General features: G+C 62.4%; 109 protein-coding genes and 4 pseudogenes (1 of these 113 cut by a window edge). 60 read left to right on the forward strand and 53 right to left on the reverse strand.

The genetic code is table 11. The annotated features are described in order from the left end of the window. Positions 1-603 precede the first annotated feature (603 nt). Both PSEMO_RS04435 and PSEMO_RS04440 read right to left on the reverse strand, forming a co-directional pair. Positions 604-1,824, reverse strand: coding sequence for a CaiB/BaiF CoA transferase family protein (locus PSEMO_RS04435; protein ID WP_075801961.1), 1,221 nt, complete (start codon positions 1,822-1,824; stop codon positions 604-606). A gap of 14 nt (positions 1,825-1,838) precedes the next feature. Further along, positions 1,839-3,020, reverse strand: coding sequence for an acyl-CoA dehydrogenase (locus PSEMO_RS04440; RefSeq protein ID WP_075801962.1), 1,182 nt, complete (start codon positions 3,018-3,020; stop codon positions 1,839-1,841). A gap of 164 nt (positions 3,021-3,184) precedes the next feature. On the opposite strand from PSEMO_RS04440, the gene gcvA reads away from it, so the two are divergent. The 10 genes from gcvA (at position 3,185) to PSEMO_RS04490 (ending at position 12,918) form a co-directional block, all read left to right on the forward strand. After that, complete coding sequence (gcvA, locus tag PSEMO_RS04445; RefSeq protein WP_075801963.1) at positions 3,185-4,099, forward strand: transcriptional regulator GcvA; 915 nt, start codon at positions 3,185-3,187, stop codon at positions 4,097-4,099. Between the two features lie 416 nt (positions 4,100-4,515). Then, positions 4,516-5,637, forward strand: coding sequence for a Re/Si-specific NAD(P)(+) transhydrogenase subunit alpha (locus PSEMO_RS04450; RefSeq protein WP_075801964.1), 1,122 nt, complete (start codon positions 4,516-4,518; stop codon positions 5,635-5,637). An 11-nt stretch (positions 5,638-5,648) separates the two neighbouring features. Continuing rightward, positions 5,649-5,966 carry an NAD(P) transhydrogenase subunit alpha gene (locus PSEMO_RS04455; protein ID WP_075801965.1) on the forward strand — a complete coding sequence of 106 codons (318 nt, stop codon included), beginning with the start codon at positions 5,649-5,651 and terminating at the stop codon, positions 5,964-5,966. Positions 5,967-5,968: 2 nt separating this feature from the next. Next, on the forward strand, positions 5,969-7,405 hold the full coding sequence (locus PSEMO_RS04460; protein ID WP_075801966.1) for an NAD(P)(+) transhydrogenase (Re/Si-specific) subunit beta: 1,437 nt from the start codon (positions 5,969-5,971) through the stop codon (positions 7,403-7,405). 177 nt (positions 7,406-7,582) lie between these two features. Next, complete coding sequence (locus tag PSEMO_RS04465) at positions 7,583-9,076, forward strand: acetyl-CoA hydrolase/transferase family protein (protein ID WP_075801967.1); 1,494 nt, start codon at positions 7,583-7,585, stop codon at positions 9,074-9,076. A gap of 320 nt (positions 9,077-9,396) precedes the next feature. Continuing rightward, on the forward strand, positions 9,397-9,612 hold the full coding sequence (locus tag PSEMO_RS04470; RefSeq protein WP_009403437.1) for a DUF1127 domain-containing protein: 216 nt from the start codon (positions 9,397-9,399) through the stop codon (positions 9,610-9,612). Positions 9,613-9,893: 281 nt separating this feature from the next. Then, positions 9,894-10,211: a DUF2388 domain-containing protein gene (locus tag PSEMO_RS04475; protein WP_075801968.1), complete on the forward strand. Its 318-nt coding sequence runs from the start codon at positions 9,894-9,896 to the stop codon at positions 10,209-10,211. A gap of 113 nt (positions 10,212-10,324) precedes the next feature. Beyond that, positions 10,325-10,615, forward strand: a complete 291-nt coding sequence (locus PSEMO_RS04480; protein ID WP_075801969.1) for a DUF2388 domain-containing protein — start codon at positions 10,325-10,327, stop codon at positions 10,613-10,615. 27 nt (positions 10,616-10,642) lie between these two features. Further along, the gene (locus PSEMO_RS04485; protein WP_075801970.1) at positions 10,643-10,963 is read left to right on the forward strand and encodes a DUF2388 domain-containing protein; all 321 of its coding nucleotides are present in this window, start codon (positions 10,643-10,645) and stop codon (positions 10,961-10,963) included. Further along, entirely contained in the window at positions 10,960-12,918 is a 1,959-nt protein-coding gene (locus tag PSEMO_RS04490) for a DUF7844 domain-containing protein (RefSeq protein ID WP_075801971.1), read from the forward strand. The genes PSEMO_RS04485 and PSEMO_RS04490 overlap by 4 nt, the downstream gene beginning before the upstream one ends. A 1-nt stretch (position 12,919) precedes the next feature. Here the strand turns inward: PSEMO_RS04490 and PSEMO_RS04495 are convergent, their stop codons facing one another. Beyond that, a complete protein-coding gene (locus tag PSEMO_RS04495) occupies positions 12,920-13,321 on the reverse strand; it encodes a GFA family protein (protein WP_075801972.1) in 402 nt (133 codons plus the stop codon). Positions 13,322-13,692: 371 nt separating this feature from the next. Between PSEMO_RS04495 and PSEMO_RS04500 the strand changes: the two genes are divergently transcribed. The 9 genes from PSEMO_RS04500 (at position 13,693) to PSEMO_RS04540 (ending at position 23,823) form a co-directional block, all read left to right on the forward strand. Continuing rightward, a complete protein-coding gene (locus PSEMO_RS04500) occupies positions 13,693-15,000 on the forward strand; it encodes a CitMHS family transporter (RefSeq protein ID WP_075801973.1) in 1,308 nt (435 codons plus the stop codon). Between the two features lie 79 nt (positions 15,001-15,079). After that, on the forward strand, positions 15,080-15,856 hold the full coding sequence (locus PSEMO_RS04505) for a TerC family protein (RefSeq protein WP_075801974.1): 777 nt from the start codon (positions 15,080-15,082) through the stop codon (positions 15,854-15,856). A 195-nt stretch (positions 15,857-16,051) separates the two neighbouring features. Continuing rightward, positions 16,052-17,710 (forward strand): Na/Pi cotransporter family protein, encoded by a 1,659-nt coding sequence (locus tag PSEMO_RS04510; RefSeq protein WP_075801975.1) that lies wholly within the window; start codon positions 16,052-16,054, stop codon positions 17,708-17,710. 37 nt (positions 17,711-17,747) lie between these two features. Then, positions 17,748-19,121, forward strand: coding sequence for a M16 family metallopeptidase (locus PSEMO_RS04515; RefSeq protein ID WP_075801976.1), 1,374 nt, complete (start codon positions 17,748-17,750; stop codon positions 19,119-19,121). A 148-nt stretch (positions 19,122-19,269) separates the two neighbouring features. Then, the gene (locus tag PSEMO_RS04520) at positions 19,270-20,289 is read left to right on the forward strand and encodes a DUF5924 family protein (RefSeq protein ID WP_075801977.1); all 1,020 of its coding nucleotides are present in this window, start codon (positions 19,270-19,272) and stop codon (positions 20,287-20,289) included. A gap of 43 nt (positions 20,290-20,332) precedes the next feature. After that, positions 20,333-21,475 carry an ABC transporter permease gene (locus tag PSEMO_RS04525; protein ID WP_075801978.1) on the forward strand — a complete coding sequence of 381 codons (1,143 nt, stop codon included), beginning with the start codon at positions 20,333-20,335 and terminating at the stop codon, positions 21,473-21,475. Between the two features lie 41 nt (positions 21,476-21,516). Then, complete coding sequence (locus PSEMO_RS04530) at positions 21,517-22,269, forward strand: ABC transporter ATP-binding protein (protein WP_086937202.1); 753 nt, start codon at positions 21,517-21,519, stop codon at positions 22,267-22,269. 1 nt (position 22,270) lies between these two features. Beyond that, complete coding sequence (locus PSEMO_RS04535) at positions 22,271-23,209, forward strand: MlaD family protein (protein ID WP_075801980.1); 939 nt, start codon at positions 22,271-22,273, stop codon at positions 23,207-23,209. Continuing rightward, on the forward strand, positions 23,206-23,823 hold the full coding sequence (locus PSEMO_RS04540; RefSeq protein WP_075801981.1) for an ABC-type transport auxiliary lipoprotein family protein: 618 nt from the start codon (positions 23,206-23,208) through the stop codon (positions 23,821-23,823). Before PSEMO_RS04535 ends, PSEMO_RS04540 begins: the two co-directional genes overlap by 4 nt. On the opposite strand, the gene PSEMO_RS04545 is transcribed toward PSEMO_RS04540, so the two are convergent. The 5 genes from PSEMO_RS04545 to PSEMO_RS04565 all read right to left on the reverse strand — a co-directional run bounded on the left by PSEMO_RS04545 (position 23,805) and on the right by PSEMO_RS04565 (position 28,303). After that, positions 23,805-25,034 carry a nucleoside recognition domain-containing protein gene (locus PSEMO_RS04545; RefSeq protein WP_075801982.1) on the reverse strand — a complete coding sequence of 410 codons (1,230 nt, stop codon included), beginning with the start codon at positions 25,032-25,034 and terminating at the stop codon, positions 23,805-23,807. The two genes, PSEMO_RS04540 and PSEMO_RS04545, sit on opposite strands and share 19 nt — an antisense overlap. Positions 25,035-25,282: 248 nt before the next feature. Next, entirely contained in the window at positions 25,283-26,614 is a 1,332-nt protein-coding gene (gltP, locus tag PSEMO_RS04550) for a glutamate/aspartate:proton symporter GltP (protein ID WP_075801983.1), read from the reverse strand. 725 nt (positions 26,615-27,339) lie between these two features. Further along, on the reverse strand, positions 27,340-27,810 hold the full coding sequence (locus PSEMO_RS04555; RefSeq protein ID WP_075801984.1) for an inhibitor of vertebrate lysozyme family protein: 471 nt from the start codon (positions 27,808-27,810) through the stop codon (positions 27,340-27,342). Positions 27,811-27,814: 4 nt separating this feature from the next. Beyond that, positions 27,815-27,979 (reverse strand): DUF1328 domain-containing protein, encoded by a 165-nt coding sequence (locus PSEMO_RS04560; RefSeq protein ID WP_009401691.1) that lies wholly within the window; start codon positions 27,977-27,979, stop codon positions 27,815-27,817. Positions 27,980-28,024: 45 nt separating this feature from the next. Beyond that, positions 28,025-28,303 carry a hypothetical protein gene (locus PSEMO_RS04565; RefSeq protein ID WP_075801985.1) on the reverse strand — a complete coding sequence of 93 codons (279 nt, stop codon included), beginning with the start codon at positions 28,301-28,303 and terminating at the stop codon, positions 28,025-28,027. 324 nt (positions 28,304-28,627) lie between these two features. Here PSEMO_RS04565 and algB point away from each other — a divergent pair, with 324 nt between their 5' ends. Both algB and PSEMO_RS04575 read left to right on the forward strand, forming a co-directional pair. Next, positions 28,628-29,974, forward strand: a complete 1,347-nt coding sequence (gene algB / locus PSEMO_RS04570; protein ID WP_075801986.1) for a sigma-54-dependent response regulator transcription factor AlgB — start codon at positions 28,628-28,630, stop codon at positions 29,972-29,974. Then, positions 29,971-31,761: a KinB sensor domain-containing domain gene (locus PSEMO_RS04575; RefSeq protein WP_075801987.1), complete on the forward strand. Its 1,791-nt coding sequence runs from the start codon at positions 29,971-29,973 to the stop codon at positions 31,759-31,761. Before algB ends, PSEMO_RS04575 begins: the two co-directional genes overlap by 4 nt. On the opposite strand, the gene PSEMO_RS04580 is transcribed toward PSEMO_RS04575, so the two are convergent. The 7 genes from PSEMO_RS04580 to PSEMO_RS04610 form a co-directional block, all read right to left on the reverse strand. Further along, positions 31,762-33,384: an EAL domain-containing protein gene (locus tag PSEMO_RS04580; protein ID WP_075801988.1), complete on the reverse strand. Its 1,623-nt coding sequence runs from the start codon at positions 33,382-33,384 to the stop codon at positions 31,762-31,764. It abuts the gene before it with no gap. Positions 33,385-33,598: 214 nt separating this feature from the next. Then, on the reverse strand, positions 33,599-34,384 hold the full coding sequence (locus tag PSEMO_RS04585; protein WP_075801989.1) for an N-acetylmuramoyl-L-alanine amidase: 786 nt from the start codon (positions 34,382-34,384) through the stop codon (positions 33,599-33,601). A gap of 64 nt (positions 34,385-34,448) precedes the next feature. Beyond that, a complete protein-coding gene (locus PSEMO_RS04590) occupies positions 34,449-36,383 on the reverse strand; it encodes a GGDEF domain-containing protein (RefSeq protein WP_075801990.1) in 1,935 nt (644 codons plus the stop codon). Positions 36,384-36,407: 24 nt separating this feature from the next. Then, entirely contained in the window at positions 36,408-37,262 is an 855-nt protein-coding gene (locus tag PSEMO_RS04595; protein WP_075802060.1) for an endonuclease/exonuclease/phosphatase family protein, read from the reverse strand. 12 nt (positions 37,263-37,274) lie between these two features. Further along, the gene (gene dsbA / locus PSEMO_RS04600) at positions 37,275-37,904 is read right to left on the reverse strand and encodes a thiol:disulfide interchange protein DsbA (RefSeq protein ID WP_075801991.1); all 630 of its coding nucleotides are present in this window, start codon (positions 37,902-37,904) and stop codon (positions 37,275-37,277) included. A gap of 175 nt (positions 37,905-38,079) precedes the next feature. Further along, positions 38,080-38,697 (reverse strand): c-type cytochrome, encoded by a 618-nt coding sequence (locus tag PSEMO_RS04605; RefSeq protein ID WP_075801992.1) that lies wholly within the window; start codon positions 38,695-38,697, stop codon positions 38,080-38,082. Between the two features lie 46 nt (positions 38,698-38,743). Then, positions 38,744-39,034, reverse strand: a complete 291-nt coding sequence (locus tag PSEMO_RS04610) for a c-type cytochrome (RefSeq protein WP_075801993.1) — start codon at positions 39,032-39,034, stop codon at positions 38,744-38,746. 192 nt (positions 39,035-39,226) lie between these two features. Between PSEMO_RS04610 and yihA the strand changes: the two genes are divergently transcribed. Next, entirely contained in the window at positions 39,227-39,859 is a 633-nt protein-coding gene (yihA, locus tag PSEMO_RS04615; RefSeq protein WP_075801994.1) for a ribosome biogenesis GTP-binding protein YihA/YsxC, read from the forward strand. A gap of 303 nt (positions 39,860-40,162) precedes the next feature. On the opposite strand, the gene polA is transcribed toward yihA, so the two are convergent. Continuing rightward, positions 40,163-42,976, reverse strand: a complete 2,814-nt coding sequence (gene polA / locus PSEMO_RS04620) for a DNA polymerase I (RefSeq protein WP_075801995.1) — start codon at positions 42,974-42,976, stop codon at positions 40,163-40,165. Between the two features lie 74 nt (positions 42,977-43,050). Between polA and PSEMO_RS04625 the strand changes: the two genes are divergently transcribed. Together PSEMO_RS04625 and PSEMO_RS04630 are read left to right on the forward strand one after the other, a co-directional pair. Beyond that, positions 43,051-43,338, forward strand: a complete 288-nt coding sequence (locus PSEMO_RS04625) for a DUF2782 domain-containing protein (protein ID WP_075801996.1) — start codon at positions 43,051-43,053, stop codon at positions 43,336-43,338. A 63-nt stretch (positions 43,339-43,401) separates the two neighbouring features. Further along, positions 43,402-44,352, forward strand: coding sequence for a homoserine kinase (locus PSEMO_RS04630; protein WP_075801997.1), 951 nt, complete (start codon positions 43,402-43,404; stop codon positions 44,350-44,352). An 82-nt stretch (positions 44,353-44,434) separates the two neighbouring features. Here the strand turns inward: PSEMO_RS04630 and PSEMO_RS04635 are convergent, their stop codons facing one another. Then, on the reverse strand, positions 44,435-45,364 hold the full coding sequence (locus PSEMO_RS04635; RefSeq protein WP_075801998.1) for a zinc ABC transporter substrate-binding protein: 930 nt from the start codon (positions 45,362-45,364) through the stop codon (positions 44,435-44,437). Between the two features lie 66 nt (positions 45,365-45,430). Between PSEMO_RS04635 and zur the strand changes: the two genes are divergently transcribed. The 4 genes from zur to PSEMO_RS04655 all read left to right on the forward strand — a co-directional run bounded on the left by zur (position 45,431) and on the right by PSEMO_RS04655 (position 48,309). Continuing rightward, a complete protein-coding gene (gene zur / locus PSEMO_RS04640; protein WP_075801999.1) occupies positions 45,431-45,913 on the forward strand; it encodes a zinc uptake transcriptional repressor Zur in 483 nt (160 codons plus the stop codon). Beyond that, positions 45,913-46,680, forward strand: a complete 768-nt coding sequence (gene znuC / locus PSEMO_RS04645; RefSeq protein WP_075802000.1) for a zinc ABC transporter ATP-binding protein ZnuC — start codon at positions 45,913-45,915, stop codon at positions 46,678-46,680. Before zur ends, znuC begins: the two co-directional genes overlap by 1 nt. Then, positions 46,673-47,455, forward strand: coding sequence for a zinc ABC transporter permease subunit ZnuB (znuB, locus tag PSEMO_RS04650; RefSeq protein ID WP_075802001.1), 783 nt, complete (start codon positions 46,673-46,675; stop codon positions 47,453-47,455). The genes znuC and znuB overlap by 8 nt, the downstream gene beginning before the upstream one ends. 134 nt (positions 47,456-47,589) lie before the next feature. Next, a complete protein-coding gene (locus PSEMO_RS04655; protein WP_075802002.1) occupies positions 47,590-48,309 on the forward strand; it encodes a PA5502 family lipoprotein in 720 nt (239 codons plus the stop codon). A 101-nt stretch (positions 48,310-48,410) separates the two neighbouring features. Here the strand turns inward: PSEMO_RS04655 and katE are convergent, their stop codons facing one another. Then, on the reverse strand, positions 48,411-50,546 hold the full coding sequence (katE, locus tag PSEMO_RS04660; RefSeq protein WP_075802003.1) for a catalase HPII: 2,136 nt from the start codon (positions 50,544-50,546) through the stop codon (positions 48,411-48,413). Between the two features lie 227 nt (positions 50,547-50,773). Here katE and PSEMO_RS04665 point away from each other — a divergent pair, with 227 nt between their 5' ends. Genes PSEMO_RS04665 through PSEMO_RS04675 form a run of 3 tightly spaced genes read left to right on the forward strand, consistent with a single transcriptional unit; the run spans position 50,774 to position 53,289 of the window. Continuing rightward, positions 50,774-51,781, forward strand: coding sequence for a methionine ABC transporter ATP-binding protein (locus tag PSEMO_RS04665; RefSeq protein ID WP_075802004.1), 1,008 nt, complete (start codon positions 50,774-50,776; stop codon positions 51,779-51,781). Further along, complete coding sequence (locus PSEMO_RS04670; protein ID WP_075802005.1) at positions 51,781-52,452, forward strand: methionine ABC transporter permease; 672 nt, start codon at positions 51,781-51,783, stop codon at positions 52,450-52,452. Before PSEMO_RS04665 ends, PSEMO_RS04670 begins: the two co-directional genes overlap by 1 nt. Positions 52,453-52,509: 57 nt before the next feature. Further along, the gene (locus PSEMO_RS04675) at positions 52,510-53,289 is read left to right on the forward strand and encodes a MetQ/NlpA family ABC transporter substrate-binding protein (protein WP_075802006.1); all 780 of its coding nucleotides are present in this window, start codon (positions 52,510-52,512) and stop codon (positions 53,287-53,289) included. Positions 53,290-53,420: 131 nt separating this feature from the next. Here PSEMO_RS04675 and PSEMO_RS04680 read toward each other — a convergent pair whose 3' ends face one another. From PSEMO_RS04680 to PSEMO_RS04700, 5 genes are read right to left on the reverse strand one after another with little or no spacing between them, the layout of a single operon-like run. Further along, positions 53,421-54,053: an SCO family protein gene (locus PSEMO_RS04680; protein ID WP_075802007.1), complete on the reverse strand. Its 633-nt coding sequence runs from the start codon at positions 54,051-54,053 to the stop codon at positions 53,421-53,423. Then, on the reverse strand, positions 54,050-54,949 hold the full coding sequence (gene cyoE, locus PSEMO_RS04685; protein WP_075802008.1) for a heme o synthase: 900 nt from the start codon (positions 54,947-54,949) through the stop codon (positions 54,050-54,052). The genes PSEMO_RS04680 and cyoE overlap by 4 nt, the downstream gene beginning before the upstream one ends. Further along, positions 54,934-56,016: a COX15/CtaA family protein gene (locus PSEMO_RS04690; RefSeq protein ID WP_075802009.1), complete on the reverse strand. Its 1,083-nt coding sequence runs from the start codon at positions 56,014-56,016 to the stop codon at positions 54,934-54,936. Before PSEMO_RS04690 ends, cyoE begins: the two co-directional genes overlap by 16 nt. A 9-nt stretch (positions 56,017-56,025) precedes the next feature. Further along, on the reverse strand, positions 56,026-56,619 hold the full coding sequence (locus PSEMO_RS04695) for a hypothetical protein (RefSeq protein WP_075802010.1): 594 nt from the start codon (positions 56,617-56,619) through the stop codon (positions 56,026-56,028). Then, a complete protein-coding gene (locus PSEMO_RS04700) occupies positions 56,585-57,334 on the reverse strand; it encodes an SURF1 family protein (RefSeq protein ID WP_075802011.1) in 750 nt (249 codons plus the stop codon). The genes PSEMO_RS04695 and PSEMO_RS04700 overlap by 35 nt, the downstream gene beginning before the upstream one ends. 60 nt (positions 57,335-57,394) lie before the next feature. Here PSEMO_RS04700 and PSEMO_RS04705 point away from each other — a divergent pair, with 60 nt between their 5' ends. Then, complete coding sequence (locus PSEMO_RS04705) at positions 57,395-57,598, forward strand: twin transmembrane helix small protein (RefSeq protein ID WP_075802012.1); 204 nt, start codon at positions 57,395-57,397, stop codon at positions 57,596-57,598. A gap of 9 nt (positions 57,599-57,607) precedes the next feature. On the opposite strand, the gene PSEMO_RS04710 is transcribed toward PSEMO_RS04705, so the two are convergent. Genes PSEMO_RS04710 through coxB form a run of 4 tightly spaced genes read right to left on the reverse strand, consistent with a single transcriptional unit; the run spans position 57,608 to position 61,826 of the window. Further along, positions 57,608-58,492 carry a cytochrome c oxidase subunit 3 gene (locus PSEMO_RS04710; protein ID WP_075802013.1) on the reverse strand — a complete coding sequence of 295 codons (885 nt, stop codon included), beginning with the start codon at positions 58,490-58,492 and terminating at the stop codon, positions 57,608-57,610. Between the two features lie 12 nt (positions 58,493-58,504). Beyond that, a complete protein-coding gene (locus PSEMO_RS04715; protein WP_075802014.1) occupies positions 58,505-59,074 on the reverse strand; it encodes a cytochrome c oxidase assembly protein in 570 nt (189 codons plus the stop codon). 15 nt (positions 59,075-59,089) lie between these two features. Beyond that, positions 59,090-60,682: a cytochrome c oxidase subunit I gene (gene ctaD, locus PSEMO_RS04720; RefSeq protein ID WP_075802015.1), complete on the reverse strand. Its 1,593-nt coding sequence runs from the start codon at positions 60,680-60,682 to the stop codon at positions 59,090-59,092. Between the two features lie 16 nt (positions 60,683-60,698). After that, on the reverse strand, positions 60,699-61,826 hold the full coding sequence (coxB, locus tag PSEMO_RS04725) for a cytochrome c oxidase subunit II (protein WP_075802016.1): 1,128 nt from the start codon (positions 61,824-61,826) through the stop codon (positions 60,699-60,701). 370 nt (positions 61,827-62,196) lie between these two features. On the opposite strand from coxB, the gene PSEMO_RS04730 reads away from it, so the two are divergent. Beyond that, positions 62,197-62,850: a hypothetical protein gene (locus tag PSEMO_RS04730; protein ID WP_075802017.1), complete on the forward strand. Its 654-nt coding sequence runs from the start codon at positions 62,197-62,199 to the stop codon at positions 62,848-62,850. Positions 62,851-62,963: 113 nt separating this feature from the next. On the opposite strand, the gene PSEMO_RS04735 is transcribed toward PSEMO_RS04730, so the two are convergent. The 6 genes and pseudogenes from PSEMO_RS04735 to PSEMO_RS04760 all read right to left on the reverse strand — a co-directional run. After that, positions 62,964-65,357, reverse strand: a complete 2,394-nt coding sequence (locus tag PSEMO_RS04735; protein WP_086937203.1) for a TonB-dependent siderophore receptor — start codon at positions 65,355-65,357, stop codon at positions 62,964-62,966. A gap of 133 nt (positions 65,358-65,490) precedes the next feature. Next, positions 65,491-66,459 carry a FecR domain-containing protein gene (locus PSEMO_RS04740; protein ID WP_075802019.1) on the reverse strand — a complete coding sequence of 323 codons (969 nt, stop codon included), beginning with the start codon at positions 66,457-66,459 and terminating at the stop codon, positions 65,491-65,493. Between the two features lie 4 nt (positions 66,460-66,463). Continuing rightward, positions 66,464-66,976: a sigma-70 family RNA polymerase sigma factor gene (locus PSEMO_RS04745; RefSeq protein ID WP_075802020.1), complete on the reverse strand. Its 513-nt coding sequence runs from the start codon at positions 66,974-66,976 to the stop codon at positions 66,464-66,466. Positions 66,977-67,093: 117 nt separating this feature from the next. Continuing rightward, on the reverse strand, positions 67,094-68,626 hold the full coding sequence (locus PSEMO_RS04750; RefSeq protein WP_075802021.1) for a SulP family inorganic anion transporter: 1,533 nt from the start codon (positions 68,624-68,626) through the stop codon (positions 67,094-67,096). Between the two features lie 204 nt (positions 68,627-68,830). Further along, on the reverse strand, positions 68,831-69,553 hold the full coding sequence (locus tag PSEMO_RS04755) for a carbonic anhydrase (protein ID WP_075802022.1): 723 nt from the start codon (positions 69,551-69,553) through the stop codon (positions 68,831-68,833). Between the two features lie 247 nt (positions 69,554-69,800). After that, a pseudogene (locus PSEMO_RS04760) lies at positions 69,801-70,637 on the reverse strand (PA0069 family radical SAM protein); the annotation flags it as partial. A 38-nt stretch (positions 70,638-70,675) separates the two neighbouring features. Between PSEMO_RS04760 and PSEMO_RS04765 the strand changes: the two are divergent. The 3 genes from PSEMO_RS04765 (at position 70,676) to PSEMO_RS04770 (ending at position 74,677) form a co-directional block, all read left to right on the forward strand. Next, entirely contained in the window at positions 70,676-72,277 is a 1,602-nt protein-coding gene (locus PSEMO_RS04765; protein ID WP_075802023.1) for a recombinase family protein, read from the forward strand. 290 nt (positions 72,278-72,567) lie between these two features. Continuing rightward, complete coding sequence (locus tag PSEMO_RS32710; protein WP_144443537.1) at positions 72,568-72,981, forward strand: plasmid mobilization relaxosome protein MobC; 414 nt, start codon at positions 72,568-72,570, stop codon at positions 72,979-72,981. Position 72,982: 1 nt separating this feature from the next. Beyond that, positions 72,983-74,677 (forward strand): relaxase/mobilization nuclease domain-containing protein, encoded by a 1,695-nt coding sequence (locus PSEMO_RS04770; RefSeq protein WP_075802024.1) that lies wholly within the window; start codon positions 72,983-72,985, stop codon positions 74,675-74,677. Between the two features lie 1,152 nt (positions 74,678-75,829). Here PSEMO_RS04770 and PSEMO_RS04775 read toward each other — a convergent pair. The 4 genes and pseudogenes from PSEMO_RS04775 to prlC form a co-directional block, all read right to left on the reverse strand. Beyond that, positions 75,830-76,189: a hypothetical protein gene (locus PSEMO_RS04775; RefSeq protein WP_075802025.1), complete on the reverse strand. Its 360-nt coding sequence runs from the start codon at positions 76,187-76,189 to the stop codon at positions 75,830-75,832. A gap of 96 nt (positions 76,190-76,285) precedes the next feature. After that, a pseudogene (locus tag PSEMO_RS04780) lies at positions 76,286-76,513 on the reverse strand (PA0069 family radical SAM protein); the annotation flags it as partial. A gap of 210 nt (positions 76,514-76,723) precedes the next feature. Further along, positions 76,724-76,990, reverse strand: a complete 267-nt coding sequence (locus PSEMO_RS04785; RefSeq protein WP_075802026.1) for a YheV family putative zinc ribbon protein — start codon at positions 76,988-76,990, stop codon at positions 76,724-76,726. Further along, positions 76,987-79,038 (reverse strand): oligopeptidase A, encoded by a 2,052-nt coding sequence (gene prlC, locus PSEMO_RS04790; protein WP_075802027.1) that lies wholly within the window; start codon positions 79,036-79,038, stop codon positions 76,987-76,989. Before prlC ends, PSEMO_RS04785 begins: the two co-directional genes overlap by 4 nt. Positions 79,039-79,129: 91 nt before the next feature. Between prlC and PSEMO_RS04795 the strand changes: the two genes are divergently transcribed. Next, a complete protein-coding gene (locus PSEMO_RS04795) occupies positions 79,130-79,678 on the forward strand; it encodes a gamma carbonic anhydrase family protein (protein ID WP_075802028.1) in 549 nt (182 codons plus the stop codon). Between the two features lie 26 nt (positions 79,679-79,704). Continuing rightward, the gene (locus PSEMO_RS04800; RefSeq protein ID WP_075802061.1) at positions 79,705-80,355 is read left to right on the forward strand and encodes an HAD family hydrolase; all 651 of its coding nucleotides are present in this window, start codon (positions 79,705-79,707) and stop codon (positions 80,353-80,355) included. Positions 80,356-80,400: 45 nt separating this feature from the next. Here the strand turns inward: PSEMO_RS04800 and PSEMO_RS04805 are convergent, their stop codons facing one another. After that, positions 80,401-81,489 carry an aminopeptidase gene (locus tag PSEMO_RS04805; protein WP_075802062.1) on the reverse strand — a complete coding sequence of 363 codons (1,089 nt, stop codon included), beginning with the start codon at positions 81,487-81,489 and terminating at the stop codon, positions 80,401-80,403. 83 nt (positions 81,490-81,572) lie between these two features. Here PSEMO_RS04805 and PSEMO_RS04810 point away from each other — a divergent pair, with 83 nt between their 5' ends. After that, positions 81,573-81,986: a PA0061/PA0062 family lipoprotein gene (locus PSEMO_RS04810; protein WP_075802029.1), complete on the forward strand. Its 414-nt coding sequence runs from the start codon at positions 81,573-81,575 to the stop codon at positions 81,984-81,986. A gap of 45 nt (positions 81,987-82,031) precedes the next feature. Continuing rightward, positions 82,032-82,442 (forward strand): PA0061/PA0062 family lipoprotein, encoded by a 411-nt coding sequence (locus PSEMO_RS04815; RefSeq protein WP_075802030.1) that lies wholly within the window; start codon positions 82,032-82,034, stop codon positions 82,440-82,442. Position 82,443: 1 nt separating this feature from the next. Here PSEMO_RS04815 and PSEMO_RS04820 read toward each other — a convergent pair whose 3' ends face one another. Beyond that, a complete protein-coding gene (locus tag PSEMO_RS04820; protein ID WP_075802031.1) occupies positions 82,444-82,677 on the reverse strand; it encodes a DUF1161 domain-containing protein in 234 nt (77 codons plus the stop codon). 72 nt (positions 82,678-82,749) lie between these two features. Then, entirely contained in the window at positions 82,750-83,175 is a 426-nt protein-coding gene (locus PSEMO_RS04825; protein ID WP_075802032.1) for an OsmC family protein, read from the reverse strand. A 171-nt stretch (positions 83,176-83,346) separates the two neighbouring features. Between PSEMO_RS04825 and PSEMO_RS04830 the strand changes: the two genes are divergently transcribed. Further along, on the forward strand, positions 83,347-84,351 hold the full coding sequence (locus tag PSEMO_RS04830; protein WP_075802033.1) for an LLM class flavin-dependent oxidoreductase: 1,005 nt from the start codon (positions 83,347-83,349) through the stop codon (positions 84,349-84,351). An 89-nt stretch (positions 84,352-84,440) separates the two neighbouring features. Here PSEMO_RS04830 and PSEMO_RS04835 read toward each other — a convergent pair whose 3' ends face one another. Both PSEMO_RS04835 and PSEMO_RS04840 read right to left on the reverse strand, forming a co-directional pair. Next, complete coding sequence (locus tag PSEMO_RS04835; RefSeq protein WP_075802034.1) at positions 84,441-84,662, reverse strand: DUF1161 domain-containing protein; 222 nt, start codon at positions 84,660-84,662, stop codon at positions 84,441-84,443. Between the two features lie 79 nt (positions 84,663-84,741). Continuing rightward, complete coding sequence (locus tag PSEMO_RS04840; protein WP_042121737.1) at positions 84,742-84,957, reverse strand: dodecin; 216 nt, start codon at positions 84,955-84,957, stop codon at positions 84,742-84,744. A 155-nt stretch (positions 84,958-85,112) separates the two neighbouring features. Between PSEMO_RS04840 and PSEMO_RS04845 the strand changes: the two genes are divergently transcribed. Continuing rightward, entirely contained in the window at positions 85,113-85,439 is a 327-nt protein-coding gene (locus PSEMO_RS04845) for a DUF883 family protein (protein WP_075802035.1), read from the forward strand. Here the strand turns inward: PSEMO_RS04845 and PSEMO_RS04850 are convergent. After that, complete coding sequence (locus tag PSEMO_RS04850) at positions 85,412-86,332, reverse strand: LysR family transcriptional regulator (protein WP_075802036.1); 921 nt, start codon at positions 86,330-86,332, stop codon at positions 85,412-85,414. The genes PSEMO_RS04845 and PSEMO_RS04850 overlap by 28 nt on opposite strands. 110 nt (positions 86,333-86,442) lie before the next feature. Between PSEMO_RS04850 and trpB the strand changes: the two genes are divergently transcribed. Then, positions 86,443-87,660, forward strand: coding sequence for a tryptophan synthase subunit beta (trpB, locus tag PSEMO_RS04855; protein WP_075802037.1), 1,218 nt, complete (start codon positions 86,443-86,445; stop codon positions 87,658-87,660). Continuing rightward, positions 87,657-88,469, forward strand: a complete 813-nt coding sequence (gene trpA / locus PSEMO_RS04860) for a tryptophan synthase subunit alpha (protein ID WP_075802038.1) — start codon at positions 87,657-87,659, stop codon at positions 88,467-88,469. The genes trpB and trpA overlap by 4 nt, the downstream gene beginning before the upstream one ends. Before the next feature lie 118 nt (positions 88,470-88,587). Here the strand turns inward: trpA and PSEMO_RS04865 are convergent, their stop codons facing one another. Beyond that, a complete protein-coding gene (locus PSEMO_RS04865) occupies positions 88,588-88,917 on the reverse strand; it encodes a DOPA 4,5-dioxygenase family protein (protein WP_075802039.1) in 330 nt (109 codons plus the stop codon). A 36-nt stretch (positions 88,918-88,953) separates the two neighbouring features. After that, a complete protein-coding gene (locus PSEMO_RS04870; protein WP_075802040.1) occupies positions 88,954-89,868 on the reverse strand; it encodes a choline sulfate utilization transcriptional regulator in 915 nt (304 codons plus the stop codon). 114 nt (positions 89,869-89,982) lie between these two features. On the opposite strand from PSEMO_RS04870, the gene betC reads away from it, so the two are divergent. The 6 genes from betC to PSEMO_RS04895 all read left to right on the forward strand — a co-directional run bounded on the left by betC (position 89,983) and on the right by PSEMO_RS04895 (position 95,134). Then, positions 89,983-91,494 (forward strand): choline-sulfatase, encoded by a 1,512-nt coding sequence (gene betC / locus PSEMO_RS04875; protein ID WP_075802041.1) that lies wholly within the window; start codon positions 89,983-89,985, stop codon positions 91,492-91,494. A 17-nt stretch (positions 91,495-91,511) separates the two neighbouring features. Beyond that, the gene (choX, locus tag PSEMO_RS04880) at positions 91,512-92,435 is read left to right on the forward strand and encodes a choline ABC transporter substrate-binding protein (RefSeq protein ID WP_144443538.1); all 924 of its coding nucleotides are present in this window, start codon (positions 91,512-91,514) and stop codon (positions 92,433-92,435) included. Positions 92,436-92,752: 317 nt separating this feature from the next. Continuing rightward, a complete protein-coding gene (locus PSEMO_RS04885; protein WP_075802042.1) occupies positions 92,753-92,995 on the forward strand; it encodes a hypothetical protein in 243 nt (80 codons plus the stop codon). Between the two features lie 285 nt (positions 92,996-93,280). After that, positions 93,281-93,769, forward strand: a complete 489-nt coding sequence (locus PSEMO_RS32720) for a hypothetical protein (protein ID WP_144443540.1) — start codon at positions 93,281-93,283, stop codon at positions 93,767-93,769. A gap of 52 nt (positions 93,770-93,821) precedes the next feature. Next, positions 93,822-94,322, forward strand: a complete 501-nt coding sequence (locus PSEMO_RS04890) for a hypothetical protein (protein ID WP_144443541.1) — start codon at positions 93,822-93,824, stop codon at positions 94,320-94,322. A gap of 326 nt (positions 94,323-94,648) precedes the next feature. After that, a complete protein-coding gene (locus tag PSEMO_RS04895) occupies positions 94,649-95,134 on the forward strand; it encodes a hypothetical protein (protein WP_075802044.1) in 486 nt (161 codons plus the stop codon). A gap of 136 nt (positions 95,135-95,270) precedes the next feature. Here PSEMO_RS04895 and aroE read toward each other — a convergent pair whose 3' ends face one another. Further along, complete coding sequence (gene aroE / locus PSEMO_RS04900) at positions 95,271-96,092, reverse strand: shikimate dehydrogenase (protein WP_075802045.1); 822 nt, start codon at positions 96,090-96,092, stop codon at positions 95,271-95,273. Positions 96,093-96,149: 57 nt separating this feature from the next. Beyond that, complete coding sequence (gene hemF, locus PSEMO_RS04905; protein WP_075802046.1) at positions 96,150-97,076, reverse strand: oxygen-dependent coproporphyrinogen oxidase; 927 nt, start codon at positions 97,074-97,076, stop codon at positions 96,150-96,152. A 155-nt stretch (positions 97,077-97,231) separates the two neighbouring features. Here hemF and PSEMO_RS04910 point away from each other — a divergent pair, with 155 nt between their 5' ends. After that, positions 97,232-98,209 (forward strand): NADPH:quinone reductase, encoded by a 978-nt coding sequence (locus PSEMO_RS04910; RefSeq protein ID WP_075802047.1) that lies wholly within the window; start codon positions 97,232-97,234, stop codon positions 98,207-98,209. A gap of 120 nt (positions 98,210-98,329) precedes the next feature. Here the strand turns inward: PSEMO_RS04910 and PSEMO_RS04915 are convergent, their stop codons facing one another. Next, on the reverse strand, positions 98,330-98,887 hold the full coding sequence (locus PSEMO_RS04915) for an L-threonylcarbamoyladenylate synthase (protein WP_075802048.1): 558 nt from the start codon (positions 98,885-98,887) through the stop codon (positions 98,330-98,332). 37 nt (positions 98,888-98,924) lie between these two features. Beyond that, complete coding sequence (gene dprA / locus PSEMO_RS04920; protein WP_075802049.1) at positions 98,925-100,022, reverse strand: DNA-processing protein DprA; 1,098 nt, start codon at positions 100,020-100,022, stop codon at positions 98,925-98,927. Between the two features lie 197 nt (positions 100,023-100,219). On the opposite strand from dprA, the gene def reads away from it, so the two are divergent. The 5 genes from def to PSEMO_RS04945 are packed head-to-tail and all read left to right on the forward strand — an operon-like array spanning position 100,220 to position 104,748. Further along, a complete protein-coding gene (def, locus tag PSEMO_RS04925) occupies positions 100,220-100,726 on the forward strand; it encodes a peptide deformylase (protein WP_075802050.1) in 507 nt (168 codons plus the stop codon). Between the two features lie 58 nt (positions 100,727-100,784). After that, a complete protein-coding gene (fmt, locus tag PSEMO_RS04930) occupies positions 100,785-101,717 on the forward strand; it encodes a methionyl-tRNA formyltransferase (protein ID WP_075802051.1) in 933 nt (310 codons plus the stop codon). Further along, positions 101,714-103,024 (forward strand): 16S rRNA (cytosine(967)-C(5))-methyltransferase RsmB, encoded by a 1,311-nt coding sequence (gene rsmB / locus PSEMO_RS04935; RefSeq protein WP_075802052.1) that lies wholly within the window; start codon positions 101,714-101,716, stop codon positions 103,022-103,024. Before fmt ends, rsmB begins: the two co-directional genes overlap by 4 nt. A 24-nt stretch (positions 103,025-103,048) precedes the next feature. Beyond that, the gene (gene trkA, locus PSEMO_RS04940; RefSeq protein ID WP_075802053.1) at positions 103,049-104,422 is read left to right on the forward strand and encodes a Trk system potassium transporter TrkA; all 1,374 of its coding nucleotides are present in this window, start codon (positions 103,049-103,051) and stop codon (positions 104,420-104,422) included. Positions 104,423-104,433: 11 nt separating this feature from the next. Continuing rightward, the gene (locus PSEMO_RS04945; protein ID WP_075802054.1) at positions 104,434-104,748 is read left to right on the forward strand and encodes a tetratricopeptide repeat protein; all 315 of its coding nucleotides are present in this window, start codon (positions 104,434-104,436) and stop codon (positions 104,746-104,748) included. An 87-nt stretch (positions 104,749-104,835) separates the two neighbouring features. Here PSEMO_RS04945 and PSEMO_RS04950 read toward each other — a convergent pair whose 3' ends face one another. Continuing rightward, entirely contained in the window at positions 104,836-105,723 is an 888-nt protein-coding gene (locus tag PSEMO_RS04950; protein ID WP_075802055.1) for a lysophospholipid acyltransferase, read from the reverse strand. A gap of 39 nt (positions 105,724-105,762) precedes the next feature. Next, on the reverse strand, positions 105,763-106,314 hold the full coding sequence (locus PSEMO_RS04955; protein WP_075802056.1) for a DNA-3-methyladenine glycosylase I: 552 nt from the start codon (positions 106,312-106,314) through the stop codon (positions 105,763-105,765). Between the two features lie 82 nt (positions 106,315-106,396). Here PSEMO_RS04955 and glyQ point away from each other — a divergent pair, with 82 nt between their 5' ends. The 4 genes from glyQ to PSEMO_RS04975 all read left to right on the forward strand — a co-directional run bounded on the left by glyQ (position 106,397) and on the right by PSEMO_RS04975 (position 110,770). Continuing rightward, the gene (gene glyQ, locus PSEMO_RS04960) at positions 106,397-107,344 is read left to right on the forward strand and encodes a glycine--tRNA ligase subunit alpha (protein ID WP_075802064.1); all 948 of its coding nucleotides are present in this window, start codon (positions 106,397-106,399) and stop codon (positions 107,342-107,344) included. Next, positions 107,341-109,395, forward strand: coding sequence for a glycine--tRNA ligase subunit beta (gene glyS, locus PSEMO_RS04965; protein WP_075802057.1), 2,055 nt, complete (start codon positions 107,341-107,343; stop codon positions 109,393-109,395). The genes glyQ and glyS overlap by 4 nt, the downstream gene beginning before the upstream one ends. A 3-nt stretch (positions 109,396-109,398) precedes the next feature. Continuing rightward, positions 109,399-109,932, forward strand: a complete 534-nt coding sequence (gene gmhB, locus PSEMO_RS04970) for a D-glycero-beta-D-manno-heptose 1,7-bisphosphate 7-phosphatase (RefSeq protein WP_075802058.1) — start codon at positions 109,399-109,401, stop codon at positions 109,930-109,932. A 64-nt stretch (positions 109,933-109,996) separates the two neighbouring features. After that, on the forward strand, positions 109,997-110,770 hold the full coding sequence (locus tag PSEMO_RS04975) for a lysophospholipid acyltransferase family protein (RefSeq protein WP_075802059.1): 774 nt from the start codon (positions 109,997-109,999) through the stop codon (positions 110,768-110,770). A 175-nt stretch (positions 110,771-110,945) separates the two neighbouring features. Here the strand turns inward: PSEMO_RS04975 and PSEMO_RS32500 are convergent. After that, positions 110,946-111,128, reverse strand: a pseudogene (locus PSEMO_RS32500) (MFS transporter); the annotation flags it as partial. 30 nt (positions 111,129-111,158) lie between these two features. Continuing rightward, positions 111,159-111,292: pseudogene (locus PSEMO_RS04980) on the reverse strand (Tn3 family transposase); its annotated part runs 943 nt beyond the window's last position; the annotation flags it as partial.

Raw genomic sequence — 111,292 nt, forward strand, 5'->3', positions numbered from 1 at the left:
TGTGTTAGGCCTGCCGCCAGCGTTCAATCTGAGCCATGATCAAACTCTTCAGTTCAATACTGCTTGGGTTTTGAGAAAACCCTAAACTTGGCTCAGCAATCTCAAAATGAACTATTTCGATTTCTCGCATAGTCACTTGTGATGCTGATAATCTTTCTGACTATCAGTCCATTATCACAAGCACCCACACGAATTGCTTGATTCAGTTGTTAAAGAGCGGTGGCTGAAGCCTTTCGCTTCAACCGAGGCGCGCATTCTACGCTTTCCTCAGAGCCTGTCAAGCGTTTATTTTGAAGTTTTTCAGAATTTGTCTTTGAACTTCAACCTCTTGACTCGCTGCGATCTCTCGTTAGCGGGAGGCGAATTCTACAGCGTTACAACCTGCTGTCAACCACCTTTTTCAACCGCTTTCGGAGAAGACCGAAACACTTCCGATACTATCTTGAACATCTAACTCGTTGAATCTCAAGGAGTTTTCCGTTCCGACTGCGCCGGAAGTGGGGCGAATTATAGAGAAACTAAATGGGGCGTCAAGCATTAATTTGAAATTGATTCAAATCAGTCCTGACGCCCCCTTTTGCCTCTATATATAGAGGCCGGCGCTCAAAGCACTCCAGCCTCACGCAGTTGCTGGATAGCCTCGGCCTCAAGGCCCAGGACCCCAGCCAGGATCTGCTCGGTATGCTCGCCCAGCAGCGGCGGCGCATTGCGGTACTCCACCGGCGTTTCCGAAAGCCGGATCGGACTGGCCACCTGCGGAACGGTCCCGGCCAGCGGATGGGGTATATCGATAGCCAGCCCGCGGGCCTGCACCTGCGGATCGGCAAACATCTGCGCCAGATCATTGATCGGCCCACAAGGCACGCCCGCCAGCTCCAGCTGACTGACCCACTCGGCCGTGGTCTTGAACACCGTGGCCTGGCGAATCAGCGGAATCAGCTCGGCCCGGTTCGCCACCCGCAGCTTGTTGGTGGCGAAGCGCGGATCGTCCGCCCACTGCGGCTGACCGGCCACCTCGGCAAACTTGCGGAATTGCCCATCGTTACCCACGGTCAGGATGAAATCTCCATCCGCAGTAGGAAAGTCCTGATAAGGCACGATGTTCGGATGCGCATTCCCCAGCCGACGCGGCGGTGTACCGGTGGTGAGGTAGTTCATCGCCTGGTTGGCCAGGCACGCCACCTGCACATCCAGCAAGGCCATGTCGATATGCTGCCCGCCGCCATGCTGATCACGATGGGCGAGGGCGGCAAGGATCGCCACCGTCGAATACAGCCCGGTCAGGATATCCGTCAGCGCCACCCCGACCTTCACCGGCCCGGCCCCATCCTCACCTTCCGGACGCCCGGTCAGGCTCATCAGACCGCCCAGCCCCTGGATCATGAAGTCATACCCGGCGCGCTTGGCATAAGGACCGGTCTGACCGAAACCGGTAATGGAGCAATAGATCAGGTTCGGATTGATCTGACGGAGGCTTTCGTAGTCCAGCCCATAGGCAGCCAGGCCACCCACCTTGAAGTTCTCGATGACCACATCGGACTTCGCCGCCAGCTCACGCACCAGCTTCTGACCCTCGGCCTGGGTGAAGTCGATGGTCACCGACCGCTTGTTGCGGTTGGCCGACAGGTAGTAAGCCGCCTCGCTGGTGTTCTCGCCGCTGCTGTCTTTAAGGAAGGGCGGCCCCCAGGCGCGGGTATCGTCCCCGCTGCCTGGCCGCTCGACCTTGATGACCTCAGCCCCCAGATCCGCAAGGATCTGACCGGACCAGGGCCCGGCCAGTACCCGCGACAGATCCAGGACCCGCAGATGAGAAAGCGCGCCCATGGACTGTCTCCTTATTAATAGAAGGCCTGGATGCCGGTCTGCGCACGACCGAGGATCAGCGCATGCACGTCGTGGGTGCCTTCGTAGGTGTTGACCACCTCGAGGTTGACCAGGTGACGGGCTACGCCGAACTCGTCGGAGATGCCGTTGCCACCCAGCATGTCCCGGGCCAGGCGCGCGATGTCCAGGGCCTTGCCGCAAGAGTTGCGTTTCATGATCGAAGTGATCTCCACCGCTGCCGTGCCTTCGTCCTTCATCCGCCCCAGGCGCAGGCAGCCCTGCAGGCCCAGGGTGATCTCGGTCTGCATGTCGGCCAGCTTCTTCTGGATCAGCTGGTTCGCCGCCAGCGGGCGACCGAATTGCTGACGGTCCAGGGTGTATTGGCGTGCGGTGTGCCAGCAAGCTTCGGCGGCACCCAGGGCCCCCCAGGAGATGCCATAGCGCGCCGAGTTCAGGCAGGTGAACGGACCTTTCAGGCCACGCACATCCGGGAAGATGTTCTCTTCCGGCACGAAGACGTTGTCCATGACGATCTCGCCGGTGATCGACGCCCGCAGGCCGACCTTGCCGTGGATCGCCGGAGCGCTCAGGCCCTGCCAGCCTTTCTCCAGCACGAAGCCGCGGATATCGCCGGCATCGTCCTTGGCCCAGACCACGAAGACATCGGCGATCGGGCTGTTGGTGATCCACATCTTGGCGCCGCTCAGGCGGTAGCCGCCATCCACTTTCTTCGCACGGGTGATCATCGAGCCCGGGTCGGAACCATGGTTAGGCTCGGTCAGACCGAAGCAGCCGATCCACTCGCCACTGGCCAGCTTCGGCAGGTATTTCTGTTTCTGTGCTTCAGTACCAAACTCATTGATCGGCACCATCACCAGCGAGGACTGCACGCTCATCATCGAGCGGTAGCCGGAGTCGATACGCTCCACTTCACGGGCGATCAGGCCGTAGCACACGTAGTTCAAGCCGCTGCCGCCGTACTGCTCGGGAATGGTCGCGCCCAGCAGGCCGACTTCACCCATTTCGCGGAAGATCGCAGGATCGGTCTGTTCATGACGGAAGGCTTCCAGCACACGGGGCGCCAGCTTGTCCTGGGCGAAGCTGTAGGCGCTGTCACGCACCATGCGCTCCTCTTCGGTGAGCTGCTGATCCAGGAGCAGCGGGTCGATCCAGTTGAAGCTTGCTTTGCCGGCCATGTGGGAATCCTCGAAGTAGGAAAGGAATGATTTTTGTCGTGCATTGATCCTAGGCCCGAACGGGCAGGGCGACAAACGAGGATTCCGCAACCTCTTGTGCTAATTTCTCACTTCGTAATGGTGTCGAAGGCCATTTCATAGCCTGATTAGTGAGGTTGACGTATATGCGGCGCAAGATCCCCAGCACCACGGCCCTGGTCTGCTTCGAGGCCGCAGCGCGCCACGAGAGCTTTACCAAGGCGGCGCAGGAACTGTCGCTGACCCAGGGCGCCGTCTGTCGGCAGATCGGCGGGCTGGAGGAGTTTCTCAATGTCGAGCTGTTCCGCCGCTCGCGCCGCGGGGTGAAGCTCACCGAAGCCGGCCTGTCCTACAGCCGCCGGGTGGCGACCCAGCTCGATGCCGTGGAACGCGACACCCTGTCGGTCATGGGCCAGCAGGGCGCCAATGTGATCGAACTGGCGGTGGTGCCCACCTTCGGCACCCAGTGGCTGCTGCCGCGCCTGAAGGATTTCCAGCAACGCCACCCGGAGGTCACGGTCAACCTGACCAACCGCACCCGTCCCTTCCTGTTCGCCGACACCAGCTTCGATGCCGCCATCTACTTCGGGGACGCTGACTGGTCCGGCACGCAATCCCACAGGTTGATGGGGGAAAATCCGGTCCCGGTGTGCAGTCCGTCGCTTTTGGGCAAGCACGGCAAGCTCGACCCGCAGATCATTGCCCAGCTCCCCCTGCTGCAACAGACCACTCGGCCCTATGCCTGGCGCCAGTGGTTCAACAGCCTGGAGATGAACGTCGCCAGGGACATGACAGGCCCGCGCTATGAACTATTCTCGATGTTGGCCCAGGCGGCTATGCACGACATGGGCGTCGCACTGATCCCGCCGTTCCTGATCCAGCGCGAACTGGAGGAGGGCAGGCTGGTAATCGCCAACTCCCACGGGCTGTCCAGCATCAAGGCGTATTACCTGATGATCCCGGAAAGAAAGGTCGAATCGGCCTCCCTGCGCGCTTTCCGCGATTGGCTGGTGACCGAGGCACAGCGCTATGCCGCGGCGCACAAGGACCAAAGGGACTAGCTGACCCGGTAGTCAATTAAATTGAACACCTACAGATATAAGGAAATGTCGCAGTTGCGACAACTGTTTTGGTCGCTCGAAAAAAGCCCTACAACCCCAGTGTTTACGGGGCTTTAACCCTCAAAAACGACCTATTTCGTCCTCTCCACGAAAATTGTCAGAAAATTTTTAAAAATTCTCCTAATGTCGCTAAAGCCCGTGCTTGGCGGGCTTGAGCCTGTCCGTTGCGACATGTGGTCACAGGGTGACTTGTAGTTTCGATAAAGTTTCCATTCAGAACCCATTGAAGCGATCCGGGATCGCTTGCAAAATGCCGCGCCCCGCCTCTTTCAGGCGGGATCGTGCTGATCGGCCGCCCCAGACGCACCATCCGTAGTGCGCTGGTTCAACAACAAAGATCACGCAGGAGAAATGACGTGCACATTGGTGTTCCTCTCGAAACGCAGACGGGCGAAACACGGGTCGCTGCCACTCCCGAAACCATCAAGAAACTGGTGGGCCAGGGTCATCAGGTCACTGTCGAGCGCGGAGCCGGCGTCAATGCCAGCATTCCGGACAGTGCCTACGAGGCAGTCGGGGCCGTACTTGGAAGCGCCGCCGATGCGTTTGGCGCGCAACTGGTCCTCAAGGTCGTAGCGCCCAACGACAGCGAACTGGGCCAGATCAAGAGCGGTGCGGTGCTTGCCGGCATGCTCAATCCGTTCAACAACGAGCTCATCGCCAAGATGGCCGAACGCGGCATCACCGCCTTCGCCCTCGAAGCCGCGCCGCGCACTTCCCGGGCCCAGAGCCTGGACGTGCTGTCCTCGCAGGCCAACATTGCCGGTTACAAGGCGGTGTTGCTGGCTGCTCACCACTATCCACGCTTCATGCCGATGCTGATGACTGCCGCCGGCACGGTGAAAGCCGCCCGCGTGCTGATTCTCGGTGCCGGTGTGGCCGGCCTGCAGGCCATCGCCACGGCCAAGCGCCTGGGTGCGGTGATCGAGGCGTCGGACGTGCGCCCGGCGGTGAAGGAGCAGATCGAGTCCCTCGGTGCCAAGTTCATCGATGTGCCGTACGAGACCGACGAGGAGCGCGACTGCGCCGTGGGCGTCGGCGGTTATGCCCGGCCCATGCCGGCCAGCTGGATGCAACGCCAGGCCCAGGCCGTGCATGAGCGCGCCAAACAGGCCGATATCGTCATCACCACCGCGCTGATCCCGGGCCGCAAGGCACCGACCCTGCTCAGCGCGGAGACCGTGGCGCAGATGAAGCCCGGCTCGGTGGTCATCGACCTCGCCGCGGCCCAGGGCGGCAACTGCCCACTGACCGTCGCCGACCAGGTCGTCATCGAGAACGGCGTGACCATCGTCGGCCCGACCAACCTGCCGGCCCAGGTCGGCGCGGACGCCTCGGCGCTGTACGCCCGCAACCTGCTGGACTTCATGAAGCTGCTGTTCGACAAGGACGGCGCGCTGACGATCAACCTCGAAGACGACATCGTCGCCGCGTGCCTGATGTGCCGCGACGGCCAGGTCATCCGCAAGAACGGATAAGGAGCAGGGCAATGGAAGACATGCTGATTTCCCACGGCGTCTATAACCTGATCATCTTCGTGCTGGCGATCTATGTCGGCTACCACGTGGTCTGGAACGTCACGCCTGCGCTGCACACCCCGCTGATGGCGGTGACCAACGCCATTTCCGCGATCGTCATCGTCGGCGCCATGCTCGCCGCCGCCCTGACCGTCACCCCGCTGGGCAAGACCATGGGCACCCTCGCGGTGGCCCTGGCGGCGGTCAACGTGTTCGGTGGATTCCTCGTCACCCGGCGCATGCTGGAGATGTTCAAGAAGAAGGCCGCGAAGGCTGAGGGGCAGAAGTAAAGATGAGCATGAACCTGGTAACACTTCTCTACCTGGTGGCGTCGGTCTGCTTCATCCAGGCCCTGAAAGGCCTGTCGCACCCGACCACCTCCCGTCGCGGCAACCTGTTCGGCATGCTCGGCATGGCCCTGGCGGTGTTCACCACCGTCGGCCTGATCTACAAGCTGGGCGCCGAGCTGGCCACTGATGGCATCGCCTATGTGCTGGTCGGCCTGCTGGTCGGCGGCAGCGCCGGGGCGATCATGGCCAAGCGCGTGGAAATGACCAAGATGCCGGAGCTGGTGGCGTTCATGCACAGCATGATCGGCCTGGCTGCGGTGTTCATCGCCATTGCCGCCGTGGTCGAACCGCAGTCCCTGGGCATCGTCAGCGCCATCAGCGACCCGATCCCGACCGGCAACCGCCTGGAGCTGTTCCTCGGCGCAGCCATCGGTGCGGTGACCTTCTCCGGTTCGGTGATCGCCTTCGGCAAGCTCTCCGGCAAGTACAAGTTCCGCCTGTTCCAGGGCGCACCGGTACAGTTCGCCGGGCAGCACAAGCTGAACCTGGTGCTGGGCCTGGCCACCATCGGCCTCGGCCTGGTGTTCACCTTCACCGGCAACTACACCGCCTTTGCCGTGATGCTGGCCCTGGCCTTCGTCATGGGCGTGCTGATCATCATCCCGATCGGCGGCGCCGACATGCCGGTGGTGGTGTCGATGCTCAACAGTTACTCGGGCTGGGCGGCGGCCGGTATCGGCTTCTCGCTGAACAACTCGATGCTGATCATCGCCGGCTCGCTGGTGGGTTCGTCCGGTGCCATCCTCTCGTACATCATGTGCAAGGCGATGAACCGTTCCTTCTTCAATGTAATCCTCGGCGGATTCGGCGGTGCGGCGGATGCCGGCGGCCCGGCGGGAGCACAGGAAGCGCGCCCGGTGAAGTCCGGCTCCGCCGACGACGCCACCTTCCTGCTGAGCAACGCCGACACCGTGATCATCGTGCCCGGCTACGGCCTGGCGGTGGCCCGTGCCCAGCACGCGCTGAAGGAACTGACCGAGAAGCTGACCCACGCTGGCGTGACCGTGAAGTACGCGATCCACCCGGTGGCCGGTCGCATGCCCGGACATATGAACGTACTCCTGGCGGAAGCCGAAGTGCCGTATGACCAGGTGTTCGAGATGGAGGACATCAACTCCGAGTTCGGCCAGGCCGACGTGGTCCTGGTGCTGGGCGCCAACGACGTGGTCAACCCGGCGGCGAAGAACGATCCGAAGTCGCCGATCGCCGGCATGCCGATCCTCGAGGCCTTCAAGGCCAAGACCATCATCGTCAACAAGCGCTCGATGGCCAGCGGCTATGCCGGCCTGGACAACGAACTGTTCTACCTCGACAAGACCATGATGGTCTTCGGCGATGCCAAGAAGGTCATCGAGGACATGGTCAAGGCCGTCGAATAACCGCCTTTTCCCGCTGTGACAAAAAGCCCCGGTTCGGCAACGACCGGGGCTTTTTCATGCCCGGCCTGCCGACGGAAGGCTCTATTTCAGGGCTTCACCTACGACCTTGGTCGTGGGACGAGTCTTTGGGAAAGCAATAGACTGCGCTCCTGGTTTCAATACCCGAGATAACAATCCATGTACCGTGATCGTATTCGCTTGTCCTCGCTGCACAGTAAAGTCATGAGCGCCGCCGATGCCGCCGGCCTGATCGAGGACGGCATGACCGTCGGCATGAGCGGTTTCACCCGTGCCGGTGAAGCCAAGGCCGTTCCCCACGCACTGGCCGAGCGCGCCAAACAGTCGCCGCTGAAGATCAGCCTGATGACCGGCGCCAGCCTGGGCAACGACCTCGACAAGGAACTGACCGAAGCCGGCGTCCTGGCGCGGCGCATGCCGTTCCAGGTGGACAGCACCCTGCGCAAGGCGATCAACGACGGCAAGGTGATGTTCATCGACCAGCACCTGTCGGAAACCGTCGAGCAACTGCGCAACCAGCAGCTCAAGCTGCCGGACATCGCGGTCATCGAGGCGGTGGCGATCACTGAACAAGGCCATATCGTGCCGACCACCTCGGTCGGCAACTCGGCGAGCTTCGCCATCTTCGCCAAGCAGGTGATCATCGAGATCAACATGGCGCACAACGCCAACCTCGAAGGCCTGCACGACATCTATATCCCGACCTACCGTCCGACCCGTACGCCGATCCCGCTGGTGAAGGTCGACGACCGCATCGGCAGCACCGCGATCCCGATCGACCCGGCGAAGATCGTCGGCATCGTCATCACCGAGCAGGCCGACTCGCCGTCCACCGTGACGCCGCCGGACGAAGAAACCCAGGGCATCGCCAACCACCTGATCAACTTCCTTAAAGAGGAAGTGGCGGCAGGGCGCATGACCAACAAGCTCGGCCCGCTGCAGGCCGGCATCGGCAACATCGCCAACGCAGTGATGTGCGGCCTGATCGAGTCGCCGTTCGAAGAGCTGACCATGTACTCCGAAGTGCTGCAGGACTCGACCTTCGACCTGATCGACGCCGGCAAGCTGAGCTTCGCCTCGGGCAGCTCGATCACCCTGTCGAGCCGGCGCAATGCCGACGTGTTCGGCAACCTCGAGCGCTACAAGGACAAGCTGGTGCTGCGCCCGCAGGAAATCTCCAACCACCCTGAAGTGGTCCGTCGCCTGGGCATCATCGGCATCAACACCGCGCTGGAGTTCGACCTGTACGGCAACGTCAACTCCACCCACGTCTGCGGCACGCGGATGATGAACGGCATCGGCGGCTCGGGCGACTTCGCCCGCAACGCGCACCTGGCCATCTTCGTCACCAAGTCGATCGCCAAGGGCGGTGCGATTTCCAGCGTGGTGCCGATGGTCAGCCACGTCGACCACACCGAGCACGATGTGGACATCCTCGTCACCGAGCAGGGCCTGGCCGACCTGCGCGGCCTGGCACCACGCGAGCGGGCCCGGGCGATCATCGACAACTGTGTGCACCCGAGCTACCGCGACGCGCTGAATGACTACTTCACCCGCGCCTGCGAACGTGGTGGTCACACCCCGCATATCCTGCGAGAAGCCCTCGTCTGGCATGAAAACCTGGAAGAAACCGGGCGCATGCTGGCCGTTTAACCCGCGAAAACTGTTCAGTCGACAAGGTGCAATGCCTGTCGACTGAACAGTTCGTTGAACTGACTTGCAAAAACTGTACTACTGTACCGCTCAAAATCCCCTGTTTTCTCGCCGCTCACTCCCCCAAAACAGTAAAAATGCACCATTAGTGCGCACACCGGTACAGTTGCGTGCATTTCGAGTGCAACAGTGCCTGTAAACAGTTAACTGGACCATCACAATGCAGGTGAACTGTATCTACTGTTATGGACGACAGAGGAGGATCATTGGCATCAGTTAAATCACTATCTAATCCCGCCATAAGCGGAAGGAAGCACATCATGGAACGTACCCTCAGTTCCGGTCTGGTTTTCGAAAGCAACGCCCAACAATCCAAAGCTGCCCTGCCACTGCGCCTGCTGGCCAACCTGGTCCTGTGGCAACGTCGCATCTCCAGCCGCCATCAACTGGCTCGCCTGGACGCTCGCCTGCTGGCTGACGCCGGTATCAGCGAAGCACAGCGTTACGAAGAGCTGAGCAAGCCTTTCTGGCGTTGATGCAAGGCCCGCCGGCCATGGCCGGCACCGAATTCCGAAAACCCGTCGCAGGTGACTGCGACGGGTTTTTTTCATTCTGAAATCCGCGGAATAGAGCGTTTCCGCGCGCACCAGTACAGTTTCTGAAAAATTTAAATCGACCTTAACAGTTGAACTAAACGCCGTTTCGCCTGTTACGTGTTACGCTTTTTTTCACACGCGTCGACGCAAGGCGTAGCGCAGGCAACCGAGCGCGCGTCTGACACTTTGATAGACCCAAGTCCTACTTCAGGAGATCGACCATGATCCGTACCCGTCTGCTGGGCGCCGCCCTGTTCCTGGCCCTGGCTTCTACAGCCCACGCCACCAGCTTCGTCGTAACCACCGATTCCCTGGTCGGCGCCTTGAAGGCCACTTCCGACGCCACCTCCGACGTGACCTCGTCGTTCCGCGACGACAAGGTGGTGCGCGCCGCCCGTGACGACGCCGCCAGCTTCGTCGCCAGCAACGGTGATATCCGTGGCGTGAAACTGGAAAGCGCCTTTGCCCATATCCGCCAGCAAGCGCCGACCCTGCAGGCCAGCGACGCGCAACTGGCCCAGGCGATCCTCGCGCTGTAGGCCGGACACACCAGGCAACACCCTGCAAAACAGCCGGGCCAACCGCTCTGGTCCGGGCTGTTGGCATGGGATAGCCTTGGACACCTTGTGTTTCCAAGGGGCATTTCTTTCCCATGCGTTATCTGTTTTTGCTGATTGCACTGTTCGGGCCCGTCACCGCCCAGGCCTTCGACATAACTACCGCCGCCAGCGTCATCGGCGGTTACGCCACCAGCCAGGTGACCAGCGCACCCTTCGATCGCAAATGGGTGCAGGTCGCCCGCGATGATGCCGCAGCCTATGTCGCCAGCGATGGCCAGGTTCGCGGTGCGCAGCTGGAATCGGTCATTCGCCGGCTGCGCCAGGAAAACCCCGAACTTCATGCCGGCGACCTTGAACTGGCGCAGGCAATTCTCGTCCAATGAACACCCCTGTTTCCCCGGAGAAGTTCCATGCGTAACCCGCTGATCGCCGCCACCCTCGGCTTCCTCCTGCTGGCCGATGTGGCCCAGGCCCATACCCTGGTGGCTACCAGCAATATCATCGTCCGCGCCTTTGGCCGCTCGATCGATTTCACCTCGGACACCACCACCTCGATCCGTGACTCCAAAGTAGTGCGCGAAGCCCGTGACGACGCGGCCAGCTTCGTCGCCAGCAACGGCGATATCCGTGGCGCGCAACTGGAAGCCGCCTTCGACACCCTGCGCCAGCGCGTCCCCGAAGCGCGTGACGCCAGCGACCAGGTTCTGGCCGAAGCCATCCTCGCGCTGTGAAATCCCTCCGTGCCTGGCTGTTGGGCGGCGCACTGGCGCTGCTCGGCAGCCCCGCCCTGGCCGACCTGCAACTGCGGTTGCAAGACGACGGCCTGAGCGCCGCCCAGCACCAGGCGACCCAGGCACTGCTCGACGAAGCCCTGCAAAAACTTCCCCCCAGCTTCAAGACCCGACTGGACCGCACGGTCACCGTCAGCTGGGATGCGCACATGCCGGAAGACGCCTACGGCCAGGCCTCGCTGGTCTCGACCCTGGCCTTGAACCGCCGCCTGCTGCCCGGCCTCACCGACGGCAGCGCCGCCACCACGCAGACCGGTCGCCCCCACGGCACGGTGCGCGAGGAGCTGCTGGCCACCGTCCTGCATGAACTGACCCATATCTACGACCGCGCCCGCCTGTGGGCAGCGGACCAGCGCCGCCTGATCCTCCAGTGCCGGCGCCAGCTCGACAGCCAGGGCAAGGTCGGCCTGCGTGACGAATGCCGTGGCCAACCGGAACGGCGCTTCACCCTCAGCGATGATCCACGCCTGCTCGACCTGGCCGGCTGGCCGCAATACGTCGGCCGGCGCGGCGAACGCGAGCAGGAAAACCACCAGGACGTACGCTCCCCGGACAGCTACGAGCTGAGCAGCCCCAAGGAATTCATCGCGGTCAACATGGAGTACTTCCTCCTCGACCCGAGCTACGCCTGTCGCCGCCCGGCATTGCATGCCTACCTGAGCCAGCACTTCGGCTGGGCACCAGAGCATCCGAAGTGCTCGTCGGAATTGCCCTACCTCAACGCCGGAAACGACTTCGCCAAGCAGCCCCTGGGCTATATCGACCCGGAGCGCGTCTATTCGGTGGACTACCTGCTGGCCGAAGCCAACCAGAACTGGGTCAGCCGTTGGGGCCACAGCATGCTGCGCCTGGTGATCTGCGCCCCGGGCCGGCCGCGTGGGCCGGATTGCCGGCTGGACCTGGACCAGCACCTGGTGCTGTCCTATCGCGCCTTCGTCAACGATGTGCAGCTGTCCAGTTGGGGCGGGCTGGTCGGCTCCTATCCGTCACGGCTGTTCGTCCTGCCCCTGGGCCAGGTCATCGACGAGTACACCAAGACCGAGCTGCGCAGCCTGTCCTCGGTGCCGCTCAAGCTGTCCCGCGAGGAGCTGGAAAACCTGGTGCGCCAAGCCCTGGAGATGCACTGGAGCTATGATGGCAACTACTACTTCCTGTCCAACAACTGCGCGGTGGAGACCCTCAAGGTGCTGCGCAGCGGTACCGCCAACCCGCAGCTGACCAGCCTCGACAACATCATGCCCAACGGCCTGCTGGAAGTGCTGCAGGGCCGTGGCCTGGCCGATACCAGCGTGCTCGATGATCCCCGCGAGGCGCTGCGTCTGGGGTATCGCTTCGACTCCTACCGCGACCGCTTCGATGCGATGTTCAAGATCCTCAAGCAGCAGTTGCCGATCCACCAGACCACCGTCGAAGCCTGGCTGGAGCAGGACGCCGAACAGCGCCGTACCTGGTTCGAGCGTGCCGACCTGCGCACCAGCGCCGCCATGCTCCTGCTCGAACAGGCGGCCCTGCGCCGGCAGTTGCTGCTGGCCCAGGACGAGGTCAAGCAGCGTTACCTGAGCGGGCGCTCGACAAATGACCAGCGGGTCGACAAGGCCAACCAGACCTTGCAGCAGATCCTCGCCAACAGCGGCTTCCTCAGCAAACCGGCGGAATTGCTGGGGCAGGGCGGCTACGGCTTGCCCCAGGCGCAGGAGCGCGAGCAGTTGCTGGAGAGCAGCCGCGAGCGCCAGGCGCAGCTGCAGACCCTGAGCGTCGACCTCGACAAGGAAGCCCGGGCGCTGCTCGGCCCCGAGCGCGACAAGGAAATCCGCGCCGTGGAAGCCAACACCCGGCTGATCGGCGACCACCTGCGGGCCCTACACAAGGCCTCAGGGGGGCTTGAGCTGCCCTGAGTCAGATCGACTCGTGTTCTTCACCGGGCAATTGTTCGTCCAGGTGCAGCCAGGGCAGGCGGCTGACCGTCCAGATATGACGGTCGGGGCGCACCGCGGCCGGGTCATCGAGGGTGGTGATGGTGATATCGATGGTTTCCGGGCTCAGATCAGTGGTCAGCGCCAGATGGGCGCCACAGCGACTGCAGAAATAACGCACACAACTGGCGGATGAGTCGTAGCGCTGCGGGGTGCCGGTCAGCCACTGGAAGGCGGAGCAGGGCACCGTGGCCCAGGTGATCAGCAGCCCGCCCGAGACCTTGCGGCAGATCGAGCAATGGCAGTGGGCGATGTCGGTCAGCGGGCTGTCGACCCGGTAGCGCAGGGCGCCGCAATGGCAGCCGCCTTCTTGGTGTTGGCTCATCTCGGTGGGCACTCCTTCGCGGGATTCAGTGATTTTTGTCGTGTCTCTGATGGCCTCATCGCTGGCAAGCCAGCTCCCACAGGTTTCGCGGTGCACGCGGCCCTGAGGTGAAAATGAAGCTTTCAGCATCGAAAGCTGGCTGAAAGCTTAGGCCCTTAGCATCGCCTCACCACCGGCAAAGCGACCGGCGCGCCAGGGCATCCGAATTTAGAAAAGGAGCCCGGCCTACTCAACAAGAACAATGGTGATTCCGATGTCTTTCCGTACCGTCCTGCGCCCGCAATTCCCCCCGCTACTCCAGCCCCAGCGCCCAACCCGCTGATCCGTCCGTCTCGTCCCGTCCCGACGCACCTACGCCTGGAGTACTCCCCATGCTGACCTTCCTCGGCTTCGCCATGGTCATCACCTTCATGTACCTGATCATGACCAAGCGCCTGTCGGCCTTGATCGCGCTGATCCTGGTACCGATCCTGTTCGCCCTGTTCGGCGGCTTTTCCAGCAAGATCGGCCCAATGATGCTGGAAGGCATCAGCAAGCTGGCGCCGACCGGCGTGATGCTGATGTTCGCCATCCTGTATTTCGCCCTGATGATCGACTCCGGCCTGTTCGACCCGGCCGTGCGCAAGATCCTCAAGCTGGTCAAGGGCGACCCGCTGAAAGTCTCGGTCGGCACCGCCGTGCTGGCCCTGGTCGTCTCCCTCGACGGCGACGGCGCCACCACCTACATGATCTGCTGCGCCGCCATGCTGCCGCTGTACAGCCGCCTGGGCATGAGCCCGCGGATCATGGCCGGCCTGATCATCCTCGCCGGCGGGGTGATGAACATGACCCCCTGGGGCGGCCCGACCGCCCGCGCCGCCAGTGCCCTGCACGTCGACCCGTCGGATATCTTCGTGCCGATGATCCCGGCCATGCTCGCCGGCGTCGTGGCCATCCTCGCCATCGCCTACATGTACGGCAAGCGCGAACGCGCCCGTCTCGGCGAACTGCACCTGCCGGGCGACGAAATCGACCACAGCGAAATCACCGTGTCCCAGTTCCCGGATGCCCGTCGTCCGAAACTGCTGTGGTTCAACGGCGCCCTGACCGCCGTCCTGATGGTCGCGCTGATCGCCGGCCTGCTGCCGCTGCCAGTGCTGTTCATGATCGCCTTCAGTATCGCGATGATCGTCAACTACCCGTGCCTGCAACAGCAGAAGGACCGTATCGCCGCCCACGCCGGCAGCGTCCTGGCGGTCACCGGCCTGATCTTCGCCGCCGGTATCTTCACCGGCATCCTGTCGGGCACCGGCATGGTCGAAGCCATGTCGAAAAGCCTGCTGGCAGTGATCCCGGATGCCCTGGGCCCGTACCTGGCAGTGATCACCGCGATCGTGAGCATGCCGTTCACCTTCTTCATGTCCAACGACGCCTTCTACTACGGCGTACTGCCCGTGCTGTCGGAAGCCGCCAGCCACTACGGCATCTCGCCGGTGGAAATGGCCCGCGCCTCGATCGTCGGGCAGCCGGTGCACCTGCTCAGCCCGCTGGTGCCGTCAACCTACCTGCTGGTGGCCCTGGCCGGTATCGAATTCGGCGATCACCAGCGCTTCACGCTGAAGTGGGCGGTGCTAGTCTGCCTGTGCATAATGTTCGCCGCGCTGCTGATGGGAATTTTCCCGCTGTTCAGTAGCCTCTAAGTAAACGGATTCAACCAACCCGCTGCGCGCCCCGACGACAAAACGGGGCGCGCAGTGTCTTACGCTCGAAGGAACAAACATGGAATGGCTGACCAGCCCGGAAATCTGGGTTGCCTTTTTCACCCTGACCGCACTCGAAATCGTGCTCGGGATCGACAACATCATCATGATCTCGATCCTGGTCAGCCGCATGCCCAAGCACATGCAGCAACGTACCCGGATCTTCGGCCTGGCCCTGGCCATGGTCACGCGGATCTTGCTGCTGCTCTCCATCACCTGGGTCATGCGCCTGACCGACACCCTGTTCGAGGTGTTCGGCCAGGACATTTCCGGGCGTGACCTGATCCTGTTCTTCGGCGGCCTGTTCCTGCTGTGGAAAAGCTCCCAGGAGATCTACCACGGCCTCGAAGGCGAGGACGAAAGTGCCGACGAGCCGGCTTCCGGCAAGGGCGGCAAGTTCCTCTTCACCATCATCCAGATCGCCATCATCGACATCGTGTTCTCCCTGGACTCGGTGATCACCGCGGTCGGCATGGTCTCCCATGTACCGGTGATGATCGCCGCGATCATCGTCGCCGTGCTGGTGATGATGCTCTGCGCCAAGGCCATCAGCGACTTCATCGACAAGCACCCGTCGCTGAAGATGCTCGCCCTGTCGTTCCTGATCGTGGTCGGTACCGTGCTGATCGCCGAAGCCTTCGACGTGCATGTGCCGAAGGGCTACGTGTACTTCGCCATGGCCTTCTCCCTGGCCGTGGAAGCGATCAACATCCGCATGCGCACCGCCATGGCGAAGAAGCGCAACGAGGAACCGGGCGAGCCGGTGAAACTTCGCAAGGACATCCCGGGTCAGTAATACTGGCCAGTCGCTGAATCAAGGCCCCTTTCGGGGCCTTTTTTCATTCAAGGCCGTGGGAAAAACCGCTGGCGCCATGGCTTTCAGCGGGCTAAAGCTTAAAGGGAGCACTGGAAACAACCGCCGTCTTTCACGGCCAGGCTCCGAGCGTCATTCATTCGCCCCCATGGGGCACCGCAAAACAGGGGGCCCAGCATGCTGACCCTGCTCAATCTGTTGTCAGCCGTCGCCCTGCTGATCTGGGGCACACATATCGTCCGGACCGGGATCCTGCGGGTCTACGGCTCCAACCTGCGCCGGGTCATCAGCCAGAACATGGCACGACGACCGCTGGCGTTCATCGCCGGGATCCTGGTCACGGCCATGGTGCAGAGCAGCAACGCCACGGCGATGCTGGTGACCTCGTTCGTCGGCCAGGGCCTGATGGCCCTGACCCCGGCCCTAGCGATCATGCTCGGCGCCGACGTCGGTACCGCGCTGATGGCCCGGGTGCTGACCTTCGACCTGTCGTGGCTGTCGCCGCTGCTGATCTTCCTCGGGGTGATCTTCTTCCTCTCGCGCAAGCAGACCCGCGCCGGCCAGCTCGGCCGCGTGGGGATCGGCCTGGGCCTGATCATCCTTGCCCTGCAACTGATCGTCGAAGCGGCCACGCCGATCACCACGGCTCAGGGCGTGAAGGTGCTGTTCGCCTCGCTGACCGGCGATATCCTCCTCGATGCGCTGATCGGCGCGCTGTTCGCCATGGTCTCCTACTCCAGCCTGGCCGCCGTACTGCTCACCGCAACCCTGGCCGGCGCCGGGGTGATCGGCCTGCCGGTGGCGATCGGCCTGGTGATCGGTGCCAACATCGGCAGCGGCCTGCTGGCCTTCATCAGCACCAGCATGCAGAACACCGCCGGGCGCCAGGTGGCCCTGGGCAGCCTGCTGTACAAGCTGATCGGCCTGCTGATCACCATTCCGCTGCTGCATCCGCTGGTCGACTGGATGGACAGCCTGAACTTCCGCCCGCAGGAACTGGTGATCGGCTTCCACCTGCTCTACAACAGCCTGCGCTGCCTGACCCTGCTGCCTACGGTCACCGTGATGGCCAAGGTCTGCACCTGGCTGATGCCGGACCGCCCGCAAGCCAACGGCCACGTCACCCAGCGCCACCTCGACCCGGCCGCCCTGGCCACCCCGAGCCTGGCCCTGGCCAACGCCGTGCGCGAAACCCTGCGGCTCGGCGACCTGGTCGACAGCATGCTGGAAGCGATGAACGGCGTGCTGCGCGGCACCAGGACCACGGTCTCCCAGGAGATGCGCAGCCTCAGCGACGATATCGATGCCCTGTACAACGCGATCAAGCTGTACCTGGCGCAGATGCCCCGGGAAGACCTCAGCGAGCAGGACAGCCAGCGCTGGGCGGAGATCATCGAGCTGGCGCTGAACCTGAAGATGGCCAGCGACCTGATCGAACGCATGCTGCGCAAGATCCAGCAGCAGAAGACCTCGCAACGCCGCGAGTTCTCCGAGGTCGGCCTGGAGGAACTGACCGGCCTGCACGCCCAGCTCCTGGCCAACCTGCGCCTGGGCCTTTCGGTATTCCTCAGCGCCGACCCGGAAAGCGCGCGCCAGTTGCTGCGCGAGAAACGCCGCTTCCGCGCCCAGGAGCGACGCCTGGCCCATGCCCATGTCAGCCGCCTGCAACGCAAGGTGGTACAAAGCATCGAGACCAGCGCCCTGCACCTGGAGCTGATCGCCGATATGAAAAGATTGAATTCATTGTTCTGTAGCAGTGCCTATGTGGTACTCGGGGGGAACGATACTGGCGGTCTGATGATCGACAGCGTGACGGACGAAAGCCCATCGTCCTGACCCCAAACCGCATTGACCCGGTTCAAGGAAGTTCTGCATGCGTTGCCTGATACTCGTCTGCCTGTTGCTGGGCTGTGCCCCCGGCTTTGCCCTCGATCGCAACCAGGTCGAGGGCTACCTGCTGCCCAACGGGCTGCAGGTGCTGCTCAAGTCCGGCTACGAGCGGGATCATGTGTCGATCCGCCTGGTGGTGGGCATCGGCCTGGATGACTTCCCCTGCGAACAGAAAGAACTGCCGCACCTGCTCGAGCACCTGCTGTTCAGCGGCATCGACGACAGCGGCGAAGGCGGCCTGGAAAAACGCATGCAGGCCCTGGGCGGTGAATGGAACGCCTACACCAGCAACACCGACACCACCTTCGTCATCGAGGCCCCGGCGCGCAACCAGCGCAAGGTCCTCGACCTGCTGCTGGCGATTCTCCAGCGTACCCAGCTCGACGAGGACGACCTGGCCCAGTCCAGGCGCATCATCGAACGCGAGGACGGTGGGCATTATTCGCGCCTGCAACGCTTCCTCGACCGCCAGGACATCGGCCAGCGCGCCAGTAGCCAGCTGGCGGTGGAGCTGGGGCTGAAATGCGCCGAGCGTTCGGATCTCGACAGCATGACCCTGAAGCAGGTGGAGGAGGTCCGCAAAGGCTGGTACGTGCCGAACAACATGAGCCTGATCATCGTCGGCGGACTCGACCGGGTGCTGCCAGCCTACCTGGAACGGGCCTGGGGCGAATTGGAGCCGGTGGAGCCGGCGGAGCGCCGGGCACTGGACGGCGTCACCCGCCAGGCCGAGGCCAACCGCACCCTGACCCACGGGCTGCTGGGCAACAGCGCGCGGCTGAGCTGGCTGTTTCTCGAGCCGGTGCTGGGCGACGAGCACGACGAAACCCTGGAACTGCTGCAACGCTACCTGGACTGGGCGCTGTACGAAGAGCTGCGGCTCAAGCACGGGCTGTCCTACGGGCCGTGGAGCCAGCGCGAGAGCTTCGGCGACAGCGGTCTGCTCAGCCTGAATGCCGATCTGGAACGGGATCAGGTGGAAGAGGCCGAGGAAGTGATCGCCGACATGCTCAAGCGCCTGCGCAAGGACGGGCTGGACCCGGCGACCTTCGAGCGGGTCAAGGCGGCGGCGATTGCCCGGGAAGCCTGGACGACCCAGGGCAATAGCGCGCTGGCGGATTATTACTGGGGAGCGTTGAACGGCTATGCCGATGGCAAGTTCGTCGACCCGGCCGGGCGCTTGCGCGGGGTGAGCCTGGAGGAGACGAACCAGGCGATGCGCGAGGTGTTCAAGGAAGCCGGGTGGGTGAGGGTGGAGAAGCCGTTGCTTGGCTATGACGAATTGTTCTGGATGGGGGTGTTGGGGGTTGTGTTGGTCGTGGTTGGGGCAGGGATCTGGTATCGGCGGCGGTCTTGAGGGCCCTATCGCTGGCAAGCCAGCTCCCACAGGTCCGGCGGTGCACGCGGTCCCTGTGGGAGCTGGCTTGCCAGCGATGAGGCCCGAACAGACGAAAACCAAGGTATCCTTGTAACCGTATTTTTCAGTCTCAGCGAACACCCCCAAAATGCCAATCTACATCCAGCGCCTCATCGAGCTGATCAAGCGCTATCCCGGGGTCATCGCACTCGGTGGTTTCATTTCCGGTATCGGCAGTTTCATCCTGGTCGACCGCCAGGAAAGCCTGGCCAGCTGGGTCGCCATCCTGATGCTGGTGAGCTGGGTCTGGCTGATGCTGGAAAACACCTTCACCGAACTCTTCGCCCGCACCTTCAAGCGCGAGATCCCCCAGCCGCTGCTGCGCTACGCGACGCAGATGATCCACCAGGAAAGCCTGTTCTTCGTCCTGCCATTCTTCTTCATCACCACCACCTGGAACAGCGGCCAACTGATCTTCACCGGCCTGCTCGGCGCCGCCGGCCTGGTCTCGATCATCGACCCGCTCTACTACAAGTGGGTCGCCCCGCGGCGCTGGCTGTTCCTCGCCCTGCATACCCTGACCCTGTTCGCGGCGATGCTCACGGCGCTGCCGATCATCCTCCACCTGACCACCGCCGAGAGCTTCAAGCTGGCCCTGGGCGTAGCCATGCTGCTGTCGTTCCCGAGCCTGGCCAGCAGCTTCCCGGTCAACAACGCCAACCGCGCCATCGCCCTGGTGCTGGTGACCCTGGCCATCGGCGGCGCCGGCTGGATGCTGCGCTCCTGGGTGCCGCCGGCGACCCTGTGGATGACCGAAGTGGCGATCAGCGCCGACGTGCGCGACCGCACCCCGAGCGAAAGCCTCAAGGAAGTGAAGGCCAGCCAGATCCGCAGCACCGGGCTCTACGCCTACACCGCGATCAAGGCGCCGCGCGGGCTGAACGAGCGGATCTATCACGTCTGGCAGCTCAACGGCAAAGAGGTCGACCGCATCGCCCTGAATATCAATGGCGGGCGCAAGGAAGGCTACCGCGCCTGGACCCACAAGCAGGTGTTCCCGGCCAATCCGGTGGGGCGCTGGCAGGTAAGGGTGCTGACCGAGGATGGCCAGGTGATTGGTGTGCTGCGGTTCCGGGTTGTGGACGACAGTCAAGCACCCGCCACATAGTGGCGCTATGCTGTCCGGCGCACCTAGGGATAGACCGGAGCCCATGACCAGCCTTCCAAGCCCCGCCAGCGCCATCCTCGACACCGGCCAGAGTCCGGCCTGCCTGCGCCTGAGCGGCGATTGGACCCTGGCCCACTACGCCACTCTCAAGCACGCCATCACCGCGCTCAACGGCCAGTACGACCAGACCACCCGCATCGAGATGGACCAGCTCGGCAAGCTCGACACCGCCGGTGCCTCGCTGCTGGTGGAGCTGCTGGGCCCGGCCCGGGTGGCCCAGCTGGACCAGTGCAACGCCCTGCCCGAAGCCAGCCGCCATCTGCTGCGCAGCGTGCAGGCCTCGCTGACCGAGTTCTGCATTCCGCCGCGGGTTCCGCAAGTCCCGGTGCTGACCCAGTTGATGGCGCGCATCGGCTGCGCCGTGGACACCCTCTGGCAGGACTCGCGCCAGCTCCTCGGCTTTATCGGCCTGATCGTTGCCACCCTGGCCCGCCGCGCCTTCCAGCCCCGGCGCTGGCGCATGACCTCGGTGGTCGCACATATCGAACAGACCGGCCTCGACGCCGCGCCCATCGTCGCCCTGCTGACCTTCCTGGTCGGCGCGGTGGTGGCGTTCCTCGGCGCCACGGTGCTGGCGAGCTTCGGCGCGAGCATCTTTACCGTCGACCTGGTGGCCTTCTCCTTCCTCCGTGAATTCGGCGTGCTGCTGACCGCCATCCTCATGGCCGGCCGCACCGCCAGTGCCTTTACCGCACAGATCGGCTCGATGAAGGCCAATGAAGAGGTAGACGCGATCCGCACCCTCGGCCTCGATCCGGTGGAGCTGCTGGTGATCCCGCGGGTCCTGGCCCTGCTGATTTCCTTGCCGCTGCTGACCTTCCTCGCGATGATCTGCGGCATCCTCGGCGGCGGCGTGGTCTGCGCCCTGTCGCTGGATATCTCGCCGGCGATGTTCCTGTCCCTGCTGGAAGACGATATCGGCGTGCAGCACTTCCTCGTCGGCCTGGCAAAAGCCCCGTTCTTCGCCTTCCTGATCGCCGCCATCGGCTGCCTGGAGGGCTTCAAAGTCAGCGGTAGCGCCGAATCGGTGGGCGCCCACACTACCTCGGCGGTGGTCCAGTCGATCTTCGTGGTGATCATGCTCGACGCCGTGGCCGCACTGTTCTTCATGGAGATGGGCTGGTGAGCCGGACAGACGACCGTGAGGCGGTCATCCAGGTGCGCGGGATGTGCAACCGTTTCGGCCCGCAGAGCGTGCACGAACAACTCGACCTCGACCTGTACCGCGGCGAGATCCTCTCGGTGGTCGGCGGCTCGGGCAGCGGCAAGTCGGTGCTGCTGCGCAGCATCATCGGCCTGCGCCGGCCCAACGAGGGCACGGTGAAGGTCTTCGGCGAGAACCTGCTCGACGCCAACCCCACCGAACGCTCGCTGATCGAACGACGCTTCGGCGTACTGTTCCAGAAGGGCGCACTGTTTTCTTCGCTGACCGTGACCGAGAACGTCGCCCTGCCGCTGATCGAGCATGCCGGCCTGAGCCGCGACGACGCCGAGCATCTGGCAGGCGTCAAGCTGGCGCTGGCCGGCCTGCCGCAGACCGCAGCCGACAAGTACCCGGCCTCGCTGTCCGGCGGCATGATCAAGCGCGCCGCCCTGGCCCGCGCCCTGGCCCTGGACCCGGACATCCTGTTCCTCGACGAACCCACCGCCGGCCTCGACCCCATCGGCGCCGCCGCCTTCGACCAGCTGATCCTGACCCTGCGCGACGCCCTGGGCCTGAGCGTGTTCCTGATCACCCACGACCTCGACACCCTCTACACCATCAGCGACCGGGTTGCGGTGCTGGCGCAGAAGAAGGTCCTGGTGGCCGCCCCCATCGATGAAGTGGCCGAGTACGACGAGCCGTGGATTCACGAATATTTCCATGGCCCGCGTGGCCGTGCGGCGCTCGATGCCGCTGCAGCGCTGAAGGAGAAGTGAGATGGAGCCCCGTGCGCACCATGTAATGATCGGTATGGTCACCGTGCTGGTGGTGGTCGCCGCCATGCTGTTCGGCCTGTGGCTGGCCAAGGCCAGCGTCGATGCGACCTTCAAGGACTACGAGGTGGTCTTCAACGAGGCGGTCACCGGCCTGTCCAAGGGCAGCGCCGTTCAGTACAGCGGGATCAAGGTGGGCGATGTGATGAGCCTGCGCCTCGACCCCGAAGACCCGCGCCGCGTACTGGCGCATATCCGCCTCAACGCCGATACGCCGATCAAGCAGGACACCCAGGCCAAGCTGACCCTGACCGGCGTCACCGGCACCTCGCTGATCCAGCTCAGCGGCGGCACCCCGGGCAGCCCGCCGCTGGTGGGCAAGGGCGGCAAGCTGCCAGTGATCATCGCCTCGCCATCGCCCATCGCCCGTCTGCTGAACAACAGCAGCGACCTGGTGACCAACATCAACCTGCTGCTGCACAACGCCAACCGGCTGTTCTCCGAAGACAACGTCAACCGCCTGGGCGCGACCCTGCAGAACCTGGAGCAGACCACCGGCGCCGTGGCCGCCCAGCGCGAAGACATCAGCCAGGCGATCAAGCAGCTGTCCAGCCTCGGCCAGCAGGCCGGTACCGCTTTGGAACAGACCGGCGAACTGATGCGCAACGCCAACCAGCTGCTTGGCAGCCGCGGCCCCGACATCGCGAAAAGCGCCGACCAGGCCATGCAGTCCCTGGCGCAAAGCACCGCGACCCTCAACGCCCTGCTGGAAAGCAACCGCGACGCCATCGACAGCGGTGCCCAGGGCTTCCGTGACCTGTCCCCGGCGATCCGCGAGCTGCGTGACACCCTCAATTCCCTCAAGGCCATTTCCCGCCGCCTTGAAGCCAACCCCAGCGGCTACCTGCTTGGCCGTGACCAAAGCAAGGAGTTCGAGCCATGAGACTCGCCAGCCGTCTGTCCCTGGCCCTGCTGATCAGCCTGAGCGGCGCCTGCTCGATCCTGCCCAAGGCGGAGAACGCCGAGGTCTATCGCCTGCCGGCGCATACCGCCGCGTCCAGTGCGGCGCCGGTGAGCTGGTCGCTGCGGGTGAACAAGCCGATCACCAGCGATGCCCTGGACATGCCGCGCATCGCCGTGGTGCCCCAGGGTGACATGATCAGCACCTACAAGGGCGCACGCTGGACCGACCCGGCCCCGGCGCTGCTGCGCAACCGCATCCTCGATGCCTTCCAGCGCGATGGCCGGGTGCCGCGCCTGAGCGCCGACGACAGCAACCTGCAATCGGATTTCGAGCTGGTAGGCGAGTTGCAGGCGTTCCAGAGCGAATACACGGCGCAGGGTGTCGAGGCATTGATTCGCCTTGATGCGCGGCTGGTGGACGGGCGCACCCAGCGCATCCTGGTCAGCCGGCGCTTCGAGGTGCGTCAGGTGCTAGGGGACAAGAACGTGCCGACGGTGGTCGCCGGCCTTGGCCAGGTGACGGACAAGGCCATGGCGCAACTGCTGGACTGGACCGTGGCCCAGGCCAGCCAGCATCAGCCGAAGAACCAGTAGCACACCGCGATGGCGCCCAGCACCCCGGCCAGTTCGGCGAGCAGGGCGCAGCCCACGGCATGCCGGGTGCGCTGGATGCCGACGGCGCCAAAGTACACCGCCAGCACGTAGAAGGTGGTTTCCGTGCTGCCCTGCACGGTGGCCGCGACCAGTGCCGGGAAGCTGTCCACGCCGTGGGTCTGCATGGTCTCGATGAGCATGGCCCGCGCCGCGCTGCCGGAGAACGGCTTGACCATGGCGGTGGGCAAGGCATCGACGAAGCGGGTGTCCCAGCCCAGCCACTCCACTGTATGGCGGATGCCTTCCAGGCCGAATTCCAGGGCTCCGGAGGCACGCAGCACGCCGACCGCGCAGAGCATGGCGACGAGGTACGGCAGCAGGTTCTTCGCCACATCGAAGCCTTCCTTCGCCCCCTCGACGAAGGTTTCGTACACCTTGACCTTCCTCAGCGCACCGATCAGCAGGAACAGGATGATCAGGCCGAACAGGGTCAGGTTGCCGAGGATCGACGACAGGCTGGCCAGGGCGGTGGCCGACAGCCCGGCAAGAATCGCCATGAAACCGCCGAGCAGCAGCGCACCGGGAATCAGGTAGGCAAGTACCACCGGGTCCCACAGGCGCAGGCGCTGGACGATGGCCACCGAGAACAGGCCGACCAGGGTCGAGCAACTGGTGGCCAGCAGGATCGGCAGGAACACCAGGGTCGGGTCCATCGCCCCTTGCTGGGCGCGGTACATGAAGATGGTGACTGGCAGCAGGGTCAGGGACGAGGCGTTGAGCACCAGGAAGAGGATCTGCGCGTTGCTCGCCGTTGTCGGGCTCGGGTTCAGTTCCTGCAAGGCGCGCATGGCCTTGAGGCCGATCGGGGTGGCAGCGTTGTCCAGGCCCAGGCCGTTGGCGGCGAAGTTCAGGGTGATCAGGCCGAGGGCGGGATGGCCGGGCGGGACTTCCGGCATCAGGCGGCGGAACAGCGGGCCGAGGACCTTGGCCAGCCACTCGACGATCCCGGCCTGCTCGGCGATCTTCAGGAAGCCCAGCCACAGGGTCAGGGTGCCGAACAGCAGGACCATCACTTCTACCGACAGCTTGGCCATGGCAAAGATGCTTTCGACCATTGCCGCGAAGATCCCGGCATTACCGCCTATCAGCCATTGCCCCAGCGCCGAGATGGCCGCCACCACGAAGAAACCAAGCCAAAGGCCGTTGAGCATCCGAACGAACTCCCGTCAAAGATGGGCTGAATGATAGCGGAAGCAGGAAGGCCCTGGCACGACAAGGTAGGAGCGTGGCTTGCCCGCGAAGGAGTGCGAAGCGCTCCCAAAAGTGGTGCTGACAGTGAGATTTTGGGACCGCTTGCGCGCTCCTTCGCGGGCAAGCCACGCTCCTACAGGCGTTGCGGCGGCTGGATGTGAAAAAGCCCCGACGGTGCGGGGCTTTTTCATTCAGCGTGGTGCAAGGCTCAGGAATTGACGGCCTTGCCCGCCACCGCCGCTTCCTTGCTGCGCCAGTGCGGCAGGGAGTTCCAGTATTTCTGGCCTTTCTCAGCGTCGTACATGCCTTCCCAACGGGCGATGACCAGGACCGCCAGGGCGTTGCCGATCACGTTCAGGGCAGTACGCGCCATGTCCATGATGCGGTCGACACCGGCGATAAATGCCAGGCCTTCCAGCGGAATACCCACGCTGCCCAGGGTCGCCAGCAGCACCACGAACGACACGCCCGGCACACCGGCGATACCTTTCGAAGTAACCATCAGGGTCAGCACCAGCAGCAGTTGCTGGCTGATCGACAGGTCGATGCCGTACAGCTGGGCAATGAAGATCGCCGCGATGCTCTGGTACAGGGTCGAACCGTCGAGGTTGAACGAGTAGCCGGTCGGGACCACGAAGCTGCAGATGGCCTTCGGCGCACCATAGGCTTCCATCTTCTCGATCACCCGCGGCAGCACGGTCTCGGAGCTGGCGGTGGAGTAGGCCAGGACCAGTTCGTCCTTGAAGATGCGCATCAGCTTGATGATCGAGAAGCCGAACAGGCGCGCCACCAGGCCCAGGACCATGAAGGCGAAGAAGGCGATGGCGAAGTACACCAGTAGCACCAGCTTGGCCAGCGGCAGCAGCGAGGCGAAGCCGAAGTTGGCGACGGTCACGGCGATCAGGGCGAATACGCCGATCGGGGCGTAGTTCATGATCATGTGGGTGACCTTGAACATGGCTTCGGAAACGCCCTGGAAGGTCTTCACCAGCGGATCGCGAATCTCGGCGTTGAGGCTCGACAGGCCCAGGCCGAACAGCACCGAGAAGAAGATGATCGGCAGCATTTCACCGCGCATCAGCGCCGCGAAGATGTTCGACGGGATCAGGTTGAGGATGGTCTCGATGAACGCGTGCTCATGCTGCACCTCGGCCGCGGTGGCCTGGTACTTGGAGATGTCCACGGTGCCCAGCGTGCTCATGTCGATGCCGGCGCCCGGGTGGAACAGGTTGGCCAGAACCAGGCCGACGACGATGGCGATGGTGGTCACCACCTCGAAGTAGATGATGGTCTTGAGGCCGATACTGCCAAGTTTCTTCGCGTCGCCAACCCCGGCGATACCCACGATCAGCGACGAAATCACGATCGGGATGACGATCATCTTGATCAGGCGAATGAAGATGTCACCGGCAGGCTGCAGCACGTTGCTGATCCACCATGCCTTTTCTGCACTGAAGTGATTCAGCAAGGCGCCGATGGCGATACCCAGGACAAGACCGATGAGGATCTGCCAGGCGAGGCTTAGTTTTGCCTTCTTCATGTCATTACCTTTTTCTTCAAGTGGACACGGGCATTGCGCTGTAACCGGCATTCCAGAGCGGCTGATAGCCTCCCAGGAAACTTCTTCGGCAACAGTCAAGGGCACCGCAGAAGGTCGTCGCCAGTGAACGCGAACGGTCTCTGGCTGGCGAAAAAAGGCGCAACTATTCAGGCGGGAGGGGGCCAGGTCTAATGCCGGAAACGAGTACCCTATGCCGAATCGGCATGAGTTTTTGCGCGAAAAACGGGCGTCGGAAGGGCTTTTGCGCAGGGTGTTCGGAATCCCGAATACGACCGATCCGCCATATTTCGGCAGATTCACAGGATGTTTAATCCACAGAAGCTATCGGTGTTCGACAATCCGAATGGGCAGAAAAGCACCCGGATGGTGTAGGAAAATTGACGAAAATATTTTGGTGGACAGACGAGCGGGTGGCAGATTTGTCATCTATCGGAAAGAAACGGGGGAAGGGTGCTGCCGGGACAGTCCGGCCAGGGTGCCCCGTTTCCAGGACACCCCGACAGACCCGCTCCCGGCAATTGCTTTCCTGACCCGGCCCTGTGCGGAGGTACTCCTTGTACCCCTAGGCGGCTCCGATATTGCATCGATCAGAGCTGCCCAGCCCCCTGGTCATGCACCTACCCTCCTCGGGTGGGCGCAACATAGAAGCCTGAACGGGAGAAAGGTTCAGCTTCTGTCAGAGTACCGATGCGCCCGGCGGCGCCTCAGTACCAATTCGGATCACGCTTGAGCTGTTCCTTGAGCATGGCCTGCATGCCTTCATCCGGGTCACCAAGCCAGCGGTAATCGGCGTGGCGGGTCGGTGACTTGTCGCCCGGCAGTCCTTCGGGCACCTCGACCAGCATTGCGTAGGCTTTTTCCTTGTCCCAACGGAAAGCCACGATCAGCCGCTTGTTCAGGCACTTGCCAGCACTCTCGCAGAGCGGACCGACCAGGTACTTGTCACCGTCTTCCTCGACGGCGGACATCTGCTGCTCGGACACCCCGCTCAGGTTGAGCACCCACTCGGGCAGTCGCTCCTGCTTTTCGACCACGTCCTGCCAGGTTTCCCGATACTCGGGGTCCGAGCCGAGTACATCGGTGACCCGGACCTGGCCGTCATTGGCCGCCATTGCCGCCGAACCGCCGGCCAACAACAGGCCGGCGACCAGGGCGTTGCGTATCACGCCTTTCATTGCCTCAGCCTCGACCGCGACGACCAAAGAAGAAGGAAGCCACGAACAGCACCAGGAAGACTATGAAGAGAATCTTCGCGATACCGGTAGCGGCGCCGGCGATACCACCGAAGCCCAGCACGGCAGCGACAATGGCGATGATCAGGAAGGTAATGGCCCAACTCAACATGGTGATTCTCCTTCTGTTTTGGAAACGTTCACGCTACGCCTGCGGTCAGAACACCCAGCGCTGGGTCGGCGCCTGGGTCGAATCATCGACACTGGCGGCCGGCAGCACTTGCGAGCGCATGATCGGAGCGGTTTGCAACGGGGCGGCGCGGCTTTCATGGATGCGCACCACCTGCACAGCGAGTTGGCGTTCGACCTTGCTGGCCTGCCAGGCGTGATAGACCTGACCGGCAACCAGGGTCAGCAGCAACGCCAGCACAAGAAACAGCGCCTGACGCAAATGATGTGGCGATATAAGCACCAGGGCGGCGGAAGTGCGTTTCATGTGCCGGGCTCCTCTTGCTGCAATGTTGTTATGACCTGGGAGGGATATTGCAGCCTGCATGCCAGCTTTTTGAGATTGAATTTTTCCTTTTAAATCAATAGCTTACGATTATCCTAAAACGCACCGGGAGAGCATCCTGCACGACGCCCCCTGCGACAGTCGTGCGTTTTGCATGAACGAGTGACGGTTTTTCAGCGTCAAAAAGCCCGACAGGCGGTCGAAAACCGCGAGCTAGCATCAGAGGTAGGGATGAATCAGAATAATCCATGCAACTTGCACGATTTTTCCGACACTAACCAAGATAATTCCCAAGGAGCGTAGGAAATGGAGTCAGCCCCCGAGCCTCAAGGCCGCATTCTGCTGGTGGACGACGAGTCCGCCATCTTGCGGACCTTCCGTTATTGCCTGGAGGACGAGGGCTATACCGTGGCCACCGCCAATAGCGCGGCCCAGGCCGAGACCCTGTTGCAGCGCCAGGTCTTCGACCTGTGCTTCCTCGACCTGCGCCTGGGCGAGGACAACGGCCTCGACGTGCTCGCGCAGATGCGCATCCTCGCGCCGTGGATGCGCGTAGTGATCGTCACCGCCCACTCGGCCGTCGATACTGCGGTGGACGCGATCCAGGCCGGCGCCGCCGATTACCTGGTCAAGCCATGCAGCCCGGACCAGTTGCGCCTGGCCACCGCCAAGCAGCTGGAAGTGCGCCAGCTCTCGGCACGCCTGGAAGCCCTCGAAGGCGAAGTGCGCAAGCCCAAGGACGGTCTGGATTCCCACAGCCCGGCCATGATGGTGGTGCTGGAAACCGCACGGCAGGTGGCGACCACCGACGCCAACATTCTTATCCTCGGCGAGTCCGGTACCGGTAAAGGCGAGCTGGCCCGGGCCATCCACGGCTGGAGCAAGCGTGCACGCAAGGCCTGCGTGACCATCAACTGCCCGTCGCTGACCGCCGAACTGATGGAAAGCGAGCTCTTCGGCCACAGCCGCGGCGCCTTCACCGGGGCCAGCGAAAGCACCCTGGGCCGGGTCAACCAGGCCGACGGCGGCACGCTGTTCCTCGACGAGATCGGCGACTTCCCGCTGACCCTGCAACCCAAGCTGCTGCGCTTTATCCAGGACAAGGAATACGAGCGGGTCGGCGACCCGGTGACGCGCCGCGCCGACGTGCGCATCCTCGCCGCCACCAACCTCAACCTCGAGGACATGGTCCGCGAAGGCCGCTTCCGTGAAGACCTGCTCTATCGCCTCAACGTCATCACCCTGCACCTGCCGCCGCTGCGCGAACGCAGCGAGGACATCCTGACCCTGGCCGAGCGTTTCCTCGCCCGCTTCGTCAAGGAATACTCGCGCCCGGCCCGGGCCTTCAGCGACGAGGCCCGTGCGGCCCTGCTCAACTACCGCTGGCCGGGCAACATCCGCGAGCTGCGCAACGTGATCGAACGGGCCAGCATCATCTGCGCCCAGGAGAAGGTCGAGATCAGCCACCTGGGCATGGCCGAGCAACCGGCCAGCAACGCTCCGCGGATCGGCGCGGCGCTGAGCCTGGATGAACTGGAACGGGCGCATATCGGCGCGGTGCTGGCCACCAGCGACACCCTCGACCAGGCCGCCAAGACCCTCGGTATCGATGCCTCGACCCTGTACCGCAAGCGCAAGCAGTACAACCTATGAGATGGGCGATGAAGCTGCGGACACGGCTGTTTCTCAGCATCTCCGCGCTGATCACCGTGGCCCTGCTGGGCCTGCTGCTGAGCCTGGTCAGCGTTCAGCAGATGGCCAGCTCGCAGCAGGCGATGATCCGCAACAACACCTTCGTCCTCGATATGGGCCTGCGCCTGCGGCAAAACCTCAGCGAGCAGCTGACCCAGATCCTCGACGACAGCAACGACCCGCGGGTGCTGGCGGAACTGCAGGCGCAGTTCCAGCAGTTGCTCGATGACGGCATGCAGCACGAGAAGGCATTCGACGAAAACGAGCAGGACTTCGCCAAGGCCAATGCCGAGTACCAGAACTTCCTCCAGCAACTCAAGGCCGCCGCCTCGCCGTCCCGCAGCCTGAGCGTCGACGAGCCGCTGGGCCAGGCCTTCAGCGTGCTGCGCACGACCCTGATCGAGTACCACAAGCAGGCGGTGGAGCAGATCCGCGATGCCGAGAAGATCTCCCGGGACCGCGCGGTATTGATGTCTGGCGTGCTCGGCCTGGTCGCCCTGGCGGTACTCGCCCTCGGCTTTCTCACCGCCCATGGCATCGCCCGGCGCTTCGGCCAGCCCATCGAAGCGCTGGCCAGTGCCGCCGACCAGGTCGGGCTGGGCAATTTCGACGTGACCCTGCCGGTGACCTCGGCCCTGGAAATCAACCAGCTGACCAAGCGCTTCGGCCTGATGGCCGAGGCCCTGCGCGAGCACCAGGCAACCAACGTCGACGAACTGCTGGCCGGTCAGCAGCGCTTGCAGGCGGTGCTCGACAGTATCGACGACGGCCTGCTGATCATCGACCGCCAGGGCCACCTGGAACACCTCAACCCGGTAGCCCAGCGCCAGTTGGGCTGGGACGACTCCCGCGTCGGCAGCCGCCTTGGCGAGGCCTTGCAGCGCCCCGAGCTGGACCAGCAACTGCACCTGATCCTGCGCGGCGGCAGCCTGGAGCGGGTGCCGGAAGACCTGCACCTGGAGATCGACAAGGAAAACCGCGTCCTGACCTACAGCCTGACCCCGGTGGTCCGCGCGGACGGGCAGATCCTCGGCGCGGTCATGGTGCTCCACGACGTCACCGAGCAACGGGCCTTCGAGCGGGTCCGCAGCGAGTTCGTCCTGCGCGCCTCCCACGAGCTGCGCACGCCGGTCACCGGCATGCACATGGCCTTCGGCCTGCTCAAGGAGCGGCTCAAGTTCCCGGAGGACAGCCGCGAAGGTGACCTGTTCGAGACCATCGGCGAGGAAATGCAGCGCCTCACCCAACTGATCAACGACCTGCTGAACTTCTCCCGGTACCAGAGCGGCCAGCAGAAGCTTGAACGCAGTGTCTGCGCCCTCGATGACCTGCTGGAACGTGCCCGTGACCGCCATGCCCAGGCCGCCGGCGCCAAGCAGATCGAGCTGCAACTGGAACTGGACTCGCCCTTGCCGCGGATTCAGGCGGATATCAGCCAGCTCGATCGGGTCATGGACAACCTGCTGGACAACGCCATTCGCCATACCCCCAAGGGCGGAAACATCCGTCTTCAGGCCCGTCGCCACGGTGAGCGGGTGATCGTCAGCGTCGAAGACAGCGGCGAGGGCATCGCCTACAGCCAGCAGGGAAGGATCTTCGAGCCGTTCGTCCAGGTCGGACGCAAAAAGGGCGGCGCCGGCCTCGGCCTGGCCCTGTGCAAGGAGATCGTGCAACTGCACGGCGGGCGCATGGGCGTGTATTCACGGCCGGAGCACGGCACCCAGTTCTATATGGCGTTGCCGGTCTGATCAGGCTTCGTCGTCGATCCGCCGTGGCCCGAGACGCCGGCCACGGGTGATCAGCTCGGCGAACTGCCGCGCATTCAGCGGGTGGGCGAACAGCCAGCCCTGGCCGTAATTGACCCCTTCGCTATTGAGCAACTGGGCCTGGTCCTCGTATTCGATGCCCTCGGCGATCACCCGCAGTTGCAGGGCGTGGGCCATGCGGATGATATGCGGGGCCACGCCGCTGCTGGCGGCGTCATGGCCAAGGGCATCGATAAAGGCCTTGTCGATCTTCAGGCAGTCCACCGGCAGGGTCTGCAGATAGGCGAGGCTGCAATAGCCGGTGCCGAAATCGTCGATCAGCACCTGATGGCCCACTGCCCGCAGCGCCTGGAGATTGTCCCGGGCCACTACCACGTCGATCAGTCCGCGCTCGGTCACCTCGAAGGCGATCTGGCTGGCCGCCACATGGTGGATCGCCAGCAGGCGCGCCGCGACCCGGCCAATGCGCGGCACCATCACATCGCAAGCCGCCAGGTTGACCGAGATGTACAACTGCGGATTGGCCCGCAACAACTGGCCGAGTTGCTCGAACACCCGTTGCAGGACGAAATCGGTGATCTGGCGGATCTGCCCGGTGTTTTCCGCCAGCGGGATGAACAGCTCCGGGCTGGTCAGGGTACCGTCCGGGCGGCGCCAGCGCACCAGGGCTTCGGCGCCGACGCAACGGCGGCTGGCCAGTTCGAAGATCGGCTGATAGAGCACCTGCAATTCGCTACGGCGCAGCGCGCCCTGCAGTTCCGAGCTCATCGAGCGGCTTTGCTGCACCAGTTGCAGTACCGCCCAACCGATGCACCAGGCCAGCAGCAGGCTGCCGGGGAACAGCAGCCACAACGCGCCGCTCATCTTCAGTTGCTGGCTGGTACGCGGGGCGATCAGGACGAGCTGGTAGTCCGGGGATTTGGTCGGCATGCGGTAGATCAGGCGGTCGGGCAGTTCGACCAGAGCCTTTTTCGACTCGGGTGGCCAATGGCGGCTGGCCGGTGGCCAGTGCTGCACCGGCCCCAGCACCGGGACCGCACGGGAGCCCTGGTCGAGCACCACCAGCAGGCTGCCACCGGCGGGCAGGTCGACCACATCGGTCAGGTGTCCACGGGAGGTAGAGACCCGGAAAGGCCCGCGGCCGAGGATCAGGGCAGCGCGGTTATCGTCGGGCTCGGTGCTGGTGTTCAGCCAGTAGCTGTAGGTGGGGCCGCGGATATCCGGGGGTGGCAGGGACTCGAAGGTACGATCGCCGAGGCGGCTGGAGCAGATCTGCTGATCGTCGATATAGGCCGCCTCGAAGACGAAGCGGTTGTTGAAGGCGACTTGTTGCAGGGCGGAATACATTTCGAAACTGCAGCCACGGACGGGCTGCAACTGGAGCTGGTCGACGCTTTGTCGGAGCTGGCCGAAGATCTGCTCCAGACGTTCGAGGAAGCGCTCGCCACGGGCGTTCATCTGTTCACTTTCGTTGACCTGCACCTGGTGCATGGCCAGGCCCAGGCTGCCCAATAAAAGCAAAAAGGCGCTTGCCGAGGCTGCCAGCGAGGCCAGGAGCCAGGGTCGATATAACAGGCCGCGTAACAGCTGGAGGGCAGGCGCCATCTGGAATATCCCGTTGCATACCAGAGGTATAGCAATTCCACGGGAGATCGGCCTGGCCGTTTGGCGGGGTTTTGACGCGACGCGTACCCCAGTAGGCGACACCGCCCCCTGTGGGAGCTGGCTTGCCAGCGATGAGGCCGGCAATGGCAGCGATGTTGTCCGGGCTGACGCAATCGCTGGCAAGCCAGCTCCCACAGGGGTTGTGGTGATCGGGCTAGCGCTGGTCGTTGAGGACCTGCAGCATCGCCGCCGTCTGCGCATCCGGCTGGCCGTCGAAGCGCTGCGGGCGGAAGCGCATCTGGAAGGCGGCGATGACGTGACGGGTGGCAACGTCATACACGCCCGTCTGCTCGATCGCATAGCCAAACCGCGCCAGCTGCTGCTGGTACCAGGTGATGCTCGGCGGATTCACCGCGAAGCGCGCCTGCTGCTGCGCCACCGCCTGGGCATTCGGCCAGATTCCAAGGCCTTCGTCGGCCAGGCGCTTCCACGGGAACAACGGCCCCGGATCCAGCTTGCGCAGCGGCGCGATGTCGCTGTGCCCGATGATGTGCCGCGGCTGGATGTTGTTGCGCTTGGCGATGTCCTTGAGCAACAGGATCAGCGACTGCACCTGCGCCTCGCTGTACGGGTGCCAGACTCGTCCTGTCGGGGTGTCGGTGAAGCCCGGATTGACGATTTCGATGCCGATCGACGTGGAGTTGAGCCAGGTCCGGCCTTCCCACTGGCTTTCACCGGCATGCCAGGCGCGGCGGCTCTCGTCCACCAATTGGTAGACGGTGCCGTCGCGGTCATCGCCGATCAGGTAATGGCTGCTGACCTCGCCATGGGTCAGCAAGGCCAGCGAGCGCTCCAGCGAAGCATTGGTGTAGTGCAGGATGACGAACTGGACGCGGCTGTCCTGGTTCGCCGAGACATGACTGTGGTCGATACGCAGTTGCGGACCACTGGTACAACCGGCGAGGACAGCCAGCAGCAGGGCGGAGAAAAACGCTTTCATGAAAAAGGGGCGACGCCTGGGAAGTCTGTAATGCAATAGCATAACGTACCTCAGGAAGGGCCACTCACCCCACTTGCAAGCAATTGCGTCCGAGGTGCTTGGCCCGGTACAGGGCTTCGTCGGCGCGCTTGAGCACGGTATCGCTGCGTTCGCCGTCGCGAAACGCGGTGATGCCCACCGACAGGGTGATGGTGACCCGCTCGCCCTTGAAGTGGAACGGACAGGCTTCCACCGCCGCGCGCAGGCTCTCCGCCAACTGTAGACCACCCGCCATCGGCGTCTGCGGCACCAGGAGCACAAATTCCTCGCCACCGAAGCGGGCGATGAAGTCCCGGGCGCGCAGGCGCTTGCGCAGTTCGTTGGCGACGATCTTCAGAACCTTGTCGCCGGCCAGGTGGCCATAGTTGTCATTGATACGCTTGAAGTGATCGAGATCGAGGATCGCCATCAGCAGGTGGCCGCCCTTTTCCTGCCAGTCGGCGACTTCCAGGTCCAGACGCTCGGACCAGGCGGCACGGTTGGGCAGGCCGGTGAGCGGATCGACCAAGGCTTTCTGGCGCTGGACCTCCAGGTGTTCGCGGTAGCCCTGGGCTTCCTGCTCCATATGCGCGACCCGCTCGGACAGGCCCTTGAGGCGGCTGGCCATTTCCTCTTCACGCTTGTCGCGCTGCTGCTGGTGCTCGTCCATGGTGCCGAGCAGGCCTTCGAGACGGCCTTCCAGCACATGCTTGAGGCTGTCCAGGTCGGCCGCGCCCTGCACGCTGCTGTGCAGGCCGTCGACCTGCTCGCGCAACTGGCTGTTCAGGTCGCGCTCGGCAGACTGATTGTCGGCGTGCCCTTCGCTGGCCTCATGCAGATGGCTCTGGAACGATTCCAGGCGCTCGTTGAGCTGTTGCAGGTAGGCTTCGAACTCGTGCTGCCCACTGTCGGTGATCGCCAGCATCAGCACGGCAAGATCATCGAGTATGGGCAGCAGCTCGTACCAGTTCAGCCCGTGTTCCAGGCGTTCGCGCATCGACTCGGCCTGGGGACGGTGTCGCTCCGGCAGGGCCAGGTCGTTGAGCAGGCCAAGCAGGGTGTGCTCGATATGGGTGGCCACCGAACTGTAGGTGGGCTCGGTGCCGTCGGGGAGGGCGTAGAGCATCTGTTCGGCGGTCAGTTCGACCACAGGCTCTTCTACCTGAGGTTCGGGTTCGGGCTCGACCATGACCGGCTCTGGCGCGAGGGCCGGCTCCGCAGTTTCGGTCTCCACAGGCTCGACGGCTTGCGACTCGGTTGCCGGCGGCAGCGACACTTGCGGCTCAGGTGCAGTTTCGACCTCCTGCACGGGCGCTTCTGCCTTGGCCGCGATGATTGCAGGCGCGGGCGAAGACGGCCGCAGTTCGTCGATATCGGCAATCGGCGCGACTTCGACCCTTGCTGCGGTGGGCGCTTCGACCGCCTGGACCGTGGCGTCGTTGGTTTCGGCCGGCGCGTCCCGACCGCCGAACAGGCGCTGCAGCAAGCCGGGCTTGTTGTGCTCCTCGGGATGGGTCAAGGCGCCCAGCGCCTCGCCCTGCAGCTTGCTCAGCTCGCTCAGCAGCAATGGCACTTCCCGCGACTGCCCGGCGCGGGCCTCGACCTGCTTGCCAAGCTTCTTCAGCGGGCGACGGACATCACTCGGCAGGGACAACGCCTGCAACTGGTTGACCAGCGACGTGAGTGCCGTGGTCACCTGGGTCACGCGCGTGGCGCGGCGCTGCTCGGAGTCGAGCACGGCTTTTTCCAGGCGCGGGATCAGGCCGGCGAGCCCGGCGTCCATGTTGTCGCTGCGGATGACGTCGCGCATTTCCTTCATGCACTCGTCCACCACCCGATCGCTGCCTTCGGCCGCCAGGGTACTGCGCACGAGACCGCGACGCAGAAGGTCGAGACGGGCGTCCCAGCGGCGCTCCAGCTTTTCCTGCTGCTCGATGCTCTTGAGGTACTTCTCTTTCCAGCGTTCCGCTTCGTCGCTCATGCCCGGGGTCCACGATCAGGGGGACTAACGCAAAGCGGGGAGCGTATCCACAGTCAGGGCGTCAGGCAAACGAATCTCAACCGCGACGGGCAAATGATCGGAAATCGGCTGGGAAAGCACTTCGACCTTTTCCAGGGTCAGGCTCGGGCTGAGCAGAATGTGATCAAGGCAGCGTTGCGGACGCCAGCTGGGGAAGGTGGCTTCGACCTGCGGCGCGATCAGGCCGAGGTCACGCAGGGGGGAGTGTTGCAGGAGGTCGGTGGCATGGGTGTTCATGTCACCCATCAGCACCTGATGGCGATAGCCGCCGATCAGCTCGCGGATATAGGCGAGCTGGCGGGCGCGGGTCTTGGAACCCAGGGCCAGGTGCATCATCACCACCACCAGGGCGTCTTCGCCATCGCCGAAACGCACCAGGATCGCCCCGCGCCCGGCCGGACCGGGCAGCGGATGATCTTCGAGCAGTTGCGGCTTTAGCCGGCTGAGCACACCGTTGCTGTGCTGGGCGAAACGCCCGAGGTTGCGGTTGAGCTGCTGGTACCAGTAGGGAAAGGCACCGAGGTGGGCGAGATGCTCGACCTGGTTGACGTAGCCCGAGCGCAGGCTGCCGCCATCGGCCTCCTGCAGGGCGACCAGGTCGAAATCGTTGAGCAGCGCGCCGATCTTCTGCAGGTTGCCGGCACGCCCCACATGCGGCAGCAGGTGCTGCCAGCTGCGGGTCACGTAGTGACGGTAGCGCTCGGTGCTGATACCGACCTGGATGTTGAAGCTGAGCAGGCGCAGACGACCGTCCCGGGGGAGGTTGTTGTCGTCCACATGCACCTCGTTGACCCGAGGATCACAGAGGCCGACAACCCGCTCGCTTCTCCAGCGCGCCATGATCATCGCCGCTTACTTCGCGGCGCGCTCCTTGGCGATCAGTTGGTCGGCCACGTTCAGCACGCCTTCCGGACCACCGGCGCTGCCCAGGTCGAAGCGGTACTTGCCGTTGACCACCATGCTCGGTACGCCGGTGATCTCGTACTTCTTCGCCAGTTCCTTGGCCTGGTTGACCTGGCCCTTGATCGCGAAGGAGTTGAAGGTGGCGAGGAACTTGTCCTTGTCGACGCCCTGGGTGGCCAGGAAGTCAGCCATGTCCTGCGGGTCGGTCAGGCGCTTCTTCTGGTTCTGGATGGCATCGAAGACCGCGGCGTGGACCTTGTGCTCGACGCCCATGGCTTCGAGGGTCAGGAACATCTGGCCGTGGGCATCCCATGGGCCGCCGAACATGGCCGGGACGCGCTTGAAGTTGACGTCGGCCGGCAGCTTGTCGATCCACGGGTTGATGGTCGGTTCGAAGTGGTAGCAGTGCGGGCAGCCGTACCAGAACAGCTCGACGACTTCGACCTTGCCCGGTACGGACACCGGTACCGGGTTGCTCAGCTCGATGTATTCCTTGCCGGCGACCGGCTCCGCGGCCTGGGCAGTCATACCGAAAACGCTGGCAGCCACCAGCGCGGCGCTGAGAATCAGATTACGCATGCTTTGCTCCTGTGCAGTCTTTGAGTCGCCTTGCAACGACGTGTCTTTCTGACAGGCCAAGGCGGGTCCGAGTTCGTAAGTGTAACGGCAGAAGAATGAAAAAAGGGTGGCCGAAGCCACCCTTTTCATGTTCGGCACGCGCCATTAACGCAGCGTTAACGTTGTGCCGTGCGGATCAGTGCAGGCCCTGGATGTAGCTGGCCAGCGCCTGGATCTCGTGGTTGCTGAGTTTGGAGGCGATGGTACGCATGGTGGTAGCGTCGCCGTCATTGGTACGGTCGCCTTCGCGGAAGTCGGTCAGCTGCTTGGTGATGTACTGGGCGTGCTGGCCGCCCAGGTGCGGGAAGCCGGCGGCGGCAAGGCCAGCGCCATTCGGCGAGTGGCAACCGGTGCAGGCGGGCAGGCCTTTTTCCAGGTTACCGCCGTTGAACAGGGCGCGGCCCTGTTCGACCAGTTTCGGATCGGCGGCGCCGACGCTGCCTTTCTGGCTGGCGAAGTACGCGGCGATATCGGCCAGGTCCTGGTCGCCGAGATTGGTCAGCAGGCCGGTCATTTCCAGGACCGTGCGCTTGCCGTCCTTGATGTCGTGGAGCTGCTTGGTCAGGTATCGCTCACCCTGGCCGGCAAGTTTCGGGAAGTTCGGTGCGACGCTGTTGCCATCCGGGCTGTGACACGCCCCGCAAACAGCGGCTTTTGCCTGACCGGCAGCAGCATCGCCAACGATAGGGCCAGCGGCATTGGCGCCGCCTGTAACGCCAAGGGTCAACAGCAGACTCACGATCAGTTTGTTCATCAGCTAATCCAACTACGGCTAAGGGTGAAAGAGTTATGTATCGGGCCTACTGGCTCATCCACTCGATGATTGCCTGGTAGTCCTCGGCACTGCAGTCCATGCACAATCCACGCGGTGGCATAGCCTTGAAACCCTGGGTTACATGCCCGGTCAATATCTCCATCCCCTGCGCCAGCCTTGGCTCCCAGGCTGCACGGTCACCCTTTTTCGGGGCCTGTGGCAGCTGCCCGGCGTGACAGGCCGCACACGTGCGGTTGTACAACGCCTCGGGATCCTGTGTAGCCTGAGCGCTGGTAAACGGTATCAATACACCGATTGCAAGCAGCCATTTCGTCATTAAACGACCCTTCAGGGCTGGGGACTCATTGCGTTCTAGTGCGCAACCTTTAAAGTCTGAGCCCCCGTGCACATCCTCCTACGCTGGGATAATGCGCACACAAAATATAGGGCATTATATACTCCCGTTGCCGAAACGGAAACGACACACCCTGCCGCACCCACCCCGGGCAACGCTCACTTCGGACATCCCATGCAAGTCAAAAACCCCATCCTCGGACTTTGCCAGACGGCAAAATTCGCCATCAGCGCCGCCAAGGTCGAACAGTGTCCGCCTGACGCGGGCTACGAAGTCGCCTTCGCCGGGCGTTCCAACGCCGGCAAGTCCAGCGCCCTCAATACCCTGACCCACGCCAGCCTGGCGCGTACCTCGAAAACCCCGGGCCGCACCCAGTTGTTGAACTTCTTCAGTCTGGATGACGATCGGCGTTTGGTCGACCTGCCGGGCTACGGATATGCAAAGGTGCCGATTCCGCTCAAGCAGCACTGGCAGCGACACCTGGAGGCCTACCTGGGCAGCCGCGAGGCCTTGAAGGGTTTGATCCTGATGATGGACGTGCGCCATCCGATGACCGACTTCGACAAGATGATGCTCGACTGGTCCAAGGCCAGCGGCATGCCGATGCACATCTTGCTGACCAAGGCCGACAAGCTGACCTTCGGCGCAGCGAAGAACACCCTGCTCAAGGTGCAATCGGAGATCCGCAAGGGTTGGGGCGACAGCATCACCATCCAGCTGTTCTCGGCGCCCAAGCGCCAGGGCCTGGAAGAAGCCTACGCGGTGCTCGCGCGCTGGCTGGAACTGGCTGACAAGCCTGCGGAATAAGGCCCCGGGAGGGCCTGCCCGGCAAATTCCGGGCAAAAAAAACCCCGGACTTCGTATGGGGAGGGGGAAGTTCGGGGTTCAAGTTCCGAACCGCTAGGGCGGGGTCCGGATATCTGCCAACACTTAACACAACATAGGAGCATTGAAGGGCTTCACCAGCCATTCAGTAACTCTGAGTGTCGGTTCACCGGATTAGTTCCGGGCGTGTAGAAACTATTTGCGATAAACAGGAAATGTCTTAATACCCGACCTAAACAGTCGGGCATTGTCCGCGACCTTATGTCGCGGACGTTCCCCTCATGTTCAGTGCGCTTCGTCCCAGTTCGCGCCAACTCCCACGTCCACCACCAGCGGAACCTCCAGTTGCGCGGCGTTGCTCATGTGCGGGCGAATTTCTTCGCGGACCTGGTCGATCAGGTCCTCGCGAACCTCCAGCACCAGTTCGTCGTGTACCTGGAGAATCACCCGGGCATCGAGCCCGGAGCTTTCCAGCCAGTTGTCCACCGCCACCATGGCGCGCTTGATGATGTCGGCCGCAGTGCCCTGCATCGGCGCGTTGATCGCCGTACGCTCGGCACCGGCACGTTCCATCGGGCGGCTGGAGTTGATTGCCGGCAGGTACAGACGGCGACCGAACAGGGTTTCCACGAAGCCTTGCTCGGCCGCCAGCTTGCGGGTGCTTTCCATGTACTGGCGCACACCCGGGTAGCGGGCGAAGTAGGCATCGATATAGGCCTTGGCCTGCTTGGTCTCGACACCGATGTCCTTGCCGAGCTTCTTCGCCCCCATGCCATAGATCAGACCGAAGTTGATCGCCTTGGCGCTACGCCGCTGGTCGGACGTCACCTTGTCGAGGGCCACGTTGAACACTTCGGCGGCGGTGGCGGTGTGCACGTCGAGGCCATTGCGGAAGGCATTCATCAGGCCTTCGTCACCGGACAGGTGGGCCATGATGCGCAGTTCGATCTGCGAGTAGTCCGCCGCCAGCAGCTTGTAGCCGGGCGGTGCGATGAACGCCTGGCGAATGCGCCGTCCTTCGGCGGTACGGGCCGGAATGTTCTGCAGGTTCGGGTCACTGGAGGAAAGGCGCCCGGTGGCCGCGATCGCCTGGCCATACGAGGTATGGATACGCTGGGTGCGCGGATTGATCTGCTCCGGCAGGCGGTCGGTGTAGGTGCTCTTCAGCTTGCTCAGGGAGCGGTACTGCATCAATACCCGCGGCAGCGGATAGCCTTCTTCGGCCAGTTCATCCAGCACTTCCTCGGCGGTGGACGGCTGGCCCTTGGCGGTCTTTTTCAGGACCGGCAGGCCGAACTTGTCGTAGAGGATCGCGCCCAACTGACGCGGCGAACCCAGGTTGAACGGCTCGCCCGCCAGCTCGATGGCCTCTTCCTCCAGCTTCGCCATCTTGTCGCCCAGTTCCTGGCTCTGCAGCTTGAGCAGCTCCGGGTCGACCAGCGCGCCCTGGCGCTCGATCCGCGCCAGCACCGGGACCAGCGGCATCTCGATATCGGTCAGCACGCTGGCCAGGGTCGGGATCGCCTGGAGTTGCGCGAACAGCGCCTGGTGCAGGCGCAGGGTCACGTCGGCGTCTTCGGCGGCGTAGGGGCCGGCCTTGTCCAGGTGGATCTTGTCGAAGGTCACCTGCTTGGCGCCCTTGCCGGCGATGTCCTCGAACTTCACGGTGCTGTAGTCCAGGTACAGCTTCGCCAGGCTGTCCATGTCGTGGCGGGTCGCCGTGGAGTTGAGCACGTAGGATTCGAGCATGGTATCGAAGGCGATGCCGCGCACGGTGATGCCGTTGGCCGGGTCGCCGTCGATGGCGCAGTTGGCCAGGATGTTCATGTCGAACTTGGCGTGCTGGCCGACCTTGAGCTTGGCCGGGTCTTCCAGCAGCGGCTTGAGCGCCCGCAGTACCGCGTTGCGGTCGAGCTGAGCCGGTGCGTCCGGGTAGCTGTGGGTCAGCGGGACATAGGCGCCTTCACGGGCCTTCACCGCGAAGGACACGCCCACCAATTGCGCCTGCTGCGCGTCGATGCCGGTGGTTTCGGTATCGAAGGCGAACAGCGGGGCATCCTTGAGCTTCTGCAGCCAGCGGTCGAAGTCGGCCTGTTCGAGGATGGTCTCGTACTGCGGTTCGACCTCTACTTCCACCTCGGCAACCGCCACGGCGTCCTCGCTGACCACCGCTACAGCCACGTCCACCTTGGCGACCGGCGCCGGCTGAGTGGCACGACGGGCCTCGCGCTCCAGCTCGTCGATCCAGCCCTTGAACTCCAGCAGGGTGTAGATCTCCATCAGCTTGTCGCGGTCCGGCTCGCGCAGGTGCAGGTCGTCCAGGCCCACGTCCAGCTCGACATCGCACTTGATGGTCGCCAACTGGTAGGAGAGGAAGGCCATTTCCTTGCTCTCCAGCAGCTTGGCCGGCAGGGTCTTGGCGCCACGGATGGGGAAGGTCGGGACCAGGTCGAGGTTCTCGTACAGCTCCTTGAGGCCGCCATTCACGCCGATCAGCAGGCCGACGGCGGTTTTCTCGCCCACGCCCTTGACCCCGGGAATGTTGTCGGCGGTATCGCCCATCAGCGCCAGCAGGTCGATGATCTGTTCCGGAGCGACACCGAATTTCCCTTTTACGCCTTCGATATCCAGCACGGTTCCGGTCATGGTGTTGACCAGCGTAACGTGCTCGTCCACCAGTTGCGCCATGTCCTTGTCCCCGGTGGACACCACCACGGGACGGGCCGCTGCCGCGCTGCTGCGGGCCAGGGTGCCGATCACGTCGTCAGCCTCGACCCCGTCGACGCACAGCAGCGGGAAGCCCAGGGCGCGCACGGCGGCGTGCAGCGGCTCGATCTGCACGCGCATGTCGTCGGGCATGCTCGGGCGGTTGGCCTTGTAGTCGGCGAACATTTCGTCACGGAAGGTGCCGCCCTTGGCGTCGAAGACCACCGCGAAGGGGCTTTCCGGGTACTGCTTGCGCAGGCTCCTGAGCATGTTCAGCACACCCTTGACCGCACCGGACGGCATGCCCTTGGAGGTGGTCAGCGGCGGCAGCGCGTGGAAGGCACGGTAGAGGTACGAAGAACCGTCCACCAGGACGAGGGGGGTTTGGCTCATGAGCGGAATCAACCTTTTCGACGGGCCCGGCGCTAGAATGTCCGGAACATTGACGACAAAGGGACAAGGTTATCATGGGTACATTCAATCGCCTGTTGTTGCTCGGTCTTCTGGTCGGCACACCGGTCGCGGCCTTAGCCGCAGACGAAGCGCCCTCGGCCGAGCCGGAAGTAACCATTCGCACGGAAGGTGACAAAACCATTCAGGAATACCGTCAGAACGGCTTCCTGTACGCGATCAAGGTCACACCGAAGGGCGGCAAGCCGTACTTCCTGGTGCGTGCCGACGGTAGCGACGCCAACTTCATCCGGTCCGACCAGCCCGACATGCTGATTCCCTCCTGGAAAATCTTCGAGTGGTAACGCGGACCCTTAACATCCACCCTGCACGTCGCGACGGCGTGCCTGACTGAGCAGTTTTTGACCATGTCTGTCTTCACCCCCCTGACCCGGCCGCAGCTGGAAACCTTCCTGGCCCCCTATGGACTGGGCCGCCTGCTGGACTTCCAGGGCATCGCCGCCGGTACCGAGAACAGCAACTTCTTCATCAGCCTCGAACAGGGGGAGTTCGTGCTGACGCTGGTGGAACGCGGCCCGATCCAGGACCTGCCGTTCTTCGTCGAACTGCTCGAAGTGCTGCACCAGGCCGACCTGCCGGTGCCCTACGCCCTGCCAGCCACCGACGGCGTGGCCCTGCGCGAGCTGGCCGGCAAGCCGGCGCTGCTGCAGCCGCGCCTGGCCGGCAAGCACATCAAGGCACCGAATGCCCAGCATTGCGTACAGGTCGCCGAGTTCATGGCCCACCTGCACCTGGCGACCCGCGAGCACACGCTGGAACGCAAGACCGACCGTGGCCTGGACTGGATGCTGGAGGCGGGCAACGAGCTGATGCCGCGCCTGAATGCCGGGCAGCAGGCGCTGCTCAAGGGCAGCCTGGACGAGATCGGCGCCCATCATGCGCGGATCATGGCGCTGCCACGGGCCAACGTGCATGCCGACCTGTTCCGCGACAACGCGATGTTCGAAGGCACGCACCTGACCGGCGTGATCGACTTCTACAACGCCTGTTCGGGGCCGATGCTGTATGACCTGGCGATCAGCATGAACGACTGGTGCTGTGACGAGGCGGGGGCGATCGACCTGCCGCGGGCGCGGGCATTCCTCGGCGCCTATGCGGCGCTGCGGCCGTTCACGGCGGCGGAGGCCGAGGTCTGGCCGGTGATGCTGCGGGTGGCGTGCGTGCGGTTCTGGCTGTCGCGGTTGATCGCGGCGGAGTCATTCGCGGGGATGGATGTGATGATTCACGATCCGGCGGAGTTCGAGGTGCGCTTGAAGGCGCGGCAGGATGTGAGCCTGGCATTGCCGTTTGCCCTTTAAGAGCATCGCTGGCAAGCCAGCTCCCACAGGGACCGCGTGCGCCGCGAAACCTGTGGGAGCTGCCTTGCCAGCGATGAAGGCGCTACAGGCTTTCCAGACACCCCGCCAACCCATTCCCCAGGTTGGTCAGCAACGTCTCATACCCTTTGGCATCCACCGCCAGCGTCCCACCGAGCGCATCCAGCTCCGCCAGCTTCACCGGCAGCCCTGCCGTCAGGGTCTCAGCCAACCGCGGCCGCAACGGCGGCTCGCTGAACACACAAGTCTTGCCCACTTCCTGCAGACGCTTGCGCATCGCCGCCACATGCTGCGCGCCCGGCTGCACTTCCTGGGCGACGCTGAACACGCCGGTATGCTTCACGCCATAAGCCGACTCGAAGTAGTCGAACGCCTCGTGGAACACGAAGAACGGCTTGTCCCCCACGCCCGCCAGGCGCTGCTTCAGGTTCTGGTCAAGTACGTCCAGGCGCTGCTCGAAGCCCTTCAGGTTGCTCTGGTAGCGCGCCGCATTGGCCGGGTCCGCTGCACTCAGGTCCGCCGCCATGCGCGCGGCGATCACCCGGGCATTGACCGTCGACAGCCACAGGTGGGCATCGAGGGTGCCGGGACGGTGATCATGATCGTGCTCGTCCGGGTCATCCGCGTGTTCTTCGTGGGAGTGACTGTCCTCGCCGAAGTGACGCAGGCTCATGCCCGGCAGCCCCTGCACCGCCACGGTCGGTTTGCTGCGGCTATTCAGCACACGGGGCAGGAAGCCTTCCATGTCCGGCCCGATCCAATACAGCAGATCGACCTCCGCCACCCGCCGCACATCTGACGGACGCAGCGCGTAATGGTGCGGCGAAGCGCCCGGCGGCAGCAGCACTTCCGGCTTGCCGACGCCGTCCTGGACGGCCGCGGCGATGAGTTGCAGCGGCTGGATGCTGGTCAGCATGCGGACCTCGGCCTGGGCCGGGGTCAGCACGACGAGCGTTGAGGCAAAAGCGACAAAAAGGGCAAATAATCGGGACACGATGAGCGCTCATTGATGCAAAGACAGGTAACATAATAACGTCTCTCACCAAAACCGTCGCCGCCCATGCCCAATACTCCGCTGGCCAACCGCCCACACGATCACTCCCATTGCGTCCACACCGCCCTGGCCGAGGCCGATGCCCTGTGTGCCCGCCAGGGGCTGCGTCTGACCGCCCTGCGCCGACGCGTGCTGGAGCTGGTCTGGCAGAGCCACAAGCCGCTGGGTGCCTACGACATCCTCGGCGTGCTCAGCGAGCAGGACGGCCGTCGTGCCGCGCCGCCAACCGTCTATCGGGCGCTGGATTTCCTCCTGGAAAACAGCCTGGTGCACCGCATCGCCTCGCTCAACGCCTTCATCGGCTGCAACCACCCGGAACACGCGCACCAGGGCCAGTTCCTGATCTGCCGCGAGTGTCATGTGGCGATCGAGCTGGAACAGCCGGCGATCAGCAACGCCATCGTCGCCAGCGCCAAGGATGTCGGGTTCAGCGTCGAATCGCAGACCGTCGAAGTGGTCGGCATCTGCGCCAGTTGCCGGAGCGCCTGATGAGCAACGCCTTGATCCGCCTGCAACAGGTGGGAGTGACCATCGGCGGGCAGAGCATCCTCGACAGCATCGACCTGACCGTCGAACCGGGCCAGATCGTCACCCTGATCGGCCCCAACGGCGCCGGCAAGACCACCCTGGTGCGCGCCGTGCTCGGCCTGCTCAAGCCGGGCAGCGGCAGCGTCTGGCGCAAGCCGAAGCTGCGTATCGGCTACATGCCGCAGAAGCTCCAGGTGGACGCGACCCTGCCGCTGTCGGTGCTGCGCTTCCTGCGCCTGGTCCCCGGTGTTGACCGCGCCGCTGCCCTGTCGGCCCTGGAAGAAGTCGGCGCCGAACAGGTGATCGACAGCCCGATCCAGACCATCTCCGGCGGCGAAATGCAGCGCGTGCTGCTGGCCCGCGCCCTGCTGCGCGAGCCCGAGCTGCTGGTGCTGGATGAACCGGTGCAGGGCGTCGACGTCGCCGGCCAGGCCGAGCTGTACAACCTGATCACCCGCCTGCGCGACCGCCACCAGTGCGGCGTGCTGATGGTCTCCCACGACCTTCACCTGGTCATGAGCACCACCGACCAGGTGGTCTGCCTCAACCGTCACGTCTGCTGCTCCGGGCACCCGGAGCAGGTCAGCGGCGACCCGGCCTTCGTCGAGCTGTTCGGCAACAACGCGCCGAGCCTGGCGATCTACCACCACCATCACGACCACAGCCACGACCTGCATGGCTCGGTGGTCGCCCCGCATGTGCACGGAGAAAACTGCAAGCATGGCTGATTTCCTGCTTTACGCCCTGCTCGCAGGCCTGGCCCTGGCCGTGGTCGCCGGCCCTCTCGGCTCCTTCGTGGTCTGGCGGCGCATGGCCTATTTCGGCGACACCCTGTCCCACGCCGCCCTGCTCGGCGTGGCCATGGGCTTCATGCTCGATATCAGCCCGGCGCTGGCGGTGACCGTCGGCTGCCTGTTGCTGGCGCTGCTCCTGGTCACCCTGCAACAGCGCCAGCCGCTGGCCTCGGACACCCTGCTCGGCATCCTCGCCCCCAGCACCCTGTCCCTCGGCCTGGTGGCGCTGAGCTTCATGCACGACGTGCGCATCGACCTGATGAGCTACCTGTTCGGCGACCTGCTGGCGATCAGCCCCGGCGACCTGGCCTGGATCCTCGGCGGCAGCGCGGCGGTGCTGGTGCTGATGGTCGTGCTGTGGCGGCCGTTGCTGGCGGTGACCGTGCACGAGGAGCTGGCCCGGGTCGAAGGCCTGCCGGTCGCCGGCCTGCGCCTGGCGCTGATGCTGCTGATCGCCATCGTCATTGCCGTGGCCATGAAGATCGTCGGCGTGCTGCTGATCACCTCGCTGCTGATCATCCCTGCCGCGGCCGCGCAAAGACATGCGCGCTCTCCGGAACAAATGGCCCTCGGCGCCAGTCTTATCGGGGTCGTCGCGGTCTGTGGCGGCCTGGCCATGTCCTGGTTCAAGGACACCCCTGCGGGCCCCTCGATCGTGGTCTGTGCCGCGGTGCTATTCTTGTTGAGTCTGGCCCTGCCCCGGCGCTGACCGGCATAGCGGGCGCCGCCTGCGCGGCGGCGTCCACCCTCGAGACCCCGCGAGCGCCAGCGAAGGAATGATGTTCCCGCCCACGGACTGGGTGTAGACTTGCTCGTTTTTCGCGCAAATAGAGAGTCGTAGGAATGAAGCCGTTCGCCTCCCGTTATCTGCTCCTTGCCGCGTTTTCCCTGATTCTGACCGCCTGCGCCAGCAAGCCGGTCGAGAGCACTGCCGTGCCCGCCGAAGCGGATGCCTGGCAGCAATTGCAGCAGAACATCGCCAGCAATGAGCTGGCCACCGCCGAGGACCAGTTGGCCACGTTGCAGGCGCAAGCGCCGGAGGACAGCCGCCTCGAGCAGTACCAGCGGCAACTGGCCGAGGCCTATCTGCAACGCAGCCAGATCGTCCTGCAGAAGGGTGATGTGAATGCGGCGGCCACCGCCCTGGCCCGCGCCCGGGCGCTGATGCCCAAGGCACCGGCGTTGACCGGCGGTGTGAATGGTGCGATTGCCCAGGCCCGAAAGGCCGAGCTGGACCGCGCCGAAGCGGCGTTGAAAGCGGCGGAAGCCAAGCCGAAGGCCAAGGTCATCGACCCGACGGCGCCGAGCACGGTGATTGCCCTGGAGATTGGTGATATCGGCAAGTTGCGTCGTCAGCTCGACGATATCGCCGACGATGTCGTCAATTATGAGTGTGATGTGGTGTTCCAGGTGCCGCGCAAGGCCGACTATCCGTGGCTGTCGACCTTGCTGGGCAAGCGGGTTGGCAAGCGTGATCCATCCTTTGACCTGCAGCAGCGCAGTGAGATTCACCGTAGCCAGCCGGCCCAGGTGGTACTGACACCGAAGCGCACTGATAGCTGATGTGGTGTTGCTGATGGCCCTATCGCTGGCAAGCCAGCTCCCACAGGTTTCGCGGCGCACGCGGTCCCTGTGGGAGCTGGCTTGCCAGCGATGAGGCCATATCAGGCTGGAACAGCTTTAGCGGCAGCCTCCCGCTCCCACACCCGATGCTTGCCAATGGCCTGGGTAAACGCCTTGATCGCCTTGGCATCATTCCCCGCCAGCAACCCGCTGTCCGCCTTGAGATTCAGGCTGTCGAACCAGGCTTTCGCCTCGGCATGCCCGGCCACCGGCTTGAGATGCTTGTAGGCTTCCAGGATAAAGTGCACCGCCACGCCATCGCCCTTCAGCGCCTCGACACCCTTGCCTCCCGCCACCCACACCGCATCGAACGCCACTGACGGCAGCCCCTCCATCGACGCATCCACCGCCAGGGTCTTGCCGTCCGCCGTCTTCACCGGCGCCGACGTCGGCCCCAGCACCTTGATCTGCACGCTCTCCGCTTCCAGCGCCTTGACCAGCTTGTCCGCCAGCGCGCCATCCACACCATCGGCCACCAACAGCGCCACCTTGCGCCCCTTGATGCTCTCACCGAGGTGATTCATCTGGCTCAAGGCCGGGGAAGCCTTCAACGACAGCTTCGGCACGTCCACCGTCCCGGCCTTCGGCGCCGGCAGCCCCAGCTTCGCCGCCACCTTGGCCGCCAGCTCCAGGTCGATATTGGCGAGGATCTCGTTCACCTGCCGCGCCCGGATGTGTTCGCGCTCGACCTTGCCCAGCTCGAAGCTGTAGGCGTTGACGATATGCTCCTGCTCGCTCGGGCTCATGCTGTGGAAGAACAGCCGCGCCTGGGAGAAGTGGTCGCCGAAGGACTCGCTGCGCTGGCGGATCTTGTGCGCGTCGATGCGCTCCTGGTACGACTCGAAACCGCCATCCTGCGCGGCCGGCGGCGTCTCTTTCGGCCAGCCGCCATCGATGGAGTTGGGTTCATAGGCCGCGCGGCCCTTGTCGATGGTGACCCGGTGCATGGCGTCACGCTGACCGTTGTGGTTCGGCGCCAGCGGGCGGTTGATCGGGATCTCGTGGAAGTTCGGCCCGCCAAGACGGCTGATCTGCGTATCGGTGTACGAGAACAAGCGCCCCTGCAACAGCGGGTCATTGGTGAAGTCGATACCCGGCACGATATGCCCCGGACAGAAGGCCACCTGCTCGGTCTCGGCGAAGAAGTTGTCCGGGTTGCGGTTGAGCACCATCTTGCCCAGCGGCGTCACCGGCACCAGTTCCTCGGGAATGATCTTGGTCGGGTCGAGCAGGTCGAAGTCGAACTTGTGCTCGTCGGCCTCCGGGACGATCTGCACGCCCAGCTCCCATTCCGGGTAGTTGCCGGTCTCGATGGCCTCCCAGAGGTCACGACGGTGATAGTCGGTGTCCTTGCCGGCGAGCTTCTGCGCCTCGTCCCAAAGCAGCGAAAGCACGCCCTGCTTCGGCTTCCAGTGGAACTTGACGAAGCTGGCCACGCCCTCGGCATTGATCAGGCGGAAGGTGTGCACGCCGAAGCCTTCCATGGTCCGCAGGCTTTTCGGGATGGCCCGGTCCGACATGGCCCAGATCACCATGTGCGCCGACTCCGGTACCAGCGAGACGAAGTCCCAGAAGGTATCGTGGGCACTGCCGCCGGTGGGTATTTCGTTATGCGGCTCCGGTTTCACCGCATGCACGAAGTCGGGGAACTTGATCGCATCCTGGATGAAGAACACCGGCATGTTGTTGCCGACCAGGTCGAAGTTGCCCTCGTCGGTGAAGAACTTCACGGCAAAACCGCGCACGTCGCGCACCGTATCGCCGGAACCACGGGGGCCCTGCACGGTGGAGAAACGCACGAACACCGGGGTGATCTTCTCCGGGTCCTGGAGGAACCCGGCCTTGGTCAGCTCGGCATGCTTGCCGTAGGACTGGAAGTAGCCATGAGCCCCGGTACCCCGGGCATGCACGATGCGCTCCGGGATCCGCTCATGGTCAAAATGCGTGATCTTCTCGCGCATGATGAAGTCTTCCAGCAGCGACGGGCCGCGCGGGCCGGCTTTCAGGCTGTTCTGGTTATCGGCGATCTTCACGCCCTGATTGGTTCGCAGCGCCTGCCCGGTGGCGTCGCTGCGCACGGTTTCCAGGCTTTGCAGCTTGGCATTGGTGTTGGCGCGATCCGGGGTGTCGGTTCCGGCAAGCTGGCTTTCCCGTGGCGCTTCTTTCTTGCTAGGCATGGCTGGCGGTCCTCATCAGTTGCATCGCAGTGACGCCCTTGGCGGGCTGTTTTGCTAGTGACTGGACGGGCTTGGCCGACGTTCCATCGGATTGACCACTGATCGCGTTATGCCTGCAAGACTGGACGGTTACGAAATAAATGCTAAGAACCTCTAAACGAACAGGCTAAAATGCGCGACCGGCTAACCGCTGACCCCCTTCCCATGCGCCCCACAAGGTTCGCTACGTGATCGAGTTCCAACAAGTCCACAAGACCTACCGCGTCGCCGGTAGGGACATTCCCGCGCTGCACCCCACGAGCCTGAGCATCGAAAACGGCCAGGTGTTCGGCCTGATCGGCCACTCCGGTGCCGGCAAAAGCACCCTGCTGCGCCTGATCAACCGCCTGGAAGCCCCGAGCGGCGGCAAGATCATCGTCGACGGCGAAGACGTCACCGCCTTCGATGCCAACCAGCTGCGCGGCTTCCGCCAGCAGGTCGGGATGATCTTCCAGCACTTCAACCTGCTCGCCTCCAAGACCGTCGCCGACAACGTCGGCCTGCCGCTGACCCTGGCCGGCCAGTTGTCGCGCAAGGAAATCGACGCCCGCGTCGCCGAGCTGCTGCAGCGCGTCGGCCTGGCCGAGCATGCGAAGAAGTACCCGGCGCAGCTCTCCGGCGGCCAGAAACAGCGCGTCGGCATCGCCCGCGCCCTGTCGACCCGGCCGAAGATCCTGCTGTGCGACGAGGCCACCAGCGCCCTCGACCCGCAGACCACCGCCTCGGTCCTGCAACTGCTGGCGGAGATCAACCGCGAGCTGAAGCTGACCATCGTGCTCATCACCCATGAAATGGACGTGATCCGCCGGGTCTGCGACCGCGTGGCGGTGATGGACGCCGGGCAGATCGTCGAGCAGGGCCCGGTGGCCGAGGTGTTCCTGCACCCGCAGCACCCGACCACCAAGCGCTTCGTCCAGGAAGACGAGCAGATCGACGAAGCCGGACAGCGCGACGACTTCGCCCATGTGCCGGGCCGGATCATCCGCCTGACCTTCCAGGGCGACGCCACCTACGCACCGCTGCTGGGCACCGTGGCCCGCGAGACGGGCGTGGACTACAGCATCCTGGCCGGCCGCATCGACCGCATCAAGGACACCCCATACGGGCAATTGACCCTGGCCGTCACCGGCGGCGACATGGAAGCGGCTTTCGCCCGCTTCACCGCAGCTGACGTTCATATGGAGGTATTGCGCTGATGGACGCCCTGAATTTCTTCGCCAACGTGGACTGGTCCGAGATCTGGCTGGCCACCGGCGACACCTTCATCATGCTCTTCGGCTCGCTGTTCTTCACCGTGCTGCTGGGCCTGCCCCTGGGTGTGTTCCTGTTCCTCTTCGGCCCGCGGCAGATGTTCGAGCAGAAGGGCGTCTATGCCCTGCTGTCGCTGATCGTCAACATCCTGCGCTCGCTGCCGTTCATCATCCTGCTGATCGTGATGATCCCGATCACCGTGCTGATCACCGGCACCTCGCTGGGTGTCGAAGGCGCCATCCCGCCGCTGGTGGTCGGGGCCACGCCGTTCTTCGCACGCCTGGTGGAAACCGCCCTGCGTGAAGTGGACCGCGGCATCATCGAAGCGACCCAGTCCATGGGCGCCAGCACCCGCCAGATCATCATGAACGCCCTGCTGCCGGAAGCGCGGCCGGGCATCTTCGCCGCCATCACCGTCACCGCCATCACCCTGGTGTCCTACACCGCCATGGCCGGCGTGGTCGGCGCGGGCGGGCTCGGCGACCTGGCGATCCGCTTCGGCTACCAGCGTTTCCAGACCGACGTGATGATCGTCACCGTGGTCCTGCTGCTGATCCTGGTTCAAGTTCTGCAGAGCGTTGGCGACAAACTGGTCGTACATTTTTCCCGTAAATAAAGGGTCGGCGTGACCGACACACCGGGGGCCGAGCCGGCTCCCTCAAGGAGTGATGCAATGAAAAAGCTGTTCGCTGCCGTCGCCGCCTTCGCGGCCCTCTCCACCGCCGCCAACGCGTCGGAAACCCTCAGCGTCGCCGCCACTGCGGTGCCGCACGCGGAGATCCTCGAATTCGTCAAGCCGACCCTGGCCAAGGAAGGCGTGGACCTGAAAGTGAAGGTCTTCACCGACTACATCCAGCCGAACGTACAGGTCGCGGAAGGCCGCCTGGACGCCAACTTCTTCCAGCACCAGCCGTACCTGGATGAGTTCAACAAGGGCAAGGGCACCAACCTGGTCAGCGTTGCCGGCGTGCATCTGGAGCCGCTGGGTGCGTACTCCAGCAAGTACAAGAAGCTGGACGAGATCCCGTCGGGCGCCAACGTGGTGATCCCGAACGACGCCACCAACGGCGGTCGTGCCCTGCTGCTGCTGCAGAAGGCTGGCCTGATCAAGCTGAAGGACGCCGCGAACATCCTGTCGACGCCGAAGGACATCGCCGAGAACCCGAAAAACCTGAAGATCCGCGAACTGGAAGCCGCCACCCTGCCGCGCGTGCTGACCCAGGTCGACCTGGCGCTGATCAACACCAACTACGCGCTGGAAGCCAAGCTGAACCCTGAGAAAGACGCCCTGGTCATCGAAGGCAGCGACTCGCCTTACGTGAACATCCTGGTGGCCCGTCCGAACAACAAGGACGCCGAGGCCATCAAGAAGCTGGTCGGTGCCCTGCATTCGCCTGAGGTGAAGCAGTTCATCCTCGAGAAGTACAAGGGCGCGGTGATTCCGGCGTTCTGATAGTTCTCTATTGCTCTTGAGGGCCCTATCGCTGGCAAGCCAGCTCCCACAGGTTCAGCGGTGCACGCGATCCCTGTGGGAGCTGGCTTGCCAGCGATAGGGCCCTCAAGAACACAGCAAGACTCCCCGCCTCACTCCCGCTTCACCAACCCCGGCAATTGCGCCACCAGCTTCTGGTTGTTGAACGGCGCCCGAATGAACCCCCGCTGAGCCCCGTCCGGTCCGATCAGGGCCAGGTTGCCGCTGTGATCCACGGTGTACCCCGGCTTGCTGGTATCCGCCGGAATGAACGGAATGCTCAAAGCATTGGCGAGCTTCTGCGTCGCTTCCAGCGAGCCGGTCAGGCCGCGGAAATCCTTGTCGAAATAACCCAGGTACTGCTTGAGCTGGGCCGGCGTGTCGCGGTTCGGGTCGACGCTGACCAGCACCACCTGCAGGCGCTCCAGCGCCTCTTTCGGCAGCTCGCTCTTCACCTGGCGCAACTGCGCCAGGGTCGTCGGGCAGATGTCCGGGCAGAAGGTGTAGCCGAAGAACACCAGCGACCACTTGCCCTTCAACTGATCGACCCGCACCGGCTGGCCGTTCTCGTCGTTCATTTCCAGGTCGGGCACCGTACGGCTCGACGGCAGGAGGATGATCCCGGCATCGATCAGCTCGGCCGGGTTGCCCTGGCTGCGGCCCTGGAGCACCTTGTTGATGGTAAGCCCGAGAATCAATGCGACCAGGGCGACGAGGATAAAGACGGTTTTCTGGGTTCGAGTCATAGATTCAACAACAGGTAATGGTCTACAAGCAGCGCGATAAAGAGCAGGAACAGGTACCAGACAGAGTACTTGAAGGTCTTGATCGCAGCGTGCGGCCGAACGCCACGGTACAACACCCAGGCCCACTGCAGGAAGCGCAGCCCCAAGAGCAGCGCACAGGCGAGATAGAGCGGGCCACTCATATGAATGGCGAACGGCAGCAGGCTCACCGCCAGCAGCACGCAGGTGTAGAGCAGGATATGCACCTTGGTGTAGTGCTCGCCGTGGGTCACCGGCAGCATGGGGATATCCGCCTTGGCGTACTCGGCCTTGCGGTGGATGGCCAGGGCCCAGAAATGCGGCGGGGTCCAGGCGAAGATGATCAGCACCAGCAACAGTGGTTCGGCGCTCAGGTGCCCGCTGACCGCCACCCAGCCAAGCAACGGCGGCGCCGCACCCGCCAGGCCGCCGATCACGATGTTCTGCGGCGTCGCCCGCTTGAGAAAGCTGGTGTAGACCACCGCGTAGCCCAGCAACGAGGCCAGGGTCAGCCAGGCGGTGAGTGGGTTGGTGAAGGTCAGCAGCAGCACCATGCCGAGTACCGCCAGCAACAGCGCGAACAGCAACGCCGGCGCAGGCGCGACCCGGCCCTCGGCCAGTGGTCGCTTGTGGGTGCGGGCCATGAGCGCGTCGATACGCCGGTCCACCACATGGTTGACCGCCGCCGCCGCCCCGGCACACAGGCCGATGCCGAGGTTGCCGAACAGCAGCACCGTCCACGGCACGCCGGCCCGGGTGGCGAGGAACATGCCGACCAGCGAGGTGATCAACATCAGCACCACCACCTTGGGCTTGGTCAGTTCCAGGTAATCGCGCCAGCCGGCGCGGACCTGGCTTTCGCTCAGAAGCGCTGCCATGGATTGTCTCCGAGATAGTGGAAGTCACCGGCCAGGCGCATCGGCGTAAGGCGCCAGCCGGGGCTGACCCGACGCGCCCGCGGCTGCATGGCCAGGCGCGTGCGGTAGTTGACCAGGACCATGGTCAGCAGCAGCCCGGCGCCACCGGCGTTGTGCGCCACGGCCACGGCCAGGGGCAGATGGAACAGCACGTTGCTGATGCCCAGGCCGACCTGCAGCAGCAACGCCGCCACCACCAGCTTTGCCAGCCGCCGCAGGCCGACGCGGTGCAGTTGCCAGGCCAGCGCCAGCAGCACACAGGTCACCAGCAGGGCGCCGAGGCGATGGGTGATATGGATGGCCGTGCGCGCCTCGCTGTCGAGCTGGCCGCCGAGATAGTTGGGGCCGATATGCTGGGTCAGGTGGAAGCCGTTGGCGAAGTCCGCCTGCGGCCACCATTCACCGTGGCAGGTAGGCAGGTCGATGCAGGCCACCGCCGCATAGTTGGCGCTGACCCAGCCACCCAGGGCGATCTGCCCGACCACCAGCATCAGCGCCACCGCCGCCAGCCGGCGTACCCTGCGCGGCAGGCCCGGCAGCGGCATATAGGCTCGGGATAATCGCAGGCTGAGCAGGAACAGCAGGCTCAAGGTAGCGAACCCGCCCAATAGATGGGCCGTGACCACCTGCGGCCAGAGCTGCAAGGTCACCGTCCACATGCCGAAGGCCGCCTGCACGAACACCACGCCGAGCACGATCAACGGCAAGCGATACGGCTGGCCCTCCCGTCCGTGGCGACGCAGCGCCTGCACCGCGAGCATGGCGATCACCAGGCCCAGGGTCCCGGCGAAGTAGCGGTGGACCATCTCGTTGCGACCCTTGTGCGCTTCGACCGGCGAATCGGGGAAATGCAGCTCGGCATGGGCCAGCTGCGCCTCGGTCTTGGGCACGCTGATAAAGCCGTAGCAACCGGGCCAGTCGGGGCAGCCGAGGCCGGCGTGGGTCAGGCGGGTATAGGCACCGAGCAGCACCACCAGCAGCGCCAGGCCGGTGGCGAAGACGGCGAGGCGATATCCGGGACGGGTCATGGCGGGCTCCTAGCCGATATTGGAGAGTTTGAGCAGATGGCGCAGGTCGTTGAGCACATCCTTGCCCTTGACCTTGGCGTCATAGCGCAGCACCAGATTGCCGTGGGGGTCGACGATCCACAGCTGCGCCTCGCTGCGGTTCGGCGCCACCGCGCCATAGCGGGTGGCGTCCAGTGGGTAGCGCTGGAGCTGCGGGTATTCGCTTTCGAGTTTCGTCAGGTAGTCACCACTCACCGGCTCGACACTGGCCAGGGCGTGACTGGCGCGACTGGCATCACGACCCAGGCCGATATTGATCTGCCGGGCCAGGTAGACCAGTTGCTGGCAATCGGCAGTGCAGTCCTTCGGCGCACTGACCAGCAATTGCCAGCGCTCGGCCGGGGCCTGCACGCCAAGGTCGGCCAGGCCCACGCCGTTGCCGATCATCTCGCCGTGGTAGCTGCGGCCCTCCGGCACCCAGAACTGCAACTTGTACATGCCGGTAGCCAGCATCATCGGCCCGATCACCACCAGCAGGATCAGGATCAGTTGCAGGCGGCCCTTGGCGCGATTCCTGGGTGGCCTGCCTTCAGACATGTCGAGTGGACCCGTGGCGACGCCCATGAGGTTTCTCCTTTTTATTGTGTCGATGCCAACCGAAGTAGAGGTAAAGCGCGATCAGGGCCGTGGCCAGGGCAAACCACTGCACGGCGTAGCCCAGGTGTTTTTCCGGGCCCAGGGGCACCAGCGGCCAGTCCACCCGGTAGCTGGCCGGGCCCGGCTCCAGGCGCAGTTCGTGGGCGTAGCCGTCGCGGGCCAGTTGTTCCCACAGGTGCCCGGGCTCGGCGGTGTTGAGCAGGCGCGGGAAGTCGCCGGACGGCGCGTCGGCGCGCAACAGGAAGCTGGCCCCCGGGGCGATATAGACCCAGGCCGTCAGGTCGAGGGTGTGGGCCGGGGTGTCGAAGCTCGCCGGCACGCGCCGGTCCGGCCAGGGCAGCCAGCCGCGATTGACCAGCCACCAGTGCCCGCTGGCCTCGTCGAGGAAGGGTTGCAGCAGCTCGACGCCGGCCTGGCCGTCGCGCATGCGGCTGTCGAGGAGGATGCTGTGCTGGTCGTCGAAATGGCCGTGCAGGTGCACGCGGCGGTAGGCCGGATCAGCCGGGTCATCCAGCAGTTGTCCGGCCGGCAGCGGCGCCTCGATCTCGCGCTCGGCATACACATTCAGCAGCGCGCGCTTCTGGTCGGCGCGACCGAGCTGCCAGAAGCCCAGGCCGACCAGCACCGGCAGCAGCGCCAGCACCACCAGGGTCGGCACCAGGCCGGGGCGGAAAGGTCTCATCGGGCCCCCGCGAGGGCTGTCGCTATACTCGAATGCATCACGTCCCCCGGAGATGTCGCCATGCTCAAAGCCGCGATCGTTGTGATGTTGCTGGCTACCGTCGCCAGTCTGTTCAGCGGCCTGGTGTTCCTGGTCAAGGACGATCAACACTCCACCCGCCTGCTCAAGGCCCTGACCGTTCGTGTCTGCCTGGCCGCCGTGACCCTGGGCCTGATCACCTGGGGTTTCTTCAGCGGCCAGCTGGTGTCGCACGCGCCCTGGTAAGCCCTCCCGTCACAGCACGTAGACGAAGATGAACAGCCCCACCCAGACCACATCGACGAAGTGCCAGTACCAGCTGGCCGCCTCGAAGCCGAAGTGTTTTTCCGAATTGAAGTGGCCCTTCAGGACCCGCATCAGCATCACGAAGAGAATCAGGGTGCCCATGGTCACGTGGGCGCCGTGGAAGCCCGTGAGCATGAAGAAGGTCGCGCCGTAGATCCCCGAGCCGAGGGTCAGGCCGAGCTGGGTGTAGGCCTCGTGGTACTCGTAGGCCTGCAGGATGAGGAAGGCGATGCCCAGGACCACGGTCAGCGCCAGCCAGAATTTCAGCGGGCCGCGATGGTCCTTGCGCAGCGCATGGTGGGCGATGGTGATGGTCACGCTGGAGCTGACCAGGAGGATGGTATTGATCAGCGGCAGGTGCCACGGATCGATCACCTCCTTGGGCGGCGGGAACAGCTTCGGATCCGGCGTGTGCAGCAGCGGCCAGGTGAATTCGAAGTTGGGCCAGAGCATGTGGGCCACGCCTTTCGCCCCTTCACCACCGAGCCAGGGTCCGGCCAGGTGGCGCACATAGAACAGCGCACCGAAGAAGGCGATGAAGAACATCACCTCGGAGAAGATGAACCACGACATGCCCCAGCGGAACGAGCGGTCCATCTGCGGGCTGTACAGGCCGGCATGGCTTTCCTTGATCACCGCGCCGAACCAGCCGAACAGCATGTAGGCGAGGAACAGCGCGCCGACGAAGAAGATCAGCGGCCCATGGGTATCGCGCCCGGCTTTCATGTCGTTGAACCAGGTGGCGAGGCCGAACACCGTGATGAACATGCCGATGGTGGCAATGATCGGCCACTTGCTTTGCGCCGGGACGTAGTAGTGATCGTGAGAGGCCATGAATTGTTCTCCTTATCGGGCGCTCTGCGGGTTCGGGTGGGTCACCTGGGCGACCGGCGGCTGGCGAGCGGTGATATCGAACAGCGTGTAGGCAAGGGTCAGGTGTTTCACATTCTTGGGCAGGTCGCGGTCGACGATGAAACGCACCGGCATCTCGATGCGCTCACCCGGCTGCAGCACCTGCTGGCTGAAGCAGAAGCATTCGGTCTTGTGGAAATACGCCGCCGCCTCGGCCGGGGAAATGCTCGGGATGGCCTGGGCGGTCATGGGTTTGTCGGTGGGGTTGTGGGCGACGAAGATCATCTGGTTCACCGCCCCCGGGTTGACGTCGATCTGGTCGGCGGTGGAGTAGAAGTCCCAGACCATGTCGATGGCATTGGTGGAGAGGAACTGCACCTTCACCGAGCGCTCCGGGTCCACCTGCTGCGTGCCCTGGTACTGGCCGCCGGTCTTGCCGTTGATGCCGAACGCCCGGCACATCACGTCGTAGATCGGCACCAGGGCGAAGCCGAAGGCGAACATCACCACCGCCAGCATCAGCAGGCGGGTGACCAGGCGCTTGATCGAGATGCCCTCGCTCATGACCGCGGGCCTCCTTTATTTCACTTCCGGTGGTGTCTGGAAGGTGTGGTAGGGCGCCGGCGACGGAATCGTCCACTCCAGGCCATCGGCGCCATCCCACGGCTTGGCCGGCGCCGGCTCGCCGCCACGGATGCACTTGATGACGATGAACAGGAACAGCAGCTGGGTGGTGCCAAACATGAAGGCGCCGACCGAGCTGATCATGTTGAAGTCGGCGAACTGCAGGTTGTAGTCCGGAATCCGCCGCGGCATGCCGGCCAGCCCCACGAAGTGCATCGGGAAGAAGGCCAGGTTCATGCCGACGAACGACAGCCAGAAATGCAGCTTGCCGAGGGTTTCGTCGTACATGTGCCCGGTCCACTTGGGCAGCCAGTAGTAGGCCGAGGCGAAGATGCCGAAGATCGCCCCGGGCACCAGCACGTAGTGGAAGTGGGCGACCACGAAGTAGGTGTCGTGGTACTGGAAGTCCGCCGGGGCGATGGCCAGCATCAGCCCGGAGAAGCCGCCGATGGTGAACAGGATGACGAAGGCGATGGCGAACAGCATCGGTGTCTCGAAGGTCAGCGAGCCTTCCCACATGGTGCTCACCCAGTTGAACACCTTCACCCCGGTGGGCACGGCGATCAGCATGGTGGCGTACATGAAGAACAGCTCGCCGACCACCGGGATGCCGACCACGAACATGTGGTGGGCCCAGACGATGAACGACAGGAAGGCGATCGCCCCGGTGGCGTAGACCATCGAGGTGTAGCCGAACAGCGGCTTGCGCGAGAACGCCGGGATGATCGAACTGACCGCGCCGAAGGCCGGCAGGATCATGATGTACACCTCGGGGTGCCCGAAGAACCAGAACACATGCTGGAACAGCACCGGGTCACCACCGCCGGCGGCGCTGAAGAAGCTGGTGCCGAAGTGGATATCCATCAACATCATGGTCACCACCCCGGCCAGCACCGGCATCACCGCGATCAGCAGGAACGCGGTGATCAGCCAGGTCCAGACGAACAGCGGCATCTTCATCAGGGTCATGCCGGGGGCGCGCAGGTTGAGGATGGTGGCGATCACGTTGATCGCCCCCATGATTGAGCTGATGCCCATCAGGTGGATGGCGAAGATGAAGAAGGTCACGCTTTCCGGCGCGTAGGTGGTGGATAGCGGCGCGTAGAAGGTCCAGCCGAAGTTCGGCCCGCCGCCGGGCATGAACAGGGTCGAGACCAGCAAGCCGAAGGCCGCCGGCAGCAGCCAGAAGCTGAAGTTGTTCATCCGCGGCAGGGCCATGTCCGGCGCACCGATCATCAGCGGAATCATCCAGTTGGCCAGGCCGACGAAGGCCGGCATCACCGCGCCGAAGACCATCACCAGGCCGTGCATGGTGGTCATCTGGTTGAAGAACGCCGGTTCGACGATCTGCAGGCCGGGCTGGAACAGCTCGGCGCGGATCACCATGGCGAAGGAGCCGCCCAGCAGGAAGGCGCAGAAGGCGAACCACAGGTACATCGAGCCGATGTCCTTGTGGTTGGTCGTCAGCACCCAGCGCATCAGGCCCTTGGCCGGGCCGTGGGCGTGGTCATGCCCGGCATGACCGTGGTCGTCGATCACTGTGCTCATGTCCTGTCTCCTCGGCTCATTTGCTTTCCGCCTGTTTGATCGCCAGCACGTCTTTCGGCGTGACCATGTCGCCCTTGTTGTTGCCCCAGGCGTTGCGTTCGTAGGTGACGACGGCGGCCAGATCGACTTCCGAGAGTTGCTTGCCGAACGCCGCCATGGCGGTGCCGGGCTTGCCGTGGAACACCAGGTTCAAGTGATCTTCTTTGGGGCCGGTGGCGATCTTCGAGCCCTTGAGCGCCGGGAACATCGGCGGCAGGCCCTGGCCTTCGGCCTGGTGACAGGCGACGCAGGTGGTGTGGTAGACCTTGTCGCCGCGCTCGACCAGTTCCTGCAGGGTCCATTCCTTGCTGGTCAGCTCTTTCAGCTTGGCCGCCTCGGCCTTGCGCTCGCCGAGCCAGGCCTCGTAGTCCTCCTTGGACTTGACCTCGACCACCACCGGCATGAAGCCGTGGTCCTTGCCGCACAGTTCGGTGCACTGGCCGCGGTAGATGCCGGGTTTCTCGACCCGGGTCCAGGCCTCGTTGACGAAGCCGGGAATGGCGTCGCGCTTGACCGCGAAGGCCGGCACCCACCAGGAGTGGATGACGTCGGCGGCGGTAACCAGGAAGCGCACCTTGGCGCCCACCGGCAACACCAGCGGCTGGTCGACTTCGAGGAGATAGTGTTCGTCCTTGGGCGCCTTGCCGTGGATCTGCTCGGCAGGCGTCGCCAGGTTGCTGAAGAATTCGACGTCCTGGCCCAGGTACTTGTAGTGCCATTTCCACTGGTAACCGGTGACCTGGATGTCCACGTCCGATTCGCTGGCATCGTAGATATCGATCAGCGTTTTGGTCGCCGGAATGGCCATGGCCACCAGGATCAGGAAGGGCACCACGGTCCACATGATTTCCACCCAGGTGTGCTCGTGGAAATGCGCGGGCTGCTGCCCGGTGGAGCGACGGTGGATGATCATCGACCAGAACATCGCGCCGAATACCACGAGGCCGATCACCACGCAGATCCAGAAGATGGTCATGTGCAGGTCGAACACGGCGTTGCTGACTTCGGTTGCCCCCGGGGCCATGTTCACGGTCCAGGCGGCGTGCGCCGGAGCGAACAACGACCACAGCAGCAGCCCCATCCAGACATGTGGATGTCGCTTCATTGCGGGTTCCCCTTATCGTTCTTGTTATCCCGGAGGCGGGGCCTACGGCAGGGGGCACGGCGTCAAGACTGCGGACTTCGACGGCGGCCCCCCGCTGCACTGCAGGCGGGGCCTCATCAGCCAGATTTCACTCAAACCGGAGTATAGACAGGGGTCGAAAGCGCGCAACGACGCGGCGGAAAAGGGCTGTTGAGCCTTGGGCGATCAGCGCGAAACGCTGTAAGACATTGACTTATAAGGGTGATGGCACAGTGATATAACGCAAGCAGGCAAAACGGCATAAGCGTTATGAGAAATAGGTCTTAACCGATAACAAAATAGGACTAATTTAGTGGTTTCCGTTTTGTCACTGGCTGTCCCTGGAGTTGTCATGAACATTGCCGCATTGCGCGAGCAGATCACCCAAGCACAAGAACACGAGGCCCAAACCGGCCAACTCAAAAATCAACTTGCAGTGCAATTGCCCCACCTTCACCCGCTGATCCAACTGCCCGAGCAGGACGCCCAGGGTGCGTTGAACCGTTTCGTCAACGCTTACATCGACCAGGTACCCGAGCTGCTGGAAGCCGCCAATACCGTTGCCCGCGAAGCCGGAATCGAATCGCAGATCAAACCGGTGCTGAAAATCGCCGAAGCGTATTTCATCGCCCCACCGCAGATCATGACTGGCCATGTCGGCCTGGACAGCCTGCTGGACGAAGCCTACCTGGCGCATCGCCTGGTGGAAGAAGTCAACGACCTGTACATCAAGCATTTCCAGCAACCGCTGATCCCCGTGGACACCACGGTTGCCAACCTGATTGCCCATCAACTCATCGGCGAGGCATTCGCCAATCAGCTGGATGAAGTGGTGCATCACTCACTGGACAACATGCTCGACGACGAGAGCTTCGCCCTGGAATCGGTGGAAGCCTATCGCGAGAAACTGAGCAGCCCTGAAACAGGCGCGGCGTGGAAACGCTGGCCTTGCCTGTCCCGGCAGTTGGGGGTGGGGTTGGAGCTGGGTCAACAACAACCCGCCTGATATTTCTTTGTCGAGGCTGATGGCCTCATCGCTGGCAAGCCAGCTCCCACAGGGATCGCGTGCACCGCCGAACCTGTGGGAGCTGGCTTGCCAGCGATAGGGCCAGCAAGGCCTTACCAGTTGTAACTGACCGTTCCCAATACCGTCCGCTCTTCACCCCAGTAGCAACGCCCGGCATTGTTGCAACCAGCCACATACTCCTGGTCGAACAGGTTGCGCGCGTTCACTTCCGCCGACCAATGCGCGTTCAGCTGATAGCCAACGGTCGCATCCACCAGGGTCACGTCCCCGGTATCCAGCTTGCCGTACAGCGACGGGCTGGTGTACGCGAAGGTGCTGTCGAAGTGACGCACACCTGCGCCCAGCTTCAGCCCTTTCAACTGTCCATCCAGGAAGCGATAGGTGCCCCACACCGACGCCTGGTTGCGCGGCACGCCGGTCACCTGATGGTCTTCCAGCAACGACCCGGCCACGTCCTTGGTCACCCGCGAATCCGTGTAGGTGTAGGCCGCCGTCACGTTGATGTTCTCGGTGACATCGCTGTTCAGCTCCAGCTCGACACCCTTGGCCCGGCTGCGCCCGATATTGCGGTAGTCGCCGGTGGCGCTGTCGTAGAGCGAATCATCCTTCTTGCGCAGGTCGTAGACCGAGGCGCTGATCAGGGTGTTCCAGCCCTTCGGCTCGTACTTCACACCGACTTCGTACTGCTCGCTGAGGGTCGGGTCCAGAGGGCCGGATGCGCTCGACACCTGTTGGGTCGGGTTGTACGCGGTGGAGTAGCTGACGTAAGGCGAAACGCCGTTGTCGAACTGGTACATCAGGCCGGTCTGCCAGGTGAACTGGCCATCCCAGTAGTCCAGGTCCGCTGCGGCATTGAGCGTGCCGCGACGGTTGCGGAACGAGCTGTTGACCCGGTCATAGCGCCCGCCCAGCAGCATCACCCAGTTGTCCAGACGGGTCTGGATCTGGCTGTAGACGCCATACATGGTCTGCTCCAGCAACGCATCCTGAACCCGCGTCGAGGTCACCGGATCACCGGTGTACACCGGGTTGAACACGTTCACCGTGCCGCCGAAGCCGGCATTCCAGTCCTGGTTGAACGAGGTGCGGTCGAGGCTGGCGCCGACCAGTAGGGTGTTTTCCAGCGCGCCAACGTTGAAGTGCCCTTCGACCTGGTTGTCCAGCGAGTAGGCGATGGACTTGTTGTAGCGGTCATAGGCGGTGTTGTTCACCGTGGTGCCGAAGCCGCCATTGTTCAGGCTGCCCGGCCAGATTTCCTGGCGGTCGATGCGCGACTGCATGTAGCGCGAGTTCTGCCGGTACTGCCAGTCGTCGTTGAACTGGTGGTGGAATTCATAGCCGAGGGTCCAGACCTCGCGCTCGAAGTTGTCCCAGTCCGGATTGCCCAGCAGGGCGTGCTTGCTGATCTTGCCGTTGGGGTTGTGCAGCAGGGTGCCGGCAGCCGGGTAGCCCAGCTCCATCAAGGTGCGGTCACGCTGGTAGGTGGCGAGCAGGGTCAGGTCGTTCTGCTCGTCGAAGTTCAGGGTCAGGGACGGTGCGATGTAGATCCGGTCATCCGGCTGATGATCGACCTGGGTCCCCGACTTGCGTCCGAGCATTACCAGGCGGCCCAGCACATTGCCGTTGTCCGTCAGCGGCCCGGATACGTCGATGCCCAACTGGCGCCGCTCGTTGGAGCCGTAGCTCAGCTGCACCTCGCCACGGGATTCGGCCGTCGGCCGCTTGCTGACCATGTTGACCACGCCACCCGGGGCGTTCTCGCCGTAGAGGATCGAGGTCGGGCCGCGGAACACTTCGATGCGTTCCAGGCCGTAGGGCTCGCTGGTGGTGTCATAGCGGTTGCCCTGCACCCGCAGGCCGTCGCGCAACAGGCCGTAGCCGTAGTCGGTGGCGTTGAAACCACGGATGAAGAACAGGTCGCCCGCACCGCCGTCACCCGCCGCGAACGGCGGCGCGAAGATGCCCGGCACGTAGCCGAGGACTTCGGTCAGGCTCTGGGATTGCTGGTCTTCCATGCGCTGGCGGGTGACCACCGAGACCGAGCGCGGGGTGTCGGCCAGCGCAGTGCTGGTCTTGCTCGCCGTCGCCGAGTGGGTGGCGCGGTAGCCCTTGTCGTCCTGGCCGTAGCTGTCGGCCAGGCCCTGGGCGTTGATCGAGGTGGCGTCCAGTTGCACCGAGCCACCTTGCGGCGCCGGCTGCAGCACGTAGCCACCGGCCCCCTGCGGCACGGCCACCAGCCCCGAGCCGCCGAGCAACAGCAGCAACGCCTGCTCGACGCTGTAGTCACCGTCCAGCCCGGCACTGCGCTTGCCGGCCGCCAGGCTGTCGCTGCCGGCCAGATAGATCCCGGCCTGGCTGCTGAAATCGTTGAGCACGGCGCTCAGGCTGCCGGCCGCGACATGGAAGGTCTGCACCCGGGTGCTGGCCTGGGCAGCCTGGACGGCGGCGGGCAGCAGGGCCAGTGGAGCGAAGGTGAGGAAGGTCATCGGCACGAGGGCCAACACGCAGGAGCGGGGCGACGACATGGCAGTCCCTGTTGTGTTCATGGGGTCAATGAGAGGGTTCTGCAGTTGAACCGGATGACGCGCAAAAAGGGGAACCACCCACCGAAAAATATTTTCAGGCGGGCTCGACCGTCACCCACCAGTCGGTCATACGCTTGACCCGGATCGGCAGCGCCGCCTCCAGCAAGCGCAGGGCGTGGTCGGTGTCATCGAGGGGGAAGGTGCCCATCACCGCGAGGCTGGCCAGTTCCGGATGTACACCGAGATGACCCGGGCGGTAGCGACCCAGTGCATCGATCAGGTCGGCCAGGGGCATGGCTTCGGCAGTCAGCCGGTTGCGGATCCACGACTCGCCTGCCACCTGGGCGGGCGCCGCAGGCGAAACAGCCAAGGCCGTGAAGTCGATCCGCTGGCCCGCCTCGATCAACGCGCGAGCGCCGGTGCGGGTGAAAAGCTCGACCTGGCCCTGGTAGACGTTCATCCAGGCATGGCCTTCGGCATAGCGCAGGGCCACGCGCACCGGCGTCGCCGCCATCTGCAACAGGCCGGCGCCGGTTTCCAGGAGCAAGGGGCGGCGGTCCTGCACCGTCGAGTGCAGCAGCACCTCGCCGAAGCGCAGGTCGAGCAGGCGCTGGCGGGCATCGAAGCGGGTATCCAGGGCCGTCTGTGCGCCCAGCCACAGGGTGCTGCCGTCGGCCAGGGCAACCTTGCGGTTCTCGCCGGTGCCGGTGTGCAGGTCGGCGGTCCAGCCATTGCGCGACGCGGCCTGCCAGCCGCCGAAACCGGCCATCGAGCCCAGCGCCAGGACCAGCATGGATTTCACCGTCTGCCGCCGGCCCACGCGCGCCGGGCCGCGCTCGCGCAGTACCCGGCCCGCCCGCTCGCCTTCGCTGCGCAGCGGCGCGAAGCGCTCGCCGACCCGTTCCATGTAGCGCCAGGCGGCCTGGTGTTCGGCGTGCTGATCGAACCAGCTCTGCCATTGTTCGCGAACGCCGTTCTGGTCGCCTTCTTCCAGCAACCGCACGTACCACTGGGCGGCGTGTTCGAGGCTGGCGTGGCTGAGTTTTTCCTGGGCTGCGCGCATCGCCTTACTCCACCAGCACGCCGTCGAGCTCGGCTTCGAGCACGGCGCAATGGAGGAAGGCCTGGGCCATGTATTTCTTGACCATGCGCTCGCTGACCTCCAGCCGCTCGGCGATCACCCCGTAGGTGATGCCCTCGACCTGGGCCAGGAGAAACGCTTCGCGGACCTTGGCCGACAGGCGCATGAGCATGGCGTCCACCTCGACCAGGGTTTCGATCACCAGGGCGGTGTGCTCGGCCGATGGCTGCAACGCCTCGGGCTGCAACGCCAGGCTTTCGCGCCAGGCCTTTTCCAGCCGGGCATGGCGCCAGTGATCGATGCACAGGCCCTTGGCGATGGTCGCAAGGTACGAGCGCTCGCCGGTCTGGCTGTCGAACGCCACCGGCCGGCGTAGCACGCGCAGGAAGGTGTCATGCAGAAGGTCCGCGGCATCCCAGCCATTGCCCAGGCGGCGACGCAGGAACGTCAGCAGCCACGGGGAGTGTCGAACGTAGAGAGTCTGGGCAGGGGAAGGCATGAAAGGTCCGCGCAGGAGACGATGCAAATGGTATTGATTCTTGATAATAGGTGAGTGATGGCACCGCCTGCAATGCGCGTGAAGAGCAGGGCGGTGCCATTGGTCGTCAGAACGGGGTCAGGTTCCCAGCCCTGCGGTAGTCCGCACACGCCCCTCGACCCGGCGTTTCAGGCGGCGCGACTCGATCACCAGCCGCGATCCATTACCCGCATTGGCCCGGCCCCAGTCTTCCAGCAGCTCGAGGCAGGCATGGTCGATATAGCTCAGGTTGGCCAGCGGCACATGCAGGGTGGTGCCCGCTGGAATGCCGTCCAGCGCCTGGGTCAGGGCCGGAACCTTGAGGAAGGTCGCCGCGCCGCTCAGGCGCAGTTCCATATGGCCCTTGCGCTCCAGGCTGCTGACGCTGATCTTCAGCCGTGCGGCCTTCAGCGCCAGCTTCACCAGGGTCAGGGCGAAGCCCAGCAACACACCGGTCAGCAGGTCGGTGAAGACGATGGCCAGCGCCGTCGCCGCGTAGACGAACATCGGCATGCGGCCATAACGACCCAACCCGCGGAAGGCTTTCAGGTCCACCAACTTGACCCCGGTGAACACCAGCACACCCGCCAGGCTCGCCACCGGAATCTGCTGCAGCACGCTGCCCAGCAGGACCACGAAGGCCAGCAGCCACGCACCGTGGAAGATTGCCGACATCCGCGTGATCGCACCGGCCTGGACATTGGCCGAGCTGCGCACGATCACTCCGGTCATCGGCAAGGCGCCGAGCACACCGCAGATCATGTTGCCGACGCCTTGCGCCGAGAGTTCGCGGTCGAAGTCCGAGCGCTGGCCGCTGTGCATGCGGTCCACTGCGGCCGCCGACAGCAGGGTTTCGGCGCTGGCGATAAAGGCCAGGGCGAAAGCGGCAACCAGCAGGGCCGGATCGGCCAGGGCCATCAGGTCAGCGGGGCGCAGCCAGTCGATGGCTTCCGTCAGGTTGGCCGGTACTTCGACGCGGTTTACCGACAGATCGAGGCCAATACTCAGCAAGGTCATCGCACTGACACCGAGCAAGGCACCGGGCACGAAGCGCAGGGTTTTCGGCTTGAAGCGTTCCCAGCCCCACATCACCGCGATGGTCCCAAGCCCGAGCGCACCGGCCTGCCAACCGTTGCCGGCCGACTCGATCGGCAGTGCCTCGCCGACCACGGCCGGGAAGCCGATCAGGTTCTCCAGCCCCGAGGGCAACGGCGCACTGTCGAACATCACATGCACCTGGGACAGCACGATCAGCACGCCGATACCGGCGAGCATCCCGTACACCACGGCTGGTGCCGTGACCCGGAACCAGCAGCCGAGGCGAAAGCGTCCGGCGAGCAATTGCAGCAAGCCCGCCAGCAGCAGGATCGGCCCGAGCATGGCCATGCCATGGGTGCGCACCAGTTCGAAGACCAATACCGCCAGGCCCGCCGCCGGGCCGCTGACCTGCAACGGCGAACCGGCCAGCCAGCCCACCAGCAGACCGCCGACGATCCCGGTGATCAGGCCCTTGGCCGGCGGCATGCCGGAGGCGATGGCGATGCCCATGCACAGTGGCAGGGCCACCAGGAACACCACCACCGAAGCCAGCAAGTCCCGCGGCAGGGCCGCTTTGAAGTGCGTCATGTTCATCCTGTTCTCCTTTTTCAGGCCATTCCTCTGGCCACTCTTTTACGCAGGCGTCGGGGCGCCGCCCGAATCGCGGGCAGCCGGAAACCGCCGACGCTGCGGCAAGGCATCAAAACGTTTTCAAAGGCAGCCGACGCCCGTCCACAGCGCCGCAGGCAGCGGGCTGTGGTGGGTTGCGTCAGCGATTGTCAGGTGTTGCGGACAGGCTCAGTAACGGCCTTTCGGGGTAGCGCTTGGAATCGGCTCGCCGCGGGTCAGCGGCAGGAAGGCGTCGCTTTCGGCGTCGTAGGCGGAGATTTCGCTGGTTTCGATGTTGTAGATCCAGCCATGGATATACAACTGGCCAGCCGCCAGGCGCGAGGCCACCGACGGGTGGGTGCGCAGGTGATGGAGCTGGGCGATCACGTTCTCGCGGGTCAGGACCTGCATGCTCTCGTGTTCGCTGCCGCACTGGCAGTTGTCCTCGACCACGGTGCGCGCCACTTCGGCGTGGCGCAACCAGGCCTTGACCGTCGGCATCTTCTCCAGCGACTGCGGGTTGAGTACCGCACGCATCGCGCCGCAATCGGAGTGACCGCAGATGATGATGTGGTGCACGCCCAGGGCCATGACCGCGTACTCGATCGCCGTCGACACGCCGCCGTTCATCTGCCCGTAGGGCGGCACCACGTTGCCCACGTTGCGGGTCACGAACAGGTCGCCGGGCGAGCTCTGGGTAATCAGTTCGGGAACGATCCGGGAATCGGCGCAGGTAATGAACATGGCCCGCGGCTTCTGCGCGGTAGCGAGCTTCTTGAACAGCTCTTCCTGTTCAGGGAAGACTTCGTGATGGAAACGCAGAAAGCCATCGACGATATGTTTCAGGGCGCCATCGGCAGTCTCGGCTTCAGGAGTAGCCGGGCCGGTCGGAGAGGGTTCCTTGTTCGACATGATGCATCCTCTTTGACGGGTTCGTAGGTAAGTCCATTTTACCGGTTTAAAGATCAGACAGGCTTACGTCACTTGGATTACAGATGTAGTCAACAAATCACATTTCTGGCCGTCTGAATTCTTACGCTACGTGGCGAAACTTAACTCAAACTGAATTCGGAAGGCTCTAGAACGGGCGTTCCAGAAGCTTTTGGCGGGTTTTCCATAGTATCAAAAAAACATCAATCGCCAATGGCCATTATTGTTTTTACAACAAAGACAGCTGACCGCCCGGCGGACAGAAGGCCGAGCAATCCAGCGAATAACCACTCCTGCGGTTGAGTCCGAAGCGACGAATGGCCTTGTCGAACCGTTGCGCCAGCAAGTCGGCAAATACTCCTTCACCGCGCATGCGCGCGCCGAAACGGCTGTCGTAGAGCTCACCACCGCGGCTCTGACGGACCAGGCTGAGCACATGGGCGGCGCGTTGCGGATAATGATCCAGCAGCCACTGCTCGAACAGCGGCGCCACTTCCAGCGGCAGGCGCAGCAGCATATAGGCCGCGCTCAAGGCGCCGGCTTCACTCGCGGCTTCAAGCAGTCGCTCAAGTTCGCTGTCGTTGATCGCCGGGATCATCGGTGAACACAGCACTCCCACCGGAACCCCGGCCTCGCGCATCACCCGGATCGCCCGCAGACGCGCCTTGGGCGCAGCGGCGCGGGGTTCGAGGGTGCGTTTCAGTTCGTCGTCGAGGGTGGTCAGGCTGATCATCACCGACACCAGGCGCTGCTTCGCCAGCTCGCTGAGCAGGTCGAGGTCGCGCAGGATCAGCGAGCCCTTGGTGACGATGGTCACCGGATGGCGGTAGCGCAGCAGCACTTCCAGCAGGCGTCGGGTCAGTTGCTGTTCGCGCTCGATCGGCTGGTAGGGGTCGGTGTTGGAACCCAGGTTGATGGGCGCGCAGACGTAGCCGGGCTTGGACAGTTGCTGCTCCAGCACGGCGGCAGCGTTGGTCTTGGCGATCAGCCGGGTTTCGAAATCCAGGCCGGGAGACAGGTCCCAGTAGGCGTGGCTCGGTCGTGCATAGCAGTAGATGCAGACGTGCTATGTTATTGGTTCCATTCTCCAAGATTGGTTAAAAGATGACCAAAAAGTGCTTTCCTTATGTTCGTTTCTCATCTACCCGCCAGGAAGATGGATCAACGAGAACCCGCCAAAATGGGCTTATAGAGGCTTTTGTAGCCAAGCACGGCTTGGAAGTGGATCGACACCTTGAAGACGCCGGAACGAGTGCTTTCCACAGTAAACACGCAGGATCAGAAGGTGTTTTAGGTCAGTTTCTCAAAGAGGTAAGGAAAGGAGAAATTGAGAAAGGTTCTTATTTATTGATCGAAAACTTTGATCGCCTTTCAAGAGACAAAATCGTTCGCAGTAATAAGATTTTTACGGATCTTCTATTTTCAGGCATCAAAATAGTCATTCTTGATAAAAACAAGGTTTATGACGCCGATAATTTAGATTTTGGTGATTGGATTACTGCTCTTGTTGAATTTGAAAGGGCTAATGCAGAAAGTCAGCGTAAAAGCGATTTTTCAAGCAAGGCTTGGAAACTCAACAGAGATAAGATGCACAATGGTGAAATCGTCACTAAAAAAGTTCCTACTTGGTTAAAAGTAGAAAACAACACATTCATCATTGATGAAGTGAAAATAGACAGAATAAGAACACTTTTCAGGCTTTCCCTTTCCAAAGGATTACAGGAAGCAACCAAAGAATATAATTCACTTTATGGTGAAAAACTTGCTATTCATCAGGCTCAATATCTATTGAGTAATAGAAAGTTAATTGGTGAGCATCAGCCGCAAAAAATTCATTACAACGAAAATGGTCGGCTTATTAGAAAAGATGAAGGAAATCCGATTCCAAACTATTACCCGCAGGTAATAGATGAAGATTTATTCTTGAAGGTTCAATCAGTCATTACCTCCCGAAAACCTTTTTCGGGAAGATATTCAGCACAGCGATATAATGTTTTTCGTGATTTGATTTTTTGCCGTTTTTGTGGCGGAACTATTCGCTACATGAACAAAGGTGAAAGAGATTATTTCATTTGCACAAACTCGATGACAGGCAAATGTGGTTTAAAAGGCCAGCAGTCAATTAGAGGTAAAAAAGTATTCAGCCGCTTTTTTAAATTCACTAATGGCATCAATATCGGAACACTATTAGAAGAAAATACAAACGCCGATGAAATAAAAAATGAATTGATGAAATTAGAGAACCAAAAAACCAAAATCTCTAATCGTCTTGATGGTTTTAAATCTCAAATCAAAAAGATGATTTTGGAAGGTGAAACCATTCCAGAAACATACAATGAGATTATTGTTGATTTAGAAAATAGCATCATAAAACTTGATGATGAAATTGAAATCAAAAATAAAGAACTCAATTCGATTATTTCTTCATTCAAGTCATTCTATGACTTAAAAGAAATTGACATTGAAACAATCATCTATGACAAATCACAAGAAGCAATTGAAAAACGAGTTCAATATAACAATGAACTAAAAAACATCATCAAGAAAATCCAGATTGATTACTTGAATGACATTTTACATGTAGAGTTTTCCAATGGTGTTAATCGCCACATTCTTAATGATGAATTGGCAAATGAATACAATAAAGATGAAATAGAAAATGCTTGGGCTAGCGTAGTCAAATCTATGGCCAAAAAAACCAATTAACCAGTTTTTAATTCCAGTTATCTAAGGCCACTAAATAGTGGCCTTTTTTGTTTCCTGCTATACGCCTTTTGTTTCCATTATTTTGTTATCAATTTGAATGGCAGTCTAAGCCACTTGAAAACATTAAAATATATGGTACAACATTTATAAGGCATTCTAATCATATGCGAGCAATAACAACGGAGTGCCACTTCGTGGACTTCCATTGTTGCTCGATTTTCTTCACTTCGTTTAGAAAATGGTAAAGCGGAAAGACTGCCATAATTAAGATAACAATTTAAGGTGATTACATGAGAGATATATTTCCAGATAAAGAGAAGAGAAAACCAAACAGAAGTAAAGGGTTTACCATCACAATTAGAACAACAGAAAAGACTGCACTTGCATTCCAAGAATTAAAAATTAAAACCGGCTTAACATATGAGCAGTTGATTGAAAAAATAATTACAGATGGCTTTGGCAATATTGTAAAAGTTAATAGCAACGCATTGAAAGAAACATATGCAAACTTTGAGAAGAAAATTTCCGAGCCGTATAACAATCTAAATCAAATCGCAAAGCATTGTAATAGTGGTGGAGTAATCACTAATGAGCAATGGAATACATTAGAAACCATTGAAAAATTATTCGGCCAATTGCTTGGGTATTTACGCAATCAAAAGAACGCCATAAGTATAGAAAAAAGAACTAACTCAAAGGAGTAATATGATAAGAAAGAAAGCCAGCAGCCAAAAAACAAAAAGAGGAATTAAGAAGACAGCAAATTACATTCTTAAAGATAAAGGCTGCTGCCTTTATGAAGCCAGTTTTATTCATAGACCAAGCATCATCAAAGACGATTTAGTAAATAGATTATCAAGTGAAATTGATGATGATGTTAATTTTTACAACAGTAATAGAAAAATAGGCTCTACCCAGCAAGTAAGAACATATCACGATATAGTAAGTTTTCACACTAATGATGATATGAGCCCACAAAAGGCATTGCAGATTGCAAAAGAACTTTATGAAAAAACTCATAATCTCGGCAATCGCAAATACTTGATGGCTGTTCATAATGATACTGATGAAATGCACGTCCATATCATTTGGTCAGTTAGAGATAACAACGGGAAAACTTACAAGCAAAAAGATGATTATCGCATCATTGAAATTGAATGCGATAAGTTAGAAGATAAACACAAATTGATTAAGCCAAAAAACAGAAAAGCAACATCTAAAAATAAAAATGATATTGAAAAACTTCCATCAGCCAATGAAAGAATGCTTGATGTTAGAGGTATTACCTCCAATAAAAAACAGATGAAAGACGCTTTAAAACCTTATCTTGATAGAGCATCAAGCCCTTCCGATTTCATAAATCAAATTACCGATAATGGTTTTACCATCATACATAATGGTAAATCTTCCTTCTCTATTCAATACCAAGACCAAATATTTAAGGCATCCGAATTAAACCTTTCTTATAAGACCTTAAAAACAAAACTTGGAGAAGATGAAGAGTTTGAGCAAATACTTACAGCAAAGCATAAAATCGTTGATTTTAGTGATTGCACTCTAACAATCAAAAACGACAAACCAGATTACATGAACAGAATAAACCCTAATTCTGTCCTTGCTAAAAAATTCACATGTGAAAATTATGATGACAAGGTTGAATATTTCTATAATTCAGCCAAAGAAAAGAAAGCCTTTGAATATCATAAAGACCCAGCAAAAGTTTCTTTTAGTGATTTATCAAGACAGTCTGCAAAGGCTGGACTACAAAGACTAATGGCAGACACAACGCCACCAGATACTTTTTATGTGACTGGCACTGACTACTTCAAGAAAAATATTTGGCTTGAATCTCAACTAATGGGCTTGGAAGAAAAAGGTATCAAACTTGAAGGCTACAAACCTACGCCAGCCGATTTAGAAGAATTGAAGAAACTCCAAGAGCGATACGCTTCAATGGATAAAAAGGTTGAGCCTAAACAACCAGAAATGGCCATAGAAGCCCCTAAACCAGTTTTCCCTATACCTACCCAGGAAAAGCCTAACCCGCTTATAAACGATATAGAGCAGCCTACGGCATCAGGTTCTGACGAACCTAAAAAGCAGGTTGGACAGGATAGGCTTGATGACTTCAAGATTTTCATAAATGAATTACTTGAAGAATATAGCGACTATGATGAAAAAGAAATTCTTGAAAACATTCGTGATGTTTTAGAAGACAATATTATTTATGATACTGAAATTTACGAAAAGGTAATGGAGAAAGTAAAAGACTTAGACGATGAGACTAGAAAAGTCTTTTTAGAGCATATCAATAAATTGCTTGATGATAGTGGTTCAGGCTCACCAATTGACGGAAAACCGAAGGCCGAAAGAAAGAAAAGGAATAAATATAAATTTTAATTAAAAAGCCCATTAGGGCTTTTGTTGTGCTTATTTGACTTTAAATATTAAAGTGATAATCTATATATAAGTGAACCCCGAATATGGTTAGTATTCAGGGTTCGGCGTTGATACTGATAGCAGCAGTTTCAACTGGTATATATAGTTATAACATATAATATTACCATTTCAAGACCTGCCGCTAAAACTTCATCATAATTATAAATTCAGTATTCACGCCTTGAACATGTAGGAATGTAGTGATTGTTTCGTGTTCAAGCGAAGAGAAATAAAACGGGGATACTGGAAATTTCTCAACCCGCCAGCCATATGAAAATATGTTAAACAGGGTTCCAGTTAGGTGCTGATATAGCCTATAAGTGTTTAAAGTTTAAACTGAATATCACAGATTTAAACCCTGAAAATCAGGCAAGCTAAACTTGTTTTTTAAGTCATAAAACAAGGAAGACCAGCTTTGCCTGAAGCTTGAAAAGCGAAAGGCAATGCTGGAATTTAAAAGAGCGAAAACCCCCTAGGGTTTTAAAGACACGTATACACACACGACACACACACACATACATACATACACGCATCACATCCCCCGCAAACCCATACCAACACACATACACCAAGCAATACCCTCTAAAACCTCCAAAAACTGCCCATAATCGAGCGTTTAGCATTGGCTTAGTGCTTTGGGTATCAAAAACAAGAATACGCCTTAAAATGGCTTATTTTTGATTGATATAATGATGTTGATTTCTTGCCCAAAAAATCGTAAAACTTGATTTTTCACACCTTTAAAAAATGGCGTTTTTAGCGTGGTTTTTATTTCTGCTTACTAATATACGAAGAAAAATAAATTGCTCAATTTTGACCCATTTCCGTGAATGCACTAAAAAAGTGCATATCATTTTTTATATGTTTTTATCTAAATTTTTTGATATTTCCGTTTTCCCGACCTTCGAATTTTGGCTTAAAAACAGCAAAAATCGTTGTCAATAGGTAAGTGAAAATATTTTTATCGTTCGATGAAAAACACTAAATAGCGTCCGACCTTAATTTTCTTTTCCGCTCTTTTACCATCAGAACAACCGAGCAATTGCTCGGTACTCTTTTCTCTTTATGGTCATTTTTCACACTTGAACAAGTTCAACCGTTCAAAACGACCTTTTATTTTATTCCGAGTATCTGCCGCCCTTCGATTATGGCATTAGAAAACTCTAACCAATATTCTTCCCTAATCAAATTTCTTGGGACTTCATAGCCTATTATATTTTCTATTCGCAAGAGAACTTCAGACGCATCAACAAAAGACCCGCCCTTACAGAGATACAAGAAATAAGAAACCGCAATTTGCATTGCCGCTTCGTCTGCGTTCATTTTTGAAGCCCAAGAGGCTTCGATTAATTTGGAATACTTTACTGCACTCGGGAAGCCTTGGCTTTCATCAGGCTCAATTTTGAACTCTTTGCTTAACTTCAAGCCTATTAGTTCAATGTAATTTCTTTTTCTTCCATAAAACCACAACATCACTACTCCTTATTTATTCGATGTAGTGACTTGATACTATAGCGGCGTTATGCATTAAAGCCATAAGATTATGACGGCGGAACCTTTTACAGAGCATATCCAGCCGTGCTCGCAGCCGCGGTAGGGATTGATGGAGCGGTCGAAGGGCAGGTCCGGCGAGTTGTTGCGGGTGATGATGGTCTTCGCGGTTTCGATGCGGATTTCGGTGCCCTGGGTCATGGGCACTTCCTGGTACCAGCCGTCGTCCTCGACCACGGAGCGGTTGGGGGCGAAGCGATTGTGCGGGTTGTGGGCAGTACCGCGACCGCGGACCGGAGAGACCATGACGAAAAACCTCGATACTGTGTTTTTATACAGTATCGAGGTTTTAGTCTGGCGTCCACGCCTTCTATCGCGACGCGGAACCCTGTGGGAGCTGGCTTGCCAGCGATGAGGCCGGCATGAACAAGGATGTTGTCTGTTCCGGCCAAATCGCTGGCAAGCCAGCTCCCACAGGATTTGTGCAAAGGCACAGTCCTGTGGAAGACCGTGCGACTACTCCGAAGGCTTCTTCAACTTCGGATTCGGGAAGAACTGCACCGTCTGCACCGCAGGCTTCGGCGCTTTCAGTGCATCCTGGTTGACCCGCGTACCCAGCTCCTTCGGCACCGACAAGCCCTGCTCGTTGAGGGTGTCAGTGAAGCCGCAGGCCACGCACTCGCGATGCGGCGTGCCATCCACGCTCCACATCTTCAACTTGTCCGGCTCGCTGCACGCCGGGCAGACCGCCCCGGCGATAAAGCGTTTCTTGGTCGTGGTCATGCCGCCAGGTCCTCGCTCAGGCCGCTGTGGCGCAGCAGGGCATCGATGGACGGCTCGCGACCACGGAAGTCGACGAACAGCAGCATCGGTTCCTGCGAACCACCACGGGCCAGGATCGCCTCACGGAAGGCCCGGCCGGTTTCGGCGTTGAGCACGCCTTCTTCCTCGAAGCGCGAGAAGGCGTCGGCAGACAGCACTTCAGCCCACTTGTAGCTGTAGTAACCGGCCGCATAACCACCGGCGAAGATATGCGCAAAGCTGTTGGGGAAGCGGTTGTACGCCGGCGGACGCATGACCGATACCTCGTCACGCACGCCTTCGAGCACTTCCAGCACGCTGCGGCCGTCGCCGTGGCGGGCATGCAGTTCGAAGTCGAACAGCGAGAACTCCAGCTGGCGGACCATCATCAGGCCGGACTGGAAGTTCTTCGCCGCCAGCATTTTCTCCAGCAGGTCCTGGGGCAGCGGTTCGCCGCTTTCGTAGTGACCGGAGATCAGCGCCAGGCCTTCCGGCTCCCAGCACCAGTTCTCCATGAACTGACTCGGCAGCTCGACCGCATCCCAGGCCACGCCGTTGATGCCGGACACGCCCGCATGCTCGATGCGGGTCAGCAGGTGGTGCAGGCCATGACCGAATTCGTGGAACAGGGTGGTCACTTCGTCGTGGGTCAGCAGCGCCGGCTTGCCGGGTGCGGCCGGGGTGAAGTTGCACACCAGGTTGGCCACCGGGCTCTGCAGCTCGCCTTCGGCAGTGCGGCGACGGTCGCGGGCGCCATCCATCCAGGCACCGCCACGCTTGTTGGCGCGGGCATAGAGGTCGAAGAAGAAGCGCCCGACATGGTGGCCGTTTTCCTTGATCTCGAACAGACGCACGTCCGGGTGCCAGGTGTCGAAGCCCTTCTGCTCGGCGATCTCGATGCCGTACAGGCGCTGGACGATGGCGAACAGGCCGGAGAGCACCTTGTCGATCGGGAAGTAGGCGCGGAGGATTTCCTGGGAGACGCTGTAGCGCTGTTCGCGCAGCTTCTCGCCGTAGAAACCGCTGTCCCAGCTTTGCAGGTCGGCGCAGCCTTGCTCGGCGGCGTAGGCCTTGAGCTGGGCCAGGTCCTGGGCGGCGTAGGGTTTGCTGCGCTGCGCCAGGTTGCGCAGGAAGCCCAGCACCTGGTCGCTGGATTCGGCCATCTTGGTCGCCAGGCTCAGCTCGGCGAAGTTGGCGAAGCCGAGCAGCCCGGCCAGTTCCTGACGCAGGTCGAGGATGTCGTGCATCACCGGGCCGTTGTCGAACTGGCCGGCATTCGGGCCCTGGTCGGAGGCACGGGTGCAGTACGCGGCGTAGACCTCTTCGCGCAGGGCGCGGTCGGTGGCGTAGGTCATCACCGCGTAGTAGCTGGGGAATTCCAGGCTGATCAGCCAGCCGTCGAGGCCCTTGGCCTGGGCGGCGGCGGCCATTTGTGCCTTGGCCGAGTCGGTCAGGCCGGCGAGGGCGGCTTCATCGGTGACGTGCTTGGTCCAGGCCTGGGTGGCGTCGAGCAACTGGTTGGAGAAGCGGCTGCCCAGCTCGGACAGCTTGCTCTGCACCTCGGCGTAGCGCTTCTGCTGCTCCGGCGGCAGGTCGATACCCGACAGGCGGAAGTCACGCAGGGCGTGTTCGAGGATGGTTTTCTGCGCTACGTCGAAGCCGGCGGCTTCAGGGCTGGCGGCCAGCGCCTCGTAGGCCTGGAACAGCTCGCGGTTCTGCCCCAGTTCGGTGGAATAGGCGCTCAGGGCCGGCAGGCAGGCCTCGTAGGCTTCGCGCAGTTCGGCGCTGTTGCACACGGCATTCAGGTGGCTGACGGGGCTCCAGGCCGCGCCGAGGCGGTCGTTGAGCTCGTCCATCGCCAGCACCAGGCCGGCCCAGGTCGGGTTGCTGGCCTGGGTCTTGAGAATCTCGGCAATGGCATTGCGGTTGTCGGCCAGGATCTGTTCAATCGCCGGCAGCACGTGCTCGGCACGGATCGCCGAGAAGGGCGGCAGGTCATAGGACTGCAGAAGCGGGTTGTTCGCACTCACGGTTAGACACCTTGGCAGAAGAAACACCGGGCCATCTTAATTACAATCGCCGTCGCCCGCAGCTAATTAGGGCTAGAGAGGTTTCCTATTCATGGCTATTCGCACCTACCAGCAGCACACGCCCCGGCTCGGTGAACGCGCCTTCGTCGACCGCAGCGCGGTGGTCATCGGCGATGTCGAGATCGGCGACGACAGCTCGGTCTGGCCGCTGACGGTGATCCGCGGCGACATGCACCGCATCCGCATCGGCGCGCGCACCAGCGTGCAGGACGCCAGCGTGCTGCACATCACCCACGCCGGGCCGTTCAACCCCGACGGCTTCCCGCTGCTGATCGGCGACGACGTGACCATCGGCCACAAGGTCATGCTCCACGGCTGCACCCTCGGCAACCGCATCCTGGTGGGCATGGGCAGCACCATCATGGATGGCGCCATCGTCGAGGACGAGGTGATCATCGGTGCCGGCAGCCTGGTGCCGCCGGGCAAGCGCCTGGAAAGCGGTTTCCTCTACGTCGGCAGCCCGGTGAAGCAGGCGCGGCCGCTGACCGACAAGGAACGCGCGTTCTTCCCCTACAGCGCCGCCAACTACGTGCGCCTCAAGGACCAGCACCTCGCCGAAGGCTACGACCAGTCCGAGTGACGTCCCCCATTTCCAGCGAGACCGACATGCACCAGCAGAACATCCTCTTCGACCTCGACGGCACCCTGACCGACCCGCGCGAAGGCATCACCCGTTCCATCCAGTTCGCCCTGGCCAAGCTCGGTATCGACGAGCCCGACCTGACCCGCCTCGAGCACTTTATCGGGCCGCCGCTGCTGCAGGCGTTCATGCAGTTCTACAGCTTCGACGAGGCGAAAGCCTGGGAGGCGGTGAATTTCTACCGTGAACGTTTCAAGCTCACCGGGCTGTACGAGAACCGCGTGTTCGACGGCGTTGGCGAACTGCTGGGCGAACTGCAAGGGCAGGGCCGCACCCTGTATATCGCCACCTCCAAACCCTGGGTGTTTGCCCGGGAGATCGCCCGGCATTTCGACTTTGCCAAGCACTTCAAGGTGATCTACGGCAGCGAGCTGGATGGGACGCGGACCAACAAGGTCGAGCTGATCGGGCACCTGCTGGCGGAAGAGGGACTGGATCCGGCGCAGACCCTGATGATCGGTGATCGCAAGCATGACCTGATCGGCGCGCGCAGCAACGGGCTGGAAGCAGTTGCGGTGGGGTATGGGTTTGGCAGCCGGGAAGAGTTGGTGGCGGAGCAGCCGGCGTATCACTACGAGACGCTGGCGCAGATGCATCAGGCATTCCGGCGCTCTTGAGGGCCTCATCGCTGGCAAGCCAGCTCCCACAGTGTCCGCGGCGACTCAGAACCCTGTGGGAGCTGGCTTGCCAGCGATGCTTTTGAGTAGTCGCTGCCGCTCCTGGACCGGCAGCGCCCCTACCTCCTCAACCCGCCGATAAAACCGCTGCCAATCTCCACCCACCTCGGCAAACATCCCGGCAAACGCCGGCACCCACTGGTCATACAGCCCGAACGGCAGCAGCTTGGCATTATTCATCGACCCATTGATCCACCCATCGAAACGCCCGACCCCGCCCCATTCGCCGTCCCGCAACTGCCGATACTCCACGCGCAAGCGCTCGAACTCCGCCTGCTTCGCCGCGCGCATCGCCGTCGCCTCCAGCGACTGCGCATACAGTTTCCTGAGCCGCTCACGACACGCCAGCACCAGCGCCACAAATTGGTCGCGCTGCTTGCCGCCGTCCACCACCGGCGCCGGCAGCCCCCACGCCGCCCGCCATTGCCGGGTGCCTTCCTGCTCGACGAAGGTGGCGAAGGATTCGTTGAACGCGGTGTCGTCCTTCACATAGAAACGCTGGTGCGCCAGCTCATGGAAAATCACCGTGGCCAGACGCTCGTCGCCCCAACTGACCATGGAATTGAGGATCGGGTCATCGAACCAGCCCAGGGTCGAATAGGCCTCGACCCCGCCGATATACACATCCTGCCCGTCGAGTTTCTGCAACGCCGCCGCACCGCGCGCGCCCGACTGGCTGTAATAGCCGCGATAGGCCACGCAGCCGGCGACGGGGAAGCAGTGGGTAACAGGCTCGAGGGAAAACTCCGGCGTGGCGAACACATTCCACACCACGTAGGGCCGGCCGATATCGGCATACACCCGGTAACTGCGGTTGTCCGGCAATTTCAGGTGCTCGCTGGCAAACACCCGGGCCTGCTGCGAACGCTGCAAATGCTGGCGCAACGCAGGATCGGTGGCGGGATTGGCAATGACTTCAGGCACCGGCTCCCGGGCCCGCAACAGTTGCCATTGCCCGCTGGCGAGCTGGCTGTAATAGCCGAGGCTGCTGCAACCGTTCAGCAGGCCAAGCGCCAGGACGGGAACAAATACCCGAAAAACGCGGTCGAGTGCCCCGGAGCTTGAGCGCAGCAGAAGAAGAATTCGAATCATGCGTGGGGTGGTCTCGCTCAAGTCCGTATCGCTTCAAGACTATCCTGCCCGCCCGGAGTTTTGCCATGCGTACGATGCTCGCCGCCAGCACCCTGCTGGCGCTCGCCGGTTGTGCCGGCCTGCCCGATCCGGACCCGTCCCAGGCCTGGGTCGATCTTGCTCCCGGTCACGACCAGACCCTGCACGCTGTCGAAGTGGACGACCGTGCCTGGGATGACAAACGCTATTTCCAGGTCTCCCCGGGCAATCACCAGCTCACTGTGCGTTATCTGTTCGCCGTGGCTCCGACCAATATCGGCCCGGTCAGCGAACCGCTGTGGCGCGATTGCCAGCTCAACCTGAAATTCAACGACTTCAGCGCCGGCCAGCGTTATCGCCTGGAGACCGGCACCATCGGCTTCCGGCCTTGGGCCAAGCTGTATGACGAACAGAGCAAGGTGGTCGGACGCGGCCTGCCGGCGGGTTGTCAGCGCACCTGAGGGCGCTATGCTTGTGCTTTATATCGCTCGCCTGCGGAGACCATCATGCGACAGCCAGCGATGTTGCTCGCCTTCAGCACCCTCGGCGCCTGCGCCACGCCCATGCCGCCGGTCGACCAGAACCAGGCCTGGGTCGATTTCTACACCATCACGCCCGGCAAGCTGGTCATGGCTGAACGCCTGGATGGCAAGCGGCTCACCGACGGCCGCTTCTTCCAGGTCACGCCGGGCAAGCACGAGCTGGTGGTGCGCTTCGACTACGAGATCAACACCGGGGTCTTCACCACCGACCCGACCGAACGCACCTGCTACCTGACCGTCGAATACGACGGGTTCCAGGCCGGCCAGCGCTATCGCCTGGAGGCCCGCGCCGTGGCCATGCAGCCCAACGCCCGGCTGTACAACGCCGAGCGCCAGGTGCTGGCAGAGGAACGGTTGATCCACTGCGTACCGTGAGTCAGTTGCCGTTGCGCTGGTAGACGATCTTCCTGGTGCCGTTTTCGCAGCTGCCCACGACCATGTTCTGGTCGTGGACTTCGCTGTTGGGCACGATCTCCAGGGTGTAGGAGGTCACGCCCCGCGCCTGGATCTTGGCTTCGATTTCCGCTTTCAGTTCCTCGCACGGCTTGACCGCGGCGGAAGCATTGGCGGCCAGCAGCGACGCCAGTACAGCGATTGCAATACGGATCATGAGCAGTTTCCTCGTGGCAAAAAACGTCAGCCAACTCCTGTTGGACCGGCGCAGCATGCCACGGTTCTGCTATCAGGACTGCAAGGTCGCATCCAGGCTGATCTTCGCGTTGAGCACCTTGGACACCGGGCAACCGGCCTTGGCCTTGTTCGCCAGCTCCAGGAACTGCTCGTTGCTGGCGCCGGGGACCTTGGCCTTGAGGATCAGGTGCACGGCGGTGATGGCAAAGCCATCAGGTTGCTTGTCCAGGGTCACTTCGGCGGTGGTATCGATGCTGTCGGCCTTCAGGCCGGCCTCGCCGAGGATCATCGACAGGGCCATGGAGAAACAGCCGGCGTGGGCGGCGCCGATCAGCTCTTCCGGGTTGCTCCCGGGCGTGCCTTCGAACCGCGTGTTGAAACCGTAGGGGATCTGCTTGAGCGCGCCGCTTTCGGTGGAAATGGTGCCTTTGCCGTCCTTCAGGCCACCTTGCCAGTGAGCCGATGCCGTCTTTTTCATGATGCCTCCTCGGGTTGTCGGCGCGGTCGGCGCCGTTCCTGAATTCAGAGGCCTGGCCCCCGGGCAAGTTCAGCCCGTTTGGCCCCTCGGGGATTGATTCCCCGGCAAGTGCCCCCACAGAAGCAACAAAGGCCGTCTGTTCCGGCGGCTTCCGTTTGCCCTGGAGAACCCATGAAGCGACTCGCGGATATCAAGATTTCCACCCTCGACCTGGTGCCGGTGCGCCAGGACGGCGGCCCGGCGCAAGCCCTGCGCAACTCCCTGGACCTGGCGCAACACGTTGAACGCTTTGGCTATCACCGCTTCTGGGTGGCCGAGCACCACAACATGGATGGCATCGCCAGTTCGGCGACATCCGTGCTGCTCGGTTACCTGGCCGGCGGCACCTCGAGCATCCGCCTCGGATCTGGCGGGGTGATGCTGCCCAACCATGCGCCGCTGGTGATCGCCGAACAGTTCGGCACCCTCGCCAGCCTGTATCCGGGCCGGATCGAGCTGGGCCTGGGCCGCGCCCCCGGCTCCGACCAGATGACCGCCCGCGCCCTGCGCCGCGAGCGCTCCGGCAGCGCCGATGATTTTCCGGACGATGTGCTGGAGCTGATGCGCTACCTCGGCCCACGCACGCCTGATCAAAAAGTGATCGCCGTGCCGGGGCATGACACCAACGTGCCGATCTGGCTGCTCGGCTCCAGCCTGTTCAGTGCCCAACTGGCCGGCCAGTTGGGCTTGCCCTACGCCTTCGCCTCGCACTTCGCGCCGCGCTACATGCATGAAGCGATTCGCGTCTACCGCAATCACTTCCAGCCGTCGGCGGTGCTCGACGAGCCGTACGTGATGCTCGGTGTGCCGATGGTGGTGGCGGACACCGACGAGCAGGCCGACTACCTGGCGACCTCGGTGTACCAGCGCATCCTTGCCCTGATGCGCGGCCAGAGCCTGATGCAGAAACCGCCGGTGCCGAGCATGAACGGCCTGTGGCTGCCTCATGAGCGGGATGCGGTGGGGGATTTCCTCGGCCTGGCGATGATCGGCAGTCCGCAGAAGGTGAAGGCCAAGCTGGAGGTGCTGCTGGAGCAGACCGGGGCGGATGAGCTGATCTTTACCTCCGACCTGTATGAACATGCGGACCGGGTGCGGTCGTATGAGTTGATGGCCCAGACTGTGCTCGGCAGTTAGGCACCAATCGCTGGCAAGCCAGCTCCCACAGGTTCAGCGGCGCCGCGGACACTGTGGGAGCTGGCTTGCCAGCGATGAGGCCCTGAAAATCACCCGCGCTTGTAGACGATTTCCTTGGTCCCGGCCTCACAGGACCCAACCACATGACCGCCCCCGGCGCCCTTCGCCACCACCTCGAGCGAATAATGCTGAACCCCCTTGGCATCCAGCTTCGCCGCGATCTCGCTCTTCAGCTCTTCACACGGCTTGCCCGCCGCCATCGCCGTACCGGCCAACCCCATCAACGCTACTGCCAGCATCATCTTCTTCATTGATCGCTCTCCTTGTTGGACCAAAACGACAAAGGCCCCGGTCCCCCCGGAGCCCTGCCTATCAAACCTGCTCTTCATTTCAACTGTTGGCGATGCGGAACCCGACTTTCAGGGTCACCTGGAAATGCGCCGCCTTGTTGTCGCGGATATGCCCGCGGGTGTCCACCACTTCGAACCATTCCAGATGCTTGATGCTCTTGCCGGCTTCGGCCAGGGCATTGTTGATCGCATCCTCGATGCTGGTGGGGGACGAGCCGACAAGCTCGATCTTCTTGTAGGTGTGATGATCGGACATTCGCTGTTCTCCTTCGGAAGGTGCGGGGATAGAGCCTAGCAGCGCCGGGCCGTTTTACCTCTGAGCCGAGGCCACAGCGAAACGTTCGATCGCACTTTCCAGAGCCGGTGCAGTCGGAACCTACACACCTCACTCAACCCTGAAGGAGACACACCATGGCCAATAGCTCGCTACGCAAAGCCGCGCTGCAAAGCATGGAAGCGGAAATCGAAAGCCTGCTCAAATCTCTGGAAAGCCTGAAAGACGATGCGTCGGACGAGTCGCGCAAGACCCTCAAAGCCCTGCGCAGCAACGCCGAGAACGCCCTGCGTCATTCCCGCAGCCTGCTTGGCGACGCTTATGAAGAGGTGAAGACCAAGACCCGCGAGACCGGCATCGCCACCCGCGACTACGCCCAGGAACACCCCTGGACCACCGCCGGCGTGGCCGTGGGCGCATTGGGCCTGCTGGCCGCCTACCTGCTGTGCAAGCGCGGCGATTGATCGCCCTGTTGCGCCAGTTCTGCGCGCAACCAGCCTGCCAGTTGCTCGGCGCGCCCGTCCGCGGCGCGTCGCGGCACCCACAGCACCAGTGACGCCTGGGTCTGGCTGAACCCCCACGGGGCAGCCAGGCGCCCGGCGCGCAGGTCATCGGCGACCAGTGGCTGCGGCGCAATCGCCACGCCAAGCCCGGCCATCGCTGCCTCCAGCAAGTAATACAGATGCTCGAATCCCTGGCCGTAGCGCAACGCGCCGGGGTCCAGGTCGTGCTGGCGCGCCCAGTCCGGCCAGGCCTGCGGACGTGAGGTGGTGTGCAGCAGGGTTTCTGCGCGCAGGGCGTCGGCCGGCGCCTGGCGCAGGCGTTCGAAGCCCGGGAAGTGCGGGCTGAGCACCGGACCGACGGATTCCCGCGCCAGCTCGTAGACCTGCATATCCGCCGGCCACGGCGGTTCGGCGAACACCAGCAACGCGTCCAGGCCCGGCCGACGCGGGTCGAGATCGCCTTCGCCGGCCGACAGGTGCAAGCGCAGGTCCGGCAGATCAGCCTTCAAACGCCCGAGGCGGGGAATGAACCAGCGCGCCAGCAGACTCCCCGAACAACCCAGGACGAACGGCGCATCGGCCCCGCTCTGGCTCAGCTCGGCGCAGACCACCCGCAGCCGCTCGAACGCCTCGCCGCTGACCTCGCGAAGCCGTAACCCGGCATCTGTGAGTTTGATGCCGCGCCCGTCCTTGACGAACAGGCTTACCCCGAGATGGCTCTCCAGCGCCTTCAACTGGCGGCTGACGGCCCCGTGGGTCACATGCAGTTGCTCCGCCGCCTGGCTGACGCTGCCGAGACGGGCGGTGACTTCGAACGCCCTGAGGGCATTCAGTGGTGGCAGTTCCCTGGACATGACGTGTGAGTTTTCCTGACAGGTTGCGGCGATCTTATCGGTTTTCAGCGGCGCCTGTCGTGGTTAGAGTAGGACCATTGTCAGCCAAATCCTTCCCTACGGAGCGACCCATGACCCAGACCAACCTTCGCAGCGGCCCCGACGCCAACGGCCTGTTCGGCGCCTTCGGCGGCCGCTACGTGGCGGAAACCCTGATGCCGCTGGTCCTCGACCTGGCCCGCGAATACGAAGCGGCCAAGGCCGACCCGGAATTCCTCGAGCAACTGGCCTACTTCCAGCGCGACTACATCGGCCGTCCGAACCCGCTGTACTTCGCCGAACGCCTGACCGAGCACCTCGGCGGCGCGAAGATCTTCTTCAAGCGTGAAGAGCTGAACCACACCGGCGCGCACAAGGTGAACAACTGCATCGGCCAGGTCCTGCTGGCCAAGCGCATGGGCAAGAAGCGCCTGATCGCCGAAACCGGCGCCGGCATGCACGGCGTGGCCACCGCCACCGTCGCCGCACGTTTCGGCCTGCCTTGCGTGATCTACATGGGCGCCACCGACATCGAGCGCCAGCAGGCCAACGTGTTCCGCATGAAGCTGCTGGGCGCCGAGATCGTCCCGGTCACCGCCGGCACCGGCACCCTGAAGGACGCGATGAACGAAGCCCTGCGCGACTGGGTGACCAACGTCGACGACACCTTCTACCTGATCGGCACCGTGGCCGGTCCGCACCCGTACCCGGCGATGGTCCGTGACTTCCAGTCGATCATCGGCAAGGAAACCCGCGCCCAGCTGCACGAGAAGGAAGGTCGCCTGCCGGACAGCCTGATCGCCTGCGTCGGCGGCGGCTCCAACGCCATGGGCCTGTTCCACGACTTCCTCGATGATGCCAGCGTGCAGATCATCGGCGTCGAAGCCGGCGGTCACGGCGTCGATACCGACAAGCACGCGGCCAGCCTCAACGGCGGCGTACCGGGCGTGCTGCACGGCAACCGCACCTACCTGCTGCAGGACGCCGACGGCCAGATCACCGACGCCCACTCGATTTCCGCCGGCCTCGACTACCCGGGCATCGGCCCAGAGCACTCGTGGTTGCATGAGATCAAGCGCGTTGACTACGTCAGCATCACCGACGACGAAGCCCTCGACGCGTTCCACGCCTGCTGCCGCCTGGAAGGCATCATCCCGGCGCTGGAGAGTTCGCACGCCCTGGCCGAAGCCATCAAGCGCGCGCCGACCCTGCCGAAGGACCACCTGATGGTGATCTGCCTGTCCGGCCGTGGCGACAAAGACATGCAAACCGTAATGAGCCATATGGCCGCGCAGGAGAAGCAGGCATGAGCCGTCTCGAACAACGTTTTTCCGAGCTGAAGCAGGAAGGCCGTGCGGCCCTGGTGACCTTCGTCACCGCTGGCGACCCGGGTTACGACGCTTCGCTGAAGATCCTCAAGGGCCTGCCGGCGGCGGGTGCCGACGTGATCGAACTGGGCATGCCGTTCACCGACCCGATGGCCGATGGCGTGGCCATCCAGCTGGCGACCCTGCGCGCCCTGGACGCCGGCCAGACCCTGGCCAAGACCCTGCAGATGGTTCGAGAATTCCGGGTCGACGACCAGACCACGCCGATCGTGCTGATGGGCTACTACAACCCGATCCACCGCTTTGGCGTTGCCGAGTTCGTGGCCCAGGCCAATGAAGCCGGTGTCGATGGCCTGATCATCGTCGACCTGCCGCCGGAGCACGACGCCGAGCTGGCGACTCCGGCCCAGGCCGCGGGTATCGACTTCATTCGCCTGACCACCCCGACTACTGACGATGCGCGTCTGCCGCGGGTACTGGAGCGCAGTTCCGGGTTCGTCTACTACGTGTCGGTTGCCGGCGTGACCGGTGCCGGTTCGGCGACCACCGAGCATGTGACCGAGGCGGTGGCGCGGCTGCGTCGGCATACCGATCTGCCGATCAGTGTCGGTTTCGGGATTCGTACCCCGGAGCAGGCTGCGGCGATCGCCCGGCTGGCAGATGGGGTGGTGGTGGGTTCGGCGCTGGTGGACAAGATCGCTACCGCTGCCAGCCCGGAGCAGGCTGTGGATAACGTCCTGGCGCTGTGTTCGGCCCTGGCTGAAGGCGTGCGCGGCGCGCGCAAATCTTAAGGCCTTTCCGCTGAACCTGTGGGAGCTGGCTTGCCAGCGATGACGTTGGTGAATTCACCATCGCAATCGCTGGCAAGCCAGCTCCCACAGGGTTATGCACAGGCCCGAAGAATGAAGGTCACTCGAAGATCGACAGATCCAGCGGCCTGATATCCCCCATCCAGATCGCATGATCCCGGTGGTCCGCCAGCTCATCCCCGGTCAGCGGATGCAGGAACACCACCAACCCCTTCCGATACAGCGCCAGCCACGGCAACACCACCCCGATCAACTCCGGCGCGAACGCCAACTGGCAGCTCCAGTCCGGATGCGGCCCCACCGGCTGCCGGTGCATGCGGCCCATGGTCACCGGAAACAGCTGCGCCGTCTCCTCGCACAGTTCCCGCGCCTGCTCGAAGGTGCTGGCGTCGTAATAAACATGGGCGTGATAGCCCTTGATCCTTTCCACACTCACTCCTGAATCACGCAAATCGACCGACCCGGACTATACCGGTAGCCGCGATTGTTCTTCACCCAGCCATTCGACGAATCGCTCGACCAGCGTACTACGCCTTTTACGCAAAGGACGTACTACGTAGTATCCGTTTTCAGAACGAATCGACGCATTCAGCGGACGGCACAGCAAACCCTGATCGAGCAGGGCATCGACCAGGTAGCGCCAGCCGATCGCCACGCCCTGGCCGCCGATCGCGGCCTGGATCAGCAGGGTGTAGTTGTCGAAACGCAGGTGCCCGGGGTTGGGCGGGCCGGGCAATTCCAGCTCGCGGAACACCCCATTCCAGTCGAACCAGCGGCTCGCCGACTCGCCGCGCAGGTGCAGCAAAGGCAGTTTCAGCAGCGCGTCGGGCGCCAGCGGCAGGGCCTTTCCGCCCAGCAAACGCGGGCTGCAGACCGGAAAAACCTCCTCGTCGAACAGCCAGGTACTCTCGCCCTGCCGGAAGCGCCCATCACCGAACAGCACCGCCACATCGATATCCGGGCGCAGCATGGCGTGGCTGCGCTCGCTGGTGACCAGGCTCACGTCAACGTGCGGGTTGGCCTGGTGGAAACGCTGCAAACGGGGCATCAGCCAGTACGCGGCAAAGGCGAAGTCGGTGGCCACCCGCAGCACTTCATGCTGGTCACGGCCCACCACCTGGGCCACACCTTCATCGATAGTGAGCATGCCCATGTGTACTTGCTCGTACAGCAGTACACCGGCCTCGGTCAGCTCTATTCCGCGGTAGATCCGGTCGAACAGGCGGGCGCCCAACTGCTCTTCCAGGCGCTTGATCTGCTGGCTCACCGCCGGCTGCGTGGTCCCCAGTTCGACGGCCGCCGCCGTGAAGCTGCGCAACCGCGCTGCCACCTCGAACACCCGCAATACATCCAGCGACATCCCGCCCAGGCCTTCAAACATAAGCTCAGCTAATCCTAGTCATTGCCCGGCATGGGCTTTACCCAAGTTATGCACAGCTTCACTCTGGATTCCAGCTGCTTCCCATAACGCCTGACGATGGAATGCCGTGACCTTATGAACGCCAAGAACATCCTTTTCATCATGGCCGACCAGATGGCTGCGCCACTGCTGCCGATCTACGCGCCATCGCCGATCAAGATGCCGAACCTCAGCCGCCTGGCCGCCGAGGGCGTGGTCTTCGACTCGGCCTACTGCAACAGCCCGCTGTGCGCGCCGTCGCGCTTCACCCTGGTCAGTGGCCAGTTGCCGAGCAAGATCGGCGCCTACGACAACGCCGCCGATTTCCCCGCTGATATCCCTACCTACGCCCACTACCTGCGCCGCCTCGGCTACCGCACGGCGCTGTCGGGCAAGATGCATTTCTGCGGTCCGGACCAGCTGCACGGCTACGAGGAGCGCCTGACCAGCGACATCTACCCCGCGGACTACGGCTGGGCGGTGAACTGGGACGCCCCGGACGAGCGCCCGAGCTGGTACCACAACATGTCCTCGGTGCTGCAGGCCGGGCCCTGCGTGCGCACCAACCAGCTGGATTTCGACGAGGAGGTGGTGTTCAAGGCGCAGCAATACCTGTACGACCACGTCCGGGAGGGCGGTGAGCGCCCGTTCTGCCTCACCGTGTCCATGACCCACCCGCACGACCCGTACACCATTCCCAAGGCGTTCTGGGACCTCTACAGCGATGACGCCATCCCCATGCCCCACGTGCCGTTCAGCCAGGACGAGCTGGACCCGCATTCCCAGCGCCTGCTCAAGGTCTACGACCTGTGGGACAAGCCGCTGCCCGTGGACAAGATCCGCGACGCCCGCCGCGCCTATTTCGGTGCCTGCAGCTACATCGACGCCAATATCGGCAAGCTGCTGGCGACCCTCGAGGAAACCGGCCTGGCGAAAGACACCCTGATCGTCTTCTCCGGCGACCACGGCGACATGCTTGGCGAGCGCGGGCTCTGGTACAAGATGCACTGGTTCGAGATGTCCGCCCGGGTGCCGCTACTGGTGCATGCGCCGGGGCAGTTCGCGCCGGGCCGGGTCGAGGCCAGCGTGTCCACCTGCGATCTGTTGCCTACGCTGGTCGAGCTGGCCGGAGGCCGGGTGGAAGACGACCTGCCGCTGGATGGCCGCTCGCTGCTCGGTCACCTGAAAGGCGAGGGCGGTCACGACGAAGTGATTGGCGAATACATGGCCGAGGGCACCATCAGCCCGCTGATGATGATCCGCCGCGGACCGTGGAAATTCATCTACAGCGAGGACGACCCCTGCCTGCTCTACAACCTCGACAGCGACCCGCGCGAGCTCGACAACCTGGCCGCCCACCCGCAGCATGCCGAACGGGTCGTGGCCTTCCTCAAGGAAGCCCGACAGCGCTGGAACATCCCGCAATTGCGCGAGCAGGTCCTGGCCAGCCAGCGCCGCCGCCGCTTCGTCGCCGGCGCGCTGTCCACCGGCACCCTGAAGAGCTGGGACCACCAGCCCATGGTCGATGCCAGCCAGCAGTACATGCGCAACCACATCGATCTCGACGATCTCGAACGCAAGGCACGTTATCCACAACCAGGCCATTAATTATCCGAGGACGGAGCATGAAAGGGTTATCCACAAGCGTTATCGCGGTTGTCTGTACCCTCACTGTCGGTGCCGTGCAGGCCGACGACAGCAAGTGCGACACGGTGAAGATGGCCGACCCGGGCTGGAGCGATATCGCCGCCACCAATGCGGTGGCCCGCGTGCTGCTGGAAGGCGCGGGTTACCAGGTCAAGATCGATGCGCTAGCGGTACCGATCATCTACGGCGGCCTCAAGGACGGCCTGGTGGACGCCTTCCTCGGCAACTGGATGCCGGCGCAGCAGGGCTTCCACGACAAGTTCGTCGCCAGCGGCGAGGTCACCCAGCTGGCGCGCAACCTCGAAGGCACCGAGTTCACCCTGGCCGTACCGGAATACGTCTGGCAATCCGGGGTCAAGGACTTCGCCGACCTGCAGAAGCGTGCCGGCGAGTTCGACAAGAAGCTCTACGGCATCGGCTCCGGCGCCCCGGCCAACCTCTCGCTGCAATCGATCATCGACAAGAACGAATTCAACCTTGGCGGCTGGAAGCTGGTGGAATCCAGCGAGCAGGCGATGCTGGCCCAGGTGCAGCGGGCGGTGAAGCGCGAGAAGCCGATCGTCTTCCTCGGCTGGACGCCGCACCCGATGAACGTGCAGTTGAAGATGCGCTACCTCACTGGCGGCGAGAAATGGTTCGGCAGCAGCGGCAGCGTCTACACCCTGACCCGCAAAGGTTATGCACAGGCCTGTCCGAATCCGGCGAAGTTGTTGGCCAACCTGACCTTCAGCCTGGAGATGGAGAACACCATCATGGCCAATGTCGTAGATAACAAGGTCAGCAATGAAGAGGCGGCGAAAGCGTGGATCCGGGCCAATCCTGCTGTGCTTGAGGGATGGTTGCAGGGGGTGAAGACCCGTGAGGGTGGGGATGCTGTGGCGGCAGTGAAGGCAAAGCTATGAACCTGAATCATGTCGCATAAAGCTACGAAAACTCACCGATTTCCGACTTTCTTGTAGGCAATTTCCCAAGCATACTCCGGCGGCCTTTCAGTTGTTGCGTATCGAGGAAACGGTGCCTAGTCTTCGCCGGTCGCTGCCTAATCAGCGACCGGTTTTGACAGACCGTTGAGTTCGATGCCGCAGCTGTTATGGCAGCTGTGCGTGTGGGCACCTTCGGGTGCGCCAGGTTCTCCGAGCTCACTGGTCTGTCAACCCGCGCACAGTTGCCACCCCTCTGTTTGACAGCAGAGTTTTCATCAATGAGCTCGGAGATTGTCATGAAGAAATGCGTACCCGATCCACCGCTCTCCCTCTGCATCAACCCCGGCCTGACCCACGACGAAGCGGTCACCAAGGCCATTGAGCACCTGAAGAAATCCATCGAAGCCGCCGCCGGCGTGCCTGAGCCGCCTGAAGAGCGGCATCGAACCATGCTAACCAACGCCCGGCTGGACATGAGGATCGCCAAGGCGTTGCTCGTGGTCGCCGTGAGCCGCTCGACGGTGAGCGTGCCGGTTTAAGGCATCGCAAAAACCCTGTGGGAGCTGGCTTGCCAGCGATGGCGGCGGTGGATTCACAGCCGTCATCGCGGGTAAACCCGCTCCCACAGGGTACGCGGTCAATTCAAGCCCGCATGTCGCTCAGGTTATCTGGACACTCTTCAAGCAGAACAAGTCGTTAGTTCAGTTTCCGACCCTCTGCAACTGATACTTCTGTCAGTTGCGTGCGGAGGCTCGCGAGATTAGCGTGGGTATCACGGACAGATTCGCTTTCGTTCGCCTTTTGATACGAGGAAGCGTTTAGCCATGGACATCACCAAAGCCTTGATACCGTCAGTTTTTTTCTGCCTGTTTATGTCAATGAATGCTCATGCCGCTTATCCACAGGCGTGCTTTCAATCTGAGAAAGATTATCAACTATGGTTAAAGTACGGAGAAGAAGGCCCCCCAGAGCCTGATCGTCTTTCCGCTGACCCAACCGAAGAAGAGTGGGACAAACATGATGCTCAGATCGACGAGTATCAATACGGGCGAGGAAAAAAGGCGAGCGTCTCGATTCGCGTCACTCAGACACAAGCATCCCCCGGTGAGAAGATAATCGCCAATGCCAGCAACTCAACTACACCCAGTGGCAAGAAAGCATTTTCATGGGGCAGCTCTGACATCGTTTCCACGACTGCCGAATACTCTATTAAAGGCGGAGCCTCTGGAACGTATAGCAACATTCAACTCACTGTCACGGACCCGGTATGCGAGGTATCAGCATCCACGCAAGTCAGGATGACTAACAAATAAAAAGCAGTCGATCAGCTGCGTTTTTGTACGAGTATTCAGGAGAGTCTGAAAAATGAAATCCAGAATGATTCCAATCGCCTCGATGTGTGCACTTACTGTTTCGTACTGCGCCGAAACTTATGCCGCTAACACAGCGCCAGCGAGTTGCTTTCAAACCCAAAAAGACTATGAGATATATCAAGAGTATGGCGACGAGGCGCCGTCAAAGCCTGTACCTTCCGCAACTACCGGCATGATCTACATGGGCCCTACCGCCCACGCGAAAGCCTTGAAAGATTACGAACATGGACCCGCCAAGCGAAAGGAAATAGTCATAAAAACCACAAGCAGCCGAACGGACAACCTGGTCACCATCGATGCCAGCAGTTCCACGACCCCAAGCGGCCAGATCGAGTTCGCCTGGGGAAATGACCCTACTCACTTCAGAGCCGGAGATAGCAAAGTCTCCACTGAGGTTTCAGGATCGAGCGGCACTGCTGGCATCCTGTTGATCGTCAAGGATCCGGTATGTGGACACACCGAAAGTAAAAAGGTCACCACGACCTATAATTGATCGATACCACTAGTAGCCATGAGACACAACGGCACTCCAGACACTAGCGCTCACGGAAATACGATGGCAATAAGGTTGCTACTGGTATCCGTGAGCCGCCCGACGATGAGCAGGCCGGTTCAAGGTATTGGACAAACCCGCATGGCGCTCAGGTCATCAGCCCACGCTTCAACCCGGCCTGAAGCTGAACAAGGTGTTAGTTTAGCTCCCGCCCCTCTGCAACCGATATTTATGTCAGTTGTAAACTATCCAGTCCGATTTCACCATAAGCACCACGAACAGGTTCGTTTTCGTTAGCTTCAATTAAACTAAGTGAGCGTTTAAAAATGGCTATTCAGAAATTCACCAAATTCGCCTTTCTCGTCGTCCTCTCCGGCACCTCGGCTTATACCCATGCCGCAATGCCGGAATCTTGCTTCCAATCAAAGCAGGATTACGATAATTATCTAAAATACGGTTATGACGACGACAGACTGGGTCGCTCAGAAGAGGAGTTTAGAAAGCTTAGTCCGTTAGAAATATTAGCCCTGCGTGAAAGTGCCGAACGAGCAATCATCCAGAAGAAAGCCATCAGCATAAACGTCAAGCAGCACCAGACAGGCAACACGCTGTATGCTGATGCCAGCGGCTCGACAACGCCCAGCGGGCAAATGGCATTCGCCTGGGGGTCGCAATATAGTCCGAGCTCAACAGCCAGTGAGTTCTCCACGCCTGCCGGTTCCCCAGGAACCTACAGTAACGTGCGGCTGGCGGTGTACGACACCGTTTGTGATCTTTCTGCTTCGACCCAGATAAGGATGACAAGCCAATAATTCCGCGATCAAGGGTGTCTGACCTGCGCTCTGTTCAGATCACTTTAACGGTCCGGACAATGAACAGTTGGAAGCCCCCTACACCCTCAGCCTGGCCGTATTTTCCCAGGCCATCACGTCGGCTGGCGCCTGCGAGTCAACGCGCCAGTTGCCGCCGCAGTTCCGCCAGCACCGGCGCCGTCTCCGGACGCACCCCGCGCCAGATAAAGAACGCTTCCGCCGCCTGCTCGGCCAGCATCCCCAACCCATCCAGCACCTGCGCCGCGCCATGCTCGCGCGCCCAGACGCAGAATGGCGTCGGCTCCTTGCCATACATCATGTCGTAGCAGACGGTCTGGCCCGGCAGGATCAGCCCCGGGTCAATCGGCGGCAGTTCGCCGGCAAGGCTCGCCGAGGTGGCGTTGATGATCAGGTCCACCGGCTCTTTCAGCCAACTGAAACCACTGGCCGCAACGGGGCCGAGGTCGGCGAATTCGCGGGCCAGTTGCTCGGCCTTTTCCACCGTGCGGTTGGCGATCACCAGGGACGCCGGCTTGTGCGCCAGCAACGGCTCCAGTACCCCGCGCACAGCGCCACCAGCACCGAGCAGAAGAATGCGCTTGCCCGCCAGCTCGACCCCGGCATTCACCGTCAGGTCACGCACCAGCCCGGCACCGTCGGTGTTGTCGCCCTGCAGGCTGCCGTCGGCCAGACGGCTCAGGGTGTTGACCGCGCCGGCACGCTTGGCCCGAGGGGTCAGGCTGTCGACCATGCGGAAGGCTTCTTCCTTGAACGGCACGGTGACGTTGGCACCCAGGCCTTGCTTGAAGAAGCCCTGGGCACACGCGGTGAAGTCATCCAATGGCGCCAGCAGGGTGTCGTATTCCAGTTCCTCGCCGGTCTGGGCGGCGAACAGCCGGTGGATCAGCGGCGACTTGCTGTGGCCGATGGGATTGCCGAATACAACGTACTGGTCCATTCACGCGCTTCCTGAATCAGGCCCGGCGACCGGGCAAACGGGGTGTGCACAATGGGCTCAGTGCCCGGTGTTGTCCAGACCCAGCCAGTCGCGATCGGTGAGGAAATACTCGGTCAGGCGCGCCTCGGCACTGCCCGGCTGCGCCTTCCAGTCGTAGCCCCAGCGCACTTGCGGCGGCAGCGACATGAGGATGGACTCGGTACGCCCGCCGGACTGCAGGCCGAACAGGGTGCCGCGGTCGTAGACCAGGTTGAACTCGACGTAGCGACCACGACGGTACTCCTGGAATTCGCGCTGTTCAGCGGTCCAGGCGTCGTTCTTGCGGCGCTGGATGATCGGCAGATAGGCCTCGACATAGGCGTCACCGATGGCGCGGATAAAGGCGAAGCAGGTGTCGAAGTCCCACTCGTTCAGGTCATCGAAGAACAGGCCGCCGATGCCCCGCGGCTCGCCACGGTGCTTGAGGTGGAAGTAGCGGTCGCACCAGGCCTTGTAGCGCGGGTAGACGTCGGCCCCGAACGGCGCGCAGGCCTGCTCGGCGACGCGGTGCCAGTGCACGCAGTCTTCTTCGTTGCCGTAGTACGGGGTCAGGTCGAAGCCGCCGCCGAACCACCAGACCGCTTCCTCGCCTTCCTTCTCGGCGATGAAGAAGCGCACATTGGCGTGGGAAGTCGGCACGTGGGGGTTGTGCGGGTGGATCACCAGCGATACGCCGAGGGCTTCGAAGCCACGGCCGGCCAGTTCCGGACGGTGGGCGCTGGCCGACGGTGGCAGGCCGCTGCCGAAGACGTGGGAGAAGTTGACGCCGCCTTTCTCGATGACCTTGCCGTCGCCGATCACCCGGGTCCGACCGCCGCCGCCAGCCTCGCGGGTCCAGGCGTCCTCGACGAAGCGGGCGCCGCCGTCTTCGTTTTCCAGGGCGGCGCAAATCCGGTCTTGCAGGTCGAGCAGGTAGGCTTTCACGGCCTCGGTGCGGCTAGTCATCAGGTCACCTTGAAGCGGGCTTGGGCCGGCCCGGGCGGGATCCGGCGGAAAAATTTGCCGCGTAGCATACCACCGTGCATGTGCCCTCCGTAGTTGACGGCGGTCAAGCAAAAGGCGTCCGATAGGCCCTTTCCCGACGTCTCAGGAGAGAGCAGATGGCCAAGCGTATCCAGTTCAACGAGCATGGCGGCCCCGAGGTTTTGACCCTCGTGGATTTCGAGCCCAAGGCGCCTGCGCCGGGCAATGTCCTTGTGCGTAACCACGCCATCGGTCTGAATTTCATCGATACCTATTTCCGCAGCGGCCTGTATGCGCCACCGAGCCTGCCGTCGGGCCTGGGTACCGAGGCGGCCGGTGTGGTCGAGGCCGTGGGCGAGGGTGTGAGCCGCTTCAAGGTCGGTGATCGCGTGGCCTACGCCGGCGGCCCGCTGGGTGCGTACAGCGAGCTGCATGAACTGCCGGCGGCCAACCTGGTGTCGCTGCCGCAAAGCGTCAGCTTCGAAGACGCGGCGGCGGTGATGCTCAAGGGCCTGACCGTGCAGTACCTGCTGCGCCAGACCTACGATGTGCAACCTGGCGAGATCATTCTGTTCCACGCCGCGGCGGGCGGCGTCGGGTCGCTGGCCTGCCAGTGGGCGAAGGCGATTGGCGCGAAGCTGATCGGTACCGTGAGTTCGGCGGAAAAGGCCGAGCGGGCCAAGGCCCTGGGTGCCTGGGCGACCATCGACTACAGCCATGAAGACGTGGCCAAGCGCGTACTGGAACTGACCGACGGCAAGAAGTGCAAGGTGGTGTACGACGGCGTCGGGCAGGACACCTGGCTGACCTCGCTGGATTGCCTGGCGCCGCGTGGCCTGATGGTCAGCTTCGGCAACGCCTCGGGTGCGGTGAGCGGGGTGAACCTGGGGATCCTGGCGCAGAAGGGCTCGCTGTACGTGACCCGGCCGACCCTGGCGAGCTATGCCAACAACGCCGAGAACACCCAGGCGATGGCCAACGAGCTGTTCGGGATGATCGCCAGTGGCAAGGTGAAGGTGGATATCCAGCAGCGCTATCCGCTGGCGGAGGCGGCTAAGGCGCAGAGCGAGCTGTCGGCGAGGAAGACGGTGGGGTCGACTGTTCTGATTCCTTGATTTTTTGTGGTGTGGCTGATGGCCTCATCGCTGGCAAGCCAGCTCCCACAGGTATGGCGTACACCGCTTACCCTGTGGGAGCTGGCTTGCCAGCGATAGGGCCATCAGCCACACCAAAAATCACCCGGCCCGAACCACCTCACCACTGGCCAGATCCCGAATCACACTCGGATTCTTCCTGCCCCCCAGCGCCCCACCGAGCACCAGGTCCAGCTGGCCATGGAAATACTGCTCCACCCGCAGCCGGCTCTTCGCCGCCGGACGCCCGGCCGGGTTGGCAGAGGTCGACACAAGCGGCCCCACCAACGAACACAGGTCGCGCACCAGCGGATGATCACTGACCCGCAGGGCCACCGTGTCATGCACCCCGGTGATCCACTCCGGCAACAACCCCTGATGCGGCACCAGCCAGGTATTCGGCCCCGGCCAGGTGGCACTCATGCGGTCGATCCACACATCCGGGAAGTCTTCGAAGAGGAAGTCGAACTGACGGATATTGTCGGCGATCAGGATCAGCCCCTTGTTCACCGAGCGCGATTTCAGCGCCAGCAGGCGATCCACCGCCTCTTCGTTCCATGGGTCACAGCCCAGGCCCCAGACCGCTTCGGTCGGATAGGCAATCACCGCTCCGGCCCGGATTTCCCGCGCGGCTTGTAGCGCACGCCAACTGTTCACCATTTCTGTCACTCCGCTTCAAGGCTGGGGCGCAGTGTACTTAGCCGGGACGGGCAAACCAACGTCCGGCTTCATTGCACACCCGGCCGTCCAGTTCCAGTTCTGTGAGCATAGCCAGCACCTTGGCCAATGGCTGGCCGCTGCTTCGGGCCAGGGCTTCGCTGGTCTGCGGCGCTGCGATCAACAGCGCCAGCAACGGATGGGCGGGTTTATCCACAGGCGCCGGCGAGAGGTTCTGCCAGCCGCGCAGGCTTTCGAGGATCTGCTCGATGCTCTCCACCAGCAACGCGCCGTCGCGGATCAGCTGGTGACAGCCCTTGGCGCCGGGATGGTGGATCGAGCCGGGAATGGCGAACACCTCGCGCCCCTGTTCCGCCGCCAGCCGCGCCGTGATCAATGAGCCGCTGGCGAGGCTGGCCTCCACCACCAGCACACCCAGGGACAAACCGCTGATGATGCGATTGCGCCGGGGGAAGTTGGCCGGCTGCGGACCGGCATCCAGCGGAAACTCCGAGACCAGCGCACTGCCGCTGTCGAGCATGCGCCGTGCCAGGGTGCGATGACGCTGTGGATAAAGTTTTTCCAGCCCGGTGCCGAGCACGCCGATGGTCGCACCACCGGCATCCACGGCAGCCTGGTGCGCGGCGCCGTCGATGCCCAGCGCCAGCCCACTGGTGATGACGAAACCGGCCTGGGCCAGGCTGCGCGAAAAGGCGCCGGCGGTACCCAACGCCGGTGGCGTTGCACGGCGGCTGCCGATGATCGCCAGTTGCGGTTTATCCACAAGCGCGGGATTGCCGGCGACGAACAGCAGGGGCGGCGGATCCGGGATTTCTGCAAGCAAGGCGGGGTAGGCCGGATCGTCCCACATCAGCAAATGCTGGCCCGGCTGCTCTAGCCAGCGCATTGCAGCGCCAGCGCCATCTCGTACTTCGGCACAGCGCCGCGCCTCATGGGCCTCTTGTGGAAGGCCCAGCGCCAGCCACGCAGAAGCCGGCGCACTGAGCGCCGCCGAGGCACTGCCGAAGGCCTGTATCAATTTGAAAAAACGTTGCGCGCCGACTCCAGGCAAGCGCTGCAAGCGCAAACGCGCTTCCAGCTCGGCAGGCGGACAGGTGGGAAATTCAGCACAAGACATCAGACCATCCTTGATCTTTCGGCGGCCATCCACACTTCACAACCTGTGGATAACTCTGTTGATAATGCTTTGACAACTCGCGGCGAAAGCCGGGTTTTCAACCCCGGCCAACCTTTTCACAGGTGCCGAATCCGTGGAATCCCTTTATTATGTGCGTTCATGTTTGTCACCCATCGCACAGTGCAGCTCATACGCCTATGGCCATTCTGAACATCCTCGAATTCCCGGACCCGCGCCTTCGCACCCTCGCCAAACCGGTGACGGAAGTGGACGACGCCATCCGCCAGTTGGTGGATGACATGTTTGAAACCATGTACGACGCACCTGGCATCGGCCTCGCCGCCACCCAGGTCAACGTGCACAAGCGCGTGGTGGTCATGGACCTCAGCGAAGATCGCAGCGAGCCGCGGGTGTTCATCAACCCCGAGCTGGAAGAACTGACCCATGACATGGGCCAGTACCAGGAAGGCTGCCTGTCGGTGCCGGGCTTCTACGAGAACGTCGACCGTCCGCTGCAAGTCCGGGTCAAGGCCCTGGACCGCGACGGCAAGCCCTACGAGCTGATCGCCGAAGGCCTGCTGGCCGTGTGCATCCAGCACGAGTGCGACCACCTCAACGGCAAGCTGTTCGTCGACTACCTGTCCACGCTCAAACGCGACCGCATCAAGAAGAAGCTGGAAAAGCAGCACCGCCAGCAAGCTTGATCCTCCTCACTCCTGAAGGCTTGCTCCGGCAAGCCTTTTTCTTTTAAGCGAGAACTGCATGCGCATCGTCTTCGCGGGCACCCCCGAGTTCGCCGCCGAACACCTCAAGGCCCTGCTGGCCAGCCAGCACGAAATCATCGCCGTCTACACCCAGCCGGACCGCCCGGCCGGTCGCGGACAGAAACTGATGCCGAGCCCGGTCAAGCAACTGGCTGTGGATAACGGCATCCCGGTGCTGCAACCGCCGACCCTGCGCAATGCCGAGGCCCAGGCCGAACTGGCCGCGCTGCAGCCGGACCTGATGGTGGTGGTGGCCTACGGCCTGATCCTCCCGCAAGTGGTGCTGGATATTCCGAAACTCGGCTGCATCAACAGCCACGCCTCGCTGCTGCCGCGCTGGCGCGGTGCGGCGCCGATCCAGCGCGCCGTGCAGGCGGGCGATGCCGAGAGCGGGGTGACCGTGATGCGCATGGAAGCCGGGCTGGATACCGGGCCGATGCTGCTCAAGGTCAGCACCCCGATCAGCATCGAAGACACCGGCGGCACCCTGCATGACCGCCTTGCCGAACTCGGCCCGCCCGCCGTGCTGGAAGCCATCGCCGGCCTCGACGCTGGCACCCTGCCCGGCGAAGTGCAGGACGATACCCTGGCGACTTATGCACACAAGCTGAACAAGGACGAAGCGCGCATCGACTGGAGCCGCCCGGCCGACGAGCTGGAGCGCCTGGTGCGTGCCTTCAACCCGTGGCCGATCTGCCACAGCACCCTCGACGGCGAAGCCCTCAAGGTGCTGGCCGCCAAGCCTGCCGAAGGGCAGGGCACCCCGGGTGAAATCCTCTCCGCGAGCAAGGACGGCCTGATCGTCGCCTGCGGCGAAGGCGCCCTGTGCCTGACCCGCCTGCAACTGCCCGGCGGCAAGGCCCTGAACTTCAGCGACCTGTTCAACAGCCGTCGCGAGAAGTTCGCCAGCGGCACGGTGCTCGGCCAATGAACCCGCGTCTGGCTGCCGCCCGCGCCCTTGCCGCCGTGCTCAGCGGCAAGGCTTCGCTGAACAGTTCCCTGCCAGCACAACTGGACAAGGTCGAGGCCCGCGATCGCGGCCTGACCCAGGACCTCGCCTTCGGTACCGCACGCTGGCAGCCACGCCTGTCGGCCCTGGCCGAGCGCCTGTTGCAGAAGCCGTTCAAGAGCGCCGACGCCGATGTGAATGCGCTGATGCTGGTCGGCCTGTACCAACTGTTCTACACCCGCGTGCCGGAACACGCCGCCATCGGCGAGACCGTGGGCTGTGCCGACAAGCTGAAGAAGCCGTGGGCCAAGGGCCTGCTCAACGCCGTGCTGCGCCGTGCGCAACGGGAAGGGCAGGAGCTCTTCGCCGAGCTGGAACGCGACCCGGTGGTGCGCACCGCCCACCCGCGCTGGCTGCAGAAATCGCTCAAGGCCTTCTGGCCGGAACAGTGGGAAGCCATCTGCGCCGCCAACAACGCCCACCCGCCGATGATCCTGCGGGTCAACCGCCGCCATCACAGCCGCGACGCCTACCTCGGCCTGCTGGGTGAAGCCGGCATAGTGGCCGCACCGTGCCAGTTCAGCCGCGACGGCATCGTCCTCGCCGAAGCCTGCGACGTGCGCAACCTGCCCGGTTTCGACCAGGGCTGGATCAGCGTGCAGGACGAAGCCGCGCAACTGGCCGCCGACCTGCTCGAACTGGCCCCCGGTCAACGGGTGCTGGACGCCTGCTGCGCTCCCGGCGGCAAGACCTGCCACCTGCTCGAAGCCGAAGACAAGCTGGCCGGCGTGGTCGCCATCGACCTCGAAGCCAAGCGCCTGACCCGTGTGCGCGAGAACCTCGACCGTCTCGGCCTCGACGCCCAGCTGATCGCCTGCGACGCGCGCGATACTGCCAGCTGGTGGGACGGCAAGGGCTTCCAGCGCATCCTGCTGGATGCACCGTGCTCGGCCACCGGCGTGATCCGCCGTCACCCGGACATCAAGCTGACCCGCCAGGCCGACGATATCGCCGCCCTCGCCAGCCTCCAGGGCGAGCTGCTCGACGCCCTGTGGCCGACCCTCGAAGTCGGCGGCATGCTGCTCTACGCCACCTGCTCGACCCTGCCCACGGAAAACACCGAGGTGATCGCGGCCTTCCTCGACCGCACCCCCGGCGCCCGCGAGCTGGACCTGGCCACCGACGCCGGCATCCGCCAGCCCCACGGTCGCCAGTTGCTCGCCCAGGAAGGCGGGCATGACGGTTTCTACTACGCCAAGCTGATCAAGATCGCCGCCGCGCGCGGTTAACAGGAATAGGGAAGGGGACAGCGGATGAAGATCATCATCCTCGGCGCGGGGCAGGTCGGCGGCACGCTGGCCGAGCACCTGGCCAGCGAAGCCAACGACATCACCGTGGTCGATACCGATGGCGACCGCCTGCGTGACCTGGGCGACCGCCTGGATATCCGCACCGTCCAGGGCCGCGGCTCGTTCCCGACCATCCTCCGCCAGGCGGGCGCCGACGACGCCGACATGCTGGTAGCGGTGACCAACAGCGACGAGACCAACATGGTCGCCTGCCAGGTCGCCTATACGTTGTTCCATACGCCGACCAAGATCGCCCGGGTGCGCGAGTCGGCCTACCTGACCCGCGCCGGCCTGTTCGACAACGAAGCCATTCCGGTGGACGTGCTGATCAGCCCGGAACAGGTGGTCACCCACTACATCAAGCGCCTGATCGAACACCCCGGCGCCCTGCAGGTGATCGACTTCGCCGAGGGCAAGGCCCAGTTGGTGGCGGTCAAGGCGTACTACGGCGGGCCGCTGGTGGGCCAGCAACTGCGCCAGATCCGCGCGCACATGCCCAACGTGGATACCCGGGTGGCGGCGATCTTCCGCCGTGACCGGCCGATCCTGCCGCAGGGCGATACAGTGATCGAGGCGGACGACGAAGTGTTCTTCATCGCCGCCAAGGCCGATATCCGCGCGGTGATGGGTGAGCTGCGACGGATCGACGAGGGCAACAAGCGCGTGGTCATCGCCGGTGGCGGGCAGATCGGCGAGCGCCTGGCCGAGGCCATCGAAAGCCGCTACCAGGTGAAGATCATCGAGATGAGCCCGGCGCGTTGCCGCTACCTCTCGGACACCCTCGACAGCACCGTGGTCCTCCAGGGCAGCGCCTCGGACCGCGACCTGCTGCTGGAAGAGAACATCGCCGACGCCGACATCTTCCTGGCCCTGACCAACGACGACGAGGCCAACATCATGTCCTCGCTGCTGGCCAAGCGCCTGGGCGCGCGCAAGGTGATGACCATCATCAACAACCCGGCCTATGTCGACCTGGTGCAGGGCGGCGAGATCGATATCGCCATCAGCCCGCAGTTGGCGACCATCGGCACCCTGCTGACCCACGTCCGGCGTGGCGATATCGTCAGCGTGCACTCGCTGCGCCGGGGTGCGGCGGAGGCGATCGAGGCGATTGCCCATGGTGACTCGAAGTCGAGCAAGGTGGTGGGCAAGGCCATCGAGGACATCAACCTGCCGCCGGGCACCACCATCGGCGCGATCATCCGTGACGAGGAAGTGCTGATCGCCCACGACGACACGGTGATCCGCACGGGTGACCATGTGATCCTGTTCGTTGTGGACAAGAAGTACATCCGCGATGTGGAAAAGCTGTTCCACGTCGGCCTGACTTTCTTCTAAGGAGCGACACCGTGCGCGAATCGCTGGAAAAGATGCTGGCCAAGGGTGTGGATAACGCCCTGCTGCGCTTTGGCCTGGGCAAGTCGTGGCTGGATCAGGGCAATGGCGCGGAAGCGGCGGTGCATCTGGCGCGGTGTGTGGAACTGGACCCGAAGTACTCGGCGGCGTGGAAGCTGCTGGGCAAGGCCTGGGTGGCGGCTGGGGATAACTCGGCGGCGCGGGAGGCCTGGGAGCGGGGCATCGCGGCGGCGCAGGCTCATGGGGACAAGCAGGCGGAGAAGGAGATGGTGGTGTTTTTGAAGAAGCTGGACAAAGCCGGCAATTGAGTTGAATTCATCGCTGGCAAGCCAGCTCCCACAGGATCGGCGGCGCACGCGAAACCTGTGGGAGCTGGCTTGCCAGCGATAGGGCCCTCAATACCAGCGAGCCTCTCCAGCCGGCCGCTTCTTGAAGCGCTTCATGCTCCACATGTACTGGCTCGGATAGGCCCGCACATACTTTTCCACAACCTGGCTCATCGCCGCTGCCGAGGTCTCGGTATCGGTGCTGTACATCGCATCAGGCGCCGCTTCGAGAATCACCTTGAAACCACTGCCATCCGGCAGCCGCAGGGCATGCAGGAACACCCCCACCGCCTTGCCCCCGGCCAGCATGTTCGGCACGAACTTGCTGGTCAGCGCCCTGGTCCCGAGGAACGGCACGAAGATCCCCGCCGACTCGGCCGGCTCCGGATCCGCCGGAATCCCCACCTGACCGCCTTTGCGCACTTCCTTGATGATGCTCAGGATGCCTTCCTTGGTCGAAGGCGCGACGCGGTTGCCCAGCTGCACCCGCTGCTCGCGCAGCAAGTCATCCACAGCCTTCAACTTCGGCGGCCGGTAGAAAATGATCGGTTTGCACTGGCTGCAATAGAAATGGTTGAGCACTTCCCAGTTGCCCAGGTGGCTGGTGATGCCCACCACGCCCTTGCCCGAGGCCAGGGCTTCGTGCAGCACTTCCAGGCCCTCGACTTCACGCACCAGGTCGATCGACTTCTGCGCCGGCCAGATCCAGGCACAGGCGCTTTCGGTAAAGGACTTGCCGATATCCATCAGCGCGCGGCCCACCAGCTTCTCGCGTTCGACCGGGTCCATCTCCGGGAAGCACTTGGCCAGGTTGATGCGTACCACCTCGCGGGAGCTGTTCGGGACTTTCCACATGATCCAGCCGATGGCCGCGCCGACGCGCTGCACCGCGCCCCACGGCAGCTTGGCAAACAGTCGCAACGCCCCGACCATCAAGGCGCCCTTGAATTTATCCACAGGCAGGTTCCTCCATACACAAGCCGGGCATTGTAACCGTCAGCGCAGCAGGGCGGCGTATCGATCGCAATCAGTGGTGTGGTCCATGACCATGCCGGTGGCCTGCATGAAGGCATAACAGATGGTCGGGCCAACGAAAGTGAAGCCGGCTTTCTGCAAGGCCTTGCTCATGGCCTTGGCCTCATCGGTGACCGCCGGCACCTCGCCACGGCCGGCGAAATGATTGACCTTCGGCTGCCCGCCGACGAAGGACCAGAGCAGCGCCGCCGGGTCTTCCAGCGCCAGCCAGGCCCGGGCATTGCGCCGGGCGGCATTGAGCTTGAGGCGGTTGCGGATGATGCCCGGATCGAGCATGCGCTCCTCGATTTCCTCGTCGGTCATCTCGGCCAGCCGGTGCGGATCGAAGCCGAACAGCACCTCCCGGTAACGCTGGCGTTTCTTCAAGACGGTGATCCATGAAAGGCCGGCCTGGAACCCTTCGAGCAAAAGCATCTCGAATAGCTGCCCCGCGTCGCGCTGCGGCGTGCCCCACTCGTGGTCGTGATAAGCCTGGTACAGCGGATCGTCGGTACACCAAAAGCATCGTGGCATAAAGCACCATGGGTAGAGGCCGGGGCGAATCGGGTTATACTCCCGCTCTTTATATTCGCAGCCCTAGAAACAGGTGAATTTCGTGAGCCAGCCTACGCCAGCCGTGCGTACCTTCCAAGACTTGATCCTCGCGCTCCAGCAGTACTGGGCCGAGCAAGGTTGTGTGGTGCTTCAGCCCTACGATATGGAAGTGGGCGCCGGCACTTTTCATACCGCCACGTTTCTGCGCGCCGTAGGCCCTGAAACCTGGAACGCCGCCTATGTCCAGCCAAGCCGTCGCCCGGGCGATGGTCGCTACGGCGAAAACCCCAACCGCCTGCAGCACTACTACCAGTTCCAGGTGGTCCTGAAGCCGAACCCGGCGAACTTCCAGGAGCTGTACCTGGGCTCGCTGAAGGCCATCGGCCTCGACCCGCTGGTGCACGACGTGCGTTTCGTCGAAGACAACTGGGAATCGCCGACCCTCGGCGCCTGGGGTCTGGGTTGGGAAATCTGGCTCAACGGCATGGAAGTCACCCAGTTCACCTACTTCCAGCAGGTCGGCGGCATCGAGTGCCTGCCGGTCACCGGCGAGATCACCTACGGTCTCGAGCGCCTGGCCATGTACCTGCAGGGCGTCGACTCGGTCTATGACCTGGTCTGGACCGACGGTCCGTTCGGCAAGGTCACCTACGGCGACGTGTTCCACCAGAACGAGGTGGAGCAGTCGACCTACAACTTCGAGCACGCCAACGTCGAGAAGCTGTTCGAACTGTTCGACTTCTACGAAAGCGAAGCGAACCGCCTGATCGAGCTGGAACTGCCGCTGCCGACCTACGAAATGGTCCTCAAGGCCTCGCACACCTTCAACCTGCTGGACGCCCGCCGGGCCATCTCGGTGACCGAGCGCCAGCGCTACATCCTGCGCGTGCGCACCCTGGCCCGGGCCGTTGCCCAGAGCTACCTGCAAGCCCGTGCCCGTCTCGGCTTCCCGATGGCGACCCCTGAATTGCGTGACGAAGTGTTGGCCAAGCTGGAGGCTGCGGAATGAGTGCTCAAGATTTCCTGGTTGAACTGGGCACCGAAGAACTGCCACCGAAAGCCCTGTCGAGCCTGGGCGACGCGTTCCTCGCCGGCATCGAGAAAGGCCTGCAGGCCGCCGGCCTGAACTACAGCGCCAAGCACGTCTACGCCGCACCACGCCGCCTGGCCGTGCTGATCCGCGACCTGGACACCCAGCAGCCGGACCGCAGCATCAACGTTGACGGCCCGCCGCGCCAGGCCGCCTTCGACGCCGACGGCAACCCGACCCAGGCCGCCCTGGGCTTCGCCAAGAAGTGCGGTGTCGACCTCTCCGAGATCGACCAGAGCGGCGCCAAGCTGCGCTTCTCCCAGCACATCCCGGGCAAGGCCACCGCCAGCCTGCTGCCGACCATCGTCGAAGACTCGCTGAACGACCTGCCGATTCCCAAGCGCATGCGCTGGGGTGCCCGCAAGGAAGAGTTCGTGCGTCCGACCCAGTGGCTGGTGATGCTGCTCGGTGACGAGGTCATCGACTGCACCATCCTCGCCCAGACCTCCGGTCGCGAGTCCCGTGGCCACCGCTTCCACCACCCGGAAAACGTGCGCATCTCGGCCCCGGCCAACTACCAGGAAGACCTGCGCAAGGCCTACGTCCTGGCTGACTTCAACGAGCGTCGCGAGCTGATCAGCAAGCGCACCGCCGAGCTGGCCATGCAGCAGGAAGGCACCGCCATCGTGCCGCCGGCGCTGCTGGACGAAGTGACCGCGCTGGTCGAGTGGCCAGTGCCGCTGGTGTGCTCGTTCGAGGAGCGTTTCCTCGAAGTGCCGCAGGAAGCCCTGATCACCACCATGCAGGACAACCAGAAGTACTTCTGCCTGCTGGACGTCGACGGCAAGCTGCTGCCGCGCTTCATCACCGTGGCCAACATCGAGAGCCGCGATCCGAAGCAGATCATCGAAGGCAACGAGAAGGTCGTGCGTCCGCGCCTGACCGACGCCGAGTTCTTCTTCAAGCAGGACAAGAAGCAGCCGCTGGCCAGCTTCAATGATCGCCTGCAAAACGTGGTCTTCCAGGCCCAACTGGGCAGCGTCTACGACAAGGCCGAGCGCGTCGGCAAACTGGCCGCCTTCATCGCCGGCAAGATCGGCGGCGACCCGCAGCGTGCGGCGCGTGCCGGCCTGCTGTCGAAATGCGACCTGGCCACCGAGATGGTCGGCGAATTCCCTGAAATGCAGGGCGTTGCCGGTTACTACTACGCGCTGAACGACGGCGAGCCGGAAGACGTCGCCCTGGCCCTGAACGAGCAGTACATGCCGCGCGGTGCCGGTGCCGAACTGCCATCGACCCTGACCGGTGCGGCCGTGGCCATCGCCGACAAGCTCGACACCCTGGTCGGCATCTTCGGCATCGGCATGCTGCCGACCGGCTCCAAGGACCCGTACGCCCTGCGTCGCGCGGCCCTGGGCGTGCTGCGTATCCTGATCGAGAAGCAACTGGACCTGGACCTGACCGGCGCGGTGAACTTCGCCGTCGAGCAGTTCGGTGCCAAGGTCAAGGCTGCCGGCCTGGCCGAGCAGGTGCTGGAGTTCATCTTCGACCGCCTGCGTGCGCGTTACGAAGACGAAGGCATCGACGTCGCCACCTACCTGTCGGTACGTGCCCTGAAGCCGGGCTCCGCCCTGGACTTCGACCAGCGCGTGCAGGCCGTGCAGGCGTTCCGCAAGCTGCCGGAAGCCGAGGCCCTGGCCGCGGTGAACAAGCGCGTGTCGAACCTGCTGAGCAAGTTCGAAGGCACTATCGCCAGCAGCGTCGAGCCGAAGTACTTCGACAACGCCAACGAGTTCTCGCTGTACTCGGCAATCCAGCAGGCCGACCAGGCCGTGCAGCCGATGGCCGCCTCGCGCCAGTACACCGAATCGCTGGCACGCCTGGCCGCCCTGCGCGAGCCGGTGGACGCGTTCTTCGAAGCGGTGATGGTCAATGCCGAGGACGCCAGCGTGCGTGCCAACCGTTATGCCCTGCTCAGCCGCCTGCGCGGTCTGTTCCTGGGCGTGGCCGACATCTCGCTGCTGGGGTAAGCCTTGAAACTGCTGATTCTCGATCGTGACGGGGTGATCAACCAGGACTCCGACGCCTACATCAAGTCGCTGGAAGAGTGGATTCCGATTCCCGGCTCGATCGAGGCCATCGCGCAGTTGAGCCAGGCCGGCTGGACGGTGGCGGTCGCCACCAACCAGTCCGGTATCGCTCGCGGCTACTACCCGCTGTCGACCCTCGACGCCATGCACGCCCGCCTGCGCGAGCTGGTGGCCGGCCTGGGTGGCGAGGTCGGCCTGATCGTCCACTGCCCGCACGGGCCGGACGATGGCTGCGATTGCCGCAAGCCCAAGCCTGGAATGCTGGTGCAGATCGCCGGGCATTACGAGGTCGGGCTGGCTGGCGTGTGGTTCGTCGGCGACAGCAAGGGTGACCTGGAGGCCGCGCTGGCCGTCGATGCACAACCGGTCCTGGTGCGTACCGGCAAAGGCGAGAAGACCCTCGCCAAAGGCGTACCACCCGATACACTGGTTTTCGACGACCTGGCTGCTGTCGCCAGAGCACTTATCCACACCTGACGCGTCCGCCCTGGCGGGCGCGTTCTACTTCAGGCGGGCAGGCCCCGCAACGGTACACGCTGCTATGTCGATCCTGCAGGCGATCAGAATCTTCCTGTTCTATGTGCTGCTGGGGACCAGTTCACTGCTCTGGTGCTCGCTGAGTTTCTTTGTCGCGCCCTTCCTGTCGTTCCCGGTGCGCTACCGCTTTATCAACGTCTACTGGTGCCGCTTCGCGCTGGTGCTGGTGCGCGTATTTCTCGGCATCAAGGTCAAGGTGACCGGCGCCGAGCACATTCCAGAACGGCCCTGCGTGATCGTGTCCAATCACCAGAGCACCTGGGAGACGTTCTTCCTTTCCGCCTATTTCCAGCCCTTGAGCCAGGTGCTCAAGCGCGAATTGCTGTTCGTGCCGTTCTTCGGCTGGGCCATGGCCATGCTGCGGCCCATCGCCATCGACCGCGACAACCCGAAAGTCGCCCTGAAACAGGTGGCGGCCAAGGGCGATGAACTGCTCAAGCAGAAGGTCTGGGTGCTGATCTTCCCGGAAGGCACCCGCGTGCCGTTCGGCCAGATCGGCAAGTTCTCCCGCAGTGGTGCGGCGCTGGCGGTGAACGCCAACCTGCCGGTCCTGCCGATTGCCCACAACGCCGGCAAGTACTGGCCGAAGGAAGGCTGGGGCAAGCGCGCCGGCACCATCGAGGTGGTGATTGGCGAGCCGATGTGGGCTGAAGGCAGCGGGCCACGGGCCATCGCCGAGCTCAACGACCGCGCTGCCGCCTGGAACGAAAAGACCCAGCGCGACCTGGGTTCGCTGCCACCACAACAGGCCGCCAGCGAGACCGCCTCGGTCGCCTGAGGCGGACTGTGGATAACTTGTTGACAATATTTGGATGAACCGCGAAAAACGATTGCAACTTGCTGATCCATATACATATTTCTGTGTATGACCGTTTCATGTAAATCGTGCATAAGTTTTTTCGCGGAATTAAAAAACCGGCTTTTAAGCCGGTTTCTTTTTGCCCGCGATTTACTCAGACCTTGTCGATATCCACATCCCGGGTTTCCTTCAGGCAGAACAGCCCGACCACCAGGCTGACCCCGGTGATCAGCACCGGATACCAGAGCCCGTAGAAGATGTCCCCGGTGTATACCACCAGGGCGAAAGACACGGTAGGCAGGAAGCCGCCGAACCAGCCGTTGCCGATGTGATAGGGGCGAATAGAGAAAACGGAAAAAATCGTACGCTAAGGTTTTCCGGGCAACCGTAGCGGCCTGAACTTCCCGTCTTCAAGCCGGCGGCTCTGCCGCCAGACGTAATCGCCGGTTAGGTTGATGTGTTCCCAACCCAGCGGCGACAGGTATTGCAGCAGCTCGCCGT

The organism is Pseudomonas putida, assembly GCF_001941965.1.
Classification (GTDB): Bacteria; Pseudomonadota; Gammaproteobacteria; order Pseudomonadales; family Pseudomonadaceae; genus Aquipseudomonas; species Aquipseudomonas putida_L.

Bases quoted from the DNA above. Each gene is read 5' to 3' on its own strand.
- PSEMO_RS04715 (WP_075802014.1), bottom strand. From the start codon at position 59,074: ATGAGCGAGGGCATCTCGATCAAGCGCCTGGTCACCCGCCTGCTGATG.
- PSEMO_RS04495 (WP_075801972.1), bottom strand. From the start codon at position 13,321: ATGAGCCAACACCAAGAAGGCGGCTGCCATTGCGGCGCCCTGCGCTAC.
- PSEMO_RS04520 (WP_075801977.1), top strand. From the start codon at position 19,270: ATGCCAATCTACATCCAGCGCCTCATCGAGCTGATCAAGCGCTATCCC.
- trpB (WP_075802037.1), top strand. From the start codon at position 86,443: ATGACCCAGACCAACCTTCGCAGCGGCCCCGACGCCAACGGCCTGTTC.
- PSEMO_RS04625 (WP_075801996.1), top strand. From the start codon at position 43,051: ATGGGTACATTCAATCGCCTGTTGTTGCTCGGTCTTCTGGTCGGCACA.
- def (WP_075802050.1), top strand. From the start codon at position 100,220: ATGGCCATTCTGAACATCCTCGAATTCCCGGACCCGCGCCTTCGCACC.
- znuC (WP_075802000.1), top strand. From the start codon at position 45,913: ATGAGCAACGCCTTGATCCGCCTGCAACAGGTGGGAGTGACCATCGGC.
- algB (WP_075801986.1), top strand. From the start codon at position 28,628: ATGGAGTCAGCCCCCGAGCCTCAAGGCCGCATTCTGCTGGTGGACGAC.
- PSEMO_RS04735 (WP_086937203.1), bottom strand. From the start codon at position 65,357: ATGACCTTCCTCACCTTCGCTCCACTGGCCCTGCTGCCCGCCGCCGTC.
- PSEMO_RS04485 (WP_075801970.1), top strand. From the start codon at position 10,643: ATGCGTAACCCGCTGATCGCCGCCACCCTCGGCTTCCTCCTGCTGGCC.
- PSEMO_RS04870 (WP_075802040.1), bottom strand. From the start codon at position 89,868: ATGTTTGAAGGCCTGGGCGGGATGTCGCTGGATGTATTGCGGGTGTTC.
- fmt (WP_075802051.1), top strand. From the start codon at position 100,785: ATGCGCATCGTCTTCGCGGGCACCCCCGAGTTCGCCGCCGAACACCTC.
- PSEMO_RS04605 (WP_075801992.1), bottom strand. From the start codon at position 38,697: ATGAACAAACTGATCGTGAGTCTGCTGTTGACCCTTGGCGTTACAGGC.
- dsbA (WP_075801991.1), bottom strand. From the start codon at position 37,904: ATGCGTAATCTGATTCTCAGCGCCGCGCTGGTGGCTGCCAGCGTTTTC.
- PSEMO_RS04815 (WP_075802030.1), top strand. From the start codon at position 82,032: ATGCGACAGCCAGCGATGTTGCTCGCCTTCAGCACCCTCGGCGCCTGC.
- PSEMO_RS04850 (WP_075802036.1), bottom strand. From the start codon at position 86,332: ATGTCCAGGGAACTGCCACCACTGAATGCCCTCAGGGCGTTCGAAGTC.
- PSEMO_RS04630 (WP_075801997.1), top strand. From the start codon at position 43,402: ATGTCTGTCTTCACCCCCCTGACCCGGCCGCAGCTGGAAACCTTCCTG.
- znuB (WP_075802001.1), top strand. From the start codon at position 46,673: ATGGCTGATTTCCTGCTTTACGCCCTGCTCGCAGGCCTGGCCCTGGCC.
- PSEMO_RS04475 (WP_075801968.1), top strand. From the start codon at position 9,894: ATGATCCGTACCCGTCTGCTGGGCGCCGCCCTGTTCCTGGCCCTGGCT.
- PSEMO_RS04695 (WP_075802010.1), bottom strand. From the start codon at position 56,619: ATGGGCGTCGCCACGGGTCCACTCGACATGTCTGAAGGCAGGCCACCC.
- PSEMO_RS04500 (WP_075801973.1), top strand. From the start codon at position 13,693: ATGCTGACCTTCCTCGGCTTCGCCATGGTCATCACCTTCATGTACCTG.
- PSEMO_RS04885 (WP_075802042.1), top strand. From the start codon at position 92,753: ATGAAGAAATGCGTACCCGATCCACCGCTCTCCCTCTGCATCAACCCC.
- PSEMO_RS04750 (WP_075802021.1), bottom strand. From the start codon at position 68,626: ATGAACATGACGCACTTCAAAGCGGCCCTGCCGCGGGACTTGCTGGCT.
- PSEMO_RS04890 (WP_144443541.1), top strand. From the start codon at position 93,822: ATGAAATCCAGAATGATTCCAATCGCCTCGATGTGTGCACTTACTGTT.
- gcvA (WP_075801963.1), top strand. From the start codon at position 3,185: ATGCGGCGCAAGATCCCCAGCACCACGGCCCTGGTCTGCTTCGAGGCC.
- trkA (WP_075802053.1), top strand. From the start codon at position 103,049: ATGAAGATCATCATCCTCGGCGCGGGGCAGGTCGGCGGCACGCTGGCC.
- PSEMO_RS04690 (WP_075802009.1), bottom strand. From the start codon at position 56,016: ATGACCCGTCCCGGATATCGCCTCGCCGTCTTCGCCACCGGCCTGGCG.
- PSEMO_RS04580 (WP_075801988.1), bottom strand. From the start codon at position 33,384: ATGGCGCCTGCCCTCCAGCTGTTACGCGGCCTGTTATATCGACCCTGG.
- PSEMO_RS04820 (WP_075802031.1), bottom strand. From the start codon at position 82,677: ATGATCCGTATTGCAATCGCTGTACTGGCGTCGCTGCTGGCCGCCAAT.
- PSEMO_RS04770 (WP_075802024.1), top strand. From the start codon at position 72,983: ATGATAAGAAAGAAAGCCAGCAGCCAAAAAACAAAAAGAGGAATTAAG.
- PSEMO_RS04710 (WP_075802013.1), bottom strand. From the start codon at position 58,492: ATGGCCTCTCACGATCACTACTACGTCCCGGCGCAAAGCAAGTGGCCG.
- PSEMO_RS04675 (WP_075802006.1), top strand. From the start codon at position 52,510: ATGAAAAAGCTGTTCGCTGCCGTCGCCGCCTTCGCGGCCCTCTCCACC.
- PSEMO_RS04460 (WP_075801966.1), top strand. From the start codon at position 5,969: ATGAGCATGAACCTGGTAACACTTCTCTACCTGGTGGCGTCGGTCTGC.
- PSEMO_RS04975 (WP_075802059.1), top strand. From the start codon at position 109,997: ATGTCGATCCTGCAGGCGATCAGAATCTTCCTGTTCTATGTGCTGCTG.
- trpA (WP_075802038.1), top strand. From the start codon at position 87,657: ATGAGCCGTCTCGAACAACGTTTTTCCGAGCTGAAGCAGGAAGGCCGT.
- PSEMO_RS04655 (WP_075802002.1), top strand. From the start codon at position 47,590: ATGAAGCCGTTCGCCTCCCGTTATCTGCTCCTTGCCGCGTTTTCCCTG.
- rsmB (WP_075802052.1), top strand. From the start codon at position 101,714: ATGAACCCGCGTCTGGCTGCCGCCCGCGCCCTTGCCGCCGTGCTCAGC.
- PSEMO_RS04785 (WP_075802026.1), bottom strand. From the start codon at position 76,990: ATGACCACGACCAAGAAACGCTTTATCGCCGGGGCGGTCTGCCCGGCG.
- PSEMO_RS04955 (WP_075802056.1), bottom strand. From the start codon at position 106,314: ATGCCACGATGCTTTTGGTGTACCGACGATCCGCTGTACCAGGCTTAT.
- PSEMO_RS04525 (WP_075801978.1), top strand. From the start codon at position 20,333: ATGACCAGCCTTCCAAGCCCCGCCAGCGCCATCCTCGACACCGGCCAG.
- PSEMO_RS04705 (WP_075802012.1), top strand. From the start codon at position 57,395: ATGCTCAAAGCCGCGATCGTTGTGATGTTGCTGGCTACCGTCGCCAGT.
- cyoE (WP_075802008.1), bottom strand. From the start codon at position 54,949: ATGGCAGCGCTTCTGAGCGAAAGCCAGGTCCGCGCCGGCTGGCGCGAT.
- PSEMO_RS04555 (WP_075801984.1), bottom strand. From the start codon at position 27,810: ATGAAAGGCGTGATACGCAACGCCCTGGTCGCCGGCCTGTTGTTGGCC.
- PSEMO_RS04535 (WP_075801980.1), top strand. From the start codon at position 22,271: ATGGAGCCCCGTGCGCACCATGTAATGATCGGTATGGTCACCGTGCTG.
- coxB (WP_075802016.1), bottom strand. From the start codon at position 61,826: ATGAAGCGACATCCACATGTCTGGATGGGGCTGCTGCTGTGGTCGTTG.
- PSEMO_RS04530 (WP_086937202.1), top strand. From the start codon at position 21,517: ATGTGCAACCGTTTCGGCCCGCAGAGCGTGCACGAACAACTCGACCTC.
- PSEMO_RS04440 (WP_075801962.1), bottom strand. From the start codon at position 3,020: ATGGCCGGCAAAGCAAGCTTCAACTGGATCGACCCGCTGCTCCTGGAT.
- PSEMO_RS04830 (WP_075802033.1), top strand. From the start codon at position 83,347: ATGAAGCGACTCGCGGATATCAAGATTTCCACCCTCGACCTGGTGCCG.
- PSEMO_RS04730 (WP_075802017.1), top strand. From the start codon at position 62,197: ATGAACATTGCCGCATTGCGCGAGCAGATCACCCAAGCACAAGAACAC.
- PSEMO_RS04810 (WP_075802029.1), top strand. From the start codon at position 81,573: ATGCGTACGATGCTCGCCGCCAGCACCCTGCTGGCGCTCGCCGGTTGT.
- PSEMO_RS04680 (WP_075802007.1), bottom strand. From the start codon at position 54,053: ATGACTCGAACCCAGAAAACCGTCTTTATCCTCGTCGCCCTGGTCGCA.
- PSEMO_RS04585 (WP_075801989.1), bottom strand. From the start codon at position 34,384: ATGAAAGCGTTTTTCTCCGCCCTGCTGCTGGCTGTCCTCGCCGGTTGT.
- PSEMO_RS04590 (WP_075801990.1), bottom strand. From the start codon at position 36,383: ATGAGCGACGAAGCGGAACGCTGGAAAGAGAAGTACCTCAAGAGCATC.
- PSEMO_RS04775 (WP_075802025.1), bottom strand. From the start codon at position 76,189: ATGTTGTGGTTTTATGGAAGAAAAAGAAATTACATTGAACTAATAGGC.
- choX (WP_144443538.1), top strand. From the start codon at position 91,512: ATGAAAGGGTTATCCACAAGCGTTATCGCGGTTGTCTGTACCCTCACT.
- PSEMO_RS04435 (WP_075801961.1), bottom strand. From the start codon at position 1,824: ATGGGCGCGCTTTCTCATCTGCGGGTCCTGGATCTGTCGCGGGTACTG.
- PSEMO_RS04745 (WP_075802020.1), bottom strand. From the start codon at position 66,976: ATGCCTTCCCCTGCCCAGACTCTCTACGTTCGACACTCCCCGTGGCTG.
- PSEMO_RS32710 (WP_144443537.1), top strand. From the start codon at position 72,568: ATGAGAGATATATTTCCAGATAAAGAGAAGAGAAAACCAAACAGAAGT.
- PSEMO_RS04575 (WP_075801987.1), top strand. From the start codon at position 29,971: ATGAGATGGGCGATGAAGCTGCGGACACGGCTGTTTCTCAGCATCTCC.
- PSEMO_RS04510 (WP_075801975.1), top strand. From the start codon at position 16,052: ATGCTGACCCTGCTCAATCTGTTGTCAGCCGTCGCCCTGCTGATCTGG.
- PSEMO_RS04610 (WP_075801993.1), bottom strand. From the start codon at position 39,034: ATGACGAAATGGCTGCTTGCAATCGGTGTATTGATACCGTTTACCAGC.
- PSEMO_RS04540 (WP_075801981.1), top strand. From the start codon at position 23,206: ATGAGACTCGCCAGCCGTCTGTCCCTGGCCCTGCTGATCAGCCTGAGC.
- PSEMO_RS04740 (WP_075802019.1), bottom strand. From the start codon at position 66,459: ATGCGCGCAGCCCAGGAAAAACTCAGCCACGCCAGCCTCGAACACGCC.
- PSEMO_RS04795 (WP_075802028.1), top strand. From the start codon at position 79,130: ATGGCTATTCGCACCTACCAGCAGCACACGCCCCGGCTCGGTGAACGC.
- PSEMO_RS04835 (WP_075802034.1), bottom strand. From the start codon at position 84,662: ATGAAGAAGATGATGCTGGCAGTAGCGTTGATGGGGTTGGCCGGTACG.
- PSEMO_RS04915 (WP_075802048.1), bottom strand. From the start codon at position 98,887: ATGGTGAACAGTTGGCGTGCGCTACAAGCCGCGCGGGAAATCCGGGCC.
- PSEMO_RS04505 (WP_075801974.1), top strand. From the start codon at position 15,080: ATGGAATGGCTGACCAGCCCGGAAATCTGGGTTGCCTTTTTCACCCTG.
- PSEMO_RS04800 (WP_075802061.1), top strand. From the start codon at position 79,705: ATGCACCAGCAGAACATCCTCTTCGACCTCGACGGCACCCTGACCGAC.
- PSEMO_RS04670 (WP_075802005.1), top strand. From the start codon at position 51,781: ATGGACGCCCTGAATTTCTTCGCCAACGTGGACTGGTCCGAGATCTGG.
- PSEMO_RS04565 (WP_075801985.1), bottom strand. From the start codon at position 28,303: ATGAAACGCACTTCCGCCGCCCTGGTGCTTATATCGCCACATCATTTG.
- PSEMO_RS04545 (WP_075801982.1), bottom strand. From the start codon at position 25,034: ATGCTCAACGGCCTTTGGCTTGGTTTCTTCGTGGTGGCGGCCATCTCG.
- dprA (WP_075802049.1), bottom strand. From the start codon at position 100,022: ATGTCTTGTGCTGAATTTCCCACCTGTCCGCCTGCCGAGCTGGAAGCG.
- yihA (WP_075801994.1), top strand. From the start codon at position 39,227: ATGCAAGTCAAAAACCCCATCCTCGGACTTTGCCAGACGGCAAAATTC.
- PSEMO_RS04755 (WP_075802022.1), bottom strand. From the start codon at position 69,553: ATGTCGAACAAGGAACCCTCTCCGACCGGCCCGGCTACTCCTGAAGCC.
- PSEMO_RS04455 (WP_075801965.1), top strand. From the start codon at position 5,649: ATGGAAGACATGCTGATTTCCCACGGCGTCTATAACCTGATCATCTTC.
- PSEMO_RS04515 (WP_075801976.1), top strand. From the start codon at position 17,748: ATGCGTTGCCTGATACTCGTCTGCCTGTTGCTGGGCTGTGCCCCCGGC.
- PSEMO_RS04560 (WP_009401691.1), bottom strand. From the start codon at position 27,979: ATGTTGAGTTGGGCCATTACCTTCCTGATCATCGCCATTGTCGCTGCC.
- PSEMO_RS04845 (WP_075802035.1), top strand. From the start codon at position 85,113: ATGGCCAATAGCTCGCTACGCAAAGCCGCGCTGCAAAGCATGGAAGCG.
- PSEMO_RS04825 (WP_075802032.1), bottom strand. From the start codon at position 83,175: ATGAAAAAGACGGCATCGGCTCACTGGCAAGGTGGCCTGAAGGACGGC.
- polA (WP_075801995.1), bottom strand. From the start codon at position 42,976: ATGAGCCAAACCCCCCTCGTCCTGGTGGACGGTTCTTCGTACCTCTAC.
- PSEMO_RS04470 (WP_009403437.1), top strand. From the start codon at position 9,397: ATGGAACGTACCCTCAGTTCCGGTCTGGTTTTCGAAAGCAACGCCCAA.
- PSEMO_RS32720 (WP_144443540.1), top strand. From the start codon at position 93,281: ATGGACATCACCAAAGCCTTGATACCGTCAGTTTTTTTCTGCCTGTTT.
- betC (WP_075802041.1), top strand. From the start codon at position 89,983: ATGAACGCCAAGAACATCCTTTTCATCATGGCCGACCAGATGGCTGCG.
- zur (WP_075801999.1), top strand. From the start codon at position 45,431: ATGCCCAATACTCCGCTGGCCAACCGCCCACACGATCACTCCCATTGC.
- PSEMO_RS04910 (WP_075802047.1), top strand. From the start codon at position 97,232: ATGGCCAAGCGTATCCAGTTCAACGAGCATGGCGGCCCCGAGGTTTTG.
- PSEMO_RS04595 (WP_075802060.1), bottom strand. From the start codon at position 37,262: ATGGCGCGCTGGAGAAGCGAGCGGGTTGTCGGCCTCTGTGATCCTCGG.
- katE (WP_075802003.1), bottom strand. From the start codon at position 50,546: ATGCCTAGCAAGAAAGAAGCGCCACGGGAAAGCCAGCTTGCCGGAACC.
- PSEMO_RS04480 (WP_075801969.1), top strand. From the start codon at position 10,325: ATGCGTTATCTGTTTTTGCTGATTGCACTGTTCGGGCCCGTCACCGCC.
- PSEMO_RS04465 (WP_075801967.1), top strand. From the start codon at position 7,583: ATGTACCGTGATCGTATTCGCTTGTCCTCGCTGCACAGTAAAGTCATG.
- ctaD (WP_075802015.1), bottom strand. From the start codon at position 60,682: ATGAGCACAGTGATCGACGACCACGGTCATGCCGGGCATGACCACGCC.
- aroE (WP_075802045.1), bottom strand. From the start codon at position 96,092: ATGGACCAGTACGTTGTATTCGGCAATCCCATCGGCCACAGCAAGTCG.
- hemF (WP_075802046.1), bottom strand. From the start codon at position 97,076: ATGACTAGCCGCACCGAGGCCGTGAAAGCCTACCTGCTCGACCTGCAA.
- PSEMO_RS04765 (WP_075802023.1), top strand. From the start codon at position 70,676: ATGACCAAAAAGTGCTTTCCTTATGTTCGTTTCTCATCTACCCGCCAG.
- PSEMO_RS04700 (WP_075802011.1), bottom strand. From the start codon at position 57,334: ATGAGACCTTTCCGCCCCGGCCTGGTGCCGACCCTGGTGGTGCTGGCG.
- gltP (WP_075801983.1), bottom strand. From the start codon at position 26,614: ATGAAGAAGGCAAAACTAAGCCTCGCCTGGCAGATCCTCATCGGTCTT.
- PSEMO_RS04895 (WP_075802044.1), top strand. From the start codon at position 94,649: ATGGCTATTCAGAAATTCACCAAATTCGCCTTTCTCGTCGTCCTCTCC.
- PSEMO_RS04840 (WP_042121737.1), bottom strand. From the start codon at position 84,957: ATGTCCGATCATCACACCTACAAGAAGATCGAGCTTGTCGGCTCGTCC.
- glyS (WP_075802057.1), top strand. From the start codon at position 107,341: ATGAGTGCTCAAGATTTCCTGGTTGAACTGGGCACCGAAGAACTGCCA.